The sequence below is a fragment of the Porphyromonas sp. oral taxon 275 genome, assembly GCF_018127745.1.
GTDB lineage: Bacteria > Bacteroidota > Bacteroidia > Bacteroidales > Porphyromonadaceae > Porphyromonas.
Genome location: NZ_CP072333.1, coordinates 2,015,938 through 2,131,280 on the forward strand (window position 1 = coordinate 2,015,938; position 115,343 = coordinate 2,131,280).

Below are 115,343 nucleotides of genomic sequence, written 5' to 3' on the forward strand. Positions count from 1 at the left end.
ATAATACTTCTCGGGAAAAGTAATATAAGTTCTCCCAAAATATTATATAACTTTCCGCAGAATATTATATAATAATCTGACAAAAGTTATATTACTTTCTCCGAAAAGTTATATAATAATTCGGGAGATATTATATAATAATTTGCGGGAACTTATATTACTTTTTCCGCCATATTATATTACTTCTCCCACTAAGCCTATAATCTTCCTTCGCCCACTGCCTTATGTGCGCTCGCCAAGGGCCTTAGCTTACGCCAGCAACTACCTTACGTGAGCAAACTAATCCAGTCTTGTTACCTCCATCTTCATACACTCCAAGGCTGGCTTAATACGCTCCAAGACCAACTCGAAACAGATAGCTCAGGACTTCCCTACACCCTCTAGACTACAAGCGGAAGAGGAAGCCCCAGCGAGGCGACCCATAATCAAAGCCCCGCTGGAGCTTTCCACTCCGTTTGCCCACAGACGAAGAGGAATAGAACTTATGCTTATCCTCTATCAACACAATAGCATAGGGTACATCTGCTTCTATGGAGATAGCTCAGGCCTTTACCACACCCTCTAGACTACAAGCGGAAGAGGAAGCCCCAACGGGGCGACCCAATCAAAGCCCAGGGTGCGTAGCCCTGCAAGGGCGACCAAACCCTGGGTCAAGCAAAATAATACTAATGGAGCGCTGTAAGTGCGACCCTCAAGGCGACCAGAGCACCGCGACTTGGAGCACCTATTTATCTTTAGGGTCGCCCCTGTAGGGCTTTGTCCTTTGACTTGATGCCCTACCCAGGGTTTGGTCGCCCTTGCAGGGCTACGCACCCTGGGCTTTGATTGAATCGCCCCGCTGGGGCTTTACACTCCGCTTGCGCACAGACGAAGAGAAACATAACCTATACTTATCCTCTATCAACACAATAGCATAGGGTACATCTGCTTCTATGGAGATAGCTCAGGCCTGTTCCACACCCTTTGGACTACAAGCAGAGGAGAAAGCCCCAACGGGGCGACCCAATCAAAGCCCAGGGTGCGTAGCCCTGAAAGGGCGACCAAACCCTGGGTCAAGCAAAATAATCCTAATGGAGCGCTGTAAGTGCGACCCTCAAGGCGATCGGAGCGCCGCGACTTGGAGCACCTATTTATCTTTAGGGTCGCCCCTGTAGGGCTTTGTACTTTGACTTGATGACCTACCCAGGGTTTGGTCGCCCTTGCAGGGCTACGCACCCTGGGCTTTGATTGAATCGCCCCGCTGGGGCTTTACACTCCGTTTGCCCACAGACGAAGAGAAACAGAACTTAGACTTATCCTCTACGAACACGATAGAGAGGAGGAACAGAACCTATGCTTATCCTCTATGGACACGATAGCGAGGAGGAATAGAACTTATGCTTATCCTCTATCAACACAACAGCGAGGAGGGACAGAACTTATGCTTATCCTCTATGACACTATAGCGAGGAGGAACAGAGCTTATGCTTATCCTCTATGAACACAACAGCATAGGGTGTATCTAGCTCTCTGGAGATCATTCCTCCCCTTATGGACAGCAGCGGGGCGGCGGAGCTAGCAGGCGAATAGCTATCTTTGGGGTAGATGTCACACTGATACTTAGCTCCTATGCGCTCCATACACCTCCAGCACTTCCGCTGCTACAGCGACCTCAGGCTCGAGCTCAAGCCCGGGATCAACCTCTTCGTCGGGGACAACGCCAGCGGCAAGACTTCGCTGCTCAGGGCTTGTCAGTACATGCTGAGTTCCTTCTTCGCGGGCTTCAGCGACGAGTACACCAAGTGGCTGAGCTTCGGCGACGACGACTTCCAGCAGGAGTTCCAGAGGGGCAAGCAGCTCGACGAGCAGCCCATCTCCATCAGCTTTGACCCCAGCGACCTCATCCAGCGCCTCAGCCCCGAGTACCTAGAGGAGCAAGGCCCTCTAGGCGAGCAAGTGCTGGAGAAGCGAAGCACCAAGAACCGCCGCGCCCTGACGGGTGGCTTCAAGGCCTACCGCAGCTACGCCCAATGGCTACAGAGCCACTACTACGACCGCGAGGCCGCACGGCAGCGCTACCCACTGCCCCTCTTCGCCTATTACTCGGTAGAGGATATCCACTCCAATCGCAAGCTCAGCCTGCAGCCCTTCAGCAAGACGACGAGCAAGTTCTCCCTCGGCTACCTAGAGTGCCTCGAGGGCGACGGCTTCCTGCGCTACTGGGTGCACCGGCTGCTGGTGCTAGCGGAGCGTGATCCCGAGCACAGCGAGCTCGGCTTCGTGCGCCGCCAGATGCTCAAGATCCTAGGAGTGGAGGGCTGTGGCCTCTTCTACGACATGCTGATACGCCCCATCAAGCGGGAGGTGGTCTTCGTCACGCCCGACGGGAGGGAGATCCCGACGGCCTTCCTCTCCGAGGGTTACAAGCGCATCATCTCGATGAGCCTGGATCTGGTGATGCGCAGCTACCTGCTGGACTATCCTATCTACGGCGATGAGACCTGCCGCCACATCACGGGCACGGTGATCATCGACGAGATCGACATGCACCTACACCCGAGACTACAGGCCGAGATCCTCCCGGTGCTGCATCGCTGCTTCCCCGCCCTGCAGTTCATCGTCTCGACCCATGCGCCTATGGTGATGAGTGGCGTGCAGAGCGATGGGACGAATATCGTCTACCGCCTGCGCTGCAGCAGTGAGGCCGAGTATTCGCTCGAGGAGGCTACGACCTACGGCCTCGACATCTCCACGCTCGTGGAGCGCCTCTGGGAGCTCGCGCCCCGTAGCCATGAGGTGAGTAGCCAGCTGGCCGAGCTCTTCCACGCTATAGACGCAGGCGACTACCAGAAGGCACGCGAGCTGCTGCAGCGACTGCGCCAGGCCTTCCCAGGCGGCGAGCTGAAGGAGCTTACCCGTGCCGACACCCTTCTGAGGCTCATGCAGCACCCCCCCCGACTATGATATACATCAAGAAGTCTCCACCGCCCAAGGGCTTCGCAGCCTATTGCCGCCAGCCCGACGCACGCTACAGCGAGCTCTCGCACAAGGCCAAGAAGAGCCTCAAGCAAGGCCTGCTGCGCGACCAAGGCTACCTCTGCGCCTACTGCATGGGCCGTATCGACGCCGGGGAGATGAAGGTGGAGCACATCGACAGCCAGGCCATCCACCCCGAGCTGGAGCTGGACTACGACAACCTCCTAGGCTGCTGCTACGGTGGCGAGCGCGACGAGCCCGATCCCTTCCGCGGGCGACGCTCGCTGCACTGCGACTCCTCCAAGGCTGCCCGCCGCCTCACCTGCTCGCCCCTCGACCCCGCCTGCATCGCTAGCCTCAGCTACGGATCGGAGGGCTGCAGCATACACTCCTCCAATCCCGAGTGGGACGAGGAGCTGGATCGCATCCTGAACCTCAATACGAGCAAGCTCCGTCACAACCGTCAGGAGGCGCTCTACACGCTCCTAGACGAGCTGCAGCAGCTCTTACCCCCACATTCCTCTCGCCATAGGCAGCGCAGCATCCTCACGAAGCTCCTCGAGCGCGTCACGGCACGCGATCGCTACGGCGAACTGATCCCCTACTGCGGCATACTCATCTACTGGCTCGAGCGCATGCTCCGCGAGCTGGAGGGGGAGCATACCGCGGGATAAGGACTATCTTTGCACCGAGCCCGCCGCGGCAGACAGACAGCGCGGCAGGTAACTGATCCATCACCCTAAGTAAGCAACGACGATGAACGAATATCCCCTCTGCCCCGAATGCGGCGGCCCGCACATCTACTTTGACGGCACGACCTACGTGTGCCCCGACTGTTCCAGCGAGTTCGACGTCGAGGCGCTGTCCAGCTCCACGGCTGCCCAAGTATGCAAGGATAGCAACGGCACGCCGCTCGCTGATGGCGACGCCGTGACCGTCATCAAGGACCTCAAGGTACGCGGCTCCTCCATGGTCATCAAGCAGGGTACCAAGGTCAAGAGCATCCGCCTCACCGACAGCCCCGACGAGGTCGAGGGCAAGGTCGATGGCTCCGTCATGGTCCTACGCGCCGAGTTCCTCAAGAAGGGCTAAGGCCTCCGCTGCCCTCCGCCCCTCCTCTCCCCCACACCGCTCCTCCCCCTACTTGTCCCCATCCTATCGGCGTAGGTAGCGCTGGACACGATAAGGCTGGGCGACACGTTCTATATTAGGAGCCGAGCAGCTCCACAAAAAAGAGCAGCTCTACCCTGCCCTATCCTCTAGCTGCACCCCAATGCTGGTCTCCTCGAGCATTGGGGTGCAGGTCATATCTACTGCCCCGACGCACACGCTACCAGAGGCGCGGAGTGGCGCAGTGGTAGAGATTGCGTATTTTTGCAGTCTACAATAATATATATCAGTATACAGAGCATCATCGATGGCACAGCAAGAAGACCTCTTCAAGAAGGTAATCGCCCACTGTAAGGAATACGGCTTCGTCTTCCCCTCCTCTGAGATCTATGACGGCCTCGGCGCTGTCTATGACTACGGTCAGCTGGGGAGCGAACTCAAGAATAACATCAAGCGCTACTGGTGGGAGGCTATGACCCTCCTGGCGCCCAACGTCGTGGGGATCGACTCCGCGATCTTCATGCACCCCAAGATCTGGAAGGCCTCTGGTCACGTCGACGCCTTCAATGATCCCCTCATCGACAACAAGGACTCGAAGAAGCGCTACCGCGCTGATGTCCTCATCGAGGACCACCTAGCGAAGATCGAGGAGAAGATCAATAAGGAGGTAGCCAAGGCGGCCAAGAAGTTCGGCGACAGCTTCGACGAAGCACAGTTCCGCTCTACCAATGGCCGCGTGCTCGAGTACCAGTCCAAGTGGGACGAGATCCACACGCGCTTCGCTGAGGCGATGAACGCTACCGACCTCGAGGGTCTTCGCCAGATCATCATTGATACGGAGATCGTCTGTCCCATCAGTGGTACGCGCAACTGGACGGAGGTACGTCAGTTCAACCTTATGTTCGCCACCGAGATGGGCTCCACGGCTGAGGGCGCGATGAAGGTCTACCTGCGTCCCGAGACGGCACAGGGGATCTTCGTGAACTTCCTTAACGTGCAGAAGACCGGCCGCATGAAGGTGCCCTTCGGTATCGCCCAGATCGGGAAGGCCTTCCGCAATGAGATCGTCGCCCGCCAGTTCATCTTCCGCATGCGCGAGTTTGAGCAGATGGAGATGCAGTTCTTCGTTCGCCCAGGCGAGGAGCTCAAGTGGTTCGAGTACTGGAAGGAGCTGCGCCTGCGCTGGCACAAGGCTCTCGGCCTCGGCGACCAGAAGTACCGCTACCACGACCACGAGAAGCTGGCGCACTACGCCAATGCTGCCACCGACATCGAGTTCGAGATGCCCTTCGGCTTCAAGGAGGTGGAGGGTATCCACAGCCGTACGGACTTCGACCTGAAGCGCCACGAGGAGTTCAGCGGCAAGAAGATGCAGTACTTCGACCCCGAGCTGGGCGAGAGCTACACGCCCTATGTCATCGAGACCTCCATCGGGGTGGACCGTATGTTCCTCAGCCTGATGTGCGGCAGCTACGAGGAGGAGGCACTGGAGGGCGGAGAGAAGCGCAGCGTGCTGCGTCTCCCAGCAGCCCTAGCCCCCGTCAAGCTCGCCATCCTGCCCCTGGTGCGTAAGGACGGCCTCGACACGAAGGCACAGGAGATCTACGACGAGCTGAAGTTTGACTTCAACTGCCAGCTCGACGAGAAGGACTCCATCGGCAAGCGCTACCGCCGCCAGGATGCCATCGGTACGCCCTTCTGCGTGACGGTAGACCACCAGACGATGGAGGACGGCACCGTGACGCTCCGTCACCGCGACACGATGCAGCAGGAGCGCATCGCCATCAGTGAGCTCAGCCGCGTGCTCTACGAGGCTACCTCGCTGAAGAGCCTACTGCGCCGCATCTAAGGCCCCCACTACCCATTCCTCACCCTCTAGTCCCGACACCTATGAAGGCTCAGATCCTTGCCCTGCTCGCCCTAGTGGCCAGCTGTGGCCTCGCTAGCTGTAGCGACACCATCGACACGGCACAGGAGCGCCGCGCCACCAACGAGCGTAACTTCCTCTCCTTTGCCGACAGTGCAGGCTACGAGAAGGTACACCTGCCTGGCAACTATGCCGACAGCTATGTCTACATCAAGTGGCAGAAGCGCGGCACGGGCACCGTGACCCCGGCGCAGAATGACGCCGTCAAGGTACGCTACCGCGGCTACCTGACCAGCGACTGGACGTCGAACTCCCGTAGCGCCCAGCCCGTCGATCAGGGCAACTGGGATCAGCCCGTCATCAACGACTACAGCCGCGTCAACAGCTATATAGATGGCTTCAAGTACGCCCTGCAGAGCCTCAAGGTCGGGGACGAGGTCTCCGTCGTCATCCCCTGGTATCTGGGCTATGGCTCGGCGATCACGCGCTACATCCCCTCCTACTCGAGCCTCTTCTTCCATATCAAGCTCGAGGAGATCAGCACGCCTCTGTAAGGGAGGCGCCCATCAGAGTATATCCCATCTATGCATCTATTGCTTTCCAATGACGATGGCTTCCGCGCCGCAGGCATACAGGAGCTGGCCCAGTCCCTCCTCCACCTCGGCGATGTGACCATCGTCGCCCCTGACGGCCCGCGATCGGGCTTCTCAGGTGCGATCACTACGACCCAGCCCCTGCGCCTCAAGCATCGTAAGACCGAGGGACGCCTACGCATCTACAGCTGCGAGGGTACGCCCGTGGACTGCGTCAAGCTAGCGCTGAACACGCTCTTTGCCGACACACGCCCCGACCTCATCATCTCGGGGATCAATCACGGCAGCAATGAGGGCATCTGCGTAGGCTACTCGGGGACGATCGGTGCTGCCCGTGAGGGCTGCATCTACGGCATTCCCTCGCTGGCCGTATCGCTGGATGACACGGCGTGGTCGCCTGACTTCGCCGATAGCATCGTCTACACGCAGCAGGTCGTCCAGCTCATGCAGCGTATCCAGCTGCCTCCGCACACCATGCTCTCGCTCAATGTACCCAAGACCAAGCCCCAGGGGCTGAAGGTCTGCGCGCAGAGCGTGGGGAAGTTCGTTGAGGAGTTCGTCCCCAGCCAGGATGGTAGGGGCAAGGATATCTACTGGATGACAGGCCACCAGCGCCCCGCCTCTAGCGAGGACCGAGGGGACTGGTACTGGCTGCGTGAGGGCTGGGCGACGCTCACCCCGCTGCAGCTCGACACGACCAACCACGGCTGGATCGACCACCTCGACCAGCTGGCGCAGCAGGCTGCTGGCTAGCTCCGTGACCTAGACGAAGCCCCAGCATGCGCTACTTCCTAGTCGCAGGCGAAGCCTCTGGAGACCTACATGCCTCAGCGCTCATCCGAGCTCTGAAGGCCGAGGATCCAGAGGCTTCGTTTGCCTTTATGGGTGGGGATAAGATGGCTGCGGCCGCAGGCATTCCTCCCGTCGTCCACTACCGAGAAGTAGCCTTCATGGGCGTGGTGAGCGTCCTGAAGAACTACCGCACCATACGCCGACGCGCCGAGCGCGTGCAGGAGGCCCTGCGTGCCTTCGCCCCCGATGTGGTCATCCCGGTGGACTTCGCCGACTTCAACATCCGCTACATCCTCCCGCTGGCCCAGGAGCTAGCTATTCCCAGCGTCTACTACATCCTGCCCAAGCTCTGGGCCTGGCGTGCTGGGCGTATCAAGCAGCTCCGCCGCTACCTCAGCCACGCCCTCTCGATCCTGCCCTTCGAGGTGGACTACTTCCGCCAGCAGGGCCTCTCGGTGAGCTACGTGGGCAATCCTTGCGTCGATGCCCAGCTGAGCTATGAGGCCGAGCACCCCGAGCCTATAGCGCGCGAGGCTGACCTCCTGGCACTCCTCCCCGGCAGCCGTAAGGCCGAGCTACGGGAGAACCTCCCCCTGATGCTCCAGGCCGCTGAGGCGCACCTCGAGGCCGGTGGACGCGTGGCCCTAGCCGCCGCGCCCGGGATGACGGAGGCGGACTACGCCCCTTACCTCAGTGCTTATCCCCAGGTGGAACTCGTCTGGGGGGATAGCTACGGACTGATGCGCCGTGCCGCACGCGCAGCTGTCACCTCGGGGACGGCCACGCTAGAGACGGCGCTCGCGGGCTGCCCGCTCGTGGTATGCTACGGCATGGGCGGACGCAGGGCGCTGCGCTGGATCTTCGAGCACTGCTTCCGCGTGCGCTACGTCTCGCTGGTCAACCTCATCCTCGACCGCCTAGCCGTGCCTGAGCTCCTAGGGGATAAGCTCAGCGCAGCCACGCTCCGCCACCAGCTGGAGCTCCTCGAGGAGGGGCAGCCCGCCCGTCGGGCACAGCTGGAGGCCTTCGCCGAGCTCAGCGCACGGCTCGGCCGCAGCTACTCGGCCCCACGTGCCGCCCGTGCGCTCCTCGAGCAGCTCCAGCAGCAGCGCTAGCCCCTCGCCTCAGCCGTGTACATCCCTGGGATAAGCTGGGGATAGCCCGAGGATAAGCGAGGGATAAATCTAGGGGCACTCGTGGACGACTTCGAGCCCCCCTCCCCCTGCCTTCGCCCCCCTGTAGATAAGCCCCCGAGCTATACACCAGCTGTACACTTAGGGCCTTCGCCTAAAAGGAGGCCCAAGCCTCCCCAAGGCGTGGATGAAGCTCCAGACTAAGCCATCGGGCAGCTCTAGCTAAGGGCCTTAGCCCTGTGGGCAGTCTGTGGGCAAGCTCCCTCAAGCCTAGGGATAAGCCTGAGGAGGGGCGGAGCGAACTGGAAAAGCGCTTGGAGGCTTACCCACCTGTCCACGGCGTATAATATACATAGTAGATAAAGAGAAATAAGATCTAATTACTCTAAGACTATAAAAATAATAAGGACGGGGATAAGCCCCCGCCCTCGTCGCAGAGTGAGCCCACAGCCGATACAATTATGAGAATACTAGCACTAGACATCGACGGTACCCTCATCACCAGCCAGCACGTGCTGACCGAGCCCGTACGTAGCGCCCTCATCCGCGCCCAGCGCGACTATGATATACGCATTGCCCTAGCTTCGGGCCGCCCTACAGCCGCGCTGGGGCATCTAGCGGCGGAGCTGGAGCTGAAGACCTACGGCGGCTACCTGCTGCCCTTCAACGGCGGCAAGCTCATCGCAGCCGCCACGGGCGAGGTGCTCAGCGAGACCGTGCTGGATGCTGACCTTATCCCCCAGCTCTATGATCTCACGCAGCGCTACGATCTCAACATCCTCTCCTACACCGAGGATACCATCCTCAGCGAGCGCTCCGACGACCCCTACGCGGTCAAGGAGATCGACATCACGGGCATGGCGCTGGAGGTCGTGCCCGACTTCCGTGCCCTCTCGGCGCTGAAGCTGCCCAAGTGTCTGGCCGTCGGGCCCAAGGATAAGCTCATCCCCCTCGAGGCCGAGGCGAAGGCACTGCTCGGTGAGCGTATCGACGCCTTCCGCTCCAGCGATTTCTTCCTCGAGCTTGTGCCTAAGGGCATTGACAAGGGCGCCACGCTTGGGCGCCTGCTGGAGCTGCTGGGGCTCACGCCCGAGGCGCTCATCGCCATGGGGGATAACTACAATGACCTCGGCATGCTACGCCTAGCGGGGACGAGTGTCGCCATGGGCAATGCCCCCGAGGACATCAAGGCCGTGGCGAGCTACGTCACATGCACCAATAACGAGGACGGCGTCGCCTACGCCCTCGAGGAGCTCGTCTTCGCCCGCTCCTAGCCTTCCCCTCCTCTACTGCTAAGCCTCGCCTCCCCAGCTCTTCGGCAGGCTCCACCCCTCTAAGGACAGCGCTCCCCCGACTAGCAGCTTCGCTAGCAGGGGGAGCGCTGTCTTTTTGCCTTTAGCGCGCTGTTCTTTCTCCTTCAGTCTGCTATCTCTTTTCCTTTATATAGATGGGGACAAAGCCCCACGAAGGGCGCGCGGCGTGCTACCGCTAGGGCTGCCCTTCCGTGACTGATACCCATCAGAGGTCTGAGGGCTACCAGTCAGGCCGCCGAGGGATAGCCTTCAGCGGGCTGATGGATATCAGTCAGCACCCCTAGGTATAGGGCGCAGTGCCGTGACTGGCGGCAGGAGCAAGCCCAGTTGGCTGCTGCCTGCCCTCGCTCCTAGAGGCTGGGAGCTCGGGCGCCCAGCAGTCGGGCTGAATTGCGTATCTTTGTACACCTATAGTAACAAGATACAGCAATGAAGAAGATCATCGCCACGGACAAGGCGCCTGCCGCCATCGGTCCCTACAGCCAGGCTGTACTCCTCGACGATACGCTCTATGCCTCCGGGCAGCTCGGCATCGACCCCAGCACGGGTGACTTCCCCGAGGGGATCACGGCACAGACGGAGCAGAGCTTCCGTAACATCCATGCCATCCTCGCTGAGGCAGGCATGACGATTGATGATGTGGTCAAGACGACTTGTTTCCTGGCCGATATGGGCGACTTCGCAGCAATGAATGCTGTCTACGAGCGCCAGTTCACGGGCAGCTTCCCCGCCCGCTCCGCAGTCGCTGTCAAGACGCTGCCCAAGAACGGGCTCGTTGAGATCGAGATCATTGCACGCAAGGGCTAAGGGAGCCCTCTGCCCGTCCTTCGTCGTATTCATTTAATCAAGGGAATCCAATGGAAACAGTCGTTAGTGGTATCCGCCCGACAGGCAACCTACATCTAGGTAATTACTTCGGTGCTGTACGCGCCTTCGTCGAGATGCAGCAGCAGTACAATTGCTACTTCTTCATCGCAGACTGGCACTCGCTGACGACCCACCCCCATCCCGATGACATCATACGCTCGACCAATACGATCCTAGCCGAGTACCTCGCCTGCGGCATCGATCCCGAGCAGGCGACCATCTACGTGCAGAGCGATGTGCGTGAGGTGCTGGAGCTCTACCTCTACCTCAATATGAACGCCTACCTCGGGGAGCTGGAGCGTACGACCTCCTTCAAGGACAAGGCCCGCCAGCAGCCCGACAACGTCAATGCGGGGCTCTTGACCTACCCCTCCCTCATGGCGGCCGACATCCTCATGCACAAGGCAGTCAAGGTGCCCGTAGGCAAGGATCAGGAGCAGAACATGGAGATGGCGCGCAAGTTCGCCCGCCGCTTCAACACCATCTACGGCGTGGACTTCTTCACCGAGCCGCAGTCCTTCAGCCTCGGGGCTAAGGCGCTCAAGGTCCCTGGCCTCGATGGCTCGGGCAAGATGGGTAAGAGTGAGGGCAACGCTATCTACCTCATCGACGACGAGAAGACCATATCCAAGAAGGTCATGCGCGCCGTCACCGACAGCGGCCCCACCGAGCCCAACAGCGAGAAGCCCGAGGCGATACAGAACCTCTTCACCCTGATGGAGATCGTCTCCACGCCCGAGGTCTACCAGCACTACGACGCGCTCTACAAGGACTGCGCCATCCGCTACGGGGATATGAAGAAGCAGCTGGCCGCCGATATCAATGCCTTCTGCGCCCCCATCCGCGAGCGTATCCTCGACATCAGTGGGGATAAGGAGCTGCTGGCACGTGTGGCCCGTCTCGGCGCGGAGAAGGCCCGCGAATCGGCTGCACGCACCATCGACGAGGTGCGCCACATCATAGGCTTCCGCCCCCGCTAGAGCAAGCGGATCCCTCCCCTCCCACCTAAGTAATCACACTCATCACATAATACTCCTCATGGAATTAGTAGGAAGAATCGTCCAAATCCTCCCCCTTCGTACGGGGACGTCTAAGGCAGGCAACCCCTGGAAGGTACAGGAATACATCCTCGAGACCCTCGGCACGCAGTACCCCCGCAAGGTATGCTTCGAGCTCTTCGGGGACAACGTAGACAAGTTCCCCATGCAGATCGGGCAGGACGTCACGGTATCGATCGACATCGAGAGCCGCGAGTTCAACGGGCGCTGGTACACCAGCATCCGCGCCTGGAATGTCGTGCAGGGCGTCGCCGCCCCTGGCGTAGTAGCTCCCGCTGCTGCTAGCTATGCCGCGCCCCAGCCTCCCGCTCAGCCCGCGGCACCTGCACAGCCTGCAGCGCCTGTCTCGGCAGCCGACGACCTACCCTTCTAGCCCCTCCGCCCTTGAGCGAACCTAGCTAGATCAAAGTAAGCGAGCGTATGCTGTGCCCCGTCCGTGGGCTACAGCATACGCTCTTCCTTTATTCTCAGACCCTTCATCCACCCGCCTCCCCCTATGCAGCTCATCCTCCTAGTCGTAGGCAAGACCGATAGCAAGCACATCGAGGAGCTGATGCAGCACTACGCGGCACGGCTCAAGCATTACCTCCCCTTCGAGCTCAAGGTGATCCCCGACCTCAAGCGAGGTCGCCTCGGCGAGGCGCAGCAGTGCGTGGAGGAGGGGCGCGAGCTGCTCAGGCAGGTGCAGCCAGGCGATCGCCTTTGGCTCTTCGACGAGCGCGGTGACCAGCTCACCAGCCGCACCTTCACCCAGCGCATCGAGCAGGTGATGATCTCGGGCGAGCGCCGCCTGATCCTCGCCATCGGCGGGCCCTACGGCTTCTCCGAGGAGGTCTATGCCCGCGCTCAGGGACTCGTAGGGCTGAGCAAGATGACCTTCTCGCATCAGATGGTGCGCCTCTTCGCCCTGGAGCAGCTCTATAGGGCACAGACCATCCTACGCGGCGAGCCTTACCACCATGACTAGACAGATCGCACGGCTCTACAGCCGCCTCAAGGCCTTCATCAGCGCAGGCGACCAGCGCATCTACTACTGGATCCTCGTGCTGGCGCTGCTGGTGCCCAACCTCGTCCTCTCCATCGTCATGCAGCAGTCCAGCGTGGGGCGCATCCTCAACGTGCTGGTCATGCTGCCCATCTACATGCTGCTGCTAGCGCTAGCCAAGCGCCCTGGGCGCATCTATTGGGGCCTGGTGGTGCTGATCCTCCTGCACGTCTTCCAGCTCGTGCTCCTGACGATCTTCAGCGGCTCGGTGGTAGCGGTGGATATGATCCTCAACCTCTTCACCTCCGAGCCCGATGAGGCGGGCGAACTCCTCTCCAACATCCTCCTACCCATCTCGGGCATCCTCGGGGGCTATGTCCTGACGCTGCTGCTGGCTACCGCCTCGGCACGCAATCCGCGGCCGCTCCCGCCCAGCTTCCGCCGCCGTGTGAGCCTCTGGGGACTGGGGCTACTACTGCTGGCGCTGCCCATCTGGGTGGGGGCGAAGCGTCGCGCGCCTTACCTCCACCTGCGCGCTGAGGTCTATCCGATGAGCGTCTTCTACAACATGTACCTAGCGACGAAGAAGCTCAGCGAAGTCATCCACTACGGCTACAGCTCGGAGGACTTCAGCTACGGAGCCACGAGCAAGCACCCTAAGGACGAGCGTGAGGTCTACGTCCTTGTCCTCGGAGAGACCAATCGCGCCTACAGCTGGAGCCTCTACGGCTACGGTCGCCCCACGACACCACGCCTGGACAGCCTCGCTGGGAGCGGGCAGCTGAGCGTCTATCGCGACGTCTTGACCCAGTCCAACACCACCTACAAGAGTATCCCCATCATCCTCTCCCCTGCTGATGCCGAGGCTGCCGACCAGCTGCCGCGCATACAGGGCATACTGACGGCCTTCCGTGAGGCAGGCTTCTACACCGCCTACGTGACGAATCAGCCCGGCAATCACAGCTATGTGGACTTCTTCGCCATGCAGGGGGATGAATACCATTCGCTGCGTAAGGATAGGAAGCTACAGCAGCGCAAGGGGCAGCGTCCCGGGCGGCTCTACGATAGAGACATGCTCCCCTATCTGGATCGCCTACTCTCCAGTGAGCACCCCAAGCTCTTCATCGTCCTGCACACCTACGGGGCGCACTTCAGCTACAGAGACCGCTATCCCGCAGAGGAGGCTGCCTTCCCCGTCGGCAAGCGCTATTCGGGCAGTGAGGGTGATAGCCTAAGCCTACGGGCTGCCTACGACAATGCCGTGCGCCAGACCGACCACTTCGTCGCCGAGGTCATCGCACGCCTCGGGCAGCAGGACCGCCTGGCTGCGATGCTCTATGTCTCCGACCACGGGGAGGATGTGTACGACGACAGTCGCGAGCGCTTCCTGCACTCCTCGCCCGACATCTCCTACTACCAGCTGCACGTACCGCTCGTGCTGTGGACCTCGCCCAGCTATAGGGAGCACTACCCGCTGGTATGGCGCGCCGCGCTGTCCAATCAGCATCAGCCTGCCTCGACCAACGCCGTCTTCCACACCCTACTGGATGTCGCGGGCGTCACGACACGCTACCGCCAGGAGACTAAGTCGCTGGTGAACCGTGCCTTCAAGGCGGGGCAGCGCTACTACCTTAACGACCGCTACGAGTGCGTGCCCATAGAGCAGCTGGAGCTGGCGGACGAGGATCTGGAGCTCATACGGCGTATGGGCCTGCACTTCGCCCCCAGTGTGCCCTGCCCTTAGCCCCCGTCCTTAGCCTCCTCAATAAAGAAGCGGGACAGCGCTGCGTCGTATGACGCGGCACTGTCCCGCTGGTCTTTTCTTTGGGCTGACTTAGCCGTGGAGGCTTAGTGTGCTAGTAGGGGGAGTTCGCCCGCTGGATCTCGTAGAACTCGCGGGGTGTCCCGAGCTGCTGCAGTACGACCTCGATCTGGTAGGGCGAGATCTTGCGGCGCGTCAGGCTGAAGCCTCGGCACTGGAGCTGCCGCTTGAAGAGGGCGTCGTGCGTGATGAGCTGTCTGAGCGCACGGCTAGCACTGGAGGGCTGGTAGTGGGGGAAGTAGAGGGAGGCGAGCTCGCGGAAGCTGTACACGCGGAACTCTAGCTCGCAGTCACGCGCGAGCTTCCTCTGGAGGAGCTTACTGGTACTCATAGATGTAGTGAGTAATAAAGGTGAATAAATGAAGTACATAGGGCGAAGGTTCCTCAGCCCCGTCTGGCATCGTGTTTCTCAGTATATATAGGCCAGGCTGGGGCTTGTCTCCGTCGCTTGACGGCAAAGGTACGAAAGATCTCCCCTACTCCCTCTCGGGCCTTTGCCCTCCCTGATCTGCTCGCCGTCTCACCCTTGTTTGAGCGCTGCACTACCCTATTTCGAGCGTCATCTAGCGCTCCTCTCAGCTCACCTTCCCTTTACGCTCCCTGTTCTTTGAGCTCCTTCGTAGCGCTGCCCGAGGGGTACAAAAAGAGCGGGAGGTGAGCCACTGACTCACCTCCCGCTTGATATCTAGGTGCATGCCCTAGGGCATGCTGCCGAGTCGACTAGTACTCGTCCGAAACGCTGAGCTTAGCGCGACCCTTAGCGCGACGTGCTGCGAGCACACGGCGGCCGTTAGCCGTAGCCATACGTGCACGGAAGCCGTGCTTGTTCTTTCTCTTGCGGTTCGAGGGCTGGAACGTTCTTTTCATCTCTGTGTCTAAATATATTTAGTTCTTACTGTTCTATGCTGCACAATTTGAGTGACAAAGATAGTCAATTTTCTTGAAGCAGCCTCCGCGCGCAGCTCGGGATGCCTCGAGGCGGTGCTCCGATCTAGGCTACCACAGCTGGGCGGCATCGACAAAGTGTATGCCCTTGCCCTCGGCGCGCAGCAGCTCGACGAGGCTGCGGACGGGGAGACAGAGCGTCGCCGTATTGTCGCAGGGATGTATCCCGATGAGGGCACCCTCGGCTGCGTACTCGTTGTCGAGATAGAGCTCCACCTGGTGCGTCGCGTCGTGGAGTAGCCCCAGAGGCGAGACGGAGCCCGCCTTGAGGCCAAGGATGCGCTCCAGCTCCTCCTCGCTGGCGAAGGTCAGGGTACGCGTGCCGTAGAGTCGTTTGAACTTGTTGAGCTTTACTCGTTTGTCCCCGCGCAGGGTGATGAGGTAGAAGCGCTCGTGCCTATCGTCGCGTACGAAGATGTTCTTGGCCATGGCCTCGGGATGTGGGAGGCCTAGCTCGGAGAGCGTCGTCATGCTGTGCGCCGCGGCGTGCTCAGTCAGCTGGTAGTCTATGTGACGCTCCTGGAGGTAGTCGTAGATGGCTTGCTTGTCCATGAGATATACTAGGGGGAAGGCTTAGTCCTCAGCCTCCTCGAGGAGGCGCGTAAGGAGTACGGGCATGGCGTAGCGCTCTTGCTCGGCCTCGGGGATCAGGAGCCAGGGCTGCTCGTCCTCTTCGGTGGGAGGCATGAGCCCCTCGGCCTCGATGAGGTAGAGCTCGGCATAGAGCTGCTGGTGCGAGAGGCGGTGCTTAGCTCTGGCACGAGGCTGGGGATGAAGGCGCGGCGCACGTAGCTGCCCGAGGAGCGCAGAGAGACGCGGGTGCGCCAAGAGCGTCTCCGTGCTCAGGGGCTCTTCGCCGCCCTCGATGAGCGGCAGCTCGTAGAGCCCCTGCCAGATGTCGCCCGCACCGCGACGCCGTAGGAGGCGGCTGGTCGCCCCAGCCTCCCCGAGGCGCACGAGGAAGTAGTACATATAGCGGGGACGGACGCGCGTCTTGCCCTGCTTGATGGGCAGCGTCTCGGCTATCCCTCGGCGGTAGCCCTCGCACTGCTCCTGGACGGGGCACTCGGGGCAATGGGGATTGCGTGGCGTGCAGCAGAGGGCGCCGAGCTCGATGAGGGCCTGGTTGTGCCGACTGGGATGCTCGCGATCCAGCAGTTCCTCGGCTAGCTGCCAGTAGACGCGCTGCCCTGCGCCCGTATCTATGGGATCGGTGAGGGCGAAGAGACGGCTGAGGACGCGGTACACATTGCCATCCACCGTCGGGAAGGGCAGGTTGTAGGCAAAGGAGAGTATTGCCCCACGCGTGTAGGGCCCGACCCCGGGCAGACGGCTGAGCTCCTCGAGCGTGCGTGGCAGCTCGCCTCCGAAGTCCGAGACGATGATCTGGGCGGCGCGCCTGAGGTTGCGTCCGCGGGAGTAATAGCCCAGTCCCTGCCACAGCAGCAGCACCTCGTCCTCGCTGGCGGCCGCCAGGTCGTAGACCGTGGGGAAGGCCTCGGTGAAGCGATGGTAGTAGCTCATCCCCTGGTCCACGCGCGTCTGCTGGAGGATGACCTCCGAGAGGAGCACGTGGTAGGCCGACACGTCGCGGCGCCAGGGTAGGTCGCGGGCCTCGCGGTCGTACCAGGCACCTAGGCGCTGCCTCAGCGTCCTATATAGAGAGGATGCGGAGGTCTTCAACGAGGTCTTCGTCTATGGGCTTGTTCTTCTTCACCGCCTTGGAGAAGGGTACGTAGACGAGGGCGTCGTTGACGATGCCTATCATCACGTTGCGCTGGCCCTCCATCAGAGCCTCGATGGCAGCGACGCCCATGCGGCTGGCGATGATGCGGTCCTGAGCGCTGGGCGAGCCCCCGCGCTGGATGTGCCCGAGGATGACGACGCGCACGTCGAACTGTGGGTACTCCTTCTCCACACGCTCGGCGACCTTCATCGCCCCGCCGGTGCTCTCGCTCTCGCTGACGAGGACGATGCTGCTGTTCTTGGTCTTGCGGAAGCCATTCTCTATGGTCTCCGCCAGCTGGTCCTTCTCGAAGGCGTATTCGGGGATGATGGCGGCCTCGGAGCCCGTGGCGATGGCGCCGTTGAGGGCAAGGAAGCCCGCCTCGCGTCCCATGACCTCGACGAAGAAGAGGCGCTCGTGGGAGCTAGCTGTGTCGCGTATCTTGTCCACAGCAGTGACGATGGTATTGAGCGCCGTATCGTAGCCTATGGTGAGGTCGGTGCCGTAGAGATCGTTGTCGATGGTGGCAGGCAGCCCGACAATGGGCACGTCCCACTCCTCGGCCAGCTCGCGAGCGCCTGAGAGCGAGCCGTCGCCGCCGATGACTACGAGGGCGTCGATGCCGTGTGCCTTCATCGTCTGGTAGGCCTGGGCACGCCCCTCTGCGTTGCGGAACTCCTGGCAGCGGGCGGTCTTGAGGATCGTCCCTCCGCGCTGGATGATGTTGCTCACGTGCTGCGTCTCGAAGTCCTCGATCTCCTGCGTGATGAGGCCCTTGAAGCCTCGGTAAATTGCCTTGACGCGTATGCCGTGGTAGATGGCGGTGCGCGTGACAGAGCGGATGGCGGCGTTCATCCCGGGGGCATCACCTCCCGAGGTCAGTACGCCGATACATTTGATAGCGGCCATATTGCTTGCTTGGTATGAGTAGTCTAGTTGGTTCGCACGTGCCTAGGCGTGCTGTGCCTTGTCTGTGCGGAGAGCTTGGATGAAGGGCTGTCCTATCGCTTTAGGACAAGTCTCGGAGCAGGCCTAGCGGGCTCGGGGCAGTGTCTCTGTAGGGGGGCAGCGGCGTGAGGGGCTAGGCGGGCTCGTATTTCTTATATAACTTTTCGGAGAATATTATATTACTTTCTGACGAATATTCTATTACTTTTCGCTGAAAGTTATATTACTTTCTCCCCATTCTTATATTACTTTGCTCCCTCCCCCTTAGCTGTCAGCTCGCTGCTCCTTATATAGGGGCTTCGTCCGAGGCGTCTCGAGGTGCTGCTGCGGCTTGCTCGGGGCAGCGTGCCCAGTGGGCATCTAGAGTGCTGGAGGAAGGGCGGCGGCTAGCGGACGAGGCAGGCGCGGTAGCGGCGGATCGTCTCCTCGAGGCCGAGGTAGAGCGCGTCGGAGATGAGGGCATGGCCTATGGAGACCTCGGCCAGCTGAGGCAGCTGCTCGGAGAAGTAGCGGAGGTTCTCGAGGCTGAGGTCATGCCCAGCGTTCAGCCCGAGGCCGAGGCTGGTAGCGTGTACCGCAGCGCGGGCGAAGGGGGCGACGGCGGCTGCCCTGTCCTCGGGGTAGAGGCGTGCATAGGGCTCGGTGTAGAGCTCGACGCGCTGGGTACCCAGGCGTGCGGCCTCATCGAGGTTCTCCAGATCCGTGCCGACGAAGATGGAGGAGCGTATGCCCCACTCGTGGAGGGCGGCGAGGATATCGCTGAGGAAGTCACGATGGGCGGCGACATCCCAGCCTGCGTCGCTGGTCAGGGCGTCGGGCGCATCGGGCACGAGCGTCACCTGATGCGGGCGTACCTGCTCCACCAGGCGCATGAACTCGGGGCTAGGATTACCCTCGATGTTGAACTCAGTGGTCACGATCTCCCGCAGCTCGTAGACATCGCGGTAGCGTATGTGACGCTCGTCGGGGCGGGGATGTACGGTGATCCCCTGGGCGCCGAAGCGCTCGCAGTCCCGCGCCACCTGTAGGAGGTCGGGGACATTGCCCCCACGCGCGTTGCGCAGGGTCGCCACCTTGTTGATGTTCACACTTAGCTGTGTCATATGTCTAACTTATATATATTTGTAGTAGATAATAGGTCTCATCGAGACCTAAGCGGGACAAAGATACGGCTTTCTCTAGCTAGCGCCGTCTAGCCGAAGGGCCTCCCAGATGGACTATGTACAAGATAGCACTCATCGCCTCGCAGCACCTGGACGGTCACGCTGCGCACCTTGCCGAGCTGCTGGCTGTCCTTGACAGACCGGACGTGCGGCTGTACCTGGATCCGAGCTTCGAGACGATGCTGCGCGAGCAGTTCGGTCTAGAGCCCCGACTGGCAGGGCACCTGCCTCCCTACCCCACTCCACTAGATGTAGACTTTGTGCTGAGCCTTGGCGGCGATGGTACCTTCCTGAGGGCTGCCCGCCGTGTCTTCGCCCAGGAGATCCCCGTGTTGGGGCTCAATATGGGACGCCTCGGCTTCCTCACCGACCGCGGGATCACCGAGGCACTGCCGCTGATGGAGCGTCTCTTCACCGAGGACTACACGCTGGAGACGCGTATGCTGCTCTCGGTCGAGGTGGACGGTCAGTGCCAGGGCGACGTGCTCAATGAGGTCGCCCTCCTCAAGCGTGAGACGGGCTCGATGATCACCATCCACACCATGCTGGGCGATGACTTCCTCGCGGACTACGACTGCGACGGGCTGATTATCGCCACACCCTCGGGCTCTACGGCCTATTCCCTCGGGGCAGGTGGCCCCTTGATGATGCCAGGCTCGCGCTGTATGCTCCTGACGCCCATAGCCCCGCACTCGCTGACGATGCGCCCGCTCGTCGTGCCCGAGGCTACGGATCTGGAGCTCAGCGTACGCGCGCGCAACAATAGCTATATGCTCGTGCTCGATGGGCAGGCACGCATCCTGCCCTGCGGGACGAAGGTGCGCATACGCAAGTCCACACGCCAGCTGCAGGTCATGCACCTCAGTCCCCACTCCTTCGCCGATACCCTGAGGCGCAAGCTCCTCTGGGCCGCTCCTGTACGCGAGTAGCGCCCCCTAGTGCTGCCTCCCCTACTACGCTACAAGATCCATATCTATACACTTCAATCACCACACACTATCGACATGAAAGCCCTCCTCCCCCTCCTGGGGCTCTTCGCGCTTAGCCTCACGGCCAGCGCCCAGCAGTCCTCCAAGGAGCCGTGGCAGAACCCTGAGGTCAATGCCATCAACCGCCTCCCGATGCACGCCGACTACTTCGCCTTCCGCGCGGGTGAGTCGACAGGGGACCTCCGACAGAGCGCCCACTACCTCTCGCTCAACGGTATGTGGCGCTTCCACTGGGTGCGCAACGCCGATGAGCGCCCCACGGACTTCGGCGCCCTAGGCCTCAACGACAAGTCCTGGGCACAGATCCCCGTCCCCGGCAACTGGGAGCTCCACGGCTATGGCCATCCCCTCTATACCAATGTCCCCTATCCCTGGACGAACCAGTTCAAGAACAACCCCCCCATCGTCCCCATCAAGGAGAACCACGTAGGGAGCTACCGTCGCAGCATCACCATCCCTGCCTCCTGGCGTGGCAAGAAGGTCATCGCCCACTTCGGATCCGTCACCTCCAACATCGACCTCTGGGTCAATGGCCGCCCCGTGGGCTACAGTGAGGACAGTAAGCTGGAGGCAGAGTTCGACCTCACACCCTACATCAAGTACGGCGAGGCCAACCTCATCGCCTTCCAGTCGCACCGCTGGTGCGACGGCAGCTACCTGGAGGACCAGGACTTCTGGCGCCTCTCGGGCGTCGGCCGCGACTGCTATCTCTACGCTCGCGAGCCGCAGCACGTGCGTGATCTGCGTGTGGTAGCCGACGTCGATACCGTGAGCTACACGAAGGGACTGCTGTCGGTCAAGCTCGACAAGACCTCCGCCAGCCTGCCCGTACGCCTTACGCTGAGCGATGCCACGGGCAAGGTCGTAGCCTCGGCAGAGACGCGCGGCTCCGAGGCCCAGATGACCCTCGAGCGCGCCCAGCTGTGGAGCGCTGAGCATCCCTACCTCTATACGCTGCGCGTCGAGGCAGGGGGCGAAGTGATCCCCCAGCGGGTGGGCTTCCGCAACGTACGTATCGCCCGAGGGCAGCTGCTGGTCAATGGTCAGCCCGTCCTCATCAAGGGGGCGAACCGCCACGAGATCGATCCCGACGGCGGCTACCATGTCTCCCGCGAGCGTATGCTGCAGGACATCGTGGTGATGAAGCAAATGAACATCAACGCCGTACGTACCTGTCACTACCCTGACGCCGCCCTCTGGTATCAGCTCTGCGATGAGTACGGGCTCTACGTCGTAGCGGAGGCCAACCTCGAGAGCCATGGTATGGGCTACGGCAAGGAGTCTCTGGCGCACCGCAAGGACTTCCTCAAGGCGCACCTCGAGCGTAACGAGCGCAACGTCCAGCGCAACGTCAACCACCCCAGCGTCATCACCTGGTCGCTGGGCAACGAGTCGGGGCACGGCGAGAACTTCTGGGCTGCCTACCGCCTAGTGAAGAAGCTCGACCCCACCCGCCCTGCACAGTACGAGCGCTCGGGCAAGGAGGCGACCGATATCTTCTGCCCCATGTACCGCCGTCCCTGGGAAATACAGAAGTACCTCGACAGCAAGCCCTCGATGCCTGTCATCCAGTGCGAGTACGCCCATGCTATGGGTAATAGCGAGGGCGGCTTCGACGAGTACTGGGATATGATCCGCCGCGAGCCTCAGTATCAGGGCGGCTTCATCTGGGACTTCGTCGATCAGGGCCTGCGCTGGCGCGACAAGAAGGGCCGCTCCTTCTACGCCTATGGGGGCGACTTCAACCGCTTTGACTATTCGGACAACAACTTCCTAGACAACGGGCTCGTCAGCCCCGACCGTCGCCTCAATCCGCACGCCTATGAGGTGAGCTACGTGCACCAGAGCATACGCCCCTCGATGGTAGACGCAGCGAAGGGACGGATAAAGATCTACAACGAGAACTTCTTCACCGACCTGAGCCGCTACACGATGCGCTGGGAGCTCTCTGTAGAGGGCCTTCCCGTCCAGTCGGGGACGATGCAGCTGCCCGCGATTGCCCCGCAGGCCACTGAGGAACTGACGATCCCCTACACGATGCCCGCTGTGGGCGCGACGGAGGACGTCACGCTGCAGCTCTCCTTCACGCTCACTCACGCCGATGGGATCCTGCTGGCAGGTACGGAGCTGGCGCACGAGCAGTTTGTCCTGCAGAAGGGGCAGCTGCCTGAGCTGAAGCTCAACGAGCAGCGCGCCCAGTCCGCCCCCGAGCTCCTCTCCAACGATGTGCAGTACTACATCATCAAGGGCGCGGACTGGCGCATCGAGATCGACAAGGCTACGGGCTTCGTCTCGCACTACGAGGCAGGCGGCGTGCAGCTCCTCGATGAGGGGCATCAGCTGCGCCCCAACTTCTGGCGCGCCCCGACGGACAACGATATGGGTGCTGGTCTGCAGCGTCGCTACGCCGTCTGGCGTCACCCTGAGCTCAAGCTCAAGAGCCTCAAGGCCACGCAGCCCGAGCCTATGCTCATCAAGCTCGAGGCCCGCTACGAGCTGCCCGCCGTCGGCGCTACGCTGAGCATCGACTATACCATAGACGCGACGGGACGCATCCTCTACCAGCAGGCGATGAAGGCTTGCAGCAAGGAGAAGGTGGCCAATCTCTTCCGCTTCGGTATCAAGATGGAGCTGCCTCAGGAGCTGGATCAGGTTGCCTTCTACGGCCGCGGCCCTGTGGAGAGCTACCCTGACCGCAAGCTCTCGCAGCCCTTCGGCTACTATCAGAGCTCTGTAGCGGATCAGTTCTACCCCTACATCCGTCCGCAGGAGACGGGGCTGCACAGCGACCTCAGCTACTTCCGTGTCCTCGACAGAGGCGGCCGTGGGCTAGAGCTGCGCTCGGACAAGCTCTTCATGGCCTCGGCGCTGGATCGCAGCATGGAGAGCCTCGACGGCTATCCTCAGAAGGGTCAGGAGCACTCCGAGTTCATTGCCAAGGCGCCCTTCACCCAGCTGCTGGCCGATAGCTACCACATGGGTCTGGGCTGCTACGACAGCTGGGGGGCACTACCACAGCCTAAGTACCTGCTGCCCTATCAGGACTATAGCCTGACGCTGCTGCTGACGCCCGTGCTGCCGCTGCGCCCTCAGCCCTAGCCCTGGGGCTAAGGAACCTAAGAGCTGCCGCTGCCGCTAGAGGCAAATAAAGAGCGCGCCCTGCCAACCTCATCGGGTCGGCAGGACGCGCGCCTTTTATACTAGGCTCGGGGCACTCGGCTATTCCGTCACAGCGTTGGGCAGCTCGTGGCCGAGGACGAAGTCACGGATGTTGCCGAAGGTCGTGTGGGCGATGTTGCTCGTGGCCTCACGGGTGAAGAAGGCCTGGTGCGAGGTCATGATGACGTTGTTGAAGGACAGCAGGCGCGCCAGCGTGTCGTCGTCGATGATCTTGTCACTCTTGTCCTTGTAGAAGTAGGGTTCCTCTTCCTCGTAGACGTCGAGCCCTGCGAAGCCGACCTGCTTGTTCTTGAGGCCCTCGATAAGGTCCTCGGAGTGGATCAGGCGGCCGCGTCCCGTATTGATGATCATGACGCCCTTCTTCATCTTGGCGATGCTCTCGCGGTTGATGATATACTCCGTCTCGGGCGTCAGGGGGCAGTGCAGGGAGATGATGTCCGAGCCTGCGTAGAGCTCGTCGAGGCTGACGTAGCGCACCTGGTTGGCCTCTGCGAAGGCGTGGTCGGGATAGAGGTCGTAGGCCAGTACATTCATGCCGAAGCCGCGCAGGATGCCGATGAGCACCTTGGCGATCTTACCCGTGCCGATGACCCCGAGCGTCTTGCCGTACATGTCGAAGCCCATGAGTCCGTTCAGGGAGAAGTTACCGTCACGCGTACGCCAGCTAGCGCGCTGGATCTTGCGGTTCAGCGAGAGCATGAGGGCCACGGCGTACTCGGCCACAGCGTGGGGCGAGTAGGCGGGGACGCGCGCCACGGTGATGCCTGTGGCCTTGGCGGCGGGCAGGTCTACGTTGTTGTAGCCTGCGCAGCGCAGGGCGATCATCTTGACGCCGTTCTGCTTGAGCTCGGCGATGATCTCGGCGTTGAGGTCGTCGTTGACGAAGACGCAGACGGCGTCGGCGCCGCGCGTCAGGGAGATGTTGTCGTGGCTAAGGTTGCCCGTATAGTACTTGATATCGAAGCCATATTCTTCGTTTACCTCGTTGAAGGTCGCCTTATCGTAAGGCATCGTGCCGAAGAACGCTATAGTAGTCTTGTTCATTTACTTCTTGTTTGCTTTGTTTTGGATTTCTGTCTTGCGAGCGCAAAAATACAACAAATCCTCCCTCCGCTGTACGGTACGGCTAGGGTAGGGGTCGGAGGGCTGCTCGCCGAGGCCTCTTGACCCTCCTCACAGCTGGCTTCGAGAACGGGCGCGTTATGCCTTTGCTCGCCTCGGACTAAGCCGCGGTAAGGCTTGCCCTCGGCCTCCAAGCACTGTGCGTCTATAGGGGGAGGGTGCGTGAGGGCTATCCCTCAGCGTGCTGAGGGACGGCAGTGAGGAGCGTGAGGGCTATCAGTGGAGAGGGCTGAGGGATATCCCTCAAGGAGGCTCGGGCAAGGGGCAAGGCGCGCTGCGGCTCGATGAGGCCTTTGCTCGGCCCAGTAGGGGAAAAGCCTCGGCGGCTTGCCCTCGGCTAAGGGGGTAAAAGGGCAGCGGCTCACCCCCGACGACGCTGCGTGGGGATGAGCCGCTGCTCTTAGGGTTGGGGACGTAGCCTAGGGCCTAGTCCTGGGGCTCCTCGGGAGCCTGCTGCTGCAGGGCGCGCAGCTGGCGGGCACGTGCCTCCTCGTAGCTCATCGGACGGCCGGGCTGCTCGTCGGCGGGGCTGCTGACGGGCTCCGTGCTAGGGGCGGGCTGAGCGGCAGGCTGTGCCGTGCGGGCAGCGGGGCGGGGCGTGACGAGCGGAGCACCTGCGGGGCGTGCCATGGGCGCTGCCGTCGAGGGGCGGCTAGGCTGCACGCTGGCCTCGGGCTGAGCGAGGGCTGGCTGGGCTGCAGGCTGGCTGGGAGCTTGACTTGGGCTAGGGCTTGTGCTCTCAGCTGCGGGTGCACGCTGCACGGTGCTGGGCTGGGTAGCGGGCGCTGCTACAGGCTGCTCACTGCGGCTGGGCTGCTGCTCCGTCTGCTGCTGGGGCTCGCGGGGCTCGCGGATGGGGCGCTCGCTGCGGGGCTGGCCTGCGGGCTGTGCGCTCTGGGGCTGCGTGCTCTGAGGCTCGGCGCTGTGGGCTATTGGCTGCTCCTGGGGACTGCGTGGAGCGCGGGGCTCACGTGCTTCACGAGGCTCGCGCTGGGGGCGGCCTTCGCGCTGCTGACGGGGTTCACGCTGCTCACGAGGCTGCTCGCTGCGGCTCTCGGCCTGCTCGGCGCTCGCTGCACTCGTGGACTCCTGAGGCTGCTCGCTGCGCTCACGGCGGGGTTGACGCTGGCCCTCACGTGGCTGACGCTCCTCACGTCCTTCACGGGACTCTCGGCTCTGACGAGGCTCGCGCTCCTCGCGGCCCTCACGGGGCTCACGCTGCTGGCGTTCCTGACGCTCTTCGCGGCCAGAGCGCTGTCCTTCGCGGCCTTCACGGCTCTGACGCTCGGGGCGCTCTTCACGTCCTTCGCGGGGCTGACGTTCGGGACGCTCCTCGCGGGCGGGGCGCTCGTCCTGGGACTTGCCTTCGCCGCTGGACTTCTTCTTTTTCTTGTTCTGCTTACTCTTCTCGCGCTGTAGCTCCTCATCGTCGGGACGGCGGCGCAGCAGCGAGGGCTGCTCCTTCTTGAGCGAACCGAGATTGAGGCTCAGGGCGTCGACAGAGATCTGTATCTCCCAGATGCAGACGCAGAGTGAGGCCGCTAGCAGCACCATCCCAGCCCCAAAGATCATATCTCCGAGGACGGGTAGGTGGATGTAGAAGAAGAACATCGCCGTAAGGCAGAAGAGCAGGCTGCTGGCCCCTAGGATCTGCATGGCGCGGATCAGCTTGAGGCGGCGGTAGAGGTTGCGCAGCTGTGCCAGGCTGGTGGGCTCGGCCTGAGGGTCGCGCTCGTGCTTCTCCTTGAGGCTACGCACGATGCTGGCGTAGGAGAGGAAGCGGTTGGTATAGGCTAGCAGGATCAGCGAGATGGCCGAGAAGAGGAGGGAGGGAGTGGAGAGGTTGATCTCGTTCATATACTATGGGGCGTATGACAAGGGTGAATAACTAGTAGCGCTGCGGCATGAGCTCACGCAGCCTACGGTGGAGGATGGATACCAGCATGTGGCGTATGACGACGAGGTCTATGGCCTGGCCTGTCTCGCCTGCGATGGAGGCTACCTTGCCCTGCTTGAAGCCACAGGGGTTGATGAGCTGGAAGGGGCTGAGGTCGTTGGTGACGTTCAGCGCGAAGCCGTGCATCGTCACGTAGCGGCTGCTCTTGACGCCTATGGCCGCGATCTTACGCTCCCGCTCGGGGTCGCCGACATCGAGCCAGACGCCAGCCGCACCTTCCTTCAGTTCGCCCTTGATACCGTAGAAGCGCAGGAGCTCTATGATCGAGCTCTCCAGCAGCTCTATGTAGGCGCGCAGCCCGAGGCCGAAGCGCTCGAGGTCAAGGATAGGGTAGCCCGTGATCTGGCCAGGGCCGTGGTAGGTCACGTCCCCGCCGCGCTCGATCTCATAGAAGTCGTAGCCCATGTCGCGTAGGTGCTCGGGGCTTAGCAGCACGTTGGCCTTGTCGGCGTGCTTGCCCATCGTGAAGACGGGCTCGTGCTCGCATAGGAGGAGGTAGCTGCTGGTGGGGCGGCCCTCATGCTTGAGGGTGAGCTGCTCCTGGAAGAGCTCCTTCTGCAGCTCCCAGGCCTCGGCGTAGGCGATACGGCCAAGGTCGCGGTAGTGGAAGGGCTGCTCGAAGGGCGGCAGCGGCGTCTCGGTGACCTGGCCGTCCACAATGCTGAGGCACTGCCCGTCGTAGGCAGGGCGGACGTCCGAGGGTAGGAGCTGCTCCAGCTCGCGATGGCTGGGGGCGTGGTGCGAGAGGTGCGTCAGGAGCGTCAGCTGAGGGCGCTCCGTGAGCTGGGGGAGGCGCTGCAGCACGTCCTCCACACTCTGATGGCTCGGGTGGGGGCGGCTATAGCGTAGGGCATTGAGGACGACGAGCTGAGCACCATCGACCTTCTGCCACTCGGAGGGCTCGATCTGCTTGAGGTCGGTGATATAGACCAGCGGGCCTATACGATAGCCGACGATGGGCAGGGAGCCGTGCATGAAGGATAGGGGGATAACCTTCTCGCCGCAGACCTCGAAGGGCTGGCCCTCGACGATGGGCTTGAGGCTAAGGCGTGGCGTCCCAGGGTAGGGATTGGGCCCGAAGGCGTAGTGCATGCGGCTACGTACGGCCTCCAGCGTGCGCTCCTGCCCGTAGATGGGCACCTCCTGACGCCAGGCGATGGTGCGGATGTCGTCCAGGCCGAAGGTATGGTCGTAGTGCTCGTGCGTCAGGAGCACGGCGTCCACGCGGTCCAGCATGAGCCGCGTAGCCTGCTCGTGGAAGTCGGGGCCACAGTCGATGAGGATGCGCTTGCCCTGATCGGTGATGACGAGGGCCGAGGTGCGTAGTCGGCGATCACGCTGATCGTCGCTCTGGCATACAGGGCAGCCGCAGCCCACCTCGGGGATGCCTGTACTGGTACCTGTGCCTAGGATGATGACCTTCATGTATATGTGTGGGTGTGCTACGGTACCCGTAGAGGCGGGTGCCGGCAGCTAGCTGATATAGCGCACCTCGGGCTGTAGCTCGATGCCGAAGCGCTCCTGTACCTGCTGCTGTACGTGCTGAGCTAGGCGTGCGATGTCTTGCCCCGTAGCCTCCCCGTCGACATTGGTCAGCACAAGCGCCTGCCGTGGGTAGACGCCCGCATGCCCCAGGACGAAGCCCTTGAGCCCGCAGCGATCGATCAGCCAGCCAGCGCTGAGCTTGATCTGACCCTCGGGGGCAGGGTAGTGGGGGATGTCGGGATAGGTCTCCTGGAGCTCCGTGAGCCGTGAGGGGGGGACGATGGGGTTCATGAAGAAGCTCCCTGCATTGCCTAGCTCGGCGGGGTCAGGGAGCTTGCTGCGGCGGATGGCGATGACCTCCTGGCGTACGTCCTCAGGGCTGGGAGCAGCGCTGCGGGCGGCTACACGTGCCTTGAGGTCGGCGTAGTCCAGCTGCAGCTCGGGCTGCTTATCGAGGCGTAGTAGTACGTGCGTGACGATGTAGTCTGCCCCCTCAGCCGTCTTGAAGAAGCTGTGGCGGTAGGCATAGTCACACTCCTCGGGAGCGAAGTGACGTAGCTCACCCGTACGGCGGTGTACGGTGTGCACAGAGACGACGCGCTGGCTGATCTCGGCGCCATAGGCTCCGATGTTCTGCACCGCTGCGGCGCCGACCTGGCCAGGGATCAGGGAGAGGCATTCGAGACCTCCAAGTCCGCGGGCACAGGTGTATGCTACGAGGTCATCCCAGTGCACACCAGAGCCTACGAGGAGGGTGAGGTGTGCCTCATCCTCCTCGTAGGTCTCGAGTGTGGTGATCTGGGAGTGCAGGACGATGCCATGGAAGTTGGTAAGGAAGAGCATATTGCTCCCCTCGCCTAGAAGGAGGTGCCGGCACTCCTGGAAGTACTCATCCCGGGCCAGGAGCTGCAGCTCCTCGATGCTCTTGTAGGGGATGAACCAGTCCGCCTGGGCGTCTATGCCGAAGGTGTTGTGCGCCTTGAGGGAATACTCCTTCCTGATGTCCATAGCTAGCTGCTCGCTCGGTGGATTACTGAGCGTTCTCTAGGAGCCAAGCGTCCTTGAACTCGGGGGCGAAGCGTGCCTTGACGGCCTCACGGCTGGCAGCTGCCTCATCGCGCGTGTCGAAGCTAGAGACGATGACACGCAGCATACCCACGTCATTGGTAGCGAGTACAGCCTGGTAGCCAGCCTGCGTCATGCGGTCCTTGAGGCTGCGCGCGTTGGTGGGGTTCTGGAAGCTCCCTACGACGACGCTGAAGCGCTTGAGGTGGCTCGCATTCTCCCCTTCGTAGGTGGAGACGCGCTCCTTACGTACAGTGACGGGGGCAGCGGGCATCTGAGCGGCGCTAGCCTCGTACTGTACGGCAGGCTTGGTGTCCTGTGCAGCGATCTCACGCTGCTTTGCTTGTTCGTAGGCCTTACGGTAGGCGCTCTTCTTAGCGCCGCAGGAGCTGAGGGTCAGCACAGCACCCAGTGCCAGGGATGCAAGGATGATCTTCTTCATATGTTTCTATTATTGGGGCACCCAGCGCGATACGCAAGCCCGCGCTGTATGCTATTATCCATACTACAAAGTTAATAATTCTCTCGTAGCGGCGAGCAAAGCGCCTCACCGAGGCTGAGGGACTTCGTCCGACCTCCTCCCATGAGGCTCGGAAGGCCCTGCCCAGGCATCCCTGAGCAGCTGCCCGCCCAAGGCTGCTCCGCGCGCCCTAATTAGATATGTATATAACGCAGCTGGGACGCCCACCGCATAGCGCCGAGGCTGGGGGCGCGTCCCCTACAGCCGCGCCTCCAGCTTGCTCCTACGGGCTCTTCTCGGTGGCGCTGGGGAGGGGGTGTTGCTGATGGATATCAGTCAGCACGCTGAGGGCCGTCAGTGGACGCCGTGAGGGGTATCAGTCAGGAGGCTGAGGGATATCCCTCAGCGAGACTCTGGGCTAAGGGAGGCCGCGTCGCAGCCTTATTGGGAGGGGTGCTGAGAGGCGTCTTAGACCGTCTTTAGGCTTCGTAAATAAATTAAGGAAGTGCTTGTATTACACGACTTTTACTAACCCTTGCTCGCCCCGATCATTATCCCTAAATTTGCCCTAAACGAAGGAACAAAGAGGAAAACACTAAGGGCGCCGAGGAGGAGACCTCGGCACGCGCCCCGCGCTGGGAAGAGTAGGGGAGAGCTGCCCCCCTACCTGCGCGACCCTCCCCCCAGCATTAGCCCCCCAGCTAGACCCGTACATACATACACTATAATTAAAGTCACATGAAAAGAAAACTACACAGGTCGAGGCTCCTCGGGCTGCTGCTCCTTCTGCTGACCCTCCTCATGCCGCAGCTCTCGGCGCAGAGCCTCGCGGTACGCGGACGCGTCGTAGACAGCAAGGGCGAGGCCGTCGTCGGAGCCTCCGTAGTGGTCAAGGGCGCCCAAGGTAAGGGTAGCGTGACCAATCTGCAGGGCGAATTCTCCCTCTCGGGACTGAAGAAGAGCGACGTGCTCCGCGTCAGCTTTATCGGCATGAAGACCGAGGAAGTAGCCCTCGAAGGGCAGCAGTCGCTGACCATCACCCTACAGGATGCCGCCACCAAGCTGGACGATGTCGTCGTGGTGGGCTACGGCGTCCAGCGCAAGGTCAACCTCACTGGGGCGGTCAGCTCCGTCAAGGGCACCGAGCTCGCACGCCGTCCCGTAGCGGACGCCTCCCAGAGTCTGCAGGGGCTCGTCCCTGGTCTCTTGGTCACCAACGGCTCCTCAGGACGCCCTGGCGGGACGGGGACGCTCTCGCTACGTGGGCAGGGCAACCTTAAGAACAACGCCTCGCCCTACGTCCTGGTCGATGGGGTGGAGATGGCCCTCTCGGATGTCAACCCCAATGATATCGAGAGCATCTCCGTGCTCAAGGATGCTGCCGCCAGCGCTATCTACGGCGCACGCGCGGCCTACGGGGTCGTACTCGTCACGACCAAGAAGGGCGTAGCGGGCAAGATCCGTATCGGCTATCAGGGCAACTTCGGCTGGTCGGCACCGACGCTGCTGCCCGAGATGGTCAACTCCTATGAGTTCGCCAAGTACTGGAACGCAGGCGTGCGCAACTCGGGCTCGCCTCGTCTCTACAGCGACCAGAAGCTGGAGCTGCTGCGGCGCTACATCGCTGACCCCTCCAGTGTCGACCCCTGGGCAGAGCTGCCGAAGAACTCAATGATGAACCCCGCCTTCGAGAACTCGGAGCAGGGGGTGGGCAATGTCGACTACTTCGCCCTCCACTATAAGGACTGGGCGCACAAGCAGAGCCACAACCTCAGCGTCTCGGGCGGCAGCGAAGGCACACAGTACTACGTCTCGGGCGGCTACTATACCGAGGACGGCATCCTGCGCTATGCCAAGATGCAGTACCAGCGCTACAACTTCGCCTCCAAGGTCACGAGCCAGCTCAAGCCTTGGCTACGCCTCAAGCTCGATACCAAGTACATCCACGGACAGAATGATACGCCCTTCGGCGCAGGCGGGCTCTCCGAGGGCTTCTACCACTCGCTGGCGCGCTTCCGCCCCACGGTCTCCGTCGTCGACCCCAATGGGCACTTCACCGAGCTAAGTATGATCCCCTACCTCCGGAGCGGCACCTACACGCGTCACAAGCAGGATCGGCTTAACCTCACTGCTGGCGTCGAGCTGCAGCCACTCAAGGATTGGCGTATCTACCTCGACTATACCTACCGCCTCGGAGGCTCGGAGTACGAGGCGCTCAATAGAGCTCCGCGCATCTACGCCGCCGACGGGCAGCGCACCTCCCTCGGGGTACGCAGCGAGCTGGGGGTACTGCCGCAGGGCAAGTTCACCCGTAGCTTCCAGAAGGACAACTATCGCTCGATCAACCTCTACACCAACTACCTGCTCGACCTCGGGGAGCGTCACCACTTCACCTTCCTAGCGGGCTATCAGGAGGAGGACAGCCACACGAGCTTCCTCGAGAGTTCGGTGACGGGGCTCTACTCGCTGGACAACCCCAACGCAGGGATAGGCTCGGGGGACAAGGTGCCCGTGGATCAGCGCTACGGCTGGGCTACGCGTGGCTTCTTCGGGCGTATCAACTACAACTATGACGGGCGCTACCTCGTCGAGCTCAACGGCCGCTACGACGGCTCCTCCCGCTTTGCGCCCGCACACCGCTGGGGCTTCTTCCCCTCCTTCTCGCTGGGGTGGAACCTCCACCGCGAGCACTTCATGCGCTCCCTCTCCCCAACGCTCTCCAACCTAAAGCTCCGCGCCTCCTACGGCCTCCTAGGGAATCAGGCTGGGGCGGCACTCTATACCTTCGCCTCGTCGATGAGCTTGAGCCGCGGCCTCGGGAGCTACATCTTCCAGGACGGGCGCCATCCCTACACGGTCGCGCCACGCGTCATCGACCCCAATACGACCTGGGAGAAGGTCTCCAGCCTCAACCTCGGGCTGGACTTCGGCCTATGGCAGAATACGCTGACGGGTACCCTCGAGATCTTCCAGCGCGATACGCGCGATATGCTCGGCCCTGGGCTGCCGCTGCCTGACCTCTTCGGTGCCGCCGCGCCCGAGACCAACAATGCCGAGCTGCGCAACCGTGGCTGGGAGCTCTCGCTGAACTATCACGGGCGCATCGGCAAGGACATAGACTACTCCCTCGGCGCTCAGGTCTCCGACGCCACAGCCGTTGTGACCAAGTACACCAGCATCGACAAGAGTTCGCCCCATACCCAGTGGTACGAGGGTCGCAGCCCGGGCGAGATCTGGGGCTTCCGCTCCGATGGGCTCATCCAGACGCAGGCCGAGGCGGATGCCTACAACAAGACGCACGACCTCAGCTATCTCAGCGGACAGCCCTGGACGCCTGGTGACGTCAAGTACCGAGACCTCAATGGCGACGGCAAGATCAATATCGGCAAGAGCAAGCTCGGGGACATGGGCGACATGACGGTCATCGGGGACACGACGCCCCGCTATCAGTTCACCTTCAACGGCAGTATCGCTTGGCGCGGTCTCAGCCTCTCGCTGATGCTGCAGGGCGTAGGGAAGCGCGACTGGCACCCAGGCCCTGGCTCCATCTACTTCTGGGGCTGGGGACCTTACGCCCAGGTCACGGTCTTCAAGCAGCACCTCGACTACTGGACGCCAGAGAACCCTAACGCTTACTACCCCAAGCCCTACATCCACACCGCAGGCGGGGTAGCCCCCTTCCAGGGCAAGAACAAGGTCACCAACGACCGCTACCTGCAGAACGCCGCCTACTGCCGCCTCAAGAACGTGACCCTTAGCTACGAGCTCCCCAGCCAGTGGACCAAGGGCAGCAAGGTGCAGGTCTACCTCTCGGGAGAGAACCTCCTGACCTTCACGGGGCTCAAGGGGATGTTCGACCCCGAGGCCATCTTCACCGGCAACGGCTATACGAGTGAAGGGGGGAAGAACTACCCGATGAACCGCGTCGTCTCCTGTGGCGTCGTCGTAAACCTCTAAGCATACAAGCTCATGAACAAGAATATCCTACTCCTCTGCCTCGGCCTTACGCTGGGCTCGGGGCTTAGCTCCTGCTTCGACCTGAACAAGGAGCCCGAGGGGACGCTCTCTACCACCAAGCCCTTCGCCAGTACAGGCGAGATGCAGAACTACCTAAACATGTTCTACGAGTCCGGCCTACGTACGCAGGGCTTTAGCGCTGGTGGCGGCGCGGGCATAGCGGGTGACGACGTGATGAGTGACAACATGACCAGCAGCGCCGTCAATACCCGACTGGATGGACGCTTCAGTCTCAGCAACGCCGCATCCCTGAAGACCTACGTCCACATACGTGATGTCAACTACCTGTTGACCAATCTCGAGAACACCACCGAGAAGGGCTCGGTGCGCTACAATCAGTGCGTCGGCGAGGCCTATTACTTCCGTGCCTGGTACTACTACACGTTGCTGACCAGCTACGGCGGCGTCACCTGGCTGAGCGAGCCCCTTGATCCCGTCGTGGAGCGCCTACAGCTGCCGCGCCATAGCCGCCTGGAGCTCACCGACAGCATCCTAGCGGATCTCGATCGCGCCATCGGGCTGCTGGGCGAGCAGCAGAGTGCTGCCAGCATGCGCGTACACCGCGATGTGGCACGGGCGCTCAAGAGTGAGGTCGCGCTCTTCGAGGCCACCTGGGAGCGCTACCACAAGGCCAAGGGGGATGCCTTCGCCGACCCTCAGGTCACAGAGGAGAAGGTCAAGGGCTACCTGACGCAGGCCCTCGAGGCGGCTAAGGCCGTCGTCGATCGCGGCGTGTGGAAGGTCTACAGCGCCAGTCAGCCCACGGAGGACTACCGTCAGCTCTTCCAGACCACCGACCTCTCTGCCAACCCTGAGGTCCTCTGGTACAAGCGCTACGACGGCAATGAGGTGGGGAACAATGTCAACCGCTACCTCAACCAAGGCGGCGGTGGGATAGGCCTTACGGCTTCGCTCGTGGACGACTACCTGACCCGCGACGGGCGTCCCTTCGTCGGCGCCGAGCGGCTCGAGGCGAAGAAGACCTTCGGCACCGAGCTCCAGCCCACGCTGCGCGACCCGCGCCTGGCGCAGACCGTCTGCACGCCTGGTCAACGCCTGCGTCCCGACCAACCCGCCTATGAGGTGCCGCCCTTGCTCGGGGCCTCCTACCATCAGAACATGACGGGCTATTCGCTGCTCAAGCACGTGCAGATCGACTACACGGGCAATCTCGATGCCGAGTACAAGGGCGCGACGCCAGCCATACAGTTCCGCTACGCCGATATCCTGCTGAACTACGCTGAGGCACTCGTCGAGCTCGACGGGGCGACGCACGCCGCCGAGGTCATCAAGATCCTGCACCCGCTGCGCGTACGTGTCGGGATGCCCGATGTGGACTTCGACCGTGAGTACAATACCGAGGCGGACTACCCCTTCCGACACCTTAATAAGTACGTGCAGGCGGTACGTCGTGAGCGGCGTGTCGAGCAGGCCTGCGAAGGGCGTCGCTTCCGCGACATCGCGCGCTGGGCAGCCGCTGAGGAGCTCATCGTAGGCCAGCGGGCTGTGGGGGCGCTCTTCGTCGGGAGCAACCTCAAGGGCCATCCGCGCTACGGCAATCGCCTCGTCTACGATGCCGCCACGGGCAATAATCTCTTCCTCACGGGCAAGGCGGGCGACAGCTACCGCTATATCCTCCCGAGTAATCCCGCGGGGCACGAGGCGGGCTGGGGCTTCAATCCCAAGCGGGACTACCTCCTGCCGATCAATCTCGAGATCATCTCCGCCACGGGCGGCAAGTGGACGCAGAACCCCGGTTGGTAGCCTAAGGGCCGCCGCTCTCCAAGCACTGGCCTCAGCCTTCCGCCCCTCTGCGGATCCCACCAGAGTCAGGCGCTCCCTCCTCAGCTCGCTGGGGAGCGGAGTGCCTGACCCTTTTTCTGCCCTTCCGCGCGGCCGTCCGCCCCATCCTCCCGTCCTGCTCCTTCCCGCTTCTGTCCCTCTTGTTTCACCTCCCCGAGGGGTATCCCTCAGCGACCCTTACTGATATCCCTGACGGCGCTGACTGCCGTCCCTCAGCGTGCTTACTGATATCCCTCAGACTCCCTCAGTGCTATCGCTCCCGACGGCCACAGCCTTGCCTCTCCTGCCTTATTGATCTTCCTCAGCCCCTCCCCGCCCTCCCTCAGCACGCGGACAGCCCTCCCTCAGCCTCCCTCCCGAATGTGCCTCAGCGCGCGGAGCCTCGGGCTGGGCTATTTGTCTAGTTAGCTGAGATAGCGTATCTTTGCGCTGCATTCATCTTGGCGGCCTATACCGCTTAGCCTGGGTGAAGAGCTGAGGATTGTCTCGTGGTGTAATGGTAGCACAACAGGTTTTGGTTCTGTTTGTCAAGGTTCGAATCCTTGCGAGACAACGCTAAGGGGCGCGCTGCGCCCCTTTTTTATTGCCTTGGGCTAGAGGCCTGGAGGAAGTGAAAAAGCCGCTCGCCCCATCGATCACAAGTAATCGATGGGGCGAGCGGCTTTCTTGTGGGGCGGCAGCGGGCGGCGTGCGTGGGGTAGGCTGCTAGCTGCGGCGGCAGCGGATGAGGACGGCTTCGCCCGTGGAGAGGGTAGTACCGAGGAGGGCGAAGGTGTCGTGCTCGGCGGCCTTGAGGCGACGACGCAGTTCGTCGGCAGAGAGGGGGAAGTTGCGGCAGATGATTTGCGCGGCGAGGCGCTCCTTCGCTAGACGCCTGAGGAGGGAGGAGCTGAAGGGCAGCACTTCATCCACCTCATAGCGGCGCCCGGGGAAGTCGGGGCAGGCTTCGTCCGAGGTGTAGAGGTGCGAACTGACGTGCAGCGGATCGAGGGCGTAGCGCGCGGCAAGGCTCTTGTACAGCCCCGCCTTCATCAGTGCGGCGTGCGGTAGGTAGAGCCAGCGGCCAAGCTCGGCGGCGTAGTGCGCGGTGAGGGCTTCCTCCTCGGCAAAGGCGCGCTCGAAGCGTAGGCTTTGCTCCTGCCCTGAGCCGAGGAGGCTCACCACAAGGGGGACGTCTTGGTATGAGGAGGGGGAGGGGGCAGCTAGGTCTATGGAGAGGAGTAGTTCCTTGACCTCGCTCTGGACGGCCACGACGTGCAGCTCCTTGGTCTCGGGCACGGAGCGGAGCGTGTGCTTGAGGTCGAGCATGGGGGAGACCTTGACCAGTAGGCGCGGCAGTGGCAGCCCTAGGGCGCTGTAGCGCTCGCGGATGCGGGGCAGGAGCCCGAGGAGGTCGGGCTCGCAGTCCTCGAGGGCGTAGACGCGGCGCTGGCGGTCGCTCTGCTCACGACGTGCGGGGTCGAGGTAGATAAGTGTGGGCTGATGGCGCTCGAGCAGCTCGTCCAGCAGCTCCGTGGAGCGCCCTTCGTAGATCGTGATGGGGCGGTCGGGCAGGAGGCGCGGGAGGTTGTAGCGTGCGGCGGCCACCAGCTGGGACTGCTGCTCGACGTAGACGCCCGACTGGGCTGCCGCCGCAAGGGCGCTGAAGTCCACGCCCAGTCCGCCCGTCATGTCTAGGAGACGATCTTCGCGGTGGACAAAGTGTTGCTTGTACTCCGCAGCCTGCTGGCTGGAGCTCTGCTCTAGGGCAAGGGAGGAGGGGATATAGGCAAGGACAAGCTGCCACGAGGGGAGCTTGTCCTTGACAAGGCGCTGCTGCGCCAGTTGCTGCTGTAGCCGCAGCCGCTCGGCCTGCGGGAGCTTCCTGAGGCGCTGCTCGGGCTTGGGGTGCTGGAGCAGCTGTCGGAGCTCGTCCTGAAGGGCTGTGAGCTCCTCGAGGCTAGGCGGCTGCGTCATCCTTGGGGAGGGTGCTGCGGAGCCAGAAGTAGCCGATGAGGCCCGAGGCGATGGTGCCTGCGAAGATCCCGAGCTTGGCCTCATTGAGCAGGGAGACGAGGTTGGGGGCGTCGTAGGAGAGGTTGGCGATGAAGAGCGAGACCGTGAAGCCGATGCCTCCGAGTACGGAGAGGGGCAGCAGTCGGTGGACGGTCAGCCCCTCGGGAAGGCTACACATACGTAGCTTGACGGCCAGCCAAGTGAAGAGGCTGATCCCAATGGCCTTACCGGGGAAGAGGCCGAGAAAGATCGCCGCAGGGAGCCCCAGCAGTGCTTCGGACGAGAAGCCACCGAAGGCAACGCCCGCGTTGACGAAGGCGAAGAGCGGCAGGATGAAGTAGTTGACGAAGGGCGCGATGGCGTGCTCCAGCGTCTGTACGGGGCTGATGGCGCGGGCGGCGGTGGTGCGTATCTTCTGTATGCTCTCCAGCTGCTCATGGGAGAGGACGAGGGCACCATTGGACTCGACGGCCTTGGTGGAGAGGTGGCTGGTCTGTTCGCTCAGGCACTCCGAGAGGCGCCCGATATGGACCTTGGTCCCTGCGGGGAGGCAGAGGGCGGTCAGCACGCCTGCGATGGTGGGGTGTATGCCCGAGTGGAGGAAGAGGGCCCACACCGCTACCCCGATGATGAGGTAAGGCTCTAGGGTATGGATACGCGCGCGTCCCAGCAGCAGGATCAGCCCCAGTAGAGCGATGCCTATGCCTAGGGGGAGCCACGATACATGGGTGCTGTAGAAGATGGCGATGACGATGATCCCGCCGATGTCATCCACTACCGCGAGCGCTGCGAGGAAGACGCGCAGGCTCTTCGGCACGCGCTCTCCCAGCGATGCCAGTACTGCCAGGGCAAAGGCGATGTCCGTCGCCATGGGGATCGCCGCACCCATGCTCTCGGGCTGCTGGTGGCAGATGGCGAAGAAGAAGAGGACGGGGACGATCATCCCTCCGAAGGCGGCGATGATGGGCAGCAGGGCCTTCTTGGGCGAGGACAGCTCCCCGACGAGGAGCTCCTGCTTGATCTCCAGCCCGACGAGGAAGAAGAAGATCGCCATCAGCGCATCGTTCACCACCTGGCTCACCGTCATCGTGTGCCCCGAGTGGGCAAAGAGCTCGATACCGCCTACCGATACATATACGGGGAAGTTGAGGAAGGCGTTGTAGAGGTCACTGGCGCCAGTATTGGCGATGATGACCGCTGCGATCGTCGCGATGAAGAGGAGGATAGTCGGGCTAGGGCGTAGCCTGAGTAGGCGCTGCACGAGCGTCTTAGGGGTGGTCGTAGTGGCCATTGCGTAAGGGTATAGCTGCTAGAGATGTAACTAGATGTGCCGTGAGATGATACTATAGGGATGGTGTCCCGGAGCTTCGCCCCAGTCCTACCCATAGCGCAAAGTTACTGATTATTGGTGGGCTTACCAGCTCTCGCCGGTCGAATAGCCGTGCTTGTCCCACTTGACATCCTTCAGCAGGCTGCTCTTGACCCCGATATTGATGCTGTAGCTGCGGTAGGGGCCGAAGGGGATGGCATTGGCTGAGAGGCTCCAGCAGTGCATGTCGCGGCTGATGCCTATGGTCATGTTGGCGATCTTCTTGGCGATGAAGTCGTAGCTGGCGTTGAAGTTGAGGGACCAGTTCTTCGTCGGCTGGATGCTGCCCGAGAACATCAGGCTGTGCGTCAGCCCGTAGTTGAAGTCATCGCGCACGGGGTCGAAGCTCGTCCGCGCTAGGTTCACCCCGTAGGAGAAGGACAGCGTCCAGGGGATCGATAGCTTGAGGTAGCCATCGGCGTCATACTCGCCTTCGTCGCTTTGGGAGCCGTAGAAGCTCGTCTTCTGCTGCCCGCCCTGACGTGCTGCCTGGTCTGCCAGCGAGTTCTCGCGCCCGTCGGGGCGAGGTCCGTTGAGCTCGTGACCGGTGCTGTCAGCCTGCTCCTTGCCCTTCTTGTCCTTGTCGCTCTTCTTGCCGGAGAAGAAGGCGCGCAGCTTGTCGAAGGTCTGGTTGCTCAGGCTGTAGCTGAAGGAGGTACCTGTGCTGCGTAGCCCGCCGAGGCGCTTGCCCCAGAAGGGTCGGATCTTGTCGATGCGGTACTCCCGCACCACGCCGTTGGCGTCGGTGGTGTGGCGGTAGAGGTAGGGGTCGAAGGAGCCGCCGAGGTTGATGTTGACGCTCTGCGAGAGGCGGATGTTGATGTTCGCGTTGATGTCGGCTAGGCGGAAGGAGTCGGCGGCGAGGTTGTAGCTCGAGCTCAGCGAGAGGTTCTCGATGAGGCTGATCTTCTTGGTGGTCTCGGTGCTGTCGCTCTGGCTCTTGACCTTCATCTCCAGGTTGTTGTCCACGCCGAAGGTGATGAGTGCGGCGCGTCCCTGCCCTGGCCCGCCGAAGAGGTGCCCGTCGGAGTAGCGTGAATAGCGCTCCTCGCGGGGCAGGCCCTGCTTGTCCGTATAGCTCAGCGTCTCGTAGAAGCCCCACATGGGTGCCCCGAAGTCGGGGGTGAAGCTCACCCCGATACGCGGCGTCATGCGGTGGCGTATCATCTGCACCTTGTCGCCGAAGAGGCTCCAGGGCTTGAAGAAGCCGTAGAGTGTGGTGCTGAGGTTCGCGGAGGTGTTGAAGTCATAGGCGCGGCGGAAGCCGTAGTCACGCTCCCAGACGGTGCGGTCGAGGTCGGGGTCGTAGACCTTGTGCGAGCTGTAGCTGTACCAGCGCTCGTTGTAGTTGGCCCCGAGGGTCAGGTCGATGTAGTCGAGGAGCTTGTAGGAGGCGGAGATGGGGATATTGTGGCTCATCCCGTTCTGCCAGTCGCGGGTGAGGCTGCTCCTGAAGAGGCGGTTCTCCTTGGTGGAGATGCTATTGCGCAGCTGTCCCGAGTAGCTGATGCTGATCTTCTCGTACCAGCGCTCTGCCCCCACGCGCTGCTTGCGGCGGAAGGGGTAGATACGGTTCATGCTGATGGAGACATTCGGCAGGCTCATCGTGACCATGGAGTCGGAGGAGGTCTGCGTCGCATCGATGCTGGCGGAGAGGCGCCAGGGGGTGCCCGTGAAGGTACGGCTGTAGTTGATGGACGAGTTCTTGGTATTCTGCCCCGCCACCATGGGGTTGTAGAGCGTCGACAGCGAATTGTGGTTGTAGCTGCTGGTCGAGTAGTTGACGCTGGCCGAGAAGCTCTGCTCGGGGTTGGCCTTGGGGTCCTGCGTGTGCGTCCAGCTGATGCGGAAGTCCTTGCTCTGGCTGAAGTCCCCCGCTACGTCTCGGTCGCCCGTCTTGGTGGTGAGGTAGCTCATGTTGAAGCTCCCGTTGTAGCGATAGCGCTTGCGGTAGTTGGAGCGCGCATTGACGCCCCAGCTGCCCAGCGAATACCAGTCCCCCGTCACCGACAGGTCTACATAGTCATTGAAGGCAAAGTAATAGCCGCCCTCGCGGAGGTAGAAGCCGCGGCTGCTCTCCTCCCCGTACTTGGGCATGACGATGCCCGAAGAGTAGGTCTTATTGAAGGGGAAGAAGCCGAAGGGTAGGCCTATGGGCATGGGCACATCCGCCAGGACGAGGTAGCTCGGGCCTGCGACGACGTTCTTCTGCGGGCGGGCCTTGGCACGCGTCAGCTGGAAGTAGAAGTGCGGGTGCTCGTGGTTGTCGCAGGTGCTATAGCGTCCGCCCTCCATGAAGAGGCAGTTATTGCTCACCAGCTTGGTGCGCTCGGCCGTGATGTAGCCCTCGCCCTGCTGCGTCACGGCGCCCGTGATGTAGCCCTTGCTGGTCTTGAAGTTGTAGTTCAGGCTCTTGGCCTCGTAGCTCTCGCCGCCGTCGCGGAACTTTGGGTAGGCGCTGGCCTTGCCCGTGCTATCGATGATGTAGTGGGCGAAGACCAGGTTGCTGTCGAGGTTCATGCGCATGAAGCGCGCGTCCATCCCCTTATCCTTGTAGTCGATGCTGCTCTCGCCGAAGAGGTAGGTGAGGCTCTGCCCGAGCAGCACCATCGAGTCCTGCGCCTTGTAGGCGATGATGTCGTCGAAGGTCTCTCGGCTGCGGCGTCTGCGCTCGGCGGCGATGCTGTCGGCACGTGCGGCGCTATCCAGCACGGCAGGGCGAGCCGTCTGTAGGCTGTCTCCCGCTCGGCGGACGAGGCTGTCGCCTGGCTTGCCCGCGGAGCGAAGGCGATTGCCTAGGCTGTCGATCGTGAGGTCGCTGGAGTCGGGAATGAAGGCGGAGAGCTGGCGTAGGGTGCTGATGCTGTCGCCGACGCGTCGGGATGCACTATCTCGGACCGAAGCCTTGGCGGCCTTGGTCTTTGCTAGGGGTGCTCTATGTCGGGAGGCGCAGGCTGCCAGCAGCAGCAGGCTGCAAAGGCACAGCGCTAGGCGCCCGCTTCGGTCTATACGTCTACGCATCTATAGCAGGAACGCAGCGAGGGGCGCTATCGGTGTACCTCGCTGGGGAGGCCTGCCGAGCTCGCAGCTCACTGCAGGCGCAAAGATACGACATTCTCCCCGCCTATAGGGGGAGGGCAGAGGGATATCCCGCGCGAGGGCTGCTCCCTCTCTGTCTGCTTTGCTAGGGCTGAGGGTCGCCCCTGCAGGGCTCTTGTCTTTTTGCGGTGGGCTAACCCAGGGTTTGGTCGCCCTTTCAGGGCTGCGCACCCTGGGCTTTGAAGGGATTGCCCCGCTGGGGCTTGCGCGGCTGCTGGTGGCCTATAGGGGCGGGGTGGTCGTGGATTGTTTTGTGTCTTAGCAGAGGGATATCCCGCACAAGGGCCGCTCCCTCTTTGTCTGCTCTGCTAGGGCTGAGGGTCGCCCCTGCAGGGCTCTTGCCTTTTTGCGGTGGGCTTACCCAGGGTTTGGTCGCCCTTTCAGGGCTGCGCACCCTGGGCTTTGAAGGGATTGCCCCGCTGGGGCTTGCCCCGCCGCTGGTCGCCTATAGGTGCGGGGTGTTCGTGGATTGTTTGTGTTGTGGCAGAAGGATATCCCGCACTGTGGCCGCTCCCTTTTTGTCTGCTTCGCTAGGACTACGGGGGCGGAACTCCCAGCTTTAGGGGAATCCGCCTCCTGCCCGCTGCTCGCTTGCCACGATGGTTGAGGGTCGCCCCTGTAGGGTTCTTGTCTTTTTGCGGTGGGCTTACCCAGGGTTTGGTCGCCCTTTCAGGGCTGCGCACCCTGGGCTTTGGAGGGGTTGCCCCGCTGGGGCTTGCGCCGCCGCTGCTCGCCGATAGGTGCGGGGTGTCCGTGGATTATTTGTGTCGTGGCAGAGGGATACCCCGCACTGTGGCCGCTTCCTTTTTGTCTGCTTCGCTAGGGCTGAGGGTACGGAGCTCCCAGCTTTAGGGGAATACGCCTCCTGCCCGCTGCTCGATTGCCACGATGGTTGAGGGTCGCCCCTGCAGGGCTCTTGTCTTTTTGCGGTGGGCTAACCCAGGGTTTGGTCGCCCTTTCAGGGCTGCGCACCCTGGGCTTTGAAACGGATCGCCCCGCTGGGGCTTGCGCTGCCGCTGGTGGCCTATAGGGGTGGGATTATCGCCTGCCTGCTTGGCATTTCTTAGAGCTCTTTCGGGGATAGGTTAGCAGCTTCTAGTGGGGAGCAAAGCCCCAGCGGGGTGATCCCTTCAAAGTCTAGGGTGTGGGCCTAAATGCGATACCAGCAGCCGCGCAAGCCCCAGCGGGGCGATCCGTTTCAAAGCCCAGGGTGCGTAGCCCTGAAAGGGCGACCAAACCCTGGGTTAGGATTGGATAAATAAGGACAGAGCCCTGCAGGGGCGACCCTTAATGTCTGCAGGCGGCTCGTTGGGGGCTGTTCGTCGGGAGGGGGGCGAAGAGGGGCGGCTCAAGGTGAGCGGCTAGGGAGGGGGGCGCTGAGGGATATCCATCAGCCCTCTGAGGGACGTCAGTCAGCGCGCTCACTGATAGCCCTCAGCGCCGTGAGGGATATCCATAAAAGGCGCTCCCCCCACGGCAGGGCGTGCAGCCTAGCCGTGAGGGGAGCGAGTAGAGGAGGCTTAGAAGCGCAGCCCAAGCTCCAGGCCGAAGGTGCGGGGCGCACTCAGCTGAGCATAGTTGCTCCCCATCAGTCGGTAGGAGAAGATCTGGTAGCTGCGGTTGAGGAGGTTATTAGCCCAGAGGGCGAGGCTCAGGCGGCCATGCTCCGCCCCGAGGCGTGCCCGTAGCGTGGTCTGCATGGGCTCGCGGTATTGATTGGCTTCGTCCCAGTAGATAGCGCCGACGCCCGAGGCTTCGGCCTCCCAGAAGAGGCGTAGCCCACGCGCTACCTCCTCGCTATAGGCGAGCATAGCGCTGAAGCTGTGCTGCGGGATGAAGGGGACGTGCTTGTCCTTGATCCCAGCGCCCGCCGTCTCGGTGAAGCGTGCGTCGGTATAGTTGTAGCTGATCTGTGCGGTCAGAGGGGCGAAGATCCGCTGTGAGGCACTGAGCTCGAGCCCAAGAGCCTGGGAGGCGCCCGCATTGCCCACCACACGGCCTGCACCACTGGCGACGAAGCGCGTGAGCTGCAGGTCGTGCACCTGCTGCAGGTAGGCCGAGAGCTCGAGGCGTGTGCCCGTCTCGGGGCGCTCATAGCGGCCGCCCAGCTCGTAGCTCCAGCTGGTCTCGGGGCTGTAGGTGGTGCGTGCAGCGATCGTGGAGCGGTCGAAGGGCTGGGAGCCCGAGCCCGGGCTCATGGCCATGCCATCCTGCAGCTGCACCTGGGCGATGAGCTCGGAGAAGCCCTGCTCGTTGAAGCCGCCTGCCTTAGCCCCGCGTGTGACGGTGGCGAAGGCCTGAAGTCCCTCCAGGGGTGTCCACTGTAGGGCGAACTTCGGGAGCAGCTGCCAGCTCTCGCTCTGCTGCCTGCCCTCGAGGCTCCCCGCAGGGAGCGTGATGGCGAGCGGACCGCGAGGCGTCGTGATCTGCAGCGGCATAGGATAGCCTCCGATGCGGTAGTCCAGCTGGTGATGCTCGTAGTCGAGGCGCAGCCCAGCGGTGAGCGTCAGCTGGGGCAGCAGGCGCAGTGCGCTCTCGTGGTAGAGGGCGATCCCCCATTCGGGCTGCTCGAAGGAGTTGGTATTCACCACGCCACGGCGCTGGGGATCGACGTAGCTGAGGTCAGGCATACGGCGCGCGGCCTGCGGGTTGGTACGCGCTAGGGCGGCCTTCATACCGCGGATGGCGCCGTTGATCTGCCCGCTGATCCCTGGGTAGGAGAAGTGTACGGGCGCCTCCAGCTGCTTGGGGTCGTAGTAGCCGAAAAGGCCCAGCGTCCAGCGATAGGCTGCCTCGTGCTCCCCACGGCTGCGCAGGATCAGCTCCTGCGTCAGGCCGTGCTCGCGCAGCCGCTGCTGCACGTGGTAGAGGTCGGCGGCCGTCTTGTCCATATCCATCTCCGTCTGGTCCCATAGGTACTGGTAGCCTGTGGCAGACTGCAGCTGCATGCGCTCCCACTGGTAGCTCAGGAGGTAGCGTAGCGCCAGCGAACGGCGGCTGTAGGTCTCGGGGGCATCACTGCTGAGCGGGGCGACCTTGCCCTCGGGGCTCACCTGGCGGTAGGGGAAGGCTCCCTGATCTACGTAGTCGCCCGTCGCGCTGAGGGCCATCTGTAGGCGCTCCGTGGGGCGGTACTCGATCTTGAGGAAGCCCGTGAGGCTGCGGAGGCTATCCTGCGCACGCCCCGTGGTGACGTTGTCGAAGTAGCCGCGGCGGGTCGTCCCGATGAGCCCATAGCTAAGCCCCCAACGCTCCCCGAGGCGTAGGCTCTGCTCGAGGCTCGCGCGGTAGAGGCCGTGGCTGCCCATCGAGAGGCGTAGCTCGCCGCCTGGGCGCTCGAAGGCCGAGCGCGTGTAGTAGTTGATGATCCCCGACTGGGCATTGCGTCCGTAGAGCGTGCCCTGAGGGCCGCGCAGGACTTCGATACCTGAGATGGCGGGGAGCTCGAGGTTGAAGCCCGCCTTGTTCAGTACGGGCACCCCATCGATATAGAGGCCTATGGTCTGGCCGACGCTGCGCGCGCCGCTCCCACGGAGGTAGATGGCGGCACTGCGGCGCGAGCCGTAGTCAGGGATGAAGAGGCTGGGGACGCGGCTCGTCAGGTCGGTGAGCTGCTGCACGCGGTAGCGCTTCAGCTCCTTGCGGCTGAGCCAGCTCTGCGCTGCGGGCTGTAGGCCCGTGAGTGCGGTGGGGCGCTGGGGGATGTAGGCGCTGACGATGACTTCGTCCAGCTGATGAGCGGCGAGGGTATCTATCCCTTCGGCGGCAAGGCTGAGGGGGAGGGCGGTGAGGCCAAGGGTAAGCAGCACCCTAAGGGGTACTTGTCTCGTGTAAACTTGGGACATCTACGGATTGGCGTTAAGTGCTTTGTAATCGAGTGCTAGCGGCTGCTAGCGGGCGCAAAGGTAAGGTAGCACACCCTCCGCGACCATAAAAGGGCGCTCACAGGGGCAAATTCGCCCCATTATAGTTCGAGCCCCTTCCTAATGGCTCGCCAAGTAGTACGCCTTCGCCCTAGCCCCGCGCTGTCGAGGCCATCACTGAGGTGCCCCGCTTATCCTTAGGGCTCCTCCCCGTGCAGCCTCTGTCAGGAGCGCTTCGCCCGCCTGCTCTGTGCCCTCACCGACCTACTTTGCCGCCTCGGCCGAGCTCCGTACCTACGCTTCTTTCCCCTCTCCTCCGCCCTTCGCCGCATCACAGAGGCGGCCGCCCCATAGCGATAAAAAAGGACCGCCCTCGACAGCGCTGCAGCTCGTGGCTGCGCTGTCGAGGGCGGTCCCTCAGAGGCTCCCCAGCTCGGGGAGCCCTAGCGTATGATGCTAGAAGTGGCGCTCTACAGGCTCTACCTCGGGCAGCTGGAAGTCGACGAAGCAGAGGCCAGCCAGTGCCGTCCCATAGCGCTTCTCGATCGTGATCCCCTCGGTGACGAAGTTCAGCTCACCTAGGTAGTAGTGCGCGTAGGTCTTCTGGTGCAGGTCGTTGATCACGCGGATCAGACGTGCCTCCAGCTCCTCGATACGGTAGCGACCGCTTACCTCGCAGACGAGTCCCCCGACCTTCTTGTCGAAGTTCTCATCGGCATACATCCAGGCGTAGACGACACCCGCGGAGACGAACTCGTCCTGCTGACCGTGCGATACGGCGAGGATGGTCTTCAGCTCGGAGCCAAAGGGCGGCAGGTCGATCTCGTCCATCGATGCGATGTGCGCCGTGGCGGGCAGCACCGAGGAGTAGACCATGATGTTGAAGTCCGAGATCCCAGCGTCGTGGAGCGCCATGTGGTAGGAGCCTGCGTGCAGCTCGAGATCGGATTCGCCGCTACCCTTCGTGATGAAGAAGGTGTGGGGGATGAGATTCCCTACGTACTTGCTCATTTACTTTGTCGTACTGTTCTATTGTGGTTATGATACTTGTCTTGTGCTCTTGCTCCACCTGTCTGCCACAGCTCTGCTGGTCGTGGGGGAGACGAGACGAGCATACAAAGGTACATTATTTCTACCTAAGCAGATACACGCGCCACAGGGCTAGGAGCCGATGCGGTGATACTGCTGGTGGAAGGGGAGACGGAAGCGGCCGCCCTCAGGGCGCTCCGTGCTGCGGTAGCCGCAGGCGATGAGCATCGTCAGCTCACTGCCGCGCTCCAGCCCCAGGAGGCGTGCCACACGGCGGCTGTCATAGCCCTCCAGCGGGCAGGTGTCGTAGCCCTCCTCGCTCATCCCGAGCAGGAAGCTCTGGATCACCAGGGCGCAGCTCTTGTGTAGCACCGTCCGCATGGCGGCCTCCGTCGTCTCGCGGGGGACGGGGCGCACGAGGCCGACGAGGGTGAAGAGGGCTCGGCGAAGCTGTCCCCACAGCCCCCAGCCGCGGCGGTAGAGGAGCGGGATGAGCTTGCCGTAGTAGTTCTCCTGCAGCGCTAGGTACTTCGGCCACTTATCCTCGGGGAAGTGGCGGGGGAGGTCCTCACGCTGGAAGGCCAGCACCGCCTTGGCATGGGCACGCCAGCGCTGCGGGGTGATGGCGAAGGCCACGAGCTGGCTGGCCGTACGGACGGCACTCTGGTCGAAGCACGCAGGCGCCAGCCGTGCGATGAGCTCAGGGTCGGTGATGTGGTAGCACTCCCAGAGCTGCATGTTGGAGCTGGTAGGGGCGAGTGCAGCCTCCTCGAGGCGGCGGCGTACACGCTCGCTGTCGAGCGGGCGCTCGGGGTCGAAGTAGCGCACCGCGCGGCGCCGCTGGAGTAGGTCGTGAAGCATAGGGGAATGGCGCTGCGGGGCGCTGGGTGAAGGAGTTAGGACTAGGGTAGGGGTGCTAACGAGGCAGCCCCCTGCTCTGCCGCTGGGCAGGGCTAGGGGGCTGTGTATGCTCTTGGGTGGCTGCGCCCTTGGGCTTAGCTCGGGATGCGCAGGGTGCGCCCGATGCTGAGCTTAGACTTGGCGCTCATCCCGTTCTTACCCGTGAGCTGCTTGACCGAGATCCCGTAGTGCGCAGCGATGGAGCTGAGCGTCTCACCCTTCTTGATACGGTGGGTGCGGAACTGGTCCTCATTGGCCTTGCCGCCCTTCTTGGGTCGGGCCGCGACGCGAGCCATGGCGTGGGAGCGTGGCGTGCGGTAGGCGCCCTTGACGAAGGCAAAGACGTCGAAGCGGGGGACGCCTGCCTGGAAGTCAAAGAGGTCAGAGGGGTCGATGGGTACGCCCATGAAGCGGGCTTCGAAGTGCAGGTGTGGGCCTGTGCTGCGCCCCGTGCTGCCGCCGAGGCCTATGGGATCCCCGGCGCGGAGGACGGTACCCTCACGGACGATGGAGCGGCTCATGTGGCCGTAGACAGTCTCTAGGCCGTTGGGGTGGCGGATCACGACGTAGTTGCCGTAGCCCCCAGGCTCGTAGCTCTTGACGCGCACCTTACCCGAGAAGGCGGCGCGTACGGTGTCGCCCGTACTGAGCTTGAGGTCGGTGCCGTAGTGCATACGGCCGAAGCTGTGGCGGTAGCCGTAGTTCGAGGTGATCTGACGGGTGTCAATCGGCATCACGAACTCCTGTAGGTCGATGTCCTGACGGTCAGGGATGTTCACCGACATCCCCGCGAAGGGATTGACGTAGCTGCCCCAGGAGTCTTCTCCGTAGAGCTCTGATGCGGGAGCCTCTAGGTTGGGCTCCTCCTTTGCCTGTCGCAGGGCAGACGCTCGGCGCTGCTTCTCTGTCTTCAGGCGGTTCTTGATCTCGAGGCGGTCGGCAAGCAACAGATGTTCACCCCCAGTGGTGGTGTGCTGCTGCCCGGCTGCTGTGCGCGTCTCCTTGCGAGGTGTCTGAGTCTGTGCCGCGAGGCTGCCTGCAGTCCAGGAGCTCACGGTCGTAGCCATCAGACACAGAGACGCGCATAGCAGGCGTCTTTGGTTTCTTGTCATACCAGCTTTAGATACGTTAATACTATCAGTTGCTCGGGGCGCGTCCCCGGGCAAGTCCCCGGTGTAGTCAGCAGGGAATCGAAGACAAAGATAATCAATTACATACAAACGGTGCTCCTGCACAGAGACGCCGCTAGTGTGCAGCTGATAGCCCTTCGTCTAGGGATTACAAGGATCTAACGCCCTCGCCTCGCCCTTTAGTGTGGGCGCCCTCGGAGGGCTCATCCGAGTGGCTTCGCGAGGCGCTCCCCCCTTGGCTCATAGCCCTTCGTCCCTTGCTGTCGAGACGCTAGGTAAAGCTCTCAATGGACGCCCGCTAGGCCTCTAGCGGAGCGCAGCCTTGGGCAGCCGTAGCCTCCCCGCGTGGGGCTAGCAGGCGGGGCTGTCCTTGCGGTACTCGGCGGGCGTGACGCCGTAGTGCCGCTTAAAGGCGTGGTAGAAGCTCGAGCAGATTACCAAGGGGATCAACAACATGGGTAAGACGACGCAAGACATGCTTGACCGCCTTATTACGGAGCGCGGACGCCTCTACCTCGTGCTTCGCTCCACCGCCCGAGGCGCTTCCCCCAGCCCCTACGCCTCCTCCCCCCCCCCTAGGGGGAGGGGCTCCGTGAGGGATATCAGTCAGTGCGCTGAGGGACGGCAGTCAGTGCCACGAGGGGTATCAGTGGGCGCGCTGAGGGATATCCCTCAGCAGCATGAGGCCGAGCAGCTAGGAGCTGGAGAGAAGTCAGGTAGCCTCGTGCAGCGCCCGCACGTGGCGGGCTGAGGGTATATAAAGACGGGGCGACACTCCCAGGTAAGGGAGTGCCGCCCCGTGTCGCGCTTGAGGGGTAGGTGCTGCGTGCGGCAAGCTGCCGAGGCCGCCCGCAGTGCTCTAGAGCTCGACCTCGCTGCTATTGACGAGGATGGACTGGACGGAGATGGCGCTGTGCTGCAGACGCTCCTCCACCAGTAGGCTACGCTCCTCGCTGAGCGCACGCGGCACGGCCATCCCAGGGGCCGAGATCTGCGTGACCTTGATCTGATATTCGTGCCCACGCACCAGCCCGTAGCGCCCCAGCGAGCTCATCGTCGGGGCGGCGCTATCGTCGTAGTGGCGGATGGGGATGTAGTAGTAGTTCATCGCCTTGTGGTAGAAGGCGATCCCCTCCCGCTCGAAGGCCTTCGCGAAGGAGCCCTCGGTGAGCTGTGCCCGCTCTACGGCCTCCCGCAGGGCTTCGCTGGGGAAGCTCTTATCCTTGAGCATCTTGAGGAAGGCACTTTGGCTATAGCGCTGCCCGCGGAAGCTCAGCCAGCCCTCCTCCTCGCCGAGCGTCAGGCCACTCGGGATATAGGCGTAGCGGTAGCAGACCGTGGGCACCAAGGCTGCCTGGTAGCAGGAGGGCGGCAGCGTGCTCTCCTTGGCATAGATCTGTGTCTGGCGCTGCCAGCCTGCCTCCGCCGCGAGGGTCACTGGTGCCTTGGCCCAGCTGCGCTCGGGGTCTAGATAGTGCTCGCTGCTGTAGTAGGCGAAGTAAGGCGTGAGCTCCGTCGGGGGCTTCACCGCCCAGCTGTCGTAGTGAGGCCCCTTGGGGTAGCGGTCCTTGGGATCGGAGCTGTCGTCATAGCGCTCCATGCCGCCCGTCCGGAGGAGGCCCAGGGGGCGCAGCGGGATGAGCTGACGGCGCTGTGCCGTCAGGAGATAGCTCGGGGCGGCCTTGCCCTTATTCGCCCCAGCACGCAGCTCGGGATCGCCATAGACCAGGACGCGTGCCAGCAGCGGCTCGAGGGTGATGGCCTGGGTCGTGGCGCTGAGGTCGAACTGCGCCTTCGACACCTGTACCGCCCCGCGCGCATTGAGCATGGGCAGCGTCTCCACCGAGCGCTCCCCGTAGAGCTGGGTCGTCGTGAGGACGAGCTCTTCACTGAGGGCGGTGAGCGGGCTGCCCTCCTGCGTCAGCGAGACGAGAGCGGGGACGGGATTGGCGATGACGATGAGCCGATAGTCCCCGATGGGGAGGCGAAGGGCGAGGTCCGCCAGCTCCGCCGCGGACTGGATCTCCCGCTCACGGACGAGGGTCACGGCGTCCTGCTTCGCCCCGCCGTAGAAGACGAAGCGCAGGTGCGTGATCTGCTGCATGGGGTCTTCGCTCAGGCTAAGCCCCCGCAGCTGTATGGTGCGTGCTGGGGAGATACGGAGGTGGAGCGTGCCCTCTGCTGCGGGGCGCGGGTCGAAGCGATGGGAAGCGTTCTCGGGACGAGGGCTGTCGGCGCAGGAGCCGACGAAGCCGAGCGCCAGCAGCGCCAGCGCCAAGGAGCGTATGCTCATGGTAGTAAGATTGAGGTAAGGGGTGTAGGGAAGTAAAAGTAGTAGCCCCTAGCCGCGATGTGCTAGGGGCTACGCTAAGGGAGAGACGAGCGGCTAGACCAGCTCGTGGATGATGAGACCGGAGCGGAGCTTAGGCTCGAACCACGTCGTCTTGGGCGGCATGATCGCCCCACTGTCGGCGATGTCGATCAGCTGCTTCATCGAGACGGGGTAGAGCGCTAGGGCGAGCTTCATCTCACCGCTATCGACGCGCTTCTTCAGCTCCCCGAGGCCACGGATGCCACCGACGAAGTCGATACGCTTGTCGGTACGCAGATCCTTGATGCCCAGCAGTTCGTCGAGGATGAGCTGGGAGGAGATCGTGACGTCGAGCACGCCGATGGGGTCGTGGTCATCGTAGGTACCGGGGCGTGCCGTCAGCGAGTACCAGTGGTCGCCGAGGTAGAGGGAGAAGTTGTGCAGCGCTGCGGGGTGGTAGATCTCCGTCCCCTTGTCCTCGACGATGAAGTGCTCCTCGAGGCGCTTCAGCAGCTCCTCCTTAGTCAGCCCATTGAGGTCCTTGACCACGCGGTTGTAGTCAATGATGGTGAGCTGATCATCAGGGAAGCACACGGCCATGAAGTAGTTGTACTCCTCGTCCCCACGATGATTGGGGTTCTGGCGACGCTTCTCATCCCCGACCAGGGCAGCAGCGGCAGAGCGGTGGTGACCGTCGGCGATGTAGAGGGCGGGCATCTCGGCGAAGAGCTCCGTGATGCGGGCGATGTCCTTCTTATCATCGATGATCCAGAACTCATGGCCGAAGCCGTCCAGCGGTGCGATGAAGCTGTAGACGGGCTTGGCGGCCGTGTACTTGGCTACGATGGCGTTGATCTCAGCCTTGGCAGGGTAGGCGAAGAAGACTGGCTCGATATTGGCATTGTTCACGCGCACGTGCTTCATGCGGTCCTCCTCCTTATCCTTGCGGGTCAGCTCATGCTTCTTGATGACGCCCGTCATATAGTCCTGGACAGCAGCACAGACGACGAGGCCGTACTGCGTCTTCCCATTCATCGTCTGGGCGTAGACGTAGTAGTTCTCCTCGGGGTCCTGGACGAGCCAGCCCTTGTCGCGGAATCGGCGGAAGTTCTCAGCAGCCTTAGCATAGACCGCCTCGTCATGCTCATCCGTGCCGACGGGGAAGTCGATCTCAGGGCGGATGATATGGTAGAGGGACATCTCGTTGCCCTCGGCCTCGGCACGAGCCTCCTCACTGTTGAGGACGTCGTAGGGACGAGAGGCGACGCGCTCGACGAGCTCCTGGGGGGGACGTATGCCCCTGAATGGTTTGATGATCGCCATAGCTGTAGGTATCTAGGGGGTGTGTGACGGCGGCTCGACTACTTGTTGAGACGGAAGCGCTCGTTGCCCTCCTTGATGAAGCCCACGATCTGTCGGGCAGCGGCCAGCCCAGCGTTGGTATTGGCCTCAGCCGTCTGGGCACCCATCTTCTTGGGCGTGGAGAAGTAGCGCTCACCGAGGGCAGCCTCGTAGTCCTCGTGGGCTGCGGGACGGATGTCGGAGAGGAAGCGCAGGTCCTCACGCTCCTTGAGCAGCTCGAGCAGCTCGGGCTCGTTGATGATCTCCTTGCGGGCGGTGTTCACGAGGATCCCCTTCTTGGGCAGCAGGCTGACCAGCTCGCGGCCGATGGAGCCCTTGGTCTCGGGCGTGGCGGGGATGTGCAGGGAGACGATGTCGCAGGTGGAGAAGAGCTCGCGCTGGCTAGCTACGGGGTGTACGCCCTCCTGCTGCATGACCTCGGCAGGCGTGAAGGGGTCGTAGGCGTAGATATCCATGCCGATACCCTTGGCGATGCGTGCGACGTTGCGCCCCGTATTGCCGTAGGCCAGCAGGCCCAGCTTCTTGTCCTTGAGCTCCGTGCCCGAGGCGCCGTTGAAGCGGTTGCGGACGGTGAAGAGCAGCAGGGCGAAGACGAGCTCAGCCACGGCATTGGCGTTCTGCCCTGGGGTGTTCATGACGCAGACACCATGGGCGGTAGCTGCCTCGAGGTCTACGTTGTCGTAGCCTGCGCCAGCACGCACGACGATCTTGAGCTGGGGGGCGGCGTCGAAGACCTCCTGGTCGATGATGTCGCTGCGGATGATGATGGCGTCGACATCAGCGACGGCAGCCAGCAGCTCGCTCTTGGCGCTGTACTTCTCGAGGAGGACGACCTCGAAGCCAGCCTCGCTGAGGATGGACTTGATCCCTGCTACGGCGGGGGCAGCAAAGGGCTTTTCGGTGGCAATAAGGACTCTAGACATAGTGTTGATGTAATGATGATGCGTGTCGTGTGGGATAGATATAGGTGCAGGCAGCCGCGCCTCGGAGCCCCCCGCTGTGGCGAGGAGCTCCGAGCGTAGTGCCTTAGTGTAGCGGGGGGCTTACTTAGCGACCTTGCGCTCGAAGTCCTTCATCGTCTGGACGAAGTACTCAACGCTGCTCTTAGGCATAGCGTTGTAGAGCGAAGCGCGGAAGCCGCCTACAGAGCGGTGTCCCTTGAAGCTGACGAAGCCGCGGGCGGAGGCGAATTCGTAGAACTCCTTCTCCAGCTCCTGGTAGGCGTCGCTCATGACGAAGCACACGTTCATGATCGAGCGGTCCTCCGTATTGACCGTACCACGGAAGAGGGGGTTGCGGTCGATCTCGTCGTAGAGGATGGCGGCCTTCTCGAGGTTCATCTGCTCCAGTACCTTGACCCCACCGAGCTCCTTGTACCACTTCATCGTCTGCAGGGCGACGTATACGGGGAAGACAGGAGGCGTGTTGTACATCGAGTCCTTGTCGACGTGCGTGCGGTAGTCGAGCATCGTAGGCAGTGGACGATCTACGTGGCCGAGGGCGTCGCGACGTACGATGACGAAGGTAGCCCCTGCGGGTGCGATGTTCTTCTGCGCACCGCCATAGATGAGGTCGTACTTAGCGATATCTACCTCACGGGTGAAGATGTCGGAGGACATGTCCCCTACGAGGCGGACCTTGACGTCGGGATCGTAGCGCAGCTCGGTACCGTAGACGGTGTTATTGCTCGTCAGGTGGAGGTAGTCGATGTCGCTAGGCACCTCACCGGTGAGCCAGGGCTTGGGGTACCAGACGTAGTTGTCGGCCTTGGAGGAGAAGCTGACTACTTCGCCGAAGAGCTTAGCTTCCTTGGCAGCCTTGTTTGCCCAGGTACCAGAGTCGACGTAGGCCGCCTTGGTCTTCAGCAGGTTCATGGCTACCTGAGCGAACTGAAGGCTGGCGCCGCCCCCGAGGAAGAGCACTTCGTAGCCCTCAGGGATATCGAGCAGCTCCTTCATCAGACGGCGTGCCTCCTCCATCGTAGCGGTGAACTCCTTGCCACGGTGAGAGACTTCGAGGATAGACAGGCCAGTGCCTGCATAGTTAAGGACGGCAGCAGCTGCATCCTTGATCACGCTTTCGTCCAGGATGGAGGGTCCAGCGGAGAAATTGTGCTTCTTCATAAGAGCAGATATTTAGTGATGAATAATAGGCTTGTACTTCGGGGCTCAGCCCGCGGCACCCCATAGGGCGCACGGGGGCTAAACTCCTAGAGCAAAGGTATTAAAAAAACATACATCAGACGACGCACCGTAGACATTCGCTGGAGGTAGGGTTAAGGCGCATCCTAAGCCGCTCGAGCTAAGGATCTTAAAAGACTTACGGATACCCCCACTCCGAGCCCCATCGGGCCTGTGGTGAGGCTCGGGTCGTGCCGCAGGTCTGTTAGAATGCTAAGGTTTGCCCCGACCTAAGCCCCAAAGAGCTGCGCAAAGTGAGGCAAATCGCCTCATCCCCGTGCTACTCCTCGCCCGCACGGATGCGCTGCTCGAGCTGCTGGAAGCGTCGCACGAGCTCGGGGTGCTTGTCGGCCACATTGTGCCGCTCCTCGGGGTCGTGCTTCAGGTCGTAGAGCTGCGGGGTGGGTAGGTAGCCCGTCTCGATCTTGGGCCCCCAGGTGATCATCGGCCCGTGCGTCGAGGGGGCGATATACTTCCAGCGCTCGTCGCGTAGGCCGAGCGTCTTGTCGGCCGCCTGCTGTAGGATCCAGGGACGGCTCCGACGGCTCTGCCCGAGCCATACGGCTAGCTGGTCACGGCTGTCGGGGGCAGCCTCGGCGGGGAGCTGGATGCCGAGTAGGGCGGCGAAGGAGGCCAGCCAGTCGGCCTGTGTCACCAGCGCCTCACTGCTGCGCCCCGCACGGACGACGCCCGGCCAGCGGACGATGGCGGGATGCGCGTACCGCCCTCGAAGGCGCTGTACTTATACCCGCGATAGTGCCCCGAGGGGTTGTGCCCCCCTAGGAGCTCCTCGGCGCGGTCGTCATAGCCGTCGTCGATGACGCCGCCATTATCGCTGGAGAGGACTACCAGGGTATTATCCGCGATCCCGAGGCTATCCAGGGCACGCAGCACCTCCCCTACCGACCAGTCGAACTGTACGATGGCATCCCCACGCAGCCCCATACTGCTCTGCCCGCGGAAGCGTGGGTGGGGGAAGCGCGGTACATGCACGTCGTTGGTGGCGAGGTAGACGAAGAAGGGCTCCGCGCGCTGGCTCTGCTCACGGATGAAGTCGATGGCGTGCCGCGTGATGGAGTCGGCGATGTCCTCATCCTTCCAGAGCGCCTTACCCCCGCCCTTCATATAGCCGATGCGGCCGATGCCGTTGACGATGGACATGTCGTGCCCGTGGCTGGAGCGTAGGTTATAGAGGAGCTCTGGATGGGTACGCCCTGTGGGCTCGCCCGCGAAGTTCTGACGATAGTTCACCTCAATGGGCGCCGTGGGGTCGTAGTCCGCTACGCGCCCGTTGTGCATGAAGACGCAGGGCACACGGTCGGCAGTGGCCGCCATGATGTAGGACTCGTCGAAGCCCAGATCCACGAGCCCTGGCGTGACGAGGCCATTCCAGTCCTGAGTCCCCGTCTTGTCCCCCAGCCCCAGATGCCACTTGCCGAAGGCCGCCGTGCGGTAGCCCGCGGCCTTGAAGAGGTCGGCCATCGTGTACTGCTCGGGGCGGATGATCATGCCCGCATTGCCTGGGGCGACATCCGTGCCCGCCCGACGCCAAGCGTACTGCCCCGTCAGCATGCCGTAGCGCGAGGGTGTGCTAGTGGCGGCTGCGGCGTAGGCGTTGGTCAGGCGTAGCCCTTGGCTGGCGAGGCGGTCGATGTGGGGCGTCTTGACATTCCGGGCACCGTAGCAGGCGAGGTTGGCATAGCCGAGGTCATCGGCGTAGATGATGAGGACGTTGGGGCGTGTGGTGGGGAGCTTGGCCTTCGCCCCAGGGGCGGCGGGCTGTGCGCTGGCCGCAAGGGGGAGCGCTGCTGAGGCGGCCAAGAGACGCCCGAGGCGGAGAGCTTGTGTTTCGCTGAGCATGATGGTGTCTGATTGATAGGACAAAGGTACTAAGTCTCGGGGCTCGCTGTGCAGCCACAAGGCGGCTCGGGACGTGCTGCGCCGCTGCGGCTAGCCCGCCCAAGGAGGCGCCACGCTGCCCTCCCCTCTATATATCAAGGAGCATAAGTGCCCGAGCGTACCGACTCTGGGGCAAAGGTAGGCCTTCCCTCGGCGCGACGCAACGCATACGCGGGATACCCCGCTCACGCCGCCTAAGCCAAGGTGAAGATACACAATTGCTCGGCGCGCGAGGCGCTACGCCTTGGGGTACGCGCTGCTGAGGGATATCCCTCACGCGGCTGACTGCCGTCCCTCAGCGTCCCGATGGATATCCGTCAGCACCCTCACTGATACCCCTCAGCGAGCCCCGAGGCTGAGGGCCGCACGGTGGGTGGCTGGAGCGGGCTGCTTGGGGTAGGCTTCGTGTATCCGTCGCCCTTAGCCTAAGAACCATAATAGGACAAGGGTCAGCCCAGCCCCCTAGAGGAGCTTAGGCTGACCCTTGCCGTGCTGCTGGCCTTGCGCGCGGCGGGCGGTAGTGCTAGAAGCGGTAGGTCGCGCTGAGCTTCAGCGAGCGTGGCGCCCCTGGGAAGGAGCGTAGCTTGTCGTAGCCCGAGATGAAGTAGCGCTTGTCGAGGAGGTTGTCTAGATTAAGCTGTAGCTGCAGGTCACGTACCTTGTAGTAGAGGGCGGCGTGCACGAGGGCGTAGCCTGGGTAGCTGATGGCATAGCTGCGGCGGCCGACCTGCCCCAGCCGCTCAGAGACCCCATGCACCCCGAGGCCGAAGCCGAAGCCACGTAGGAGTCCCCGTGGGACGATGAACTTCGACCAAAGGCTCCCCGAGTGGCGTGGCGTGCTGGGGCGCTGTAGCCCGAGGTCCTTCGTCCCTGCGGCGGCCTTGGTGATCTCGGCCTCATTGAGGCCATAGTTGGCGGTGATGCTCCAGTAGGGCGTGAGCTGCCCCGCTACATCCAGCTCCAGACCGTGGCTGCGCTCCTCTCCGATGGGCACCATCAGGTCGGGCTGACCGGTGATGCCAGCATTGTAGAGCGTATTGCGCTGCGTGAGGTGGTAGGCCGCGGCTGTCACGCTGAGGCGTCCACCGAGGTATTCACCCTTGGCGCCCAGCTCCCACAGCTCGCTCTCTACGGGATCGAAGGGACCTCCCGCGGCAGGGTTGCTCTGCACGGCGACACTCTGCGGCTCGAAGCCGCGCAACCAGGTCCCGTAGACATTGGTGCTCGGCAGCAGGCTGTAGACGAGCCCTATGCGCGGCGTGAAGGCACGCTGCTCAGTGCGCTGCTGGGCGCCCTTGGCGTCCTTGACGACATCGGTGAACCACTCGTAGCGCAGTCCTAGCAGCAGCTGCAGACGCTGCCAGCTGAGCTGCTCCTGCAGGTAGAGGCCACTGGCGTACTGCGTCGTGGGCTTGACGGTCTTGGACTCGTAGAGGTACTTGGAGATGTCCTGGTACTGGTTGCCCGAATTGGTGTTTAGGTCGAAGGCAGGGACGTTCGTCCGTGGGTTGCCGTCCTTGTCGAGGAGGTAGTCTGCGGCCTTCTTGGCATTGTAGCTCTTAGTCGTGCCGCCATTCTTGAGCAGGTAGCCGCCCGCCTCGATGTAGGACGAGCTGGGGAGCATATCGGTGCTGAAGAGGTCGTAGCCCAGGAGGAGCTTGTGCCTCAGTGCCCCTGTGCGGGTGTCCCAGGTGAGGTAGTTGTTGAAGCTATTGTTGCGGAAGGAGCGCAGGCGCTGCGTCACGCGCATCAGCACGCGGCTGGGGTCGTCGCTGCCATCGGCCTTCTTAGCGAAGGCGTTGTCCTGCGAGTGCTCCCGCAGGTCCTCGTCGTAGGTGGAGTAGAGGTAGGTGCTGCTGAAGAGTAGCCCTGGGGCGAGCTGGTGGCTCAGGGAGAAGGTGAGGTTGGTCATCCGCTCGCGGAGGTAGTCGTTCGCCGCGGACTGCGTCGCGCTGATGGGGCGCGAGTCAAGCGCTCCGTCACCGAAGATCGCCAGCCCACGGTCGAGCTTGCCCGAGCTAGCGCTATAGACGAGGTCCATCCCGAGCTGCGTGCGCTCGGAGAGGCGATAGGTCAGCGAGGGGGCGACGATATAGCTCGTCAGGCCCTGCAGGTCGCGGAAGCCGTCGGTGTCCTCATAGCCGAGGTTGAGGCGATAGAGGAGGCTCTTGCGGCTATTGAGCGGCCCTGTGAAGTCGCTATAGGCGCGCAGCGTGTGCCAGCTGCCCGTGGTGAGGCTCAGCGAGCGACGCTGTACCTCTAGCGGCTTCTTGGTCACGCGGTTGATGACGCCGCCTGGGGCTGCGTTCCCGAAGAGGGCCGAAGAGGGGCCCTTGATGACCTCGACGCGCTCGATATTGGCCAGTGAGGACTGACGCCAGAGGCTCGTCTGGGTGCGCATGCCATTGATGAGGTTGCCCGAATTGCGGTTGCCCGTAGCGCGGAAGCCACGGATGGAGAAGTCGTTGTAGAAGGAGTACTGGTGGATGCCACTGATGTTGCGGACGACATCGTTGACCGTCGTGGCGCCTTGGTCGAGGACGAGCTCCTTGGTCACGTAGCCTATGGACTGAGGTACGTCCTTGAGGGCGGTGGCGGTCTTCGTCCCGACGAAGGAAAGGTTATTCTTATAGCTCTCGGCGCGGCGCCCTAGGACATCCACGGTGGGGAGGAGGTCCTCGCGCTCACGCAGCGCAAAGTCTATATGCTGGTGCATCTCGGGGCGGTCGTCCTGCCCGAGGCTGATGATGCGCTCCTGAGGATGGTATCCCAGGGCATGCACCACGAGGACGTACTGCCCTCGGGGGACGTCGGGTAGGAGGAAGAAGCCCGACCGTCCGCCCTGTACCTTCAGGGGGAGGCCCTTGATGCTGATGATGGTCTCGGGGATGGGACTGCCGTAGATATCGGTGATCTGACCGCGTAGGTCGTAGTGCCCGGGGCGCGGGCTATGTGCAGTCTGCGGCTCGGTGCCGCCTGCTGCCTGGGGCGTCTGGGCGGTGGCGAGGCTGCTCGCGGCCAGAAGCGCTAGGAGTACTGGGAGCTTCACGTAGGTGCTATCTAGAGTTATATACCTAGGGGCGGGCTGCGGCCTAGAGCCGCTACGCACCCGCCTCTGTCTGCGCTGCAAAAGTACGCCAAAGCCTTGCCCGCCGTACGCTCAGCTCTGAATTTACCTAGATGTAGGGATAGCCGCCCGTCGCTGTCCCCCTAGCCTTGGGGAGCTCTGAGCTGCCCCTTAGCCTCCTCCGCCCTTCGCCCGAGCGGTACCGACTGATATCCCTCAGGTAGCTCACTGCCGTCCCTCAGCCGCCCCACTGATATCCCTCGCCGTCCTTCACTGATATCCCTCGGCGCCCTAAGGAATATCCCTCAGCACCCTGATGTATCCTCGTCAAGCTCCCGAGGAAGATTCCTCAGCGAGCCTCGAGGCTGAGGGTCGCGCGGCGGGAGGCTGGGGAGGGCAGTGTCGCACCTAGGCTCGGGACGCTGCTCGTAGCGGTAGCTGCATAAAGCGACAGCGCGCATGAGCTGGAACTCATGCGCGCTGTGCCTCGTGTTGCCTCATAAGGACTCGAACCTTAACAAACAGGACCAGAATCTGTTGTGCTACCATTACACCATGAGGCAGTGTTTGTGAACCTTGGCGGACTCGAACCGCCGACCCCCACCCTGTCAAGGTGATGCTCTAAACCAACTGAGCTAAAGATTCATCGCTGCAAAGGTAAGGCTTTTTTCCGAATTTGCAAATATCCCCCTGCAAGCTAAGTCAGGAAGCTAGGCCAACTTACTGGAGACTAAAGCCTAAAACGCTAGGGAAGCCGATCCACGACGAGCACGCGATCCGCTGCGATCGAGACGAGGCCTACGCCAGAGGAGGTATTGGAGGGGAACTGCAGCGGCGTGGCCAGGAAGTTATCCTCTGAGTAATCGCCGGCCTCCAGCGTGTTGAGCTGCTTCATATAGAGGTAGGCCTCGCGGCTGATGGCCTGCAGCACGAGCTCGAGGCGAGGCGCTAGCTTCGGGTCGGGGCTCCCATAGCTCCCGCCCCAGCGAGCCAGCGGATAGTCGCTGTCGAACTCCAGCACGGCTTGCCCGCCCTGCATCAGTCGGTCGGAGAAGACCTGCGTCTTATTGCGCGCGGGGCGTCCGACCAGCTCCCCGATGCCGTCGTCCTTGCGCCCCTTAGGGATCACCTCGCCGTCATTGAGGATGAGGCTATTGTCCACATCGAGGGGGAGGTAGTCTATATGGTAGCGCAGCACGCCCGCAGAGGTACGCCAGGGATGCACCACCCTCAGGGCGATACGGTAGTAGTTGGTCTCGGCCACGGGGTCCCGCATCTCTACCCTCCAGTGTAGGAGGCCTCGCGTGGTGGACTGTCCCGAGCTGGAGGCTCGGCGGACGCTGGCGGTGAAGGGCTGCGGCTGGGCCGGGATCTCGAGCTCGGAGCTTACCTCAGTGCCGTCGCTGCGGTCGGTGGCGGTGATGCGCACACGATCGCCTGGAGCGAAGCGTAGGTCGGGGCGCAGCAGCCCCGCCGCCAGCCGTGCCGTCTGCGCGTAGCGCTCCTGGCCGTTGACCTCGACGCGGATACCTGCCTCCAGTACGTAGCGGGCAGCGCCCTGACCTGTGCGTGTCAGCTGCAGCGCAGGGTATTCGGTGGAGGAGAGGAGCGAGCCGTAGAGCTCGCCGAGGCTGGTGGAGGTGATATAGTTGAGCGTCAGGCGGCGCTCGGCGCTCTTGGTGATGGGGAGCTCCTTGCGGCAACTGGTCCCAAGGCTGAGCAGCACGAGCGCGCTGAGGAATATACGGTAGGGTGACATAGAGCGTAGGGGCTAGAACTTATAGGTATAGGACACGGAGGGCAGGATGGGTAGGATGCTGTACTGGTAGAGCTTGAGGCGGTACACATCCCCACTCCCGTTGCCCGCGACGCTGTAGTCGCGCGAGGGGATGACGAAGCTAGGGTTCTGCTGGTTGTAGGCGTTGTAGAGGCTGAAGTTCCAGATCGACTCGTGCCCGCGGCGGGTGACGCGGCGCAGGTTCGCACTCAGGCTGAGGCGGTGCGTCACGGGCAGGCGATAGTTATTGCGTCGCTCTACGAAGGGTGCCTCCCCGGTGATGTCCGAGCCCTCGGGACGGGCTAGGGACATACGCTCCAGCGGTAGGGTGATGACGCCGCCGCTGAAGAGCTCCCAGGCTGCCGAGAGCTCGAAGCGCCGGCTGAAGTGCTGCGTCACGACGAGGTTGAGGTGATGGCGGCGGTCGTACTTGTAGGGGTACCAAGCGCCGCCGTTGATCTGCCCGTCCTCGTAGCGGCGCTGGCTATGCGCCCAGCTGTAGCTGAGCCAGCCCGTCGTCCGACCCAGCTGGCGCATCAGCATCAGCTCGAGGCCGTAGGCGCGCCCTTCGCCCTGAGCGACCTTCTCCTCCCAGCCTGCGGAGCTGCCGATGAAGCTCGCACCATCCTTATACTCTAGCACGTGGTGCATCTCCTTATAGTAGCCCTCCAGCGAGAGCGACCAGCCAGGGAGCCCCGAGAAGCTCAGCCCGAGGCTCAGCTGGTCGGCGTACATCGGGCGTATGCGCTTGGTCACGGGCACCCAGAGGTCGGAGGGGAGGGTAAGGGTGGAGGAGGTGAGCAGATGCACGTGCTGCGCCATACGGGTGTAGCCAGCCTGCAGGAGCCAGTCGGGGTGCAGACGCCAGCCGAGGGCCAGGCGTGGCTGCAGCGAGAGGTACTGCTTGCCCTCGGTCACGTAGAGACTGGTGCGCAGCCCAGCGTCTACCTGCAGCTGCCCCAGCTGACTGCGGCTCTCGAGGTAGGCCGAGAGGTCCTGGGCGGGCAGCACGCGTGCCTTGCCCAGCAGCTCGGGCAGGTCCTCGACCTCTACCTGCCCCCCACGCTCACTGCGCGAATAGGCGGACATCGCCTCGGGGCGGAAGCGGTGGTGGATGTAGTCGAGGCCGAAGCGCAGCTGCTGCCTATTGGAGTGGAAGTAATTGAGATGCCAGGCAGCCGAGAGGTCCTCGATGCCCGAGCGGTAGGCCGAGCGGCTCTGGTAGCGCTCGCGCTGCCGCTGCTCCTCGCTCTGCATATTGATGTGGAAGCTGTAGCCCGTATAGGCCACCGAGAGGTCGCTATAGAGGCGGGGAGAGAAGACGTGGTTCCAGCGCAGCGCTCCGAGGGTATTGCCCCAGTGGAAGCCCCCCTTGTTATGCTCGGTGCGCACTAGGTCGGGCGAGGAGGAGCCGTAGTGCTCGCGGAAGTCCGACCAGAAGCGGTCACGGCCGTTGTAGAAGCTCAGGAAGAGGCGGTCACGCTCGCTGAAGCGGTGCTGCAGCTTGGCGTAGAGGTCGTAGAAGTAATAGCCGCCGCGTTCGTCCTTGGGCATGAAGGCACGGGCCAGTAGGTCGGCATAGCTTCGCCGCAGCGAGAGGTTAAAGGAACTTCGGCCCTTGACGATCGGGCCCTCGACCTGCAAGCGCGAGGAGACAAGCCCGAGCTGGAGCGCTCCGTGGTAGTGCTGCAGGTCGCCATCCTTGGTGCGCACGTCGATGACCGAGGAGAGGCGCCCGCCGTAGCGTGCGGGGAAGCTGCCCTTATACAGGTCCACCGTCTTCACCGCCTCGGGGGTAAAGACGGAGAAGAAGCCCATCAGGTGGTCTACATTATATAAGGGGGCGCCGTCCAGCAGGATGAGGTTCTCGTCCGAACCGCCGCCACGTACATGGATGCCCGCACTGCCGTCGCTGCCCGACTGCACGCCAGGCATCAGCTGCAGGGCCTTCATAAGGTCGGCCTCACCCAGCAGGCTGGGGACTTTCTTGAGGATGTGTACGGGTGCCTGCAGGACGCCCAGCTTATCGAGGTTGAGCCGCTGGCGCTCGGCCGTGATCACGACATCCTCCAGCTGACCCGTAGGACGCAGCTGCAGGCGAAGCGTCGTGTCACGCTCCAGCTGGATGCGGAGGCTGTAGGGCGCGTAGCCTAGGTAGCGGGCGCTGAGCTCGTGTGTCCCTTGTGGGAGGCGTAGGCTGTAGAAGCCTTGGCTATTACTCATCGTCCCCTGCCCAAGTGCTGGGGCGTAGACGCTGGCGCCGATGAGGGCCTCATGCGAAGTGGCGTCCTCGATGTAGCCGCTTACGGTGACGTAGCCTTGCTGGGCTGCTGCAGGGCTCGCACCGAGCCCCACGAGGAAGAGTAGAAGGGTAAGGAATTGCTTCATCTTATGCTCATGGAGAGCCTTTCGAGCTCTCTGATGACGGTGTGTTACTGCTGTCGCAGCCGCTTTGTGCCGCTGTCGGTATCTGCTTGTATTACGAATAGCGCCCACTTGTATGGCGAATAGCGCCTCTTTGTGCTACTGATGGTGTCTACTTGTACTACTAATAAAGCCTAGTTTGATTCGCTCCTGCGCGGCCTCCAGCTCCCAGCCGAGTGCCGCCGTGAGCACAAAATTACAGCTTTATCCTAGACCTTGCATTGCCCTCTGCCTCATTGCCCCAGCGAGCTACGTGCTGCACCCCGAAGGACAAGGGGCCGTATGCTAGCGAGCTCCCCAAGGAGCCTCAACGCACTTAGCTAGGGACCTCAGCAGGCTCCCCTCTTTGCCCTGCCACTCCGACGGATACCCCTCAGCGCGCTGACTGACGGCTCTCACGGCGCTGACGGACGCCCCTCAACGAGCTGAGGGATATCGGTCAGCGTGTCCCGCCTTATAGGAGGGATCGCTGAGGCTGATCAATACGCCTGCCATCGACCAAGGCAGAGGATCCGCCGAGGCTTCGTGTGCCCTTGACGCACTCAGCCGAAGGACGCTATTTGCTTCTCTAGCGAACAATGTTTATCTTTGCAGTGCTTTCCAGCAAACTAAGAACTAGGGAGAGGTGCTCGAGTGGTTGAAGAGGCACGCCTGGAAAGTGTGTAAACGCCAAAAGCGTTTCGCGGGTTCGAATCCCGCTCTCTCCGCAATAAAGGGTGTAAATCAGCAACTTACGCGATTTACGCCCTTTTCTACACCCAGAAATACCGATAGCTTATAAGGCGACAAGCCGAGCCCTTGGAGCTTCTTGATGGAGCCCAAAGGGCTCGGCTTGTTTTCTCTCATTTGCCTGATACTTCCTCCCCTTTCCCAGGCTATTCGGACGTGCTCATTTCGCCTATACATTTGCAGTGTCAGAGCCATTCAAGACGATGCTTGAAGACTCTCGAAGACTCATAAAGATACATTCAAGTGGATTGACACCGCAACGTATAAGCAACTATGACACTAAACGAACTCCTCGAGAAGCCCGTATGGCAGATGAAGGGTGAAGAACTACTCTTCCTCACCCAACAGAAAGTAATGCAACCAGAGGGAGCAGAATCCGAGATGTCTTCCGCCAAAGAAGAAAGACACTTCGTTTACGGGCTATCTGGGCTTGCCCGGCTTTTTGGGTGTAGCCTCCCCACAGCCAATCGCATCAAGCAGAGCGGAAAGATCGATCGGGCTATCACTCAAGTCGGACGAAAGATCATCGTCGATGCAGACCTTGCACTTGAGCTAGCAGGACGCAAATCAGGAGGACGAAGATGAACGCTTGCACCCATTCCTGCGATCCATCACCCGATATGGAGGAAGTATGGAAACGCTCGCTCATCCGAGTTACTGACAAATTCTCCTCCACAAAGGAATGATTGTCAAAGAGGCGAGAGGACGCTATCGCTTCAACTCTGACCGGCACCACTAAGTCCCTGGATTGGTCGGTCGGACGCAGGCTATATATACCTGACCATCCGACCAACCATAAATATAGAATGGTCGGACGGAAGGGGTGCCTATAGTAAACGTCCGACCGACCAAAGAAGAACCGCCAAAGAAAAAACAGCATGCAGCTACACGACATCAAGCAAATACCCATCGTGGACTACTTAGCACAAACTGGCTATAAGCCTAAGCTCATCAAGGGCGTGAACTATTGGTACTGCTCCCCGCTACGCACAGAGCTCACGCCTTCGTTTAAAGTCAATGCAGAGCGCAACCAATGGTATGACTTCGGCACAGGAGACCACGGAGACATCATTGACCTCGTTTGCGCTCTCCAGCATTGTTCCACAGCAGAAGCTATGAGAAGCCTATCGAGACTAAAGGAAACACTGTCTGCTGAGTCTTTTTCTTTTGGAGGAATCATTCCTGTGAGATCACAAGCTCCCTCAATGGAGCTTATCAGCGTACAAGCCGTGATGCATCCCAAGCTCTTACTGTATCTCTCGGAGCGAGGGCTACAGCGCTCTGATGTCTCCCCCTTCCTATCAGAAGTCTATTACAGGGTCTCCGAGAAGTGTTTCTTTGCCCTGGGATTCCCCAATGATGCTGGAGGATGGGAGCTACGCAATCCCTACTTTAAGGGCTGTTTTGCTCCCAAGGCCATAACGACAATCAAAGGAACTGATAGTCACAAGCTACAGCTCTTCGAGGGCTTCATGGACTTTCTCTCTTGGCGGAAACTTCACCCCGAGGGGCAAGCTGACAGCATCATGCTTAATTCGCTCACCCTACTTCCGAAACTCATACCCTCGCTTCATCCCTACGCTATAATTGAGACCTTTCTTGATAATGATGAAGCAGGGGATCAAGCAACGAAACAACTCATCGACGCTGGGCTACCCGTCAAGGATATACGAGCGTGCTACGCTCCCTATAAAGACATCAACGAGTATCTCATTCTGGCGGAGCAAAGGAAGCAGATCCTCACTCCGCGCAAGCGAGGACTGCGTCGATAAAGCAATGCACTCAGCTCCGCAATTAGAAGAGGTCAATCTCGAGATCTCGAGATCTCGATTAATTAATTTCTCGACATCTCGAGCCTAAGCTTGCTCGAGCGCCAGAGAAATAGAGTGATCGGTAGAGGCTATGAAGCATTCCTTCTTGATACTGGCAAGGTGTGTCTTTGTCCCACAAACTGTCGTTTGTCGCACAAAGACCCTTGCCCCCAAAGGGGGATCAATCACTCCGAAGTCGTGATAACAGAACAATGGAAAAGCAGAAACAGAACAAGCCTGATGGCAGATGTGCCACCTGCCCTCGATGGGATAGATGGCACATCAGAATACCCAACCCCCAAGACCAACAAAAGCTTATCGAGCTATACCATAGGTCGGGGGCAAAGACAAAATCAGACTTCCTCCGAGCTCGACTCCTAGACGAGAGCTTTAAGGTCATCACCGAGGATGAATCTGCAGAGGAGTACTATCGTAAACTCTCTAACATTACAGCACAGATTCAGAAGATCGGCATCCTCTATAACCAAACAGTGAAGGCTATCAACAGCTACCACTCGGTCAAGGCTGCACAGGTAATGCTTCAACGATTAGAGCAGTTCTCACAGCAAATAATCTCCCTAGAGCAACAGGCCATTGAGCTAACTCGGGATTATCAGACTCGATAACCCCTAAGCGTCCGTGTATGATGAAGCTTTGATATGGCAAGGGAGCTACCAGCCTATCTCTGTCATTGCAGAGATCCTTGACGAAGCTGGCTCCGATAGCCTCTGCGAGACTATCGAAGCCAACTATAAGCGTGAAGCAGGAGACCCTAAGCCTTGCCGCCAGTGAGATCGAGCGGATTAAGAATGATACTAATCTCAGCCATCTATTCAAGGAGTAGGAAGGTGCTTAGAACTCATCATATTCAGAGTATCTGAACCGATCCAAGATTCTTAGTGTGTCGGCTTCGCGGATGTACCAAACTGTGATGAGGCTATCAGCTTTAACTCTCCAAGTAAACTCCAGTATCCATGTATCATGTGCCAAACGTTGTTTCATTGGAAACTGCTGTTCAACAGGGTGCCTAAATTCGTCATGCTTCTCTTGCAAGATAAAGCTATCACGACAAAGTGGCTCATAGAGGCTATCCAGTTCCATGGGAGTGTAACTAGTCGGGAGCTTCTGAGGCGGTGTGTGTTGCGATTGCTCCCTACTAGGACCTGTGCAGGCGAGGAGACTAGAGATAAAGCAAGAAACCTGAAGAATCTTCGTGAACACGCTCATAAACTACACTTCTATTACTTCACTGAATCAGAATAGCGACCAAGGGAAAGGAAAGATCAATGGCTAGAACTCATCATGCTCTGAGAATCTGAAGTGTCTCAGTTTCCTCAGCGTGTCAGCTTCTCTTACATACCAAACGGTGATGAGGCTATCAGCCTTCTCCCGCCAAGTAAACTCCAGGATCCAGGTCTTATGAGCCATCCGTTGCTCCATAGGGAAGAGCCTCTCTGTCGGATTTCTAAACTCATCATGTAGCTCCTGCAAGATAAAGCTATCCCGGCAAAGAGGCTGATAGAGCTGATCCAATTCCTGGGGCATATAAGTCGTAGGACATACTCTATGAACAGCATGAACTGCTCGTCGCTCTTTCCCACAGCAAGAGCAAACAACAAGACATACTGAAAGGCACACGCCTAGAATGAGAGCATTGATTCTGTCCATATACCAGGCCATCTATTACTTTATCAATCTTGAAACAACGATCTAAGAGATACTCCTTCATGCCATTGCCAGCTCGCCCGAGGGGCTGTAGCTATACTGAGTAAGTCCGTAGCGGTCATCCTCGATTGAGAGGAGCCGATCGGCACTGCCCCAGTTGTAGGGGCGGGAGTGGTGGGAGTGGCGCTGCTCCACCAAGCGTCTCGTACGACTATCGATAAGACGACCGATACCGCCATAATAGCAGAGCCCTCTACTATAGGGTCTTCAGATACGATTCTTACTCCCAAACCAGAGTCCCTAAAAACGTAAGCCCATTATAACTCTCGAGTTCATCAAGATCTTTCTTCTTTCGTTTGATTAGAGCAGGAGTATCTCGTTTATAAATAGAGATATGCCTATCCTTGCTCTTATCCCTAAACCCATTAGCTATATAGCAGAATGCAACGTTGGCACTTTCAATGCCCTTCTTATCTAGTCTAAAGCTGAGTACGTCGTACAACTTGGGCTCATTGACCACCGCTTCCAGTAGAGCATTTCCTGGCAATGGGGTATCAACCATCTTAAATGAAAGAAGTTCAGGATAGTAATAGTCTAGCCCCACATCTTTGCAAAACTGACAACGAAGCTCAGGAGCTGGTGTCTTCCTACTGATGCCTGCTTGATAGTCCTGTAAAGCCTTTATATAGTCTTCTTGATTGAAGTATTCCATAAACTCGGCTTCCGACTTATCCGTATTCCCAATGAAGACCGAGAATTCCATGCCAGATGTTGAATACAGGCTGTTAATCTCTTTTGTCGAATACTGAAAGTCTCCGAGATAAGATACCGATGATGCAAGGATAGCTTGACTCGGAGCGATACCATGCCTCGTTGGATAGCATATCAACGCATTTGCCTTTTGTAGATTTAAAGGAGCACAGGCTTCTTGGAGCAACTCTGTTTTCGCTGGGGCAAAGGCTAGAAAGTCATTAGTACTATCACTTTCTTTGAGGTACTTCGCTATGAGAAAATCCTCATCGAAGTCGTCAATCCCCATTTCTTGGCAAAATGTTCTTAGCCCCTCAGTATCTCCATCGCCTTTCACTATATCTAAATAGCGTTCAAAGGACTCTTCCATTGGGAAATACCCAATCCAAAACATCATCTTCATAACTATCACTTTTTGTTTTTATACCCAACTACATGCTCTTCATGCATTGTCTGAATTATCCTTAGAGCGTCTTCTTTTGTTCCTGCTAGTTTCAGTTTTGAGATTAAATCTTTATGAAAGAGGTAACTCGGTTTTGAGCGGTGATGTGCTCCCGTATACAGCATAGTCAAATATCAGATCTTTTGGCTTCGTCTGCCCTGAATCGAACCAGCTCGCCATAAGCATTACGCTCATAGCTGAGCTGAGCTCCGGACTACTCCGTAAAGATACAATAAGTCCGTGTTTTTCATCGCTTTGCTCCATGAGATGCGTACCACAGCACTCCTCGACAGGCAAGCCGAGACTGTTGTAGCTGTAGGTCTGCTCCTCGATCTTGTCGCAGTCGTGGGTAATGCGTGTGACACGGCCACACTTGTCATACTCGTGTGAATAGAGTAGACAGGCGAATAGTAAGAGAACAACTATGCTATCTACAAAATATGAAAGCGTATAGCGATGCATAAGCTATCTCATAGTTCTTCGAACAAAAAGAAGGAGGATAGTCCTTCCAATGTTTGAAGACATTGTTTCAACTCTTTATCTACGATACACTTTATCTCACCAGTTTGATCTTGGTGAACTTTGCCCCAGAGAGAGAGTTCCCGTAAAATTCCCTAACGAAGTTTTCGCTAACAAACATCTCTTCAGTGGCTTTTAATAATCGAAAGGCATCAACTCCTAACGTTTTTGTTTGTGATATTGTTGCATCACGAATCGTCTTGTAGGTTCCCTCTAATAGGGGATTAAAATGTGCATCCTCCTTGGTCCAGAATGAAACTATTGAGTGTTCTTCATCAATGCAATCAAGAAAATTACGAAATCCCAAAAGGTAATAATGAAACTTCAAATTGCACTCTGAAGGTACAATAGGGAAATATCTAAAATCCTTTTCTCCATAAACATCTTTAAATCGATGCGAGACGATAACACTCCCTCCTTGGCTTAGATTCAAGTCTAATTCATCTTTTCCTGAATCAAAATCCACATCGAATTCGATCGGAGAGTCAAACTCTACCATAGGATCATATTCAATCTTAAGTAATTCATAATCCTCGTAATTCGTCGGAGATGAAAAATCGAGACAGTCATATTGCTCTGACAAATTGAAAAACAACTTATAGTAATCCATTGCTTCATGTTTTAGTTAATCATTTATTTACTTGAGAACCGACTTCTTGGGCTTCAGAGGCGACCTCCTTAAGAGTACTTTTTGCTGCCATTTGATACTGCTCTTGAGATTTTTGGGGGTCAATTCCCTTAGTTGCTCTTCTTAGTTTGTTGTAGACATATTCATGATACTCATCAGGGTGAGGACCTTCATGATTTGGAACATAAACTTTATTGTCAGGACCATCTATATCTAGTTGATCTTTATCGAAGAAGGATTTGAGCCGATTTGTCCATTTTTTCCCTCTCTTTTGTTTTTGTTGGTTGCAATATGATGAAGGGAACCTTCGAGTTTGTTGTATAAACGAGCTGATAGCCCAAACAGATTTACCTCAAGTAAGCTACCTTTAACATAGGCATGCATAGCAATCCCCCACCAAGCCAATCGGATCCTCCGAGATGTATCTATCCTGCTCAGGGTCGTAGTATCGAAATCGATTGTAGGCCAGCTCCGTCTCGTGGTCGTAGTACTGTCCTTGGAAGGGGAACGGTATCGACACGTAGCCCTCGGGATTCAGTCCAGGCTGAGTCTCCTCAAGGATCTTGCCGTTCATATCCAAACGACGATACCACACCTCCTTGCCCTCCTCGTCATACGCCTCCGTGGGTGTGCTGAGTTGGTCACAGAGATGCTGTATGCCTTGCCTTCTTGGATGAGCACCAGTGGCACGAAGCTCTGACTAACGCCTCCTGGAAAGAGACGCTCCAGCTCAAAGCCTAGGCTGTCGTACTGAAGCTCACTTGTGAAGCTTGCATTCGTTTCCGCTTCGTCAGCTCTGAAGCAAACCAGCTGGCCATAAGCATTACGCTCATAGCTGAGAGCTGAGCTCCAAGACTGCTCCGTAAAGATACGATAAGTCCGTGTTTGTCATAGCTTCGCTCGATGAGGTATGCATCACATCACTCCTCGACAGGCAAGCCGAGACTGTTGTAGCTGTAGGTCTACTCCTCGACCTTGTCGTAGTCGTGGGTAATATGTGTTACACGGCTGGCTACACTTGTCATACTCGTACTCTTTGAACTTGCCACTGGGGAGCGTCTTCCTGATGACACGACTGGCACGGTCGCGCTTATAGGTACGGTACTGTATGCCGCAGCCTTGCTCGCGCACCACATGACCCGCTGCGTCTAGCTCGAAATGGTAACCCAAATGAAGTAGTCCAGTGCATGAAATTCCAAAAGTAAATTCATGAGGATAACTAACATATAGTCTAATTTAGTCTCCGAGAAGAAAAAGACTTACATCCGAGGAAATATTTACGAACCTTTCCCACAAAGAAAGGAGTGTCACATAATCTCTGTCATAACAGTAGGCTTTCTCTTTGTCTATTATCCTCTGAGTGAGAAAATCCTGAATTGCTAGGATATGGCATGGATACAAAAACGTTTTACCATAATCGTCAATTCGGCATCTAAATAAGGGGTAAAGACACTCTTCTGAAAGCAAAAAGACTTCCTTGTCTGACAAGAAAAACAATTCATGTTTCCCTTGCCTATCTTCTATGGGGTGCACAGAAACAGGCATACTATGAGGTTATAAATTGTTCTTCGGGGAATGACGCTACAATCTTATTCTTGACAGGATCGACCACCACTCTTAATGGTACGTTCTGCTAACTTTTGTAGTTCTTGCACTTCCCAAGGTGCTGTGTAGATGTTTTAGGCAAATGCTTAACACGACTGATGAGAGAAGAGGGTTCACCTCCTTTATCTGATTTAAGATTTAGGGAGTCTCCTCTGCCATCAAATTTGCCCATTCAAGACCTTTAAGTTTAGAACGATTTTCTATGCTAATCGCGTCTTTGATTCCGAGATTATCATCAAAGGTACTTCGCCATGTATAGAATAGACGAGACAGAATTTTAAATAATAAGTTCCAATCTGCAGTAAATGCGATTGTCATTGATATGCGATTCTTTATCTTATAGTATGGTTCAACCTCTATCTCACCGACAGAAGTATTTCCCATTAAAGATAATAACTCTGAATGCACTGTCTCTACATGCCTTTTGTGAATAATTAGTGTCAGCGTATATTTCCTCTGTTTCATCTTTTAATTGAACTTTTTAGTGCGTAATTCGACCTTGGAGAGATACATTTAGATGTTTCCCATCAGAGCTAAGACCAGAACGCTTAAACTGCTCTCCTTTATACAAAGTATGTTTTTAGCCCATAAAAATCGACACAGCCATTGCTATCCTCCACATAACTATGTAGTGTTAGTGTTCCACTAGCAAAGCGTATCGTACTGATGCTCTGAAACAAAATGGCTTTCGGCTTGATCCGCTCGGAAGCGAATCAGCTCGCCAAACTCATTGCATTCATAAACGAGGTTAGCCCCCAGCGAGCTGGTCAATGAGCTTATCTGTCTCATCTTTTTTTCATCTTTATTTTTACCCCCTCGAAAGTAACTCCCCTTGCGAAAAGCTCACGCACACCCTTAATAATCAAGTCGTTTACATAATCGTACAGACTGTTGTAGGTATCTAGGTCAATATCGATTTTGTGAAAACGCTCATCATTGAAGGGGAGCTGAGGAGTGATTTGTTTCCACCCTATCCCCCAATCCTTATCTATCGAAGAAGGTAGGGGCAAGTGAATCGTAAACTCCTTCTCTTTATCGTTCTTGTAGGTTCTACTCCTCTTAAAGATCCAGAGGAAAGAACCATGATTTTTTATACTTGTATAGTTTATACAAATCACCATAGTCCAACCGTCTAACTTCTCTATACCTTCGATATGCTGAATGTAGTTACTGATAAAACTTAATAGAAGTGGCATATCTTGCACCAGAGGAGTATTGATCAACATTGAACTAAAACGTATTCTTATATTCATGACCCTAACTATTTTTACGGTAACGATGCTGTACACCTTGCCATTGAGGAGCAGTTCCATCGGCACGAAGCTCTCTTCCTCAAAGACCCAGGCCTTGAGGTCAAGCTCGTAGTGTTGCCAGCCGTCGTCCTTCCATTCCCTGCCGGAGTTCCACTCGTGCAGCGGCACATTGCTGCTCCATACCCAATGGGTGTATTCACTGGCGAGCTTGCTGAGATGACGCCCTAAAGCATAAAAACTATCAATCTACTTTAATGGGGGAGAAGCTGATTCCGCTCACTCGTGCCTTTTTCAACGCCTTCTTGACTCTGTCAGAGACCGCTATTCTCGTTGGGAAGAAAAGCGCCTCAGAGGAACCAATAATTGGGACAATCGAGTATTCTTTTATCTTCTCCGTAGAGAGTACTGCTTTAATCAATATGCTTTTATTCACCCCATAAAGAGAACTGTCTTCATTAAGTATATCAAGAGTTCTAGTGAATTTTGGAGCAAAATAACGATACTGATTTCTTGACTGAACTACGGGCACTTCGTACCATTCAATTCCTTCCTCGCCTGTCATTAATTCATCTATGATATTTCGAACTTGTTCTGAGAATAATGGTACACCCAAGTCATCGGCGATATAGTCGTCCAATGTCATTTTTGGGGATAGTCTGTATTGGAATGGAAATCTTCTGTTAGCTTCGATTGCCTCCATCCAATCTATAAGGGTTTTTCCCCCATCTGGAGAGACCGCTAGGGGTGTTGAGGAAGTTTCCTCTTCGGGGAATTGTATTTGCCACCATTTATTTATATCCATCCTGTTTTTCGTCATAAGTCGGGGTTGTTTCTTACGGGGACATTCCCCCGACCTCTCTATGCTACCACCACGTAAGTACTTGCATTCGGGGTCATTGAAGAGGTTACCCTAAAGGAGATTTGCGGAATTTAATCCGATGCCCACCACATGTTACACCTTTGGTAAAAAGTAGAATTAGTGCTTTTGTCGCTGCGTCAACAATGTAGTCCTCTATTGTTTTATAACTTGAGTAATCTATCTCTTCCACAAAATAAAAGTGCCTACTGTCTGATATCGGATTCCATAAAGACCATTCTACTTTTCGAAGTCCCCATGGAGCTTGTTTATGACTAGGAATGGAGATTGAGATAAATAAGCGATACCGCTCTCCCCAGCGAAAAGAGCGTTTAGTAACCCCAACCCTATCCGAGGCTCTAGTCATAACGGAAATAATCAAAGATCTTCCTCCCATATCAAGTTGTTTCGCAAGTTTATCTACTATCTTGCTAAACCTAACTCCTACAGCCTGCAGATTAATTTCTAGGCTTGTTAAGTTTGATATTTCACTTGGAAATGATAGCTCAATATGCTCCTTCATGATTACCTATCCCCGCTTTTGCGACCTGCCCCGTTTTAGGGCTAAATACAGCATATAACACCCAGTCGCCTGTACTAATAATCTCATTTTTGTGCAACCCTAACACATCTATCCAGCTATTGCTGTCTCGCACATAGCTGTGCTTTGCTAATGTTCCTAGCATATGCTACTCCTTGTCTCGTGTTACTTTATTCTACTTCTTCCTTGAGTAGCTGTTGCTTCGTCGTCTATATTCTTGGCTCAAAGCTACAGGTTTTTCGCGACAGAATGAGCTGCGCTCTGTGGGTAAGGCTTAGGGACTTGGCAAGCAGTCGAAATAAGCCCTTCGAGCGAGGTCTATAAGCCTGCTTCGGAAAGTACCTTATGAATCAACAGAAAGTGGCTAATCTTTTCGGAAAAAGTGGCTAAACTTTTGCGCAAAAGATTAGCCACTTTTTCTGGGAAGATTACTAACTTTGTCCTCGAAGCATCTAATACCTCATCGCAAAGTCCCTCCTCCTTCCTTGAGGTTCACCTGAGGGAACTAAATCTAAATCATGTCATGGCCAACAAACCATTGCAATTCGTAGTCGTCGAGCGCAAGCTCAATGTCGGCAAAAACGCAGGAAAGCTCGTCCAGATCGCCAAGCCTACGGGCCGCCATCGCATCGACTTCCGCAACTTCTGCGAGCGTGTCGCCAAGTCCACCACCTTCAACCGCCAGGAGGTCGAGGCCGTCCTGAACTACGCCACCGAGATCGCCAAGGACATCGTCGCCAATGGCGATATCGTCGAATTCGGAGATCTCGGCACGCTGATGCCTTCGTTCAAGAGCAAAGCCGTCGAGCAGGGCACCAAGTTCAACGCCAACGTCCACATCGAGAAGCCCGTCGTGCTGCTCCAGCCCTCTAAGAAGTACTTCACGCTCACGGGTGTCAGCTACGAGCAGACCGAGGCAAAGCCCGCCAAAGCCGCTAAGCCCGCCAAGCCCAAAGCAAACGAACCCGTGCCTAAGCCCAAGGATGAGTCCCACAACAGCGGGCTATAAGGGCTTCGTCCTCCCTTGAAACGACTTCGCCCCGAGCAGCCGTCTGTGGCCGCTCGGGGCGAGGTGTTTTCTTCCGCCTCAGCTGGGAACGATCCCGCTCAAGGGATAAGCCCTCGTACTAAAAAGCTAGAGTTTAATAAGCTATGAAGCTATCAAGAATAAGCCCTGTATATCTATGATCATATACTTCCAGACACAACACCTGAGCTAAAGGCAATTAACCGCTCAGCCTTACCCTTTGCTCAGCACCACCATTCTATTAGGGATATAAGCATGAACAACCTCACCCATGCAAATCGGGACCCATACGGACCAGTCCTTACAGTACCAAAAGTGCCGCTTTATCTTCCTGATGATAGCACTATATTCCTTCCTAAATTCAGGAAAGGCTTTGCCTCCAAAATAGGCAAGTCTCCCTGGCACATATAAACCATCATCTCTCACTATGGGAGAGCGATAGACTATGACTGGGCTATCTCTATACATGATAGCCTCCTCTTCAACTATAAGCCCCCTATACTCATAGTTAGTTATATAAAGAGAAAAAGGAGGACGCTCCATAATCCAAGATCCCTCTATACTCCCTTCTACTTCACAGAGTAGGTCCCTATAATATATGCGTTCCCATTGAGATAGGAATATGGAGTGAACAATATGCTCTGCCTCTTTATTCGCGATGTATTCGAAGTACATCATAATCCATTGTTTTAGGTTATAATGATTTCCTATGACTTGCCTTAGGCACTTCCCCATTCTCGCCCTAGCCTGGATCTATATGAAGTTAAAGGCGTCATACTGATACTCATTCGTGAAGCGTGCATTCGTTTCCGTTTCGTCAGCTCTGAAGCAAACCAGCTCGCCATAAGCATTGCGCTCATAGCTGAGCTGAGCTCCGAGACTACTCCGTAAAGATACAATAAGTCCGTGTTTTTCATCGCTTCGCTCCATGAGATGCGTACCACAGCACTCCTCGACAGGCAAGCCGAGGCTGTTATAGCGGAAGCTTACCCGGGCGTGTTCATTCACCGCCTATCGTAGGCGCCCCGATAGTTCGAGTGAACTAGTACCCCATTCATGGGTCGTCGCTAGAGGGACCCATGAATGGGGTACTGGGCCGACCCATGAATGGGTCACCTTGGCGACCTATGATGGGTTATCGAGACTCCCCCTGGTTATTCTTCTTGACGACCTACCTGATCTTCCGTTGAGACGACAGGGCTCTACTCGTTGGGCTAGCTACTCGGGGATGATCTTCCGATATGACCTCAAGCTCAACCCTGATGTTGCTGGGATCATTGCAGTCGGATCATGGAGGACTGATAGAATGAGCCCTGCATAAATTCATTGGGGCATGGAGCTAGTAGCTACGTAGGAAGAGATAGGAAAGCAATACGATAGCCAAGAGGATAAGAAAGCCACTGACGATACGCAAGCCTGTACGACCTAGGAAGTCTTCGATCATATGCCATCCACTATAGTGGCCAGCAGGGCGTACAGCCCAATCCTTGTCACAGATGATCCCAACGAGGTATATTACGAAGACAAGGATAATGATGAGGTATGCCCAACTAGGATGAGCCAGGAGCTCTGCCTTCAGAGCCTGTCCTAGGTGCACAATATGCTGTTGAAGTCTTTCCATCTATTTTGTTCTTTTTGAGGTAGAGGCTTTGCCGTTCCTCTTGGTCACAGTCCAACCCACCTTACATAGATAAGATAGGAGTGACTGCAAACGATGAGTAGACCAGAAATCCAGCAGACCATAGAGTATATCTACACCTTATAGAAGCCTATTTATAATGCCGCTCCAAGAGATTATGAATTTTATTGGAGAGATTGCAAAAGACACTTTGAACATCATCGACATTAATATTAATACAGCAATATCTCTGTTCCTCAAAATCCTCTGCAATAATCCATGCGTTTTGTTGTATATCTTGCAGTAAGAAGACGTGACAACTATCAAAGGATTCAGCAGCCTCAACAGTAAGAGGGTATCCATAATATTCATAGCTCCCTGATACACTCTTCTTATCAAAGATCTGAAGCGATATGTCATCAAGGTCCTCTGTATCTAAGCCTCCTTGCTGGATATTCTTCTTGAGGAATAGTTTGGTAGTCTGCTCTCCTATATTTAATCCTCCAAGAAGCAAACCTAAAATGCTAATTAATTCAATATCACCATAAGCCTCTCCATCAACCCAGTAGCAAATCTGACCAAAAGGAGGGGTAGTATCTAGCGAGGCGTAAAACTCTACCACAAATGTCATTTTTTCTCCGATAATCATTTCTTCTTGTATGTTGCATTCGGGGCTTGGGGATATCCCTCGTCGTCAAATCGTCTCAACACTTCTGGGGGAACTTTTATCCCTCTGGGGCTATTTGTTGCCCCATTCCATCGTAGCGGAAGCTCACACATACGTGCTCGTTTATTTCCTCATATCTAAATAGCTCTATGATAGAGCTTTCATCTGAGTATAGAAGTCAGCATAATGTTCATCATCCTCTGATATCTCTCTGATATCGTTTAGGAGCTCCTTCCTTTTATCAGAGGGTAATCCAAGATAACGTTTGATCAATAACTGGCTATAATCAGGAGCATTGATAATGGATTGCAACATCAACAGATCCCATGAGGGAGCTTGCTTCCTCACTATCGAACTATGTTCTATTTATAACTAAACCTATTAAGTCCAGCTTCTACTGAAGGGGAGAATTTTATTCCTATGAGCTTCATCCCCTTGCATCTTTGACGAAATTCCTCAGAAACAAACAAAGTGGTTGATATAGGACTAGGTGATATGACAAAGGCTTCCCAAGTGACATCTTCTCTAATGCAGAGACGTTCTATACGCTTTACCCACCCAGTCTTCTCTAGCTGTAGTACAGACTGTTCTTTGTCAATAAGGTCGTCTGTCATGAGGTAGAACTTTATGATGTAGTATTTACCCTCAACAATAGACTGCTTCCTCTTGTTTACTATGAATACCTCCCTGTAAACGAAAGGTTGAACCTCCATTGAGAGCAAAAGAGAAAGAAATCGTTCAGAGACAACGAACCAATCATAGTACTTTCTTAAATCAAACTTATACTTCCTGTCAGGACTAATCAACCAAAGCTCTTCGGGGAATTCCACTCGTTCCCATTTTCCTTCACTCCAAGCCCCATGATCAGCTGGACGCAGGCTCCAAGGATTTTTTTCGTAGAATGCTGTACGTAAAGCACACTCTTGAATAGAGCAAGGTGCACATCTCTCTGTTATCTCTTTTAACGCCCAGTATTTATTCAAGTCTGCCATCTTCTGACACATCACTATTTTACGACATTAATTGCTCTCTCTAAAATCTCATCATAGATTTCATCTAGCTCTCTCAAGACCAAGACCGCAACTATTCTCTTACATACTTATGATATGCGTCCTATATCCGGATGAGGTACTACTATAGTAGCTGTTCTCGTCTTTGGGTGATTAACTGCTCCAGGGTGTGGGTATAATGCTTTTTGTTGGGACAGAAGAAAATGTCTTTAAGCGTTCTACTTTCCAATAGAGGTCTTAAATCCCCATCAATACAGTTGAAAAACTTAATTGCATATAGAGATTGCATCTGGGGGACAAAATCTAAACTCTCAACTCGATCGATGGTGAGCTTCTCAATCACATTGTTGCCTTTCAGAGGAGAGAAGTCCGTCATGTTTTTGCAGCATTCCACATGCAATGTCTTCAAGTTAGGCAAGCTTGCAATTGGAGACATATCATACACTTTACTTGCACACCAGATGGTTAATGAGGATAAGGACATCATCGATTGAATACCATTTAGATGCTCCAAACGACGTCCTACAAACTCTAAGCTATCCAAATTTTCCAAAGCTGTTATTTCTTGAAACCCCTCTTGCCCCACAGTTACCATTAACAACTCTCTTAGAGTTTTCAATGCTGACAATCCTCTAATATACTTGTCACTATCAAGTACAAGCCTTTCCAAATTAACAAGTTTCTCCCACTCAATCTCTATTGGATGCGACAGCGAAAGAGAAACCAATGAGTGCATATCGCTCAAAACTCCCCCGTCCTTAAGATTAACAATCTTAAAGTCATCATTTAGAATGAAGTTACGGATAAAGTCTTGACAAGCGATAAGATGAAAGTCAATCTTATAGCGATGTCCAGAATTCTGATTGAGGGTTCTAATCCGGATCGAATCAATTGCCTTTCTCCGAGCATACTTGAGCCCTAAATCAATAAATTCCGGGTCAACATCAAGAAACCCTATTTCTTTATTATAAAAATACTTGAGCATGATACATCTGTTTTTGATAACTTATTTTCTTTTTCTTCTCGAATAGCCTCGGCCAGGGGTGCTGCAACCACGGGTCATAAGCGATACGTGAGGAGAGGAACTATCTAAATAGGCTCCATTACTGGGATACCCGAAAGATGATTCCGAAAATCAATCCTTCATCAAGTCAATAGGTTTTACTCCGTAATTATTTCTTATAGTTAGTGATGCTCCATGTGCCAATAAGAAATCCGTTATCGCAGGGCTTACACGATATCGTATAGCTAAAAATAATGGAGTATTTCCATCTTCATCTTGCGCGTCTATAATAGCTCCTAGCGATACTAATCTTGAGACACTATTGAGATCATCTTCAATAGTGGCACAATGCAATGCTGTACGGAAATATCGATCCTTAGCATTCACATCAATATCATAGCCATCCAACAAGAGTTTAATCAAATCATGACAATGCTCTATGATTAAATTCATTAGAATATTTCGACCATCTCGATCACAAGCATTTATGCCATACTCCTCTATTAGTATGTAAAGGAGTTCCTTATCCATCGTAGCTAGAACTTTGAACATTGAGTCTTCAAACCGCTTAACAGCTATACGATTACTTTTTATATCCTGCTTTTCTTTTTTTCTTTTCATGCTTATGGGATCTATTCTCTTTAGGGTCTTCTATCTGAAACCATTCAGGATGATTATTTACAAGGTCGTTGAGACAAACCTCTGGCTTCAGCCATCTTTTCTAAATGCCAATGTCCATGACCAGGTTTATGCTCCAAATCATCATAGTGCTCATCTAACACCTTTAAGAGGCCTGAGAACAGCATAGCTCCATAATCCCCCCAGGGCATCGACCTATTCATTAGCAGATAATACTTCATAGTGACTCCTTCTTCCTTAAGTAGCTGTTGCTTCGTCGTCCATCTTCTTGGCTCAAAGCTACAGGTTTTTCGCGACAGAATGATCTGCGCTCTGAGGGGAAGGCTTAGGGACTTTGCAAGCGGTCAAACTAAGCCCTTCGAGCGAGGTCTCTAAGCCTGCTTCGGAAAGTACCTTATGAATCAAGAAAAAGTGGCTAATCTTTTGCGCAAAAGATTAGCCACTTTTTCTGGGAAGATTAGTAACATTGTTCTTAGAGTACCTAAACCTCCGTCGGGAGGGCCTTCTAACTCCTCTGTCTTCGCCTATAAGAGCGAAGTAAAACCTTTATGTGAAGGCTTCGAACGCTCAATAACAGCCTTAGCTTCTAGCTGCGCTTCGTGTAGCTTCATCAGCACAAGGGGTACTAGCGTGACTAGGGCTTCCTCCCATCTTCGAGGCAAAACTAGAGCATGACAACTAGCCTCTCCATTCGCGTTCAATGCAAACGAGATCAAAGCCTTCAGAAGACCGCGTCGCGTGGATAGCTGAACTTCCCGAGCACCTTCAGTGAATCCCGGAGGGGCAGATACCAGACCGTCAGCAGGCTGTCCTTATTCAAGCTCCAGGTGAACTCTAGGATCTGCGTCCGATGCGCCCTGCGCTCTTCGTCCGAAAACAGATCTTCTATCGGCGCCCTAAACTCATCGTGCCCTTCGGAGAGGATGAAGCTGTCCCGTCTCAAGGGGCTGTAGAGCTGATCTAGCTCGTCGATGGAATAGGTACTTGGGAACTTGGGGCTAAGAGTTCCCTCCTTCCCTGAGCCCGTCTGTGAGGAGCACGATAACCCTAGCACAAGGAGGACGCTGGCATACAAGATACTTATCCGCATAGGCTAGCAGGTATAGCTATAGACCAAAGTCTGATTGGATGAATAGGAAAGCTAGTTGTAGACGTCCGAATACCTTAGTCCCGTGAAGCACTGAAAGAGGAAGACATCCCGCACACGGTCAAGCGACTGCTTCGCTGGGAAGAATTCGACCCGCTGTAACTAGATAAAATCAAGCAATCTGATGGATTCTTTTTGAGATGTGAGCGTCAAGGCAAAAGAGTCTAATAGCTCTTCAAAACTTTCAGCTTCAACACTAAACTCCTCAAACATAGGCTCGCGTCCATAGATGATCTTCCCCTTATTTGCTCCAAATATACCAATCGCAAGATAGGCGTATCCATTCCTAAGGGAATAGGCAAAGGGAAGATAACTATTCCAGAACTCTATCAGAAACGCCTTCTCGTCATCATCTCCATCTTCTTCTGCGGCTTGAATACTCAGCTTCTCGTATTCATCCCAAGAGAAACCTGCATCATTGCTCTCAAGATAGTTTGAATAGGATAGAAACCACGAATCCTCGCCACTACTCAACAGCTCTTGAAAGCTATGGATGAAAGCCTGAAAGCTCTGTGGCGTTGCTTTGATTAGATTGAGGGCTCGATTAGACGCTGAAGAAAGATCATCTCCTTGCTTTTCGGTCAAAGGTCTAAAAGACCATCCTTTTTGAAGGAGGAGTTCGATAAACCAACTATAGCTATTCATTGCTTCTGATACGTCTTTAGTTCTTATAGCATCTGATCATTTGATAGGTATGGCGAGATGAGCTCGTCTATCACAAGCATCTCTCCATACCTATTAAGAATCGGCTTGACGTTTATATTTGTCTTCTTGACTACTACATACATGATATAATCGTAACCAAAATGAATCTCTAGACCATCATTGACCAGCTTACCCCAACACTCATCTCTAAGGATAGCTTGTATTACAAAAGAAAGCCTTTCTAGACCGACGATTTCTCCTTCTCTCAAAGCAAAGGCATCATAATTCTCAAATTCCTTTATAGTAAAGAATTTAATGCCCATCTCCCGGGCAAGCTCTAACAACAAATCTATATATAGACTTTCCACATGGAGATACTCCTCTTCGGATACCAGCTTCCCAATATCAAAGAAGCTATTCCATGCTGCTCCATTTCGAATACGTACTGAATACATCACTAATCTCTTATACTGTTCAAGTTCCTATCGTCTATCCCTGGCCTAGTTCATTTAGGGCTCGATAGTTGGGAGCACCTCGGACTTTAGCTTCTCGTAGTAGGGGAACCAGTTCTTATATCTGTCTTCTGAGAAAACGAGATCACATTCCTACAGCTTTTCTCTTGGGATCCCTCCAAGGCCTAAGACCTTATCCTTCATCGAGTAACAATAGATTCCTCAAGCAAGGCGAATGAGCGAGCCTTGGTGGTCCAACACTCCAAGGATTTCAAAACACTTCTGCCTTCCCTGCGGGATACAAAGTTCACAGAAGAGACTATGGCACCCCTTCCGTACTTTGACTCACCCTTAATAATCTGGCCATCAATACTCTCCATGCATATACAAGGGGATGTCTGTCGCAAAACTACATGTTTTTCACGACAGAATAACCTTCGCTCCGTGGGTAGGTAGGGCAACCGCATCAAAGTGCAAGTATCTCGATCGAGCTCCCCCTGAGTATTACATAGCAACCAGAGGGCCTGTGCAAAACCATAGAGAATACAAAGCTATGACAATAGTCGTTTGAACTCCAACCTAATAGTAGCACGGGGTGCAAACCTATATTGGTTCGCACGTTGACCACCAATTGGAGATCTTGCTTCATAAAAAACGACACCGAGAGCTAGGCTTGGAGCCTATCTGCTTCTGCTTACAATTGATTGAACTTACTCATGGCATTCGCCTTGATGTCGTCCGCAATATCGATGTAGGGTTTCATCGCCTTGTAGTCGCTGTGCCCTGTCCATTTCATCACAACTTGAGGAGGAATGCCAAGGGCAAGAGCATTACAGATAAAGGTACGACGACCAGCATGCGTACCAAGCAGAGCATACTTGGGAGTCACCTCATCGATACGCTCGTTCCCTTTGTAGTAGGTCTGGCGGATAGGCTCATTGATACCAGCAAGTTCGGCGAGCTCCTTGAGGTACTCATTCATCTTCTGGTTGGTGATCACGGGGAGCGCCTTATCGTGCTCAAATACCACATCCTGATACTTCTCCAAGATAGCCTTACTGTGCTTATTGAGCTCGATAACCAGGCTATCAGAAGTCTTAATCGTAGTGACTTCGATATGATCCTCCTTGATGTCGCTTCTTCTAAGGTTGTAGACATCCGAATACCGCAGCCCTGTGAAGCACTGGAAGAGGAAGACATCACGCACACGATCAAGCGACTGCTTAGCTGGAGGGATCTCGAACTCTCGGAGCTTCGTCAGCTCCTCCCAAGTCAAGAAGATGATCTTCTTCTGCGTATCCTTGAGCTTAGGTCTGAAGGTATCGTAAGCATTGTTGCTATGTATCCCTTGACCAAAACTCCAACGCAGGAACCACTTCAAGAAGCTGAGTTGCTTCCCGATCGTGCTATTGCGCATCTCTCGGACCTCTCGAAGGTAGCGCACATACTCCGTCAGCCCAGCCTCGTTGAAGAAGGAAAAGCTGAGCTCGGCTCGGAAGGATCTAAGATGATTCTTCACTGCAGCGAACTTCTCGTAGGTGGCGTGCGTCCAGTCGTTCTGTCGACCACAGACCCGAACAAACTCATCAAAGGCTTTGTAGAACTCTACCGAAGCATCGGGCTTATCGGAAGTCTGCTCCGCTTCTACGTCGTCAGACCTATGCCCGGCATTGAAGGCGCTCTTAACATCCGCAGGGCTTGGCATAACCTCGGCCACTTCAAAGCGCTTGAACACCTCTTGAAGCTCGGTATAGTATCCTAGGAGTGCAGCGTTGATCTCTGAAGCAGATTACTTAAGCTTGTTCGTGCATCCATTTTTTACTCGTTGCTTGTCTGCATCCCATTTAGACACATCGATACGATAGCCCGTTGTGAACTCTATTCGCTGGGAAGCAAAGTTCACACGCATGCGGATAGGGACGTTCTCCACGATCAGGATACCGTCCTTCTTACGGCTCTCCAGAGCAAAGATGATATTACGTTTGATATTCATAACGCTTGGGTGTATGATTTACACACCCAAAGATACACCCAAATATGGATACGGCAAGGGAGATCCCATGATACTCCGCTTTACCCAGAGCCGGAGGATAACAACTGATATGCAACACATTGAATACCTTAGATCATTCATGAGGGTTCAAGAGGAAGAGCCGCTCTCTCCGCAAAGAGGCTTCAAAGTGACTGCAAAATGGTCGTCACAGAAGCTTTCAAAACAAGAGTAAATCGTTGTAGGACATGGTCTTACAACGATTTTTCTTTGTATGCAGTCCATAGACCTGACGGCTTACCCCTAGGGTCTAATCGTCATCAATCGGTCAAATTCTGCTACAGAAACTGCTACACAAATCGAAGCGTAGCAATTAGTGTAGCAGTGACGGCTAAATGAAGGGCTAATTGAAGGCCGCAACATACTCTCATTCAATGTATAAGTAAGTAACTTTGTAGCACGTGCTACACTAAGGAATGATGCATTATGAGACAATCGTTCAGGGTGTCCTTCTACCTACGCTCCAACTACGAGAATAAAGAAGGCAAGTCGCCCGTCATGCTACGGATCTTCCTCGCAGGAGCGATGAGCAATCTTGGCTCCACGAAGATCTTCGTAGACAAGGCACAGTGGAATAGCAGAACCAGCCGGCAGAAGGGACGCTCCTCCGAAGCCCTCGCTGTCAATGCTAACCTAGATGCCATCTCTGCTAGTCTCCACTCCCTCTACCACAAGTACCAAGACGACCAAACGATCTCGCTGGACAAGCTTCGCTCCGCCTACCTCGGGCAGATCCAGGAGTTCAGCACCTCTCTCCCTGTCTTTGACAAGTTCATCGATGACATCCGTCAGCGCGTGGGGCACACCATCAGCAAGGAGAGCTTGCAGAAGTACAGCGTCTTGCGTAGGCACTTCTTCGAGTTTCTAGTACACAGGTATAAGCGTAAGGACATCGGACTGATGGAGTTCACACCTGCCATCATCCAAGACTTCGAGCTATACCTTACGACAGTGGCTCTGTGTGCCTACAACACTGCGGTCAAGAAGATGAAGACCTTGAAGACCGTCACGATCTATGCCCTCAAGCGGGGCTATCTCCTCCAAGATCCCTTTCGTGATCACCACTTCCACCTCGCCCCAGTGGATAGAGGCTTCCTTACCGACGAAGAGATCCTGAGGATAGCCAATAAGGAGTTGACCATCCCTCGCCTTGAACTCGTCCGTGACCTCTTCCTCTTCTCCTGCTTCACAGGACTTGCCTACATTGATGTGGCCAACCTGCGGCGGGAGCACCTGGTCACCCTGGATGGGAAGGCTTGGATCATGACACGACGGAAGAAGACAAGCGTAGAGAGTAACATCCTCCTTCTAGACATCCCCAAGGCCATCATCGAGAAGTATAGCTCGAGTACGACTTCCAAGGACGGGAAGCTCTTTCCTATCCTCTCCAACCAGAAGATGAATGCCTACCTCAAGGAGATCGCTGACGTGTGTGGCGTACAGAAGCGGCTCACCTTCCATCTGGCTCGTCATACCTTTGCGACGATGTCGCTCAGCAAAGGCGTACCGATGGAGAGCGTCTCCAAGATGCTGGGGCATACCAACATCAAGACCACACAGATCTATGCCCGCATCACCAGCAAGAAGATCGAGCACGATATGGAGCAGCTAGCTGGTAAACTCGATAAGTTCAACGAAGCCATGGGCCTCTAAGCCTATACTCTCCCCTTAATACAAGCCCTATTATGAACCAGACTAAGAAAGAGCTTTCCTACTTCCGACTCAAGCTGGAAGGCTACCTCAGAGACCATCATCCCGAGCTAGTGGCCAACAGCGCCTTCATCGGAGCTCGTGCAGACCTAGCCCTCTCCACCTACTGCGATAGCGTAGCCCAGGGCTTCTCGCACCTCGAGGCAGAGGCAATGGCTAGCGAAGTCCTCTACCAGGGACTCCATTTCTCCAAGTATGACACCCTCGTCTCCATCCTAATGGAGGAGTTCTCCGAAGAGCTTCCCGAGCCCCTCCCTCGTAGACTCGCCCCCATCCTCCTGGGCAACAAGTCTATCCAAGCGGTCTTCTCCAAATACGAGCTCCATGACGACTTCGACGGCAGTCCTGAGTACGAGCTACTCTACACCGAGCTGACGGGTACCATCGTCCTGCTCATCGAGGAGAACCACTTGCCCATCGTGGACAAGGCTGAGATATTCGTTCAAGAGTAAGATTCCACTGGGGACACTCGAGTATCAAGAGCCAAGATATACGCCCCGCTCCACACGTCAAGGGGCAAGAGCCCTTGCCCTTTGTGTCCCGGAGCATCTTGTCCCTACTCTTGAATCTCTAGCATGTCCCCAGTTATGAATACTCAAGCAATGAATCACGATCCACACAGCCCTATCTTCATCAGGGGTAAGGTCACTCCCGAGAAGCAGGCGAAGGCGCCAGCTCCTCCCACTCGCTCCATCGACTGGCGACGTATCATTGAGCTAGCTCTTATCCTAGCACTCGTGGTAGCTACTGTCTACTTCGTCTCGAGGCTAGTCACTACGCAAGTCGTACAGATCATGAGCGTCATCGTGGGCTTCCTCCTGCTACGCTTCGTCGTACAAACCGTCCTACAGGTCACCTTCACCATCCTTGGCTTCCTCTTCTGGCTAGCCATCTTCGTGGCGATCCTGATCTGCATCCTTTAACAAGGATGATTCCTCATACTCTTGACGGGTGGCTGGCTCTTAGGAGCTAGCCACCTTTTTACTTTCGACTTATAGGCTTTGCACTTCTGCTTCTCATCCAGCCGCTCCACTTGATGCGTAAGCGACGGATGCTGTTTCTTTTCCCTCGCAAAGGTAGGACGGGGCTGGGGCTACCCCAAGGTCGGTGCCTGCGGTTGGCAGGGAAAATCTCCACACTTCCGCCTCAAGGGCTCCAGGTAGTATTTTCCCCCAAACCTTGTGTCCACCATCGCCCCGCTACCTCTGTCTTGCTCGAAAAAGGAATCAGCATACTCCGATCGTTGGACGCATAAAAAAATGTCACTATGGATAAGCAGAACGTAAATACCACACCTTCGATGAAAGGAAAAGGAGATAGCTCCCCCTCTCATTACCGCATAAGTTCGGGGCTTGAGGAGTGTGCGTGTGCCGTGGCGACTAAGTTCGTGAAGTGGGAGGTGCAACCCTTGGAAACCCTCTGTGCCTGTGAAGCCTACCTCCTGCGTGTGAAGCTCAATCGTGGCGAAGCGATGAGCCGTGAGGAAAAGGATTGGCTATGTGAAGCCGTGAACAGCAACACCTACTTCCGCACCGCCGTCCCCGTGATGGGCTACCGCTTTGACTTCTTCGATGTGCTGAAAAAGTACTTGGTCAAGCAATACGGACAATGGGCAGAATACTATTCCCCCGACCGAACCAGCCTACGAAAGCACCTCTACGGACGTATCAACCAGATTGTAGAAATCCCTAAATACTAACGACAATGAGCGGAACAGAACAATTCACCCGTACCATATCTGAGTACCTCAACCTACGAGCTGCTACAGACCCGCTATTCGCCCCTAAGCTTAAGAAGCCCCACAAGAACATCGAGGACTGCATCACCTATATCTTAAAGCAGGTACAACAGAGTGGTTGCAACGGCTTTGAGGACGATGAGATCTACTCCATGGCAGTACACTACTATGATGAGGACGATCTAGAAGTAGGTAGCCCTATCGCCTGCCATGTGGTCGTCAATCATACCCTAGTCCTTACCGAGGAAGAGAAAGCCGAAGCCCGCAAGCAGGCGATACAGCAGTATCAAGCCCAGGAGCTACGCAGGTTGCAAGAGCCGAAGCGAGTGAAAGCGAAGGCAAGCACCGAGAGCGAGCAAGCACGCCAAGCCTCTCTATTTGATATGTAGCCTATGAAACCGAGAAACAAGTTTGAGCGAGCCATCCTAGCACAAAGCAGGTACCTCCGCCCCATAACGAAGGCACAGACGCAGTGGGCATTCCGTGAGTGCATTGACCACTTTGCCTACCGCCTCCCCAAGGGCAACACTACTTGTATGGATTGTGGGCATTCGTGGCAAATAATTGAGCCTATCGAGCGTTGCACCTGCCCCCAGTGTGGGGCAGACTTAGAGGTCACAACGACAAGGGCGAGGAAGTTAAAGCAACGGCAGTATTTCACAGTGCTGACCACTTCGGGAGGGTATCAAGTCTTGCGTATGTTCTTGCTTATTGCGGGTATGGAGAAAGGCTACCAAGCCAGCTCCTCCATCATGGAGATTGGTCAGTACTGGTGGAATGAACGTGGCAGGCAGTCTATTGTCGCCGTACAGCGAACGATGGGACATTATATAGATAGCTTTGCCTACTATTCACCCATGGCTATTCGTCGGGACAACGAAGCCTATCGCTTCGTCGCTCGTTGTCCCTTATGTCCTAAGGTTAAGCTAAGCGATACCCTAAAGAGAAATGGTTTCGATGGTAAGTGCTATGGCATTGCTCCTACGAGCCTTATCCCTGCCCTCCTCACAGACAGCCGAGCCGAGACCCTACTGAAAGCTGGACACACCGAGCATCTACGCTACTTCCTCAGCCGAGCAAGAACGATAGATGAGTATTGGCCAGCCTATAAAATCACACTTCGCAGGGGCTACGATATCACGGACATTGCCCTTTGGTGCGATTATGTGGATATGCTCCGTAGATTAGGTAAGGACACGCACAACGCCCTCTACGTTTGCCCCGAGGACTTGCAAGTAGCCCACGACGAGGTACACCGAAAGTTGCGGGCCCGGCAAGAGCGAGAACAAGAGGAGCACAAACGACAGAAGGCGCAGGAGGATGAAGCACGATTCCAAAAACTCAAAGCGCCATTCTTTGGTATCACCTTCACTGATGGTACCATCCAAATCCGAGTGCTGGAGAGCGTGCAGGAGTATATCGAGGAAGGACAAGCTCTACACCATTGCGTATTCACTAATGAGTATCACCTCAAGGAGAAGAGCCTTATCTTATCGGCTCGCATTGAGGGCAAGCAGGTAGAAACCATTGAGGTATCGCTTGAAACGATGCAGGTCATCCAATGTCGTGGCTTAATGAATCAAAACACCGAGTACCACGAGCGCATCATCGAGCTCGTGCATCAGAACATAAAACAGATACAAAGTCGTGTAGCCTAAGCCATAGCCCCTAAAAACAAAAGCCCCGAAACGATTTAGTAAATCGTTTCGGGACTTCTTTTCTTTGTCTTTGAGGAGAGCAGGCGACCAGAAGAAATGCAGTTACCTAAAAAATCCATTCTTGAAGAAATCATACCATCCAGCTATCACCTCAGGGGTATTCGCATGCAGCAAACGAAGCATCTCGCGAGTAAACTCTAAATACCCTAGACCATTTGCAGTAACTATATTCTTGTCGCTGACGGCTTGCTCTTCCACATATCCTGCCTCATTGGTATAGCTTTCTCCGCCCCATTGCTTGAGCTGGTCAAGACCGTTGCCCGTATGCTTGACATCGTTTAGGAAGCCGTGTGAGCATAAAAACGAAGATCCGTTGCATATTGCTCCAATGATTTTACCCTTACTCAGTGTCTCCTGAACCAATGGGGAGACAAGTTCAGCCTCGGGTGAATCCCAACTGTTTCCACCAATGAGTACCAAAGCAGTATAATCTCTCGGCATATTCTCAAAAGAGTAGTCGGGCAAGGTTCTTAAACCACCGATGGAACGGACTGCGTCCATGGTCGGAGCCGCAGTATATACTTCGTACTTGACATCACTTCCCGGCACTACGCCTACATGAAGAGCTGTGGAAAGAAACGCTCCTTCCCAATCAGTGTAGTCATTCAATAATATAAATATAACCTTCTGTTTCATAAATATTACTCTGCAAAAGTACTCATTTATAATTATAAAGACGAATGGAATAAACAATAAACCGATTCTCATAGTTCGATACCCTCACAATGACCATACTTTGAATATCAGGGAACATAAAACAGAGCAAACTCCACCTTCCTGCGTCTGAGTAGTCCTCTCACGACCTTGCCCTTGCTCAATCTTGCGAAGCAGCCTGCTTTTGCCTTGTTTGCCATAGCCAAGCAGGCGTCCCACACCAGCATTATAAGAGAGCAGTGTTAAAAGCAAGGCATCTTTGCCATAGCCCTTAAACACCTCAAAACGCTCCCAAAGGTCCGCTCGCAAGAGGGAGTCAGCTTGTCGCTCTGTTATCTCTGCCGTAAACTTCTCGCCCTTTTTAAGGTCGTGACCATAGCCGACATAGAGATGATGCTCCTTGCCGTGCCAGCCCTCAAAGTGTTTGACGCAAAGCACAGCTCGCTCAAAGGGCGGTAAGTCTATCCAACGCACTCGCCTCTGTGTCAAAGGCAAAGCCCCGAGATACAGCAGACAGAGCGTCAATATCATCTTTCTTTTAATCTACTCTGCCTTCTTGTGATTGAATGAAAATGTCAGTTGTCGCACCTTGCCGAAGTTGTCCTCTATGTACACATCAATCGTCTGCCGATCTGCTGACTGCGAGGTATAGTACAGGCGAAACTCCTCTCGCGCTAGGGGATAGCGGTCATTAGGCTTGAATGCTGCTCCTTTATCCAACCTCAGCATCCCCTTACCCTCGCTTTGGAAGTAGCGAAGAGTGTAGCGAGCCCCAGCAAAGCGACCAGCTCGCTTGAGGGAGCATCGTATTTCAGCCGTTTCGCCCCTACGGATGTCCTTCTGGACGGGCATCGTCTCCAGCGTGAAGTCATAAGCCTGCTGTACCTCCAGCTCGCAGTCACAAGCAGGGAGGTAGAGGCTCACTACGGCAAGTAGCCCCACAGCCCAGAGCGCATTCACAAATTTCCTTTTCATTCTTCGTCTTCGTTCTATAGGTTAAAGTGCAGTCCCAAGGCAAGGGCGGGACGAAAGCGATGTAGATCAGACCCGAGGAGCAGTCGCCCCTGAGCCTTGAGGACGAGGAGGAGCCTGTCGGAGAGGAAGCACTCTACCGAGCTATGCACCGCCCCACCATAGACGAGGCGAGAGCGGTCAAGAAGCGTCGCCCCATCGGGTAGCAAGGACTTCTCTTCATTGAGTTCTTCGTAGCCACCGAGGGCAGAGAGCCCTAGGTAGGTAAAGATGTTCTTACCCCTATCCGAGAGAAGCGGCTGCATATAGCCCAGCTGAAGAAGCATATCACGCATCGGCACGTCATAGTCACGATACGCGAGTCGCTGCACTTCATATTCCGCCAAGAGGAAGGCATAGCTAGCTCGCTTGAGGTACTTCGTAAGCGACACACCAGCGCCCCACTGCTCTTTACTAAATACCTTCTCTCCCTTGATAAGTGGCACAGACGCGATGACCTCAATCCCTTGCTGCTTCGGGATGAGTCGCTGTGCCTTTACCGAGAAGAACCCACAGACGGCACAAGTGAGGAGTAAACAAAACTTCTTCATAGGGCTACCACTTGAGTTTAAGGTTGTCAATCTTCCTAGTAAGTAGAAGATCTCCCTCATCGAGGTAGAAGGCAAGCGTACGTCCGCCACCTCGTTCGTAAAGCCTTACCTCAAGCTGTTTGTCCTCCGAGAGGGTAAACTGCTCGAGCACGAAGATCGTGCGCTCGCCCCCCTCAGCACGCACCCGACGATCCACCTTATTCCACAGAAGCCAGATGTCCTTGATCCGAGCCGTCTGCATCGAGATGCCCAAATCCTGGATGCTCTTGGCATAGCTCAGGCAAGCAACCATCGACTGGATGTCAGGCTCCAAGGGCGAGAGGATATAATCCATCTCCAGCGAGAGCTCAAGAAGCTCCCTCGTCCCCGCATGACCAGGGAAGTCAAAGACGACCAACTGGTAGCCTTCCTCGGGATACTGCATCGCAAGCGCTTCTGCACGAGCAACGGACTCTTCTGGCCGAGCTTTGATGATGCGGTAGGAGCGACGCTGGAGCTGATGGAAGTAAGCCTGCATATAAGCCGTCAGAACTGGATCCTCTCCTATAGTCCCCTCTCTCGCTCACGGAGCTTGAAGAAGGAGTCCTGAGTCAGATCACAGTCCACGACAAAGAGCGAGATACCCTCCTCATAGTAGAGCATACTGCTGAGGATCTCGGCTAGGGTACTCTTACCCACTCCGCCCTTCTGTGAGGAGAAACCGAGATATAAAGGTCGAGGTCGAGAGCTTTGCATAGCAAGCAATTGAGAACTGAATTAATTACCATGATGAGCGAGACAATAAGCGGGAGATCACTTAAGCAATCGCAAGGACTGCATCTTGAGATGTCGAGATCTCGAGATCTCGAGGTCTCGAGAAATTAACTAATCGACATCTCGAGCGCTCTATCGCTCGCTCTGACTGCAAAGTAAGAGCTTAATTTCCCCCTTCTAGAAGCTGAGGAAGAGACGGGAAAGACAAGGATAAAGTGGGCAGCATGCTTATAGCAAGCCACTTACAACGAGGAAGTAACTTTGCAGCAGAATAGAAACATCGTCTAACACGACCGAAGGAGGCAGCCCCCTAAAGGGCTGGATGCTTCATCGCAATCAACTCTTTCTACTGGCAAGGTGTGTCTTTGTACCACAAATTGCCATTTGTCCCACAAAGACCCTTGCCCCAAAGGGGTATCAATCACTCCGAAGTCGTGATTAAAGAACAGCGAAACGATGAAAAGAAAGAATACAGACAAGCCAGACGGCAGATGTACCACCTGCCCCCGATGGGACAGATGGCACATCAGAATACCCAACCCCGAAGATCAGAAGAAGCTCATCGAGCTATACCGAAAGTCAGGAGCGAAGACGAAATCAGACTTCCTCCGAGCTCGACTCCTAGACGAGAGCTTTAAGGTTATCGTCGAGGATGAATCTACAGAGGAGTACTATCGTAAACTCTCTAACATCACAGCACAGATTCAGAAGATCGGCATCCTCTACAACCAAACAGTGAGGGCTATCAACAGCTACCACTCGGTCAAGGCAGCACAGGTAATGCTTCAACGGTTAGAACAGTTCTCACAGCAAATAATCACCCTTGAACAGCAAGCCATCAGCCTAACGCTAGACTACCGGGAGCGATGATTGCTGAGATATCAAGCTCGGCAAATCTAGCTGGATTCCTTGGGTACAATTTCAAAAAGGTTGATGCTGGAGGAGCGAGCGTTCTCCTTGCCGAAGGCTTATATGAGAACCCTGGCGCTGCCTATACCCTGCTTGAAGTCTTATCTGATATGCAGGCGCTCATCCCCTCACAATATCGCACGATATAAAGGTCAAGGTCGAGAGCTTTGCATAGCAGTGCTCACACCTGCTGCAATGATGAGGGATACTTACTCAAGCAAGGCATCCCACCTAATACTCGGACTTTGCCGAAGGATTCGGGAACCAAAATAACTAACCCCCGATGCTATGCTGTGAGCATAGCATCGGGGGCTCTGTTGCTTAAGTCTCAACGAAGCTTATACTCCTCTATCTCCACCGCTATCAAGGCTGTCCAAGCGTCTCGGCCTTGGGCAAGCCTTCCTCCTGAAAGCCTCTCCGCATGAGAGGTAAAGCTACCAGCTCTAAGACGTATACGTTTTACTTGCAAGACGTATACCTTTCGATCGGCAAGACTATACGTCTAGCGATTCCACCGTAGAAGTTACCCTTTCCCAACGAAAAATAGGCCTTCTTCCCAAGTAACTTTTGCCCCTTTCCTCCTTAGGAGAGCATTACGCAAGCCCACCTCTTTACAGCTTCGACCTTCCACCTTCAAACTTCTCAGCCTAAAGCCGCCATTTTTTAAGGAAGAAAGAGGGAGAAGTGAATAGGTGGGCTTGCGCAATGATATCAAAAGGCAGAATGCCGGAAACGTTAGGAACAAACATTTCCGGCACCAAGCCTTTTTACGATAAAACTAGATTAGGACTTTTGCCCTATTGCTATTTGGTAGCCGGAAACCATCTTCGTGTGTTATTGGCAATCCTTACTAACATCAACATCACCGGAACTTCGACCAGCACGCCCACCACTGTAGCCAGTGCTGCACCAGATTGCAACCCAAAAAGAGAAATAGCCACAGCAACTGACAATTCAAAGAAATTACTTGCCCCAATCATTCCGGCAGGTGCGGCAACATCATGGGGTAATTTCCACCTTTTCGACCAACCGTAAGCAACGAAAAATATCAGAACAGTTTGCACCACAAGCGGAACAGCAATCAATAAGATATGCAGGGGATTGTTCAGTATCGTTTCTCCTTGAAATGAAAACAAGATAATAAGCGTTAATAGCAACCCACCTACCATGTAATTATTAAATTTCTCAATAAATACATTGTTGAAATACTCCACACCTTTGCGGCGGATAACCATTACTCGGGTAATGACCCCAGCCGCAAGTGGTATCACAATAAAGAGCCCTACGGATAGCAACAGAGTGTCCCATGGGATAGATACGCCGCCAACTCCCAGCAAGAAAGCAACGATAGGGGCGAACGCTACCAATACGATTAAATCGTTCACAGCCACTTGTACCAGTGTATAAGCGGCATCCCCTTTAGTAAGGTAACTCCACACGAACACCATAGCTGTACAAGGTGCAGCCCCCAATAATACCGCCCCGGCTAGATATTCTTCGGCTAATCTGGCAGGTATAAAGGCTTTGAAAACCACATAGAAGAACAAATAAGCAATTCCAAACATGGTAAATGGCTTTATCAGCCAATTTGTAACACCAGTGACTATTATTCCTTTCGGACGCTTGCCGACATTCTTAACACTTTGAAAATCTACTTTTAGCATCATCGGATAAATCATTAACCAAATCAGGATTGCCACGGGTATAGACACGTTGGCATATTCAAATTTGCTTAATGTTTGCGGAATTGCCGGGAGCCATTGTCCCACGGCAATTCCAATAATGATGCACAAGGCAACCCAGATAGTCAGGTATTTTTCAAAAAATCCAATTCTTTGTTTCTTTTCCATATGTTATAGTTTTACTTTGAGAGTTTCAGTATGCGTATCGCGCCTCTAATGACGATGAGAAAGACAATGATGCCTATGATCAAATCAGGGGCGTTGCTGTTCAATAGTCCAACCAACAGCCCTGCAACGATGACTCCTATATTGACAATGACATCGTTGGCTGAGAAAATAACACTGGCTTGTATGTGGGCCTCCTTGCTCTTTGTGCGCTGTAACAACCATAGAGAGGCTGTATTGGCGATTAGTGCAATGAACGAGATGACAATCATAACTAAAAAGTCTGGGGGCGTTTCGAGGCCCATAAAGCGTTTGATAACTTCGATGAGCCCCAATACAGCCAGTGAAATTTGAAGGTAGCCACTGAGTTTTGCTACTTTTTGCTGACGGGCTATAGTTGTTCCAACAGCCATCAGACTCATGCCGTAAACCAAAGCATCTGCCAACATATCCAAACTGTCTGCGACCAAGCCCATCGACTGGGAGATGATGCCTGTTGTGGCTTCTATGATGAAACATAAAAAATTGATGACAAGCACCCAACACAACACCCGTCTCTGAACTTTGGAGGTGGTTTCAGACTTTGCTTCATCGCAGAGAGAAGATGCTGTTAGCTTGGCACCGAGGTTTAATGTTTCAAGCTGTTCCTGAATCGACTTCACTTCCCCGTGATGGATGACAACTAAGGTTCTTTCCGCCAAGTCGAAATCGAGACGCTCCACTAAGGGGCTATTGCCTAATTTCAGACGGATTAAATTTTCCTCGCATGGGCAATCCATCTTTGGAACATTGAACTTAGAGATATATTGGTGCATTATTCTTGTTTTCCTTGGATATGGTCGATGTAGAACTGATAGAAGCGTGCTTTTATTTCATCCCGTACCCGATGAAATTCACTGTTTATAAACTCCGGCGTTCCGGTTGCTTCTGATGGGTCGTCAAATCCTATATGCAGCCTGTTCCTTACTTCACCCGTAAACATTGGGCAGCTTTCGTTTGCCCCACCGCAGACCGTAATAACATAGTCCCATTCCTGTCCTATATATAGGTTTACACTTTTAGGGGTATGGTGGGTTAAATCTATACCCATTTCATCCATAACCTTTACCGCCATCGGATTAACCTTTTCAGCAGGTTTTGTCCCTGCTGAAAAGACATCCGGTTTATTGTCAAATGATTGCAAAAAGCCATGTGCCATTTGGCTGCGGCAGCTATTTCCTGTACAAAGAATTAAAATCTTCATGTTTTTAGTTGTTTTTCCAAGCTATCAGGGCAGCATTTCCCTTTGATAATTCTTCTACTTTCTTAATCCAAGCCAATTCATTTTGCGCCTTTGCCCGCAAGAAAGAATTTTCGGTACCTGTTAATGACAAGCAAGCATTCACGACCCACCATTTATTATTAATCCCGGCACGTTGTAAGTCCATTTGCAAACGTTCGGCTTCAAATACGGGTGTTGCTTCGGGCAGGGTCACAATAACAATTTCTGTTTCCTGTGGGTTTCTTAAACGTGGTAACAGCTTTCTTACGGAAGCGGGAGTGTCGCCTTGTGTACGTTGTACTTCCTTATGGTAACTTTCCGTTGCATCCAGCAATAACAAAGTGTGTCCGGTAGGCGCGGTGTCAATGACTACGACTTCTTTTTCTGCTTTATCAACAATTTCAGCAAAAGCTCGGAATACTGCAATTTCCTGCGTACACGGTGAACGCAAATCTTCTTCAATATATCCCATATCTTCGGCTGTCATTGTTTCCGCAGCTTTACTGCGAACCTCGTTTTTATAGGCTTCCAACACTTCCGCTTCGTCAATCCGGCTTACCGTAATGCCAGCCTGAACAGCCAGGTTATAATTCAGATGGTTTGCCGGATCAGTCGTGGTAAGATTCACCTTTGCTCCCAGTTTTGTTAATTTCAAGGCGATTTCAGTGGCTAAAGTGGTTTTTCCCACGCCACCTTTTCCCATAGTAAAAACAACCCTTTTTCCTGATTGATAGAGGTCGTTTACCAGTTCATCCATCCCTTTGGCATCGTTAATCCGCTGATAGTTCGCATCATTTGTTAGATTATCATTGTAAAGCATCCGGCGGATATTCGCAATATCAGATAGATTGTATGACCGCAAAGGAACATAATAAGACGGATATTCCAGCAGTTCCGCAGGGGTCTGTTTCAGGGCATTTTGCTGCCTGTCATATATCTGTTTTGATACATTATCGGCTTCATCTAATTGCAGCAAAAGCCCATTGATTACCAATAGCTGGTTTTTAATTCCGAGTAATTGCAATTCATGTGAAGAACGTGCGGCTTCTTTCAATGGAGCGATTTCAGGACGGCTAACCAATATTAAGCGGGTTGCGTTTGCATCCGAAAGTGTTTCAACTGCTTGCTTATAGATACCTTTCCGTTCTTCCAAACCGGATAATTGACCTAAACAAGATGCACCGTGCGTACTCTCACTAATGAATGTACTCCACGCTGATGGTAGTTGTAACATTCGTAACGTGTGTCCCGTGGGAGCTGTATCAAAGATAATATGGTCGTACTCTTTTGCTTTATCAGCATCCGTGATAAAATCGGAAAACTGGTTGAAAGCCGCAATTTCTACCGTACAAGAGCCTGAAAGTTGTTCTTCCATATTCTGAATTACACTTTCGGGCAGTTGTCCCCCGAAAGGAGCAATAACGCTTTCTCTGTATTCGGCTGCAGCCTCTTCCGGATCGAGATTAACGACCGTTAAGCTGGGTACTTCTTGAATATCCGTGCCGTGTCCGTTCAGTGTTTGATTAAACACATCTTGCAGGTTTGAAGCCGGGTCTGTACTGATAAGAAGTATTTTCTTTCCATTATCTGCCAAGCCTACCGCAGTCGCACAAGCAATCGAAGTTTTTCCAACACCGCCCTTTCCGGTGAAGAAAAGGTATTTCGTCAAATCTATATCTGATAAGTTAAATGTCTTCATTTCCATACAATTAGCTGATGAGTACTCATTTTACTGGCATAAAATCCAAATTGATACCCGTCCATTCACTCATTTGTTTGGTGGTGGGATAGGTTTTTGAAACAGCGATTTCACCGTCCACTAAAGTAATCGGCAGTGCATCCGCTCCATGTTTTTGCAGATGCTCGTTTACCGTCTTATTACTTACGTATACTTGCGGTTCGTCACGTAAATTGTGACGGGTAACGATGATACCCTGTTTCTTCAACGTTTCAATAACAACCGCAATGCGCATTAATTCAGGACTAATATTTGCTCCACAAAGACCCGTAGGGCAACACATTGCGGGGTCGAAAATTTCTATCTTCTTCATACTGTTTTTATTTAAAATGATATTCTATGTTTATAGATGAAAGACTACTGCATAATCTGCAATAGCTTGTTTGGTAGTTTCGTACAATGCTTTCTTGAACACCCAGTTCCTAATACTTTAATTTCCATTGTCATTCTGCTTTAAAGTTAAAATAACTGTTTGTAGTTCGCAGAACCACGAACATCTATTCAAAAAAGGTTCTGTTATTCACTGCACGATGTACCCTTGCACTTACAGTCCCCTAAAAAAGCCGCAAACAATTTTCGGGCAAGTTCCCAGTTCTCCCAGTTTATACAATACCGGACTTTGGGCGTTTCTATTTCCCCCTGAATTAAGCCAGCTTCTTTCAATTCTTTCAAATGCTGCGAAACGGTTGCTTTAGCAATAGGTAGTTCTTCGTGAATATCACCGAAGAAGCAACTATCTTGTTTTGCCAAGAAAGCAAGAATAGCCATCCGTGTCGGATGTCCCATTGCTTTGGCAAACCGAGCAATCTGTTCCTGATCTGTTGTGTACCGCTTCTCTTTCATTCCAATTCTCCCTTCTTCTTTGTTATTCGCGAAATTACGAACAATATTTTGAATAGCCAAATAATGCGATATGCTTTTTTCAGATAGGCGCAAGGTGTAGGAGTGGCAATGGGGGTAACAACGAAGCGTACGTGTATGATTGTTTTGTTGCCTTTGTACTCACAACGAGTACTGAAAATGTCTCGTACTCCAAAACTGTGATATAGGAAGCTGGTTTCTATCATAAGTATCGAAATAGTAATGGTTAACTTTTCAATGGCACTAAAGATAGAGCCAGCTTTTTCCCTGTTCCACAGTTAAGTCATCACACAAAATCTCGGATGAACCAAATAAAACTTTAGAAGAATGAAAGGGCTAACGTCTGAAATTTTCTTTATTGGTTTCATTTATCTAGTTGTTAGTACCGAAGTGTACATAACAGATTTCGAGTCTTGAATCAATCCAGTAAGCTTCTCAAGAGCTTCATTTTCACTTATGATATTCTTCAATAAATCCCTATTCAGCCGTGGATTCGACCTAATAAATAACATGAGGTCTTCTGGCTCAAGAAGCTCTTTTGGAAGTCTGTTTATTATCTGCCTACGTACGAGCCATTGGCTCGCGAAGCGCCTAAAGACGGGGCTGCTTCGCTGCCAAAGTTAGCCCTTTCAGCGGGGAGTACGGCGGGGGAGCAGAGGCGCCATCGAATATGGGCTTGCGGAGGGAGGGATGCAAACCACTACTCGTTCGGGGTGCAAACACCGAGACCTAAGCTTGGATGCAGTCTGATCCAGCTCATAATTGATTGAACTTACTCATGGCATTAGCCTTAATGTCGTCCGCAATGTCGATGTAGGGCTTCATCGCCTTGTAGTCACTGTGCCCCGTCCATTTCATCACGACTTGAGGAGGGATACCCAAAGCAAGCGCATTACAGATAAAGGTGCGTCGGCCAGTATGCGTACCAAGCAGAGCATATTTAGGAGTCACCTCATCGATGCGCTCGTTCCCTTTATAGTAGGTCTGGCGGATAGGTTCGTTGATACCAGCAAGTTCAGCAAGCTCCTTGAGGTACTCATTCATCTTCTGGTTAGTGATCACGGGCAGTGCCTTGTCGTGCTCAAATACCACATCCTGATACTTCTCCAGGATAGCCTTACTGTGCTTATTGAGCTCGATGACCAGACTGTCAGAAGTCTTGATCGTAGTGACTTCGATATGATCTTCCTTGATGTCGCTTCTTCTGAGATTGTAGACATCTGAGTATCGCAGTCCGGTAAAGCACTGGAAGAGGAAGACATCACGCACACGATCAAGCGACTGCTTCGCTGGAGGGATCTCGAACTCTCGAAGCTTAGTCAGCTCCTCCCAAGTCAAGAAGATGATCTTCTTCTGCGTATCCTTGAGCTTGGGCCTGAAGGTATCGTAAGCATTGTTCCTATGCATTCCCTAGCTGAAGCTCCAACGTAGAAACCACTTCAAGAAGCTGAGCTGCTTCCTGATCGTGCTATTGCGCATCTCGCGTACTTCTCGGAGGTAGCGCACATACTCCGTCAGACCAGCCTCGTTGAAGAAGGAGAAGCTAAGGTCTGCTAGGAAGGCTCTAAGGTGATTCTTCACCGCAACAAACTTCTCATAGGTGGCGTGCGTCCAGTCGTTCTGCCGACCACAGACACGTACGAACTCATCAAAGGCCTTGTAGAACTCTGCCGAAGCATCAAGCTTTTCGGAAGTCTGCTCCTCTTGTACATCGTCAGGGCGATGGCGGGCATTGAAGGCGCTCTTAACATCCACTGGGCTTGGCATGACCTCGGCCACTTCAAAGCGCTTGAAGATCTCTTGTATCTCGGTGTAGTAACCCAAGAGAGCAGCGTTGATCTCTGAGGCTGATTGCTTAAGTTTGTTCGTGCATCCGTTCTTTACTCGTTGCTTGTCTGCATCCCATTTTGCCACATCGATACGATAGCCCGTAGTGAACTCTATCCGCTGGGAAGCAAAGTTCACTCGCATACGGATAGGGACGTTCTCAACGATCAGGATACCGTCCTTCTTACGGCTCTCCAGAGCAAAGATGATATTGCGCTCGATATTCATAATTCTCGGGTGTATAGTTTACACACCCAAAGATGCACCCAAATAAGGATATCGCAAAGGAGATCCTTTGATACTCTACTTTAAGGCACCCACCCACATATACACTGATAAACAGCACTTTGACACCAAACAAGCATCTATGATAGTTCAAGAGAAAGAGCCTCTCTCTCCGCAATAAACCTTGATTTTCAAGGATTTACGATTTAAGTACACGAATAAGTACACGAAAGCCCCAAAATTCATGCGATTTTGGGGCTTTTCCGTTCACCTTCTACCATCCTCCCATCAACGCCTTTGTGAGACGCTTGATGTGGTCAGCCTGCCTGTTTATGATGTCATCCTTCTCCTCAACAAGCTCCTGCAACTGCTCTACCCTCCGCAATAGCTCTGCATGCTGGTCGCACTGATATGCCCCCCCAAATGTTGGTATAAGAACAGACCAACCGTCGAATAGAGGACGATGATAATCGTTCCTTTATGCGCCAGTTGGTCTGATATTTACTGCTTACTTACGATATTTACAGCATCCAGGGAGTTTGTCATAAGTGGCTTGTGAGGCTTTTATATTGCCGCTATCGTGGCCTGAAGCCGCTACCGCTTTTTGCACTTTCTTGGTATCTGTCTTGGTGTTGTCATACACAAGGGTGAGCTTTTGCGCTTTAAGGTTCCAGGTAGCTGATAGAACTCCAGAAACAGATTTAGCCGCTTTTTCTATGCGTGGCTTACACATTTCACTACAGTTCCCGTTTACAGGGATTTCTGTTTTCACTGTTTTGGCCTGCATAGTTGTGCTCATGGCAACAACAGTAAGCATTGTTAAAATCACTTTCTTCATTTTCTTGTTATATTAAGTTATTGATCCATCATACTTTCTTTGCCAGCCAGCTGTGCACTGGCATCAACAGCGAAGGTTCCATTCGTCACAATCTCTTCGCCTTCAGCCAAACCATCCGTGATGACATAGCCATTGGATAGCGAAGGACCTAATGTTACACGTCGTAATCTGAAGGTAGCTTGCGTTTCTCCCGTGTCTTTTACATAGACAATACTTCTTTTTCCTGTCCACATCACGGCACTCTTTGGCACGATAATCTCACCATGGTATTGCTTCATATTAGCCACAATGTTGCCAGTCAAGGTCATTTCGGGCTTAAACCATCCATTTGTATTATTCATTTCTACGCGCACACCAGCTGTCCTACTGGAAGAATCAATCATGGGATCTACGAAACTTACGCTACCTGTGAACACTTCTCCAGGCATTGCTTCGGTAGTAAAGTGAATCTTTTCGCCAACATGAATAAATGGTAAGTCGCTTTCATATGCTTGGAACATGGCCCAAACCTTACCGAGATTTGCAATCTTCATCAACACTTGTCCTTGTTTGACATAGTCACCTTGATTGATATTCTTTTGAATCACAGTGCCCGAAGTATTTGCCTTCAGCGTGGTGTAGGGAGAGGCTTTGCGTGTATGCATCAGTTGATTAATCTGTTCTTCCGTAATATTCAGCAGTCTAAGCTTCTCAATAGCTGCGTCAATCAGCGGTTTCTTTTGGGGCGATTCAGGGAAGTTCAGTGCTGCAATCAGTTCTTGTTCAATGGCGTATAGCGTCGGAGAATAGATTACAGCCAATGCTTGTCCACGACTAACACGGTCGCCCGACGCATTGATCAATAGTTTCTCGATGCGTCCTTCCACGTAAGATGACTGCGTTTGTTCTAAGCGCTGGTCGGGCAATATCTTCCCGAATAGGCGCACTTCTTTGTTTGTTGCTCCGCTGCCAACAACCTCTGTCTCGATATTTGCCAATGCCACGGCCTCATCACTCATCACAATAGCATTGGAGTCGGTTGTTGTTGCGCTTTGCTTTTCATCGTTGACAGGGATAAGATCCATCCCACAGATGGGGCATTTCCCGGGGTGATCCTGTCTCACTTGTGGGTGCATGGAGCAGGTATACATCGTTTTTCCTCCCGAATGTTGGTGTGTATCTGTTGCGTGAGTGGTGCGGAAGAGGAGCCACCCTAATAGGAGTCCTATCGTCAGCGCAGCGGCAAACGATAGCAGGATATGTTTTCTTATAAAATCTTTCATCATCTTTTGCTTCTTTTGGCTATACATTCTTTTACTTCACATCGCGTGCAAGGAGCTGGATAGCCTCTGCTGTGATGGTGTTATATTGCGCATTGGCTTCGGCTTTTAAGAGGTCGTAGTCGATGCTTTCGCGTGTCGTTTGAAGAATATCTGTGAGCGATGCCGCCCCCGTAGCATATTCTTTTTGCATCAGTTCGAGCGTTCTGTTGAGCAAACTCACCTCACTCTCATAAAGCTTCAATTTGCGTTTTATATCGTCAGCACGCTGTTCAATGCTGAGATATGTGCTTTGAAGTGCATCCAACTGACTTTGATAATTGTAGGCTGCGCTACGTTCCATGAGTTGTGCACTACGGATAGCCGACGTAATCTTTTTGCGATAAACGGGGATTGTGACGCTCAGCATGGCCATCACCATATCTTTTCCGTTCATGTTGGGCTCCATTGGCATGTCAACTTTCCCATTGAGCATATATTGAAGTCCCACACCTATCATGGGCATACCTTTTGCTCTGGCCTGCTCTTCTTGTGATTTAAACGCCTTTTGGATAGCCGAATACTGTGCGAGTTTGGGATTGTTTCGTTCAATCTCTGTCCAATTAAAGGTGGGCATCTGCCGTAATGGGATGGAATCGGGTAGGGACAAAGCTACATCTGGCTGCCGATGCAGCGTGATATTAAACTGCTGCTTTTGTAAAGTCAGTTGGGTTTCAAGACTTTCCGTTTGTTCTTTCAATCGCTCCTCTTCTGCATCAAGGCGTAATTGGTCACTCATTTTCGTGTTACGCCCTGAAGTATAGTTCTTATAAAGATAGATAGCCACCTTTTTAATATCGTTTAAAAGCGCGCGTTTCTGTTTTACAGCTTTCACCTTTTCTTGCGTTGCGAGTATGGAATACCATTGTTTCTCAACGTCGAAAGCTAACGATAAGCTTTTTTCGCGAAACTTCTGGTAGGACTCTTGCGCTTTATATTCCATTTGTTCGCGACCTGCTTTCAGTGTGCCAAACCATGGAAACATCTGCATAATGGTTATAGTTGTACGCTGTTTTCCAAGGCCGACACTTAGCTGTGGATCGCTCAAGACACCCGCACCTTGCGCATTGGCCATTTGCGCCTGATAGGCCTGATATTCACTCTTCAGACCGGGATTGTTGCGTATTGCTTCGGCAATATACACGGCCAAACTATCTTCTTTATTGTCTATTCCTGTCGCATGAGCACTGCCATAGCAGGCGAATAGTCCTATGCATAGGAAATATAAAATCTTATTCTTCATGCTCATTTTTGTTTGCAATCATACTTTTCTTTTGTTCACGTTTCAAGGCCGATTCACGCCACCAGCATTGGAAAACTGGCACAACAAACATTGTCATGGTCTGTATTAACATGCCGCCAAAGGTAGGAATGCTCATCGGAACCATAATATCTGAGCCCTTTCCTGTGGATGAAAGCACGGGCAATAGCGCAATAAGTGTTGTCGCAGTGGTCATTGCTGCTGGGCGAACACGCTTCATTCCGGCTTCAACAACAGCCTCGCGAATCTCTAAAGGACTATGGGGTTGTCGTTTTAAGAACACCTGATGGATGTAGGTTCCCATCAAAACACCATCGTCTGTAGCGATGCCAAAGAGTGCGATAAAGCCTACCCAAACGGCAACACTGAGGTTGATTTGTCCCATACCAAAGAGGGTTCGCATATTCACTCCCGCGATATTGAAGTTAAAAAACCAGTCTTGTCCGTAGAGCCAAATCAGGATAAAGCCGCCCGCAAAGGCTACAAAAACACCCGAGAAGTGTATCATTGAGGCCATGACGCTTTTAAATTGGAAGAAAAGGATCAAGAAAATGAGAATCAACGTAATAGGAATGACTACCTGAAGGCGTTCTGCAGCATGAATCTGTTGTTCGTAAGTGCCCGTAAATTTATACGTGACACCCTTAGAAAGTTTAATCTTTCCATGAGCTACAAGCTCGTCAATGTGTTTTTGAGCTGCATGAACAACATCCACTTCTGCCTTGTTTCCCACCTTATCAAACGTGACATAACCCATTAAAAACGTGTTTTCACTCTGAATCATCGTCGCGCCTTTGACGAAATCAAAGGTTGCCAGTTCACCCAAAGGAATTTGTGTTCCTTCGGCTGTTGGGACAAGTATTCCGTTTAACACATCGGGGTCGTCTCGCAATTCACGTGCATAACGCACACGAATAGGGAATCGTTCGCGCCCCTCAACGGTGCTTCCTTCAGGCATTCCACCGATAGCTGTCTCGATAACACTTTGCACAGTCCCCACTTGAATGCCATAACGTCCGAGTTTTTCTCTGTCGAGATGAATCTCTATATAAGGTGCTCCTTCTGCACGATCATAATACACAGAGGATGAGTTGATGTCGGGTATCGCTTTCAAAGCCTTCTCCATTTGCAAGCCTGCCTGCTCAATCGAAGCCAAATCAGGACCATATATCTTTAATCCCATAGGGGCTTTCATCCCCGTTGACAGCATCACTTGCCGAGTTGCAATGGGTTGTAGTTTCGGACTTCCTGTCAATCCCGGGAGATTAGCGGCCTTAACAATCTCTTCCCAAATGTCATCTTCGTTTTTAATCTCGTCTCTCCACAGACGTATATAGTCGCCATTCTTGTCGCGAATGCGTTTACCATCATCGTCCAATTGGTATTCGGGTTTGTAGTTGATGGTTATCTCATACATTTGAATGGGTGCCGGGTCGAGAGCACTTTCCACACGTCCCCATTTACCAACAACCGATTCTACTTCGGGAATGGCTTTTATGCGCTGGCCCAAAATCTTGCAATTCTGTATATTTTCCTCAACACCACTGTGGGGCATACTTGTGGGCATGAGCATGAAAGTGCCTTCATCTAAGGTGGGCATGAACTCACTTCCCGTCTTTGTCCAAATCATTCCGCCGGCAATCAGGGTTAATATGGGGATAGACATAAACTTCCATCGGTGGTTTAAACACCAACGAAGGATTTGCTCATACTTGAGCACTAGAAGCCAAAGGATAGATAGGATGGCCCCCACAGTAACGATAACGAACAGTAAATTGAGTAACATTCCATTCTGTGGCCCTAAAGGAAGCCACACACTTGAAAGCTCATAGGTAGCTAAAAGCACCACAATGGCAATAATCAGCATGTTGGTGCTGACTGTCCAATGCATGATTTTGAAGGTGCGCGGCACTCGTTTTTTTAAAATTTTCAATGCCCATCGTTTTGGAATCCTTAGTGAGAAAATCCAGTAAGCTAACGTCGGGAGGATTAAAATGCCTAAAAGCAGGGCCAATAATAGGGCAAAAGTCTTTGTGAAAGCCAATGGATGAAACATCTTTCCCTCTTGTGCCTGCATGGCAAATACGGGTAGAAAGCTGATAACCGTAGTGCCCATGCCCGTCATAACTGCCCCCGAAACCTCATGAACAGCATTCAAAATCAATGCTTCTAATTGCTTACCGCGGGCATTGGGAGCAGTGCTCAGATGACGAACCACATTTTCCATGAACACAACTCCTACGTCAACCATCACACCAATGGCTATAGCGATACCACTGAGTGCCACGATATTGGCTTCAATCCCGAAGAGTTTCATGATGATAAACGTGGTTAATACAGCCAAAGGCAGCATGGTTGCAATCACGAAAGAAGCGCGTAGGTTGAGCACCAGGATAAGAACAACAATGATACAGATGAGAATTTCGTGCATCAGTGAGCTCTCAAGTGTGCCAATCGTCTCTTTAATCAATCTGGTACGGTCGTAAAAAGGTACGACGGTGACGCGTGATTTAGAGCCATCTTTTAACGTTTTCTCAGGCAGCCCCCCTTGCATTTCGGCAATCTTTGCTTTCACATTGTTGATGACGTCCATGGGATTACTGCCGTTACGTGCCACGACAACGCCGCCCACAGCCTCTTGCCCTTCCTTGTCAAGTCCGCCACGTCTGTCGCCGGGTCCAAACGAAACCTTAGCCACATCCTTAACTCTTACGGCCACACCATGGCGATCTGTGATGGCAGCCTCTTCCAAATCTTTCAGCTTTTTGACGTAACCGAGGCCGCGAATCAAATATTCTGCGCGGTTCACTTCCATTGTTCCCGCGCCTACATCGATATTCGAATTCTTCACAGCCAACATGACTTGTACGAGATTCAGGCCGTAAGCGCGCATGGCTTCGGGATTGAGATCGACCTGATATTCTTTTACATAACCACCTACTGAAGCCACTTCACTGACCCCTTCGGCCGAACTTAATTGGTATCTTACATAGTAATCTTGAATGGTTCTCAATTCCTGGGGATCCCAACCACCGGCAGGTTTCCCCGTTTTGGGGTTTCGTCCTTCGAGCGTATACCAATAAATTTGGCCTAATGCCGTGGCATCTGGCCCGAGTGTTGGTTTCACTCCTTCGGGCAATAAACCGGCAGAAAGCGAGTTAAGTTTTTCCAAAATGCGTGACCGGCTCCAATAAAAGTCGACACCATCATTAAAAATAATATAGATAAATGACATGCCGAACATCGACGTTGACCGAATGGTCTTGACACCGGGAATTCCTAATAATGCCGTTGTTAGGGGGTATGTGACTTGCTCTTGAATATCTTTTGGCGAGCGCCCCATCCAATCTGTTGCGATGATTTGTTGGTTATCACCAATGTCGGGGATAGCATCTACAGCCACAGGATTGCGTGGTATGAAACCGCTATGCCAGTTAAAGGGGACGGTAGACAGCCCACCTATTATAATCAATATCAACACAAGTGCCGTGATTAAACGGTTGTGAAGAAAGTATCCAATAATTTTGTGCATTGAATGTACTTGTGTACTTGTTATTTAACGACCTGATTTACCTCCTTATTTGCGAAGAGAGAGGGACTATACCGACGAAGCGTACAGCCCCATTATCACTTTTTAGGCAGTTTTACAAATTTACAAGTGCTAAGATAATACGTATGCTTGAATTATCCAAGCATTTCTCCGATATTTTTTATCCCAGTTGCCTTTACAATCGTTTTCTGGACCTCTTGAAACGCATTATACTTATCAAATAGACTCCCAGCGAGAGATTGCACTTGAGGAAACACCGAGTTTTCCAGCAAGATACTCTTGAGAGATGCCTTTTTCCAGGCGATTTTCCCTCAAAATCTGGAGTAACTCTTTCATATAGTCAAAGTTATAAACGCATCCTAGCTCAACCAATCCGTTTCGTGCAAGTTTGTGCGCCTAATGCAAGAGGTCTTGCATCAGATGCAACATGATGCTATGTCGGGCTGCAATGGGACCAACATAAGATAGGGACTGAGCAGATCTTTTCATCATAAGTGCACGTGAATTTTCCCTAGCTACCCAGGAGACACTGGTGCACGGTGCAAGCCCCCTATATATAGGGCTTGCACCGTGCACCAGACTGTGTAGCAGGGGCCTGAGTAAATGCTTATTATAGAGGAGCTTTGCTTATCGTTCGTTTTTCTATACCTTTGTAACTAGGAAAAGAGAGCTGTTGCGCTTTCAATAGTCCGTCAGAATGGTAGTCAAGAGTCGGTCAAAAAACTGCTACATTTTTGCTACACTACCGATTGACTGGATTAGATAGACATCTGTGATACAACGAGATAAAGGGGAATGGTACATTTCCCTCTCTCTCCGCAGCAAGGGTGTAAACCGACGGCAACGTGGTTTACACCCTTTTCCTATATCTTGAGACTGATATCCCTCGCGGAGCCTCTCCCTATACCTCTGCCGTGCCGCAGCCTATCCCTAGGCGCGGGCGCAGCTGTCGCGCGGGCGACGAGCGAGGGTATAGGGGCTTCCTTTTGGCGAATGATTCCTTACCTTTGCTCCTAGTCCTGAGAGCCGGTTCCGCAGCTTTTGCTCGCAGTGCGTTATGGGGAGGGAACTAGCTCTAGCTGGGGCTGGGGTAGCGCTGCTGCCCGAGCTTGGGCTCGGGCGGCTCCGACCTTGAGCCTGCCACTTCTGCGGGCTGAGCAAGGCTAGCCCTAGCGGGGGACGCATACGAAGGAAGCACTATGATACGATTAGCTACTGCAGCCATCTACAGACGTATAGGCCGACGGATACCCTATGCCAAGCATACGGAGGCCTTGATGCTCCTCTGCAAGGAGGAGCAGGGGCCTGACTATGATGTGGACGGAGGCATCGCTCCAGATGCCGAGTGCCAGATAGCAGAGCTTGTATTGGGCGAGGGGTGGCAGTGCTTTGATCCCTCCTCGCAGGAGTTCTATCCCCACGTCATTACGACCCCTGGTATCTGCGGCGAGCGCTCATTGATGGAGGATCTGAAGGACGAACTCCTAGCGTACCGCATGCTAGAGCGCAAGCAAGCCCTTTTGCAAAAGCACGGGAAGGAGCTGAAGGCGCCCCTCCCCGCCGCCCCCATCCTGCTCCACGCCTACCTCGAGAAGAGCTACACCCAGGAGCTGATCACTGCCCTATGTAGCCGCGGAGGGAGGTTCTTCTTGACGGGCATTGAGTATCCGCAGCCTGTGGGCTTCCTCCTCTTTCCCTCAGAGGACGAGGCCCACTGGATTGAGAGGCTCTCCCCCATGATAGACGAGTTGCGCCTCAAGGACGTTTACTCATTATAGGGCTACCAGCTCGGGCTTATCCCTTAGCTGAGAAGCCCCCTAGGGGCTATCGCCTTGCCCCTGAGGCATTCGCCGAATTCTCAGTATCTTTGCTTGATACTAAAACTATAAATAAGAAACTATCACGTGGATACCACAGCAACAGCCGCACTGGCACAGACGCTGAGCGAGACCGCATCGACTCAGTCGCTCTCCATCCTTGACCTCGCTACCAAGGGCGGGTGGATCATGATCGTACTGCTCGTCCTCAGCCTCCTAGCGGTATACATCTTCGTCAGCAAGTTCATCCAGCTGCGCAAGGCCGGCGAGGAGGATAAGTACTTCGTCCAGCGCATCAAGGACTACGTCGTCGAGGGCAAGACGAGCTCCGCCATCAAGCTCTGTGAGGACACCGACACGCCCTATGCCCGCATGATCCACAAGGGGCTGCTGCGCATCGGCCGCCCTATGTCGGACATCCTGGTGATCGTGGAGAACGTCGGCAACGTTGAGGTCGGCCGCCTAGAGAAGGGTCTCCCCATCCTGGCTACCGTAGCCGCAGGGGCGCCGATGATCGGCTTCCTCGGGACGGTGACGGGGATGGTACGTGCCTTCTTCGATATGGCTAATGCAGGCTCGGGCGGCGTGGACGTCGCGCTGCTCTCGGGCGGGATCTATGAGGCCCTGGTGACGACCGTCGGGGGGCTCGTCGTAGGGATCATCGCCCTCTTTGCCTACAACTACCTCGTGGCCGAGCTCGACAAGGTCGTGGGTAAGATGGAGGCGAAGACCGTCGAATTCATGGACCTGCTGAATGAGGTTCACTAAGGCTGGGTACGATGGGACTCAAGCGTAAGACCAAGGTCTCCGAGACCTACAGCATGGCTTCGATGACGGACGTCATCTTCCTGCTGCTCATCTTCTTCCTCGTCACCAGTACGATCATCGTACCCAATACGATCAAGGTGACGCTGCCTACCTCGGCACCCCAGTCGAGCCCTGAGCAGCCCGCGGCACGCATCACCGTGACGCCCGACCTGCACTACTACCTCGGTATCGACCGTGAGGCCCCCGTCGAGCTGAGCCGCGAGGCCCTCGGCGAGCAGCTGGCGATCTTCGCAGCCGAGCATCCCGAGGCCTACGTCTCCATCCAGGCCGATGAGAGCGTCCCCTACCGCGAGGTCGTAGGCGTCATCAATGCTGCGGCGACCTCCTCGCTGCGTGTGGTGCTTGCTACGCGCGCCGAGACCCCCAGCACCCCTACACGCTAGCCTCCCTATGGATCCTCAGGATAGATCTAGGATACAGCGCCGCGCCCTAGGCCTGGTCATCACCCTCGCGCTACACGGACTGCTCCTGGGGCTGCTGGCCTTCATGATGCTCCGTGTGGAGCGTCCGCAGCCCAAGCCTGTGGAGCTCCTCGTAGCGGTCAACGTGGGTAATGTCCCCCAGGCCTCTGGTGCCGAGGAGCCTGGCGGAGTGCAGACGCCCGAGCCGCAGCGGCAGGAGGTCTCTGCGCCTCCCGTCGTCGAGCCGCGTCCCCAGCCCGTCCAGCCCAAGGTGCGCCCCAAGACGCCTCCCGCCGAGCCCATCAAGACGCAGCAGCACGAGCCCAGCCTCCACGCCGCTGAGGTCGAGGCTCGCAAGGAGGCCGAGCGTCGCGCACGCGCTGAGGCGGAGGCCGCACGCCGTGCTGCAGCCGAGGCTGCCGCTCGTGAGGCCGCCCGCCAGCAGGTGGGGCGCTCCGTGGCAGGTGCCTTCGGCGCCCAGTCAGGCAAGGCTGGCTCACAGGGTACGGCTAGCTCGGGCTCGGGCAACCAAGGGAACCCCAACGGCAGTGCCGGCAGCTACGCGCTAGCAGGCCGCAGCGTGGTCAGCAACGGCGGTGTGCTGGCACGCCCCGCCACGAGCCGAGCTGTCGATGGCGTGGTCCGTGTACGTATCGTCGTCGATGGTGCGGGGCACGTGATGCGTGCTACCGTAGCTCAGGGGACGAACATCGCCGACACGAGCATCCGCAACGCAGCGCTCGCCGCAGCGCGAGCTACGCGCTTCAACGCTGTCGCTGGAGCCGAGGAGCAGGAGGGGATCATCACCTACCGCTTCAAGATCCAGGACTAGCCCTCTTCTCTCTTACTACTTATAGACCCGTATCAACTATGGCTAAGAACATCTATGTCTTCCTGGCCGAGGGCTTCGAGGAGATCGAGGCCGTGACGACCATCGACCTCCTGCGCCGCGCAGGACTCCCCACCCATATCGTCGCCGTCGGGGATAGCCCCCGTGTGACGGGCGCCCATGGCATCGTCGTTCAGGGCGACGTGCTCGTCGACGAGGTCTACAGTGCCGACGTCCAGGCCCTGGTCCTCCCGGGAGGACTGCCTGGGGTGACGAACCTCAAGGCTTCGGCCAAGCTCCAGACGCTGCTCCAGGATGCTGCCCAGGCGGGCAAGTGGCTGGCCGCCATCTGCGCCGCGCCCTCCATCCTTGGCGAGCGGGGCTATCTCGAGGGACGCGAGGCTACGGCTTACCCAGGCTTCGAGCAGTACCTCACGGGCGCTGCAGCACAGCCGCTGGGGGTCGTTCGCTCAGGCAACATCATCACGGGGCGCAGCGCAGGCTCGACCGTTGACTTTGCCCTTGAGCTCATCAAGGCCATCGAGGGAGAGGACAAGGCAGCCGAAGTCGCTCGCGCTATCGTCTACCAGCGATGAGCCTCGAGGAAGCGCAGCGCGCCGTAGATACCTGGATCCAGGAGTACGGCGTCCGCTACTTCTCCCCGCTGACCAATATGGCCATCCTCACCGAGGAGGTCGGGGAGGTCGCTCGCCTCATGGCGCGCCAGTACGGCGACCAGAGCTCCAAGCCCAGCGACGAGGGACGCCAGCTCGGCGATGAGCTAGCCGACGTCCTCTGGGTCGTGCTGTGCCTGGCGAACCAGACGGGGGTGAACCTCACCGAGGCCTTCGCCCGCAATCTGGAGAAGAAGACGCAGCGCGACGCCACACGCCACCACGACAATCCTAAGCTACGCCCCCAGGAGGGCGAATAAGACAAGGGCAGCCCTCCGCACACATGGCGGTGGCTGCCCTACATTCATTAAACTATTACTATGGTAGAGACCAATCACAGCAAGTATCAGGAGGCCTTCGACGCCTTCGCCCCCGCGCTTACGCTCGCCGAGATCGAGCAGCGTGTGGCCAAGATCCTCAGCGAGCGCTACGAGGCCAACAACTGCGCCGAGGTCAAGAAGTTCCTCCACTCCACGATCGACCTGACGACGCTCACGGCACGCGATACCGAGGCCAGCGTCGCCGAGCTGGTAAGCCGTGTCAATGACTTCGAGGGCACGGAGGATATCCCCAGCGTCGCCGCCATCTGCGTCTACCCCAACTTCGTCAAGACCGTGCGTGAGCTGCTGACCGACGAGTCCGTGCAGGTGGCCTGCGTCAGCGGCTGCTTCCCCGCCAGCCAGAGCTTTATCGAGGTCAAGATCGCGGAGACCGCCCTGGCTATCGCAGCGGGCGCAGACGAGATCGACATCGTGCTCAACCTCGGGGCCTTCCTCGCAGGTGACTACAGCGAGGCCGCTACCGAGATCGAGGAGCAGAAGGCGACGGCACGCGATGCGCGCCTCAAGGTCATCCTCGAGACGGGCGCCCTGCGTGAGCCCGAGGCCATCCGTCGTGCTGCTATCCTAGCGCTCTTCGCCGAGGCGGACTTCCTCAAGACCTCGACGGGCAAGGAATATCCTGGGGCTGACCTCGTAGCCGCCTACATCCTCTGCTCGGTGCTGCGCGAGTACCACGAGAAGTATGGCCAGCTGCGTGGGGTGAAGTTCAGCGGCGGCATCCGTACGCCCGAGGATGCGGTGAAGTACTACTGCATCGTCGAGGCCGTGCTGGGCAAGGAGTGGCTGACCAACGAGCTCTTCCGTATCGGCGCCTCCAGCCTCGTCGAGAGCCTCGAGCGCGAGCTCGTCGGCTAGCCTCACCGCCGGCCGCGATCCCTAAGGGCTGCTTCTCCGCCTCCATCCGCAGCATGTAGCCAGCCAAGCACTGCAGCGCGCAGCGTATAAGGCCCGCACCGCCGCGCCCACGTGTAGCATATAGCTAGCCTAGCACCACGACGTGCCACCGTCCGACCGCGGCCTGCCTCGCAGCCCAATAGAAACGACAAGGACCTCTAGGAGCATCGCTCCTAGAGGTCCTTGTCGTTTGTGAACCAGCTGGGGTTCGAACCCAGGACCCCATCCTTAAAAGGGATGTGCTCTACCGACTGAGCTACTAGTTCTACCTTAATTCAAGCCACGTGCTCCCCTTGCGGCGTAGGCGTAACTTGCGAGGGCAAAGATACGTAAAGATTGCCAAAAGCGCAAGCTAGCCCGCCACGAGAGCATGGACTGGGGAAGGCTAGCAGATGACTGATTGCGCTGGGAGGGGCAAGGGTTTAGTCCTTTGTCTATTCGCTTGCTCCGCCCTTGCACCTCCAGCCCTCCAGCTTTAGCTCGCTTCGCAGCCTAACCCCGCGGCTTCGTCCCCCTTATCCCTCAGCCCCGCGGCTGATATCCCTCACGGCTCTGACGGACGTCCCTCACGGGGCTGAGGGATATCGGTCAGGAAGCAGAGGGGTATGCATCAACACTGTGCTCTTTTGGGGTCGTGGCGAAGCAAGTTGTAAGGGAGGGGATGCGTCAGGCCTGCCGTAGCAGGGCTAGGACGCGCTTCGTAGTTATAAAGTGCAAGGCCCCGCAGCTCGTGTCGAGCTACGGGGCCTTGGCCTTAGGGGGGGAGGCGAGCGTCCTTCGGATGGGACGGGCGCCTCGCGGGGATGGGGCTAGAGGTACTGCTTGAGCGCCTCGCAGTTGGTGCCGTGGCGGAGGCTGCGGACACCCTTCTCCTTGATCTGACGGACGCGCTCGCGGGTCAGACCGAACTTCAGGCCGATCTCCTCCAGCGTCATCTCGCCGCCGCCGTGCAGGCCGAAGGCCAGCTTGATGATCTCGGCGTCGCGCTGGGG

At 56.0% G+C, this 115,343-nt stretch carries 94 protein-coding genes, 5 tRNA genes and 8 pseudogenes (1 of these 107 running past the window's edge); 39 read left to right on the forward strand and 68 right to left on the reverse strand.

From position 1 onward, the window contains the following. The first annotated feature begins 1,608 nt into the window (after positions 1 to 1,608). The 13 genes from J4862_RS08115 (at position 1,609) to J4862_RS08175 (ending at position 14,417) form a co-directional block, all read left to right on the forward strand. Positions 1,609 to 2,943 (forward strand): AAA family ATPase, encoded by a 1,335-nt coding sequence (locus J4862_RS08115; protein ID WP_211788598.1) that lies wholly within the window; start codon positions 1,609 to 1,611, stop codon positions 2,941 to 2,943. Beyond that, the gene (locus J4862_RS08120; protein WP_211788599.1) at positions 2,940 to 3,629 is read left to right on the forward strand and encodes a retron system putative HNH endonuclease; all 690 of its coding nucleotides are present in this window, start codon (positions 2,940 to 2,942) and stop codon (positions 3,627 to 3,629) included. The genes J4862_RS08115 and J4862_RS08120 overlap by 4 nt, the downstream gene beginning before the upstream one ends. Positions 3,630 to 3,711: 82 nt before the next feature. Continuing rightward, positions 3,712 to 4,047 carry a zinc ribbon domain-containing protein YjdM gene (locus J4862_RS08125; protein WP_211788600.1) on the forward strand — a complete coding sequence of 112 codons (336 nt, stop codon included), beginning with the start codon at positions 3,712 to 3,714 and terminating at the stop codon, positions 4,045 to 4,047. 325 nt (positions 4,048 to 4,372) lie between these two features. Continuing rightward, positions 4,373 to 5,914: a glycine--tRNA ligase gene (locus J4862_RS08130; RefSeq protein ID WP_211788601.1), complete on the forward strand. Its 1,542-nt coding sequence runs from the start codon at positions 4,373 to 4,375 to the stop codon at positions 5,912 to 5,914. Positions 5,915 to 5,955: 41 nt separating this feature from the next. After that, positions 5,956 to 6,486 carry an FKBP-type peptidyl-prolyl cis-trans isomerase gene (locus tag J4862_RS08135; protein WP_211788602.1) on the forward strand — a complete coding sequence of 177 codons (531 nt, stop codon included), beginning with the start codon at positions 5,956 to 5,958 and terminating at the stop codon, positions 6,484 to 6,486. Positions 6,487 to 6,516: 30 nt separating this feature from the next. Then, positions 6,517 to 7,278: a 5'/3'-nucleotidase SurE gene (surE, locus tag J4862_RS08140; RefSeq protein WP_211788603.1), complete on the forward strand. Its 762-nt coding sequence runs from the start codon at positions 6,517 to 6,519 to the stop codon at positions 7,276 to 7,278. Positions 7,279 to 7,304: 26 nt separating this feature from the next. Beyond that, positions 7,305 to 8,432, forward strand: coding sequence for a lipid-A-disaccharide synthase (lpxB, locus tag J4862_RS08145; RefSeq protein ID WP_211788604.1), 1,128 nt, complete (start codon positions 7,305 to 7,307; stop codon positions 8,430 to 8,432). Positions 8,433 to 8,911: 479 nt separating this feature from the next. Then, complete coding sequence (locus tag J4862_RS08150; protein WP_211788605.1) at positions 8,912 to 9,724, forward strand: Cof-type HAD-IIB family hydrolase; 813 nt, start codon at positions 8,912 to 8,914, stop codon at positions 9,722 to 9,724. A 468-nt stretch (positions 9,725 to 10,192) separates the two neighbouring features. After that, on the forward strand, positions 10,193 to 10,570 hold the full coding sequence (locus J4862_RS08155) for a RidA family protein (RefSeq protein ID WP_211788606.1): 378 nt from the start codon (positions 10,193 to 10,195) through the stop codon (positions 10,568 to 10,570). Between the two features lie 50 nt (positions 10,571 to 10,620). After that, positions 10,621 to 11,610 (forward strand): tryptophan--tRNA ligase, encoded by a 990-nt coding sequence (trpS, locus tag J4862_RS08160; RefSeq protein ID WP_211788607.1) that lies wholly within the window; start codon positions 10,621 to 10,623, stop codon positions 11,608 to 11,610. 58 nt (positions 11,611 to 11,668) lie between these two features. Further along, positions 11,669 to 12,061, forward strand: a complete 393-nt coding sequence (locus J4862_RS08165; protein ID WP_211788608.1) for a DUF3127 domain-containing protein — start codon at positions 11,669 to 11,671, stop codon at positions 12,059 to 12,061. A gap of 123 nt (positions 12,062 to 12,184) precedes the next feature. Beyond that, positions 12,185 to 12,655, forward strand: a complete 471-nt coding sequence (gene rlmH, locus J4862_RS08170; RefSeq protein ID WP_211788609.1) for a 23S rRNA (pseudouridine(1915)-N(3))-methyltransferase RlmH — start codon at positions 12,185 to 12,187, stop codon at positions 12,653 to 12,655. Continuing rightward, the gene (locus J4862_RS08175; protein WP_211788610.1) at positions 12,648 to 14,417 is read left to right on the forward strand and encodes a phosphoethanolamine transferase; all 1,770 of its coding nucleotides are present in this window, start codon (positions 12,648 to 12,650) and stop codon (positions 14,415 to 14,417) included. The genes rlmH and J4862_RS08175 overlap by 8 nt, the downstream gene beginning before the upstream one ends. 112 nt (positions 14,418 to 14,529) lie before the next feature. Here J4862_RS08175 and J4862_RS08180 read toward each other — a convergent pair whose 3' ends face one another. The 6 genes from J4862_RS08180 to J4862_RS08205 all read right to left on the reverse strand — a co-directional run bounded on the left by J4862_RS08180 (position 14,530) and on the right by J4862_RS08205 (position 19,217). Further along, positions 14,530 to 14,826 carry a DUF4248 domain-containing protein gene (locus J4862_RS08180; protein WP_211788611.1) on the reverse strand — a complete coding sequence of 99 codons (297 nt, stop codon included), beginning with the start codon at positions 14,824 to 14,826 and terminating at the stop codon, positions 14,530 to 14,532. A gap of 389 nt (positions 14,827 to 15,215) precedes the next feature. Beyond that, complete coding sequence (rpmH, locus tag J4862_RS08185) at positions 15,216 to 15,362, reverse strand: 50S ribosomal protein L34 (RefSeq protein WP_009432805.1); 147 nt, start codon at positions 15,360 to 15,362, stop codon at positions 15,216 to 15,218. A 129-nt stretch (positions 15,363 to 15,491) separates the two neighbouring features. Beyond that, positions 15,492 to 15,992 carry a prolyl-tRNA synthetase associated domain-containing protein gene (locus J4862_RS08190; RefSeq protein WP_211788612.1) on the reverse strand — a complete coding sequence of 167 codons (501 nt, stop codon included), beginning with the start codon at positions 15,990 to 15,992 and terminating at the stop codon, positions 15,492 to 15,494. A gap of 21 nt (positions 15,993 to 16,013) precedes the next feature. Further along, positions 16,014 to 17,123 carry an A/G-specific adenine glycosylase gene (mutY, locus tag J4862_RS08195; protein WP_211788613.1) on the reverse strand — a complete coding sequence of 370 codons (1,110 nt, stop codon included), beginning with the start codon at positions 17,121 to 17,123 and terminating at the stop codon, positions 16,014 to 16,016. Further along, positions 17,095 to 18,075 (reverse strand): 6-phosphofructokinase, encoded by a 981-nt coding sequence (gene pfkA / locus J4862_RS08200; RefSeq protein WP_211788614.1) that lies wholly within the window; start codon positions 18,073 to 18,075, stop codon positions 17,095 to 17,097. Before pfkA ends, mutY begins: the two co-directional genes overlap by 29 nt. 425 nt (positions 18,076 to 18,500) lie before the next feature. Continuing rightward, on the reverse strand, positions 18,501 to 19,217 hold the full coding sequence (locus J4862_RS08205) for a pyridoxine 5'-phosphate synthase (protein ID WP_211788615.1): 717 nt from the start codon (positions 19,215 to 19,217) through the stop codon (positions 18,501 to 18,503). Positions 19,218 to 19,333: 116 nt separating this feature from the next. Between J4862_RS08205 and J4862_RS08210 the strand changes: the two genes are divergently transcribed. Beyond that, positions 19,334 to 20,206 carry an NAD(+)/NADH kinase gene (locus J4862_RS08210; protein WP_211788616.1) on the forward strand — a complete coding sequence of 291 codons (873 nt, stop codon included), beginning with the start codon at positions 19,334 to 19,336 and terminating at the stop codon, positions 20,204 to 20,206. A 75-nt stretch (positions 20,207 to 20,281) separates the two neighbouring features. Next, the gene (locus J4862_RS08215) at positions 20,282 to 23,365 is read left to right on the forward strand and encodes a glycoside hydrolase family 2 TIM barrel-domain containing protein (RefSeq protein WP_211788617.1); all 3,084 of its coding nucleotides are present in this window, start codon (positions 20,282 to 20,284) and stop codon (positions 23,363 to 23,365) included. Between the two features lie 120 nt (positions 23,366 to 23,485). Here the strand turns inward: J4862_RS08215 and J4862_RS08220 are convergent, their stop codons facing one another. From J4862_RS08220 to J4862_RS08240, 6 genes and pseudogenes are all read right to left on the reverse strand, one after another. Beyond that, entirely contained in the window at positions 23,486 to 24,490 is a 1,005-nt protein-coding gene (locus J4862_RS08220) for a 2-hydroxyacid dehydrogenase (RefSeq protein WP_211788618.1), read from the reverse strand. Between the two features lie 1,533 nt (positions 24,491 to 26,023). Further along, positions 26,024 to 26,425 (reverse strand): annotated as a pseudogene (locus J4862_RS08850) (DUF2721 domain-containing protein); the annotation flags it as partial. A gap of 31 nt (positions 26,426 to 26,456) precedes the next feature. Next, positions 26,457 to 27,155, reverse strand: a complete 699-nt coding sequence (gene lipB / locus J4862_RS08925; protein WP_371742411.1) for a lipoyl(octanoyl) transferase LipB — start codon at positions 27,153 to 27,155, stop codon at positions 26,457 to 26,459. A gap of 177 nt (positions 27,156 to 27,332) precedes the next feature. Continuing rightward, positions 27,333 to 27,950, reverse strand: a pseudogene (locus J4862_RS08930) (MBL fold metallo-hydrolase); the annotation flags it as partial. A 48-nt stretch (positions 27,951 to 27,998) separates the two neighbouring features. After that, positions 27,999 to 29,018, reverse strand: coding sequence for a UDP-N-acetylmuramate dehydrogenase (gene murB, locus J4862_RS08235; protein ID WP_211788621.1), 1,020 nt, complete (start codon positions 29,016 to 29,018; stop codon positions 27,999 to 28,001). Between the two features lie 22 nt (positions 29,019 to 29,040). Continuing rightward, positions 29,041 to 29,517, reverse strand: coding sequence for an SPOR domain-containing protein (locus tag J4862_RS08240; RefSeq protein WP_211788622.1), 477 nt, complete (start codon positions 29,515 to 29,517; stop codon positions 29,041 to 29,043). 756 nt (positions 29,518 to 30,273) lie between these two features. Here J4862_RS08240 and J4862_RS08245 point away from each other — a divergent pair. The 3 genes from J4862_RS08245 to J4862_RS08255 all read left to right on the forward strand — a co-directional run bounded on the left by J4862_RS08245 (position 30,274) and on the right by J4862_RS08255 (position 35,908). Next, a complete protein-coding gene (locus J4862_RS08245; protein ID WP_211788623.1) occupies positions 30,274 to 33,492 on the forward strand; it encodes a TonB-dependent receptor in 3,219 nt (1,072 codons plus the stop codon). Positions 33,493 to 33,504: 12 nt separating this feature from the next. After that, complete coding sequence (locus tag J4862_RS08250) at positions 33,505 to 35,316, forward strand: RagB/SusD family nutrient uptake outer membrane protein (RefSeq protein ID WP_211788624.1); 1,812 nt, start codon at positions 33,505 to 33,507, stop codon at positions 35,314 to 35,316. A 521-nt stretch (positions 35,317 to 35,837) separates the two neighbouring features. Further along, positions 35,838 to 35,908: transfer RNA gene (locus J4862_RS08255), tRNA-Gln, on the forward strand. A 152-nt stretch (positions 35,909 to 36,060) separates the two neighbouring features. On the opposite strand, the gene J4862_RS08260 is transcribed toward J4862_RS08255, so the two are convergent. From J4862_RS08260 to J4862_RS08340, 17 genes and pseudogenes are all read right to left on the reverse strand, one after another. Beyond that, the gene (locus J4862_RS08260) at positions 36,061 to 37,311 is read right to left on the reverse strand and encodes a class I SAM-dependent methyltransferase (RefSeq protein WP_211788625.1); all 1,251 of its coding nucleotides are present in this window, start codon (positions 37,309 to 37,311) and stop codon (positions 36,061 to 36,063) included. Beyond that, positions 37,295 to 38,641, reverse strand: coding sequence for a Na+/H+ antiporter NhaA (nhaA, locus tag J4862_RS08265; RefSeq protein ID WP_211788626.1), 1,347 nt, complete (start codon positions 38,639 to 38,641; stop codon positions 37,295 to 37,297). Before nhaA ends, J4862_RS08260 begins: the two co-directional genes overlap by 17 nt. 123 nt (positions 38,642 to 38,764) lie before the next feature. Continuing rightward, a complete protein-coding gene (locus J4862_RS08270; RefSeq protein WP_211788627.1) occupies positions 38,765 to 41,740 on the reverse strand; it encodes a putative LPS assembly protein LptD in 2,976 nt (991 codons plus the stop codon). 1,598 nt (positions 41,741 to 43,338) lie between these two features. Beyond that, on the reverse strand, positions 43,339 to 45,663 hold the full coding sequence (locus J4862_RS08275; protein WP_211788628.1) for a TonB-dependent receptor: 2,325 nt from the start codon (positions 45,661 to 45,663) through the stop codon (positions 43,339 to 43,341). Between the two features lie 474 nt (positions 45,664 to 46,137). After that, complete coding sequence (locus J4862_RS08280) at positions 46,138 to 46,692, reverse strand: pyruvoyl-dependent arginine decarboxylase (RefSeq protein WP_211788629.1); 555 nt, start codon at positions 46,690 to 46,692, stop codon at positions 46,138 to 46,140. A gap of 150 nt (positions 46,693 to 46,842) precedes the next feature. Continuing rightward, positions 46,843 to 47,571: a nitroreductase family protein gene (locus J4862_RS08285; RefSeq protein WP_211788630.1), complete on the reverse strand. Its 729-nt coding sequence runs from the start codon at positions 47,569 to 47,571 to the stop codon at positions 46,843 to 46,845. A gap of 134 nt (positions 47,572 to 47,705) precedes the next feature. Further along, complete coding sequence (locus J4862_RS08290) at positions 47,706 to 48,722, reverse strand: peptidoglycan DD-metalloendopeptidase family protein (protein ID WP_211788631.1); 1,017 nt, start codon at positions 48,720 to 48,722, stop codon at positions 47,706 to 47,708. Positions 48,723 to 49,599: 877 nt separating this feature from the next. Further along, the gene (locus J4862_RS08295) at positions 49,600 to 51,033 is read right to left on the reverse strand and encodes a fimbria major subunit (protein ID WP_211788632.1); all 1,434 of its coding nucleotides are present in this window, start codon (positions 51,031 to 51,033) and stop codon (positions 49,600 to 49,602) included. A gap of 93 nt (positions 51,034 to 51,126) precedes the next feature. Further along, complete coding sequence (locus tag J4862_RS08300; RefSeq protein ID WP_211788633.1) at positions 51,127 to 52,374, reverse strand: DUF1015 domain-containing protein; 1,248 nt, start codon at positions 52,372 to 52,374, stop codon at positions 51,127 to 51,129. Positions 52,375 to 52,412: 38 nt separating this feature from the next. Beyond that, on the reverse strand, positions 52,413 to 53,336 hold the full coding sequence (locus J4862_RS08305) for an NAD(P)-dependent oxidoreductase (protein WP_211788634.1): 924 nt from the start codon (positions 53,334 to 53,336) through the stop codon (positions 52,413 to 52,415). A gap of 120 nt (positions 53,337 to 53,456) precedes the next feature. Continuing rightward, positions 53,457 to 54,536 carry a 3-phosphoserine/phosphohydroxythreonine transaminase gene (gene serC / locus J4862_RS08310; RefSeq protein ID WP_211788635.1) on the reverse strand — a complete coding sequence of 360 codons (1,080 nt, stop codon included), beginning with the start codon at positions 54,534 to 54,536 and terminating at the stop codon, positions 53,457 to 53,459. 337 nt (positions 54,537 to 54,873) lie between these two features. Continuing rightward, positions 54,874 to 56,453: pseudogene (locus tag J4862_RS08315) on the reverse strand (arylsulfatase). Between the two features lie 562 nt (positions 56,454 to 57,015). Beyond that, a complete protein-coding gene (locus J4862_RS08320) occupies positions 57,016 to 59,541 on the reverse strand; it encodes a TonB-dependent siderophore receptor (RefSeq protein WP_211788636.1) in 2,526 nt (841 codons plus the stop codon). A 510-nt stretch (positions 59,542 to 60,051) separates the two neighbouring features. Further along, positions 60,052 to 60,122 (reverse strand) — tRNA-Gln (locus J4862_RS08325). 7 nt (positions 60,123 to 60,129) lie between these two features. Then, positions 60,130 to 60,204: transfer RNA gene (locus tag J4862_RS08330), tRNA-Val, on the reverse strand. A gap of 100 nt (positions 60,205 to 60,304) precedes the next feature. After that, a complete protein-coding gene (locus J4862_RS08335; RefSeq protein WP_211788637.1) occupies positions 60,305 to 61,318 on the reverse strand; it encodes a DUF4249 family protein in 1,014 nt (337 codons plus the stop codon). A gap of 12 nt (positions 61,319 to 61,330) precedes the next feature. Next, entirely contained in the window at positions 61,331 to 63,724 is a 2,394-nt protein-coding gene (locus J4862_RS08340; RefSeq protein ID WP_211788638.1) for a TonB-dependent receptor, read from the reverse strand. A 655-nt stretch (positions 63,725 to 64,379) separates the two neighbouring features. Between J4862_RS08340 and J4862_RS08345 the strand changes: the two genes are divergently transcribed. The 4 genes from J4862_RS08345 to J4862_RS08360 all read left to right on the forward strand — a co-directional run bounded on the left by J4862_RS08345 (position 64,380) and on the right by J4862_RS08360 (position 66,926). Then, positions 64,380 to 64,467: transfer RNA gene (locus J4862_RS08345), tRNA-Ser, on the forward strand. Between the two features lie 295 nt (positions 64,468 to 64,762). Continuing rightward, complete coding sequence (locus J4862_RS08350) at positions 64,763 to 65,074, forward strand: DUF3853 family protein (RefSeq protein ID WP_211788639.1); 312 nt, start codon at positions 64,763 to 64,765, stop codon at positions 65,072 to 65,074. Positions 65,075 to 65,367: 293 nt separating this feature from the next. Beyond that, on the forward strand, positions 65,368 to 66,261 hold the full coding sequence (locus tag J4862_RS08355) for a toprim domain-containing protein (RefSeq protein WP_211788640.1): 894 nt from the start codon (positions 65,368 to 65,370) through the stop codon (positions 66,259 to 66,261). 251 nt (positions 66,262 to 66,512) lie between these two features. Then, a complete protein-coding gene (locus J4862_RS08360) occupies positions 66,513 to 66,926 on the forward strand; it encodes a hypothetical protein (RefSeq protein ID WP_211788641.1) in 414 nt (137 codons plus the stop codon). A gap of 1,319 nt (positions 66,927 to 68,245) precedes the next feature. Here the strand turns inward: J4862_RS08360 and J4862_RS08365 are convergent. The 9 genes from J4862_RS08365 to imm9 (J4862_RS08405) form a co-directional block, all read right to left on the reverse strand. Further along, positions 68,246 to 69,118 (reverse strand): immunity 22 family protein, encoded by an 873-nt coding sequence (locus tag J4862_RS08365; protein WP_211788642.1) that lies wholly within the window; start codon positions 69,116 to 69,118, stop codon positions 68,246 to 68,248. A 111-nt stretch (positions 69,119 to 69,229) separates the two neighbouring features. Then, positions 69,230 to 69,619, reverse strand: coding sequence for a hypothetical protein (locus tag J4862_RS08370; RefSeq protein WP_211788643.1), 390 nt, complete (start codon positions 69,617 to 69,619; stop codon positions 69,230 to 69,232). A gap of 91 nt (positions 69,620 to 69,710) precedes the next feature. Beyond that, the gene (locus J4862_RS08375; RefSeq protein WP_211788644.1) at positions 69,711 to 70,286 is read right to left on the reverse strand and encodes an imm11 family protein; all 576 of its coding nucleotides are present in this window, start codon (positions 70,284 to 70,286) and stop codon (positions 69,711 to 69,713) included. Positions 70,287 to 70,305: 19 nt separating this feature from the next. Beyond that, the gene (locus tag J4862_RS08935) at positions 70,306 to 70,638 is read right to left on the reverse strand and encodes an AHH domain-containing protein (RefSeq protein WP_211789584.1); all 333 of its coding nucleotides are present in this window, start codon (positions 70,636 to 70,638) and stop codon (positions 70,306 to 70,308) included. 33 nt (positions 70,639 to 70,671) lie between these two features. Beyond that, complete coding sequence (locus J4862_RS08880; protein WP_211788645.1) at positions 70,672 to 70,878, reverse strand: RHS repeat-associated core domain-containing protein; 207 nt, start codon at positions 70,876 to 70,878, stop codon at positions 70,672 to 70,674. A gap of 1,169 nt (positions 70,879 to 72,047) precedes the next feature. Then, complete coding sequence (locus J4862_RS08390) at positions 72,048 to 72,227, reverse strand: hypothetical protein (RefSeq protein ID WP_211788646.1); 180 nt, start codon at positions 72,225 to 72,227, stop codon at positions 72,048 to 72,050. A 467-nt stretch (positions 72,228 to 72,694) separates the two neighbouring features. Then, positions 72,695 to 73,330 carry an Imm9 family immunity protein gene (gene imm9 / locus J4862_RS08395; protein ID WP_211788647.1) on the reverse strand — a complete coding sequence of 212 codons (636 nt, stop codon included), beginning with the start codon at positions 73,328 to 73,330 and terminating at the stop codon, positions 72,695 to 72,697. A gap of 73 nt (positions 73,331 to 73,403) precedes the next feature. Continuing rightward, positions 73,404 to 73,979 carry an imm11 family protein gene (locus tag J4862_RS08400; protein WP_211788648.1) on the reverse strand — a complete coding sequence of 192 codons (576 nt, stop codon included), beginning with the start codon at positions 73,977 to 73,979 and terminating at the stop codon, positions 73,404 to 73,406. Between the two features lie 88 nt (positions 73,980 to 74,067). Then, entirely contained in the window at positions 74,068 to 74,541 is a 474-nt protein-coding gene (gene imm9, locus J4862_RS08405; protein WP_211788649.1) for an Imm9 family immunity protein, read from the reverse strand. A 541-nt stretch (positions 74,542 to 75,082) separates the two neighbouring features. Here imm9 (J4862_RS08405) and J4862_RS08410 point away from each other — a divergent pair. Then, positions 75,083 to 75,568, forward strand: coding sequence for a histidinol phosphate phosphatase (locus J4862_RS08410; RefSeq protein WP_211788650.1), 486 nt, complete (start codon positions 75,083 to 75,085; stop codon positions 75,566 to 75,568). Between the two features lie 231 nt (positions 75,569 to 75,799). Here the strand turns inward: J4862_RS08410 and J4862_RS08415 are convergent, their stop codons facing one another. The 11 genes and pseudogenes from J4862_RS08415 to J4862_RS08465 all read right to left on the reverse strand — a co-directional run bounded on the left by J4862_RS08415 (position 75,800) and on the right by J4862_RS08465 (position 84,778). After that, the gene (locus tag J4862_RS08415; RefSeq protein ID WP_211788651.1) at positions 75,800 to 76,264 is read right to left on the reverse strand and encodes a hypothetical protein; all 465 of its coding nucleotides are present in this window, start codon (positions 76,262 to 76,264) and stop codon (positions 75,800 to 75,802) included. A 661-nt stretch (positions 76,265 to 76,925) separates the two neighbouring features. Beyond that, complete coding sequence (locus J4862_RS08940) at positions 76,926 to 77,207, reverse strand: Imm17 family immunity protein (protein ID WP_211788652.1); 282 nt, start codon at positions 77,205 to 77,207, stop codon at positions 76,926 to 76,928. 148 nt (positions 77,208 to 77,355) lie between these two features. Continuing rightward, complete coding sequence (locus tag J4862_RS08425; protein WP_211788653.1) at positions 77,356 to 77,853, reverse strand: Imm42 family immunity protein; 498 nt, start codon at positions 77,851 to 77,853, stop codon at positions 77,356 to 77,358. Positions 77,854 to 78,233: 380 nt separating this feature from the next. Next, a complete protein-coding gene (locus J4862_RS08430; RefSeq protein ID WP_211788654.1) occupies positions 78,234 to 78,863 on the reverse strand; it encodes an Imm43 family immunity protein in 630 nt (209 codons plus the stop codon). A gap of 142 nt (positions 78,864 to 79,005) precedes the next feature. Then, the gene (locus J4862_RS08435) at positions 79,006 to 79,866 is read right to left on the reverse strand and encodes a hypothetical protein (RefSeq protein WP_211788655.1); all 861 of its coding nucleotides are present in this window, start codon (positions 79,864 to 79,866) and stop codon (positions 79,006 to 79,008) included. A gap of 150 nt (positions 79,867 to 80,016) precedes the next feature. Beyond that, complete coding sequence (locus J4862_RS08440; protein WP_211788656.1) at positions 80,017 to 80,505, reverse strand: ankyrin repeat domain-containing protein; 489 nt, start codon at positions 80,503 to 80,505, stop codon at positions 80,017 to 80,019. After that, positions 80,468 to 80,596, reverse strand: a complete 129-nt coding sequence (locus tag J4862_RS08945; protein ID WP_211789585.1) for a GH-E family nuclease — start codon at positions 80,594 to 80,596, stop codon at positions 80,468 to 80,470. Before J4862_RS08945 ends, J4862_RS08440 begins: the two co-directional genes overlap by 38 nt. Positions 80,597 to 81,244: 648 nt before the next feature. Beyond that, on the reverse strand, positions 81,245 to 81,613 hold the full coding sequence (locus J4862_RS08450; RefSeq protein WP_211788657.1) for a hypothetical protein: 369 nt from the start codon (positions 81,611 to 81,613) through the stop codon (positions 81,245 to 81,247). Between the two features lie 159 nt (positions 81,614 to 81,772). Continuing rightward, a complete protein-coding gene (locus tag J4862_RS08455; protein WP_211788658.1) occupies positions 81,773 to 82,315 on the reverse strand; it encodes a hypothetical protein in 543 nt (180 codons plus the stop codon). A gap of 23 nt (positions 82,316 to 82,338) precedes the next feature. After that, positions 82,339 to 82,770, reverse strand: coding sequence for a hypothetical protein (locus tag J4862_RS08460; protein ID WP_211788659.1), 432 nt, complete (start codon positions 82,768 to 82,770; stop codon positions 82,339 to 82,341). 691 nt (positions 82,771 to 83,461) lie between these two features. Further along, positions 83,462 to 84,778, reverse strand: a pseudogene (locus tag J4862_RS08465) (tyrosine-type recombinase/integrase). Here J4862_RS08465 and J4862_RS08470 point away from each other — a divergent pair. The 7 genes from J4862_RS08470 to J4862_RS08500 all read left to right on the forward strand — a co-directional run bounded on the left by J4862_RS08470 (position 84,774) and on the right by J4862_RS08500 (position 89,923). Continuing rightward, positions 84,774 to 84,992: a hypothetical protein gene (locus J4862_RS08470; RefSeq protein WP_211788660.1), complete on the forward strand. Its 219-nt coding sequence runs from the start codon at positions 84,774 to 84,776 to the stop codon at positions 84,990 to 84,992. The pseudogene J4862_RS08465 and the gene J4862_RS08470 sit on opposite strands and share 5 nt — an antisense overlap. A 251-nt stretch (positions 84,993 to 85,243) precedes the next feature. After that, the gene (locus J4862_RS08475; protein ID WP_211788661.1) at positions 85,244 to 86,470 is read left to right on the forward strand and encodes a site-specific integrase; all 1,227 of its coding nucleotides are present in this window, start codon (positions 85,244 to 85,246) and stop codon (positions 86,468 to 86,470) included. A gap of 32 nt (positions 86,471 to 86,502) precedes the next feature. Then, complete coding sequence (locus J4862_RS08480; RefSeq protein WP_211788662.1) at positions 86,503 to 86,979, forward strand: DUF1896 domain-containing protein; 477 nt, start codon at positions 86,503 to 86,505, stop codon at positions 86,977 to 86,979. A gap of 135 nt (positions 86,980 to 87,114) precedes the next feature. Beyond that, the gene (locus tag J4862_RS08485) at positions 87,115 to 87,450 is read left to right on the forward strand and encodes a hypothetical protein (protein ID WP_211788663.1); all 336 of its coding nucleotides are present in this window, start codon (positions 87,115 to 87,117) and stop codon (positions 87,448 to 87,450) included. 344 nt (positions 87,451 to 87,794) lie between these two features. Further along, positions 87,795 to 88,226: a hypothetical protein gene (locus J4862_RS08490; RefSeq protein WP_211788664.1), complete on the forward strand. Its 432-nt coding sequence runs from the start codon at positions 87,795 to 87,797 to the stop codon at positions 88,224 to 88,226. Positions 88,227 to 88,231: 5 nt separating this feature from the next. Beyond that, on the forward strand, positions 88,232 to 88,654 hold the full coding sequence (locus J4862_RS08495) for a PcfK-like family protein (RefSeq protein ID WP_211788665.1): 423 nt from the start codon (positions 88,232 to 88,234) through the stop codon (positions 88,652 to 88,654). A 3-nt stretch (positions 88,655 to 88,657) separates the two neighbouring features. Then, positions 88,658 to 89,923: a PcfJ domain-containing protein gene (locus tag J4862_RS08500; RefSeq protein WP_211788666.1), complete on the forward strand. Its 1,266-nt coding sequence runs from the start codon at positions 88,658 to 88,660 to the stop codon at positions 89,921 to 89,923. A 102-nt stretch (positions 89,924 to 90,025) separates the two neighbouring features. Here J4862_RS08500 and J4862_RS08505 read toward each other — a convergent pair whose 3' ends face one another. The 5 genes and pseudogenes from J4862_RS08505 to J4862_RS08865 all read right to left on the reverse strand — a co-directional run bounded on the left by J4862_RS08505 (position 90,026) and on the right by J4862_RS08865 (position 92,934). After that, the gene (locus J4862_RS08505) at positions 90,026 to 90,619 is read right to left on the reverse strand and encodes a type 1 glutamine amidotransferase family protein (RefSeq protein WP_211788667.1); all 594 of its coding nucleotides are present in this window, start codon (positions 90,617 to 90,619) and stop codon (positions 90,026 to 90,028) included. 107 nt (positions 90,620 to 90,726) lie between these two features. Next, positions 90,727 to 91,168 (reverse strand): annotated as a pseudogene (locus J4862_RS08510) (lysozyme). 12 nt (positions 91,169 to 91,180) lie between these two features. Continuing rightward, complete coding sequence (locus J4862_RS08515; protein ID WP_211788668.1) at positions 91,181 to 91,612, reverse strand: DUF3872 domain-containing protein; 432 nt, start codon at positions 91,610 to 91,612, stop codon at positions 91,181 to 91,183. A gap of 14 nt (positions 91,613 to 91,626) precedes the next feature. Continuing rightward, complete coding sequence (locus J4862_RS08520) at positions 91,627 to 92,199, reverse strand: conjugal transfer protein TraO (RefSeq protein WP_211788669.1); 573 nt, start codon at positions 92,197 to 92,199, stop codon at positions 91,627 to 91,629. A gap of 4 nt (positions 92,200 to 92,203) precedes the next feature. Then, a pseudogene (locus J4862_RS08865) lies at positions 92,204 to 92,934 on the reverse strand (DUF4138 domain-containing protein). A gap of 474 nt (positions 92,935 to 93,408) precedes the next feature. Here J4862_RS08865 and J4862_RS08530 point away from each other — a divergent pair. Together J4862_RS08530 and J4862_RS08535 are read left to right on the forward strand one after the other, a co-directional pair. Continuing rightward, on the forward strand, positions 93,409 to 93,822 hold the full coding sequence (locus J4862_RS08530) for a hypothetical protein (RefSeq protein WP_211788671.1): 414 nt from the start codon (positions 93,409 to 93,411) through the stop codon (positions 93,820 to 93,822). After that, positions 93,819 to 94,004, forward strand: a pseudogene (locus tag J4862_RS08535) (relaxase); the annotation flags it as partial. The gene J4862_RS08530 and the pseudogene J4862_RS08535, both read left to right, overlap by 4 nt. Positions 94,005 to 94,664: 660 nt before the next feature. On the opposite strand, the gene arsB reads toward J4862_RS08535, so the two are convergent. The 12 genes and pseudogenes from arsB to J4862_RS08595 all read right to left on the reverse strand — a co-directional run bounded on the left by arsB (position 94,665) and on the right by J4862_RS08595 (position 108,903). Then, positions 94,665 to 95,711: an ACR3 family arsenite efflux transporter gene (gene arsB, locus J4862_RS08540; RefSeq protein WP_211788672.1), complete on the reverse strand. Its 1,047-nt coding sequence runs from the start codon at positions 95,709 to 95,711 to the stop codon at positions 94,665 to 94,667. Positions 95,712 to 95,722: 11 nt separating this feature from the next. Beyond that, positions 95,723 to 96,523, reverse strand: coding sequence for a cation transporter (locus J4862_RS08545; protein ID WP_009388541.1), 801 nt, complete (start codon positions 96,521 to 96,523; stop codon positions 95,723 to 95,725). Further along, the gene (locus J4862_RS08550; RefSeq protein ID WP_155846607.1) at positions 96,523 to 96,951 is read right to left on the reverse strand and encodes an arsenate reductase ArsC; all 429 of its coding nucleotides are present in this window, start codon (positions 96,949 to 96,951) and stop codon (positions 96,523 to 96,525) included. The genes J4862_RS08545 and J4862_RS08550 overlap by 1 nt, the downstream gene beginning before the upstream one ends. A 4-nt stretch (positions 96,952 to 96,955) precedes the next feature. Then, positions 96,956 to 98,668 carry an arsenical pump-driving ATPase gene (gene arsA / locus J4862_RS08555; protein WP_211789586.1) on the reverse strand — a complete coding sequence of 571 codons (1,713 nt, stop codon included), beginning with the start codon at positions 98,666 to 98,668 and terminating at the stop codon, positions 96,956 to 96,958. A 25-nt stretch (positions 98,669 to 98,693) separates the two neighbouring features. Continuing rightward, positions 98,694 to 99,020, reverse strand: coding sequence for an arsenite efflux transporter metallochaperone ArsD (gene arsD / locus J4862_RS08560; protein WP_211788673.1), 327 nt, complete (start codon positions 99,018 to 99,020; stop codon positions 98,694 to 98,696). 203 nt (positions 99,021 to 99,223) lie between these two features. Next, the gene (locus J4862_RS08565; RefSeq protein WP_211789587.1) at positions 99,224 to 99,550 is read right to left on the reverse strand and encodes a helix-turn-helix transcriptional regulator; all 327 of its coding nucleotides are present in this window, start codon (positions 99,548 to 99,550) and stop codon (positions 99,224 to 99,226) included. 774 nt (positions 99,551 to 100,324) lie between these two features. Next, positions 100,325 to 101,623: pseudogene (locus J4862_RS08570) on the reverse strand (tyrosine-type recombinase/integrase). Positions 101,624 to 102,128: 505 nt separating this feature from the next. Then, positions 102,129 to 102,458: a heavy-metal-associated domain-containing protein gene (locus J4862_RS08575; RefSeq protein WP_211788674.1), complete on the reverse strand. Its 330-nt coding sequence runs from the start codon at positions 102,456 to 102,458 to the stop codon at positions 102,129 to 102,131. 17 nt (positions 102,459 to 102,475) lie between these two features. Further along, positions 102,476 to 103,723, reverse strand: coding sequence for an efflux RND transporter periplasmic adaptor subunit (locus tag J4862_RS08580; protein ID WP_249107420.1), 1,248 nt, complete (start codon positions 103,721 to 103,723; stop codon positions 102,476 to 102,478). A gap of 28 nt (positions 103,724 to 103,751) precedes the next feature. Continuing rightward, positions 103,752 to 104,999 (reverse strand): TolC family protein, encoded by a 1,248-nt coding sequence (locus J4862_RS08585; RefSeq protein WP_211788675.1) that lies wholly within the window; start codon positions 104,997 to 104,999, stop codon positions 103,752 to 103,754. Next, positions 104,989 to 108,549 (reverse strand): efflux RND transporter permease subunit, encoded by a 3,561-nt coding sequence (locus J4862_RS08590; protein WP_211788676.1) that lies wholly within the window; start codon positions 108,547 to 108,549, stop codon positions 104,989 to 104,991. Before J4862_RS08590 ends, J4862_RS08585 begins: the two co-directional genes overlap by 11 nt. A gap of 234 nt (positions 108,550 to 108,783) precedes the next feature. Continuing rightward, on the reverse strand, positions 108,784 to 108,903 hold the full coding sequence (locus J4862_RS08595; RefSeq protein WP_211788677.1) for a helix-turn-helix domain-containing protein: 120 nt from the start codon (positions 108,901 to 108,903) through the stop codon (positions 108,784 to 108,786). Between the two features lie 941 nt (positions 108,904 to 109,844). On the opposite strand from J4862_RS08595, the gene J4862_RS08600 reads away from it, so the two are divergent. The 7 genes from J4862_RS08600 (at position 109,845) to deoC (ending at position 114,312) form a co-directional block, all read left to right on the forward strand. Further along, complete coding sequence (locus J4862_RS08600; RefSeq protein ID WP_211788678.1) at positions 109,845 to 110,345, forward strand: hypothetical protein; 501 nt, start codon at positions 109,845 to 109,847, stop codon at positions 110,343 to 110,345. 150 nt (positions 110,346 to 110,495) lie between these two features. Continuing rightward, positions 110,496 to 111,152: a MotA/TolQ/ExbB proton channel family protein gene (locus J4862_RS08605; protein WP_371742412.1), complete on the forward strand. Its 657-nt coding sequence runs from the start codon at positions 110,496 to 110,498 to the stop codon at positions 111,150 to 111,152. 11 nt (positions 111,153 to 111,163) lie between these two features. Continuing rightward, positions 111,164 to 111,595 carry a biopolymer transporter ExbD gene (locus J4862_RS08610; RefSeq protein WP_211788679.1) on the forward strand — a complete coding sequence of 144 codons (432 nt, stop codon included), beginning with the start codon at positions 111,164 to 111,166 and terminating at the stop codon, positions 111,593 to 111,595. A 7-nt stretch (positions 111,596 to 111,602) separates the two neighbouring features. Then, positions 111,603 to 112,445, forward strand: coding sequence for a TonB family protein (locus J4862_RS08615; protein WP_211788680.1), 843 nt, complete (start codon positions 111,603 to 111,605; stop codon positions 112,443 to 112,445). A 38-nt stretch (positions 112,446 to 112,483) separates the two neighbouring features. After that, on the forward strand, positions 112,484 to 113,038 hold the full coding sequence (locus J4862_RS08620; protein ID WP_211788681.1) for a DJ-1 family glyoxalase III: 555 nt from the start codon (positions 112,484 to 112,486) through the stop codon (positions 113,036 to 113,038). Beyond that, the gene (locus J4862_RS08625; RefSeq protein ID WP_211788682.1) at positions 113,035 to 113,376 is read left to right on the forward strand and encodes a nucleotide pyrophosphohydrolase; all 342 of its coding nucleotides are present in this window, start codon (positions 113,035 to 113,037) and stop codon (positions 113,374 to 113,376) included. Before J4862_RS08620 ends, J4862_RS08625 begins: the two co-directional genes overlap by 4 nt. Positions 113,377 to 113,436: 60 nt before the next feature. Further along, entirely contained in the window at positions 113,437 to 114,312 is an 876-nt protein-coding gene (gene deoC / locus J4862_RS08630; protein ID WP_211788683.1) for a deoxyribose-phosphate aldolase, read from the forward strand. A 232-nt stretch (positions 114,313 to 114,544) separates the two neighbouring features. On the opposite strand, the gene J4862_RS08635 is transcribed toward deoC, so the two are convergent. Together J4862_RS08635 and J4862_RS08640 are read right to left on the reverse strand one after the other, a co-directional pair. After that, positions 114,545 to 114,617: transfer RNA gene (locus J4862_RS08635), tRNA-Lys, on the reverse strand. A gap of 543 nt (positions 114,618 to 115,160) precedes the next feature. Beyond that, positions 115,161 to 115,343: the 3' portion of an RNA polymerase sigma factor RpoD/SigA gene (locus J4862_RS08640; protein ID WP_211788684.1), read on the reverse strand. 675 nt of this gene lie beyond the right edge of the window; 183 of the gene's 858 nt are visible here — the last part of the coding sequence; the start codon falls outside the window, past its right edge; its stop codon occupies positions 115,161 to 115,163.

Coding starts and splice junctions, on each gene's coding strand:
- J4862_RS08115 (WP_211788598.1), top strand. CDS start 1,609: ATGCGCTCCATACACCTCCAGCACTTCCGCTGCTACAGCGACCTCAGG.
- J4862_RS08120 (WP_211788599.1), top strand. CDS start 2,940: ATGATATACATCAAGAAGTCTCCACCGCCCAAGGGCTTCGCAGCCTAT.
- J4862_RS08125 (WP_211788600.1), top strand. CDS start 3,712: ATGAACGAATATCCCCTCTGCCCCGAATGCGGCGGCCCGCACATCTAC.
- J4862_RS08130 (WP_211788601.1), top strand. CDS start 4,373: ATGGCACAGCAAGAAGACCTCTTCAAGAAGGTAATCGCCCACTGTAAG.
- J4862_RS08135 (WP_211788602.1), top strand. CDS start 5,956: ATGAAGGCTCAGATCCTTGCCCTGCTCGCCCTAGTGGCCAGCTGTGGC.
- surE (WP_211788603.1), top strand. CDS start 6,517: ATGCATCTATTGCTTTCCAATGACGATGGCTTCCGCGCCGCAGGCATA.
- lpxB (WP_211788604.1), top strand. CDS start 7,305: ATGCGCTACTTCCTAGTCGCAGGCGAAGCCTCTGGAGACCTACATGCC.
- J4862_RS08150 (WP_211788605.1), top strand. CDS start 8,912: ATGAGAATACTAGCACTAGACATCGACGGTACCCTCATCACCAGCCAG.
- J4862_RS08155 (WP_211788606.1), top strand. CDS start 10,193: ATGAAGAAGATCATCGCCACGGACAAGGCGCCTGCCGCCATCGGTCCC.
- trpS (WP_211788607.1), top strand. CDS start 10,621: ATGGAAACAGTCGTTAGTGGTATCCGCCCGACAGGCAACCTACATCTA.
- J4862_RS08165 (WP_211788608.1), top strand. CDS start 11,669: ATGGAATTAGTAGGAAGAATCGTCCAAATCCTCCCCCTTCGTACGGGG.
- rlmH (WP_211788609.1), top strand. CDS start 12,185: ATGCAGCTCATCCTCCTAGTCGTAGGCAAGACCGATAGCAAGCACATC.
- J4862_RS08175 (WP_211788610.1), top strand. CDS start 12,648: ATGACTAGACAGATCGCACGGCTCTACAGCCGCCTCAAGGCCTTCATC.
- J4862_RS08180 (WP_211788611.1), bottom strand. CDS start 14,826: ATGAGTACCAGTAAGCTCCTCCAGAGGAAGCTCGCGCGTGACTGCGAG.
- rpmH (WP_009432805.1), bottom strand. CDS start 15,362: ATGAAAAGAACGTTCCAGCCCTCGAACCGCAAGAGAAAGAACAAGCAC.
- J4862_RS08190 (WP_211788612.1), bottom strand. CDS start 15,992: ATGGACAAGCAAGCCATCTACGACTACCTCCAGGAGCGTCACATAGAC.
- pfkA (WP_211788614.1), bottom strand. CDS start 18,075: ATGGCCGCTATCAAATGTATCGGCGTACTGACCTCGGGAGGTGATGCC.
- J4862_RS08205 (WP_211788615.1), bottom strand. CDS start 19,217: ATGACACAGCTAAGTGTGAACATCAACAAGGTGGCGACCCTGCGCAAC.
- J4862_RS08210 (WP_211788616.1), top strand. CDS start 19,334: ATGTACAAGATAGCACTCATCGCCTCGCAGCACCTGGACGGTCACGCT.
- J4862_RS08215 (WP_211788617.1), top strand. CDS start 20,282: ATGAAAGCCCTCCTCCCCCTCCTGGGGCTCTTCGCGCTTAGCCTCACG.
- J4862_RS08220 (WP_211788618.1), bottom strand. CDS start 24,490: ATGAACAAGACTACTATAGCGTTCTTCGGCACGATGCCTTACGATAAG.
- murB (WP_211788621.1), bottom strand. CDS start 29,018: ATGGACATCAGGAAGGAGTATTCCCTCAAGGCGCACAACACCTTCGGC.
- J4862_RS08240 (WP_211788622.1), bottom strand. CDS start 29,517: ATGAAGAAGATCATCCTTGCATCCCTGGCACTGGGTGCTGTGCTGACC.
- J4862_RS08245 (WP_211788623.1), top strand. CDS start 30,274: ATGAAAAGAAAACTACACAGGTCGAGGCTCCTCGGGCTGCTGCTCCTT.
- J4862_RS08250 (WP_211788624.1), top strand. CDS start 33,505: ATGAACAAGAATATCCTACTCCTCTGCCTCGGCCTTACGCTGGGCTCG.
- J4862_RS08260 (WP_211788625.1), bottom strand. CDS start 37,311: ATGACGCAGCCGCCTAGCCTCGAGGAGCTCACAGCCCTTCAGGACGAG.
- nhaA (WP_211788626.1), bottom strand. CDS start 38,641: ATGGCCACTACGACCACCCCTAAGACGCTCGTGCAGCGCCTACTCAGG.
- J4862_RS08270 (WP_211788627.1), bottom strand. CDS start 41,740: ATGCGTAGACGTATAGACCGAAGCGGGCGCCTAGCGCTGTGCCTTTGC.
- J4862_RS08275 (WP_211788628.1), bottom strand. CDS start 45,663: ATGTCCCAAGTTTACACGAGACAAGTACCCCTTAGGGTGCTGCTTACC.
- J4862_RS08280 (WP_211788629.1), bottom strand. CDS start 46,692: ATGAGCAAGTACGTAGGGAATCTCATCCCCCACACCTTCTTCATCACG.
- J4862_RS08285 (WP_211788630.1), bottom strand. CDS start 47,571: ATGCTTCACGACCTACTCCAGCGGCGCCGCGCGGTGCGCTACTTCGAC.
- J4862_RS08290 (WP_211788631.1), bottom strand. CDS start 48,722: ATGACAAGAAACCAAAGACGCCTGCTATGCGCGTCTCTGTGTCTGATG.
- J4862_RS08295 (WP_211788632.1), bottom strand. CDS start 51,033: ATGAGCATACGCTCCTTGGCGCTGGCGCTGCTGGCGCTCGGCTTCGTC.
- J4862_RS08300 (WP_211788633.1), bottom strand. CDS start 52,374: ATGGCGATCATCAAACCATTCAGGGGCATACGTCCCCCCCAGGAGCTC.
- J4862_RS08305 (WP_211788634.1), bottom strand. CDS start 53,336: ATGTCTAGAGTCCTTATTGCCACCGAAAAGCCCTTTGCTGCCCCCGCC.
- serC (WP_211788635.1), bottom strand. CDS start 54,536: ATGAAGAAGCACAATTTCTCCGCTGGACCCTCCATCCTGGACGAAAGC.
- J4862_RS08335 (WP_211788637.1), bottom strand. CDS start 61,318: ATGTCACCCTACCGTATATTCCTCAGCGCGCTCGTGCTGCTCAGCCTT.
- J4862_RS08340 (WP_211788638.1), bottom strand. CDS start 63,724: ATGAAGCAATTCCTTACCCTTCTACTCTTCCTCGTGGGGCTCGGTGCG.
- J4862_RS08350 (WP_211788639.1), top strand. CDS start 64,763: ATGACACTAAACGAACTCCTCGAGAAGCCCGTATGGCAGATGAAGGGT.
- J4862_RS08355 (WP_211788640.1), top strand. CDS start 65,368: ATGCAGCTACACGACATCAAGCAAATACCCATCGTGGACTACTTAGCA.
- J4862_RS08360 (WP_211788641.1), top strand. CDS start 66,513: ATGGAAAAGCAGAAACAGAACAAGCCTGATGGCAGATGTGCCACCTGC.
- J4862_RS08365 (WP_211788642.1), bottom strand. CDS start 69,118: ATGAAGATGATGTTTTGGATTGGGTATTTCCCAATGGAAGAGTCCTTT.
- J4862_RS08370 (WP_211788643.1), bottom strand. CDS start 69,619: ATGCATCGCTATACGCTTTCATATTTTGTAGATAGCATAGTTGTTCTC.
- J4862_RS08375 (WP_211788644.1), bottom strand. CDS start 70,286: ATGGATTACTATAAGTTGTTTTTCAATTTGTCAGAGCAATATGACTGT.
- J4862_RS08880 (WP_211788645.1), bottom strand. CDS start 70,878: ATGAACGGCAAGATCCTTGAGGAGACTCAGCCTGGACTGAATCCCGAG.
- J4862_RS08390 (WP_211788646.1), bottom strand. CDS start 72,227: ATGACAATCGCATTTACTGCAGATTGGAACTTATTATTTAAAATTCTG.
- J4862_RS08400 (WP_211788648.1), bottom strand. CDS start 73,979: ATGACGAAAAACAGGATGGATATAAATAAATGGTGGCAAATACAATTC.
- imm9 (WP_211788649.1), bottom strand. CDS start 74,541: ATGAAGGAGCATATTGAGCTATCATTTCCAAGTGAAATATCAAACTTA.
- J4862_RS08410 (WP_211788650.1), top strand. CDS start 75,083: ATGGCCAACAAACCATTGCAATTCGTAGTCGTCGAGCGCAAGCTCAAT.
- J4862_RS08415 (WP_211788651.1), bottom strand. CDS start 76,264: ATGATGTACTTCGAATACATCGCGAATAAAGAGGCAGAGCATATTGTT.
- J4862_RS08940 (WP_211788652.1), bottom strand. CDS start 77,207: ATGGAAAGACTTCAACAGCATATTGTGCACCTAGGACAGGCTCTGAAG.
- J4862_RS08425 (WP_211788653.1), bottom strand. CDS start 77,853: ATGATTATCGGAGAAAAAATGACATTTGTGGTAGAGTTTTACGCCTCG.
- J4862_RS08430 (WP_211788654.1), bottom strand. CDS start 78,863: ATGGCAGACTTGAATAAATACTGGGCGTTAAAAGAGATAACAGAGAGA.
- J4862_RS08435 (WP_211788655.1), bottom strand. CDS start 79,866: ATGCTCAAGTATTTTTATAATAAAGAAATAGGGTTTCTTGATGTTGAC.
- J4862_RS08440 (WP_211788656.1), bottom strand. CDS start 80,505: ATGAAAAGAAAAAAAGAAAAGCAGGATATAAAAAGTAATCGTATAGCT.
- J4862_RS08450 (WP_211788657.1), bottom strand. CDS start 81,613: ATGCGGATAAGTATCTTGTATGCCAGCGTCCTCCTTGTGCTAGGGTTA.
- J4862_RS08455 (WP_211788658.1), bottom strand. CDS start 82,315: ATGAATAGCTATAGTTGGTTTATCGAACTCCTCCTTCAAAAAGGATGG.
- J4862_RS08460 (WP_211788659.1), bottom strand. CDS start 82,770: ATGTATTCAGTACGTATTCGAAATGGAGCAGCATGGAATAGCTTCTTT.
- J4862_RS08470 (WP_211788660.1), top strand. CDS start 84,774: ATGATTTACACACCCAAAGATACACCCAAATATGGATACGGCAAGGGA.
- J4862_RS08475 (WP_211788661.1), top strand. CDS start 85,244: ATGAGACAATCGTTCAGGGTGTCCTTCTACCTACGCTCCAACTACGAG.
- J4862_RS08480 (WP_211788662.1), top strand. CDS start 86,503: ATGAACCAGACTAAGAAAGAGCTTTCCTACTTCCGACTCAAGCTGGAA.
- J4862_RS08485 (WP_211788663.1), top strand. CDS start 87,115: ATGAATACTCAAGCAATGAATCACGATCCACACAGCCCTATCTTCATC.
- J4862_RS08490 (WP_211788664.1), top strand. CDS start 87,795: ATGGATAAGCAGAACGTAAATACCACACCTTCGATGAAAGGAAAAGGA.
- J4862_RS08495 (WP_211788665.1), top strand. CDS start 88,232: ATGAGCGGAACAGAACAATTCACCCGTACCATATCTGAGTACCTCAAC.
- J4862_RS08500 (WP_211788666.1), top strand. CDS start 88,658: ATGAAACCGAGAAACAAGTTTGAGCGAGCCATCCTAGCACAAAGCAGG.
- J4862_RS08505 (WP_211788667.1), bottom strand. CDS start 90,619: ATGAAACAGAAGGTTATATTTATATTATTGAATGACTACACTGATTGG.
- J4862_RS08515 (WP_211788668.1), bottom strand. CDS start 91,612: ATGAAAAGGAAATTTGTGAATGCGCTCTGGGCTGTGGGGCTACTTGCC.
- J4862_RS08520 (WP_211788669.1), bottom strand. CDS start 92,199: ATGAAGAAGTTTTGTTTACTCCTCACTTGTGCCGTCTGTGGGTTCTTC.
- J4862_RS08530 (WP_211788671.1), top strand. CDS start 93,409: ATGAAAAGAAAGAATACAGACAAGCCAGACGGCAGATGTACCACCTGC.
- arsB (WP_211788672.1), bottom strand. CDS start 95,711: ATGGAAAAGAAACAAAGAATTGGATTTTTTGAAAAATACCTGACTATC.
- J4862_RS08545 (WP_009388541.1), bottom strand. CDS start 96,523: ATGCACCAATATATCTCTAAGTTCAATGTTCCAAAGATGGATTGCCCA.
- J4862_RS08550 (WP_155846607.1), bottom strand. CDS start 96,951: ATGAAGATTTTAATTCTTTGTACAGGAAATAGCTGCCGCAGCCAAATG.
- arsA (WP_211789586.1), bottom strand. CDS start 98,668: ATGAAGACATTTAACTTATCAGATATAGATTTGACGAAATACCTTTTC.
- arsD (WP_211788673.1), bottom strand. CDS start 99,020: ATGAAGAAGATAGAAATTTTCGACCCCGCAATGTGTTGCCCTACGGGT.
- J4862_RS08565 (WP_211789587.1), bottom strand. CDS start 99,550: ATGAAAGAGAAGCGGTACACAACAGATCAGGAACAGATTGCTCGGTTT.
- J4862_RS08575 (WP_211788674.1), bottom strand. CDS start 102,458: ATGAAGAAAGTGATTTTAACAATGCTTACTGTTGTTGCCATGAGCACA.
- J4862_RS08580 (WP_249107420.1), bottom strand. CDS start 103,723: ATGATGAAAGATTTTATAAGAAAACATATCCTGCTATCGTTTGCCGCT.
- J4862_RS08585 (WP_211788675.1), bottom strand. CDS start 104,999: ATGAAGAATAAGATTTTATATTTCCTATGCATAGGACTATTCGCCTGC.
- J4862_RS08590 (WP_211788676.1), bottom strand. CDS start 108,549: ATGCACAAAATTATTGGATACTTTCTTCACAACCGTTTAATCACGGCA.
- J4862_RS08595 (WP_211788677.1), bottom strand. CDS start 108,903: ATGAAAGAGTTACTCCAGATTTTGAGGGAAAATCGCCTGGAAAAAGGC.
- J4862_RS08600 (WP_211788678.1), top strand. CDS start 109,845: ATGCTCCTCTGCAAGGAGGAGCAGGGGCCTGACTATGATGTGGACGGA.
- J4862_RS08610 (WP_211788679.1), top strand. CDS start 111,164: ATGGGACTCAAGCGTAAGACCAAGGTCTCCGAGACCTACAGCATGGCT.
- J4862_RS08615 (WP_211788680.1), top strand. CDS start 111,603: ATGGATCCTCAGGATAGATCTAGGATACAGCGCCGCGCCCTAGGCCTG.
- J4862_RS08620 (WP_211788681.1), top strand. CDS start 112,484: ATGGCTAAGAACATCTATGTCTTCCTGGCCGAGGGCTTCGAGGAGATC.
- J4862_RS08625 (WP_211788682.1), top strand. CDS start 113,035: ATGAGCCTCGAGGAAGCGCAGCGCGCCGTAGATACCTGGATCCAGGAG.
- deoC (WP_211788683.1), top strand. CDS start 113,437: ATGGTAGAGACCAATCACAGCAAGTATCAGGAGGCCTTCGACGCCTTC.